The sequence below is a fragment of the Thioalkalivibrio sp. AKL17 genome (assembly GCF_000377885.1).
GTDB classification, from domain to species: Bacteria; Pseudomonadota; Gammaproteobacteria; order Ectothiorhodospirales; family Ectothiorhodospiraceae; genus Thioalkalivibrio; species Thioalkalivibrio halophilus.
On sequence record NZ_KB898768.1, the window covers coordinates 1 to 111,479 of the forward strand.

Sequence of the window (111,479 nt, forward strand, 5' to 3'; positions counted from 1 at the left end):
CGTCACCCGGGAAATCATAGCTCGACAGCAGATCACGGACCTCCATCTCCACCAGCTCCAGGAGCTCCGGATCGTCCACCATGTCCGCCTTGTTCAGGAACACCACGATGTGCGGCACACCCACCTGGCGCGACAGCAGGATGTGCTCCCGCGTCTGCGGCATCGGGCCGTCCGCCGCCGAAACCACCAGAATCGCACCGTCCATCTGCGCAGCACCGGTGATCATGTTCTTCACATAGTCCGCGTGCCCCGGGCAGTCCACGTGCGCATAGTGGCGCGTGTCCGACTCGTACTCCACGTGCGCCGTCGCAATCGTGATCCCGCGCTGCTTCTCTTCCGGCGCGTTGTCAATCTGGTCAAAGGCACGCGCATCGCTGCCGTACTTCTTCGCCTGAACCACCGTCAACGCCGCCGTCAGCGTCGTCTTCCCGTGGTCCACATGACCAATCGTCCCCACATTCACGTGCGGCTTCTTGCGTTCGAACTTTTCCTTGGACATATCTCGCTTCCCCGGATCGTGACGCTGTCGCTACGACGGCAGCACTGACGTTGCTACGTACCAAAAATGGAGCTCATGACCGGACTCGAACCGGTGACCTCTTCCTTACCAAGGAAGTGCTCTACCTGCTGAGCTACATGAGCCTGACCTGCAAGCCAGAATCTGGAGCGGGTGATGGGAATCGAACCCACATCATCAGCTTGGAAGGCTGAGGTTCTACCATTGAACTACACCCGCAGAACCTGGCTTTCTCGCCATCGCCCGCTCGGGTCGCTGGCATGAAACTGGGTGGTGGAGGGAGGAGGATTCGAACCTCCGAAGGCTGTGCCAGCAGATTTACAGTCTGCCCCCGTTGGCCGCTTGGGTATCCCTCCTGAACCAAGCCGTGCATTCTGAGAGACGAATCGAGGCAAGTCAACCCCGCCCGAGACGCCGTTCGCAGAACCGTCGACTGGCCCGCATCGAGGGCGCGGACAGCGAAAAACCTTGTTCCCATCCTTGTAATCCGCCGAATAACCGCTCTAATATCGGGCCAATGTGAGGAACAACCGCAGCGCCAGCTCGGCATGCGTTTCCATTCCGGACCGCGCCACGTACAGTGTGGATCACCCCCAATAACGTCTGCGAACACCCATGGCCAACAGCAACACGACCCCCCGCCTGCCGGGGCTGGCAAAACGCCTCGTCGACAACGGGCTGATTGCACAGGACATCGCCCAACAGCTGGTCGAACAGGCGCGGACCCAACAGACCCCACTCATGGCGCTGCTGGCCGACAAGGGCGACGTGCCGGAACCACGACTCGTCGAAGCGGCGGCGGAGGAGTTCGGGCTTCCGGTACTGGACATGGCCGCCTTTGACGAGGAAGTCATTCCGCGCGACCACCTGAACGAGAAGCTGATCCAGAAGCATCATGCCCTGCCTCTGATGCAACGCGGGAATCGGTTGTTCATCGCGGTATCCGATCCCACCAACCTGGTGGCCACCGACGAATTCAAATTCGCCACCGGGATGCCCGTCGATGCGGTGCTGGTCGAACCGAAGAAACTGGACAAGGCCATCGACGACGCACTGAATGCCTCGTCCCAGTTGATGGAAGATCTCGGCGATGACGAGCTCGACAGTCTGAATGTCGAAGCCGATTCCGATACCGAGAGTGCCTCGGATGAAGGTGATGCGGTTGATGACGCCCCGGTAGTTCGGTTCGTCAACAAGCTGCTGATGGACGCGATCAACCGTAAGGCATCGGACATCCACCTGGAACCTTTCGAGAAGGATTTCCGGGTTCGTTTTCGCATTGACGGCGTGCTGCATGAGGTGGCTCACCCGCCGAACTCGCTGGCTCCCCGCATCCTGGCCCGCGTCAAGGTCATGTCGCGCATGGATATCGCCGAACGCCGCATCCCGCAGGACGGGCGCATCAAGCTGAAGCTCTCACGCACCCGCGCGATCGACTTCCGTGTCAGCTCCCTGCCCACGCTGTTCGGCGAAAAAATCGTACTGCGCATCCTCGACCCGAGCTCGGCCTCGATGGGCATCGATCAGCTCGGTTACGAGGAGGAGCAGAAGGCGCAGTACCTGGAGGCCCTCGGGCGCCCGTACGGGATGATCCTGGTGACCGGACCGACCGGCTCCGGCAAGACCGTCTCCCTCTACACCGGTCTGGGCATCCTCAACACGTCGGACCGCAACATCTCCACTGCGGAAGACCCGTCCGAAATCAACATGCCCGGGGTGAACCAGGTCAACATCAACCCCAAGGTCGGACTGACGTTCGCCAGCGCACTGCGCGCCTTCCTGCGCCAGGACCCCGACGTGATCATGGTCGGCGAGATCCGCGACCTGGAAACCGCCGAGATCGCCATCAAGGCCGCTCAGACCGGGCATCTGGTACTCTCCACCCTGCACACCAACGATGCGCCGCAAACCCTGACGCGCCTGGCCAACATGGGGGTGCCGCCGTACAACATCGCCTCGTCCATCCTGCTGATCATCGCGCAGCGACTGGCGCGCCGTCTGTGCCCCAACTGCAAGGCACCCGAGGATCTGCCGGAGGAAACGCTGCGCGACGAGGGCTTTACCGACGAGGAGCTCGAACAGGGCTTCACGGTGTACCGGCCGGTGGGCTGCGATCAGTGCACCAATGGCTACAAGGGCCGGCTCGGGATCTACCAGGTTATGCCGATCTCGGAGGAACTTGAACGGATCATCCTTGAAAATGGCAACAGCACCGAACTCGCCCGCCAGGCCGAAAAAGAAGGCATCAAGGACCTGCGGCGGGCGGGCCTGCACAAGGTCATCGAAGGGCTGACCAGCCTGGAAGAAGTCAACCGCGTGACCATCGACTAGCGGCTAAGGGGGACAGGGAATGGCCGATTCCGGCACGATCTACACTTGGGAAGGCCTCAACAAGAACGGGGACCGCGTCAAGGGCGAAGTGCCCGCGGAGAACGAGACCTCCGCGCGCGCCGAACTGCGCAAGAACGGCGTCAACGTTCTGAAGATCAAGAAGAAGCCGAAACCCCTTCTGGGTGGCGGGCAGAAGAAGATCATCCCCGCCGACATCGCGTATTTCCTGCGCCAGATGACCACCATGCTGCAGTCGGGGGTGCCGCTGGTGCAGGCGTTCGAGATCGTGGGTCGGGGCAACGAAAAGGCCTCGATGCGCGATCTGATCATGCAGATCAAGACCGACGTCGAGGGCGGCGACACCTTCGCCACCGCCCTGTCACGCCACCCCAAGCACTTTGACGACCTGGTCATCAGTCTGGTCGACTCCGGCGAGAAATCCGGCACGCTGGAGACCCTGCTGGACAAGATCGCCACCTACAAGGAAAAGACCGAGGCCCTGAAGGCGAAGATCCGCAAGGCCCTGTTCTATCCGGCGGCGGTCATCGTGGTGGCCATCGTGGTAACGGCGATCCTGCTGATCTACGTGGTGCCGCAGTTCGAATCCCTGTTCCAGGGCTTCGGCGCAGACCTCCCGGTGTTCACCCGCATGGTCATTAACATGTCGGAGTTCGTACAGGCCTGGTGGTGGGCGATCCTCGGTGCGGCGATCCTGGCGGGATTCCTGTTCATTCAGGCCCGCCAGCGCATTCCAAAATTCGATCGCTTCCTTGACATCGCCATCCTCCGCGCCCCGGCCTTCGGCCCCATCCTGCGCAAGGCCGCGGTGGCCCGCTTCGCCCGGACCCTGTCGACTATGTTCGCGGCCGGCGTGCCGCTGGTGGATGCCCTCAACTCGGTCTCCGGCGCCACCGGCAACGCGGTGTATCGCGAAGCCACCGAGCGAATGCGGGACGAAACCGCAGCGGGCGGGCAGCTTCAGTGGTCGATGCGCAACACGGCCGTGTTCCCCAACATGGTGGTACAGATGGTCGCGATCGGCGAAGAATCAGGCTCGCTCGACACCATGCTGGCCAAGGTCGCTGACTTCTACGAGGAAGAGGTCGACAACGCGGTGGACAGCCTGTCCAGCCTGCTGGAGCCGCTGATCATGGTGGTCCTGGGTGTACTGGTCGGCGGCCTGGTGATCGCGATGTACCTGCCAATCTTCCAGATGGGGCAGGTGATCTGATGGCCGGCGGCATGACCCGCGCATGAGCGAGCTGCTCGCGAACCCGCTGGCGCTGGCGATCATCGCCGGTTTGCTGGGGCTGCTGATCGGCAGCTTCATCAACGTAGTGATCGCCCGCCTCCCAGTCATGCTCGAACGGGAGTGGCAGGCCGAGGCCCGCTACGTCCTGCAGGGCGAAGAACCCGCGGAAGACACCGGCGCGGAGCGTTTCGATCTGATCCGCCCCCGCTCGCGCTGCCCGCACTGCCAGCGTAGCATCCGCGCAATCGAGAACATCCCGCTGCTCAGCTTCCTGTTCCTGCGCGGACGCTGCCCGGGATGTGGGTCCCGCATCAGCTGGCAGTACCCCGCCGTGGAACTGCTGACCGGGCTCCTCTTCGCAGCAACCCTGTGGCACTTCGGCGCCAGCGTCGAGGCCGGCCTTGCACTCGTGCTGACCGGCGGGCTTATCGCAGCCGGCGGCATCGATGCCCGGACCACTCTGCTGCCCGACCAGCTGACCCTGCCTCTGCTCTGGCTGGGGCTGCTGGTGAACAGCTTCGGGGTCTTCACCGACCTGCAGTCGGCCGTGTTCGGCGCGATGGCGGGCTACCTGCTGCTCTGGCTGGTATTCCACGGCTTCCGCCTGCTGACCGGCAAGGAGGGCATGGGCTACGGCGACTTCAAGTTGCTGGCCGCGCTCGGCGCCTGGCTTGGCTGGCAGGCCATCCCGGTGATCCTGCTGCTGGCCTCCCTGGTAGGAGCGGTGGTCGGCATTGCGCTGATCGTCCTGCGCGGACGCGATCGCAACATTCCGATCCCCTTCGGGCCTTACCTGGCCGCCGCCGGATGGCTGACGCTGATCACGGGCGACGCCCTGCTGCGCATCTACTTTCCGCACGGTCTATGATGAAGCTATGGAGCGAGCTGGACTGACGGGGGGGATCGGATCCGGGAAATCCCGTGTGGCGGCCTTGTTCGCCGAACAGGGGATCCCGGTGCTGGATGCCGATCGCGTCACGCGCGAACTGCAGGAACCCGGACAGCCGCTGCACGGGGCGATCGTCGAGCATTTCGGGCCAGGCATTCTTGACCCGCGCGGACACCTCGACCGCCGGGCGCTTGCGACCCGCGTGTTCGCAGACTCCGAGGAACGCGAGGCTCTGGAGGCGATTGTCCATCCGGCCGTCCGTGACGAGATCCACGCCCGGCTGAAAAACAGCTCCCGGGAAGCCCCCTACGCGCTCATCGTCGTGCCTCTCCTGTTCGAAGCGGGCTGGGAGACGGATTTCTTTCACGTCCTTACCGTTGAGTGCACCCCCGAAGAACAGATCGAGCGGGTGACCCGGCGCGACGACCGCACCCGCGAGGAGGTTCGCGCGATCATGGAACGCCAGCTTGGCACGGATGCGCGGCGCCGCCGGGCCGACACCTGCATCGATAACCACGACGGTATCGACGACCGGCAGCTGCGCGACCAGGTCCTGGCCGCCGATCGACACCTGCGAACCCTTACTTCCGGCGGGTAGAAACACCCCCCCACAATCGTGGATACTGCAGAATCTTCAAGCCAATGGCACCGCCGTGACCGCTCCGCTGATCTTCGAACAGCCCCTCCACGAACGGATCCGCCTCCTGCTCCGGCTGGAGGCGCTCACGCAACGTTTCGGTGACGCCCTGCAGGCAGGGCAACCTTACGACCATCACGAAGCCCTGGTCTCCCTGGTCGACATCTATGCGCTGGTCACGCGCGTCGACATCAAGCGCGAGCTGATGGGCGAGATCGAGCGCCAGACGGCCAATCTGCAGCGGCTGGCCGACCAGCCCGGGATCGATTCCAGCCGTTTCCGGAGCACGATGGAAGACCAGCGACGCCTGCATTCCGCACTGGAAGAACAGGCCGGAGCCCTGGACGGCGCCGTCCGCGAAAACGAATTCTTCAACAGTGTGCGCCAACGGATGGCCCTGCCCGGTGGCGCCTTCGACTTCGATCTGCCGATCTACCACCACTGGCTGTCACAGCCAGTGGAAGCGCGCACCGAGCTGCTGCGGGAGTGGTTCCGGCCGCTGGAGAGCGTGACCGAGGCCACACAGCACGTGCTGCGCTATATCCGCGGATCCGGCAACGACCGCAGCGTCACCGCGGAGGAGGGATTCCTGGAACAGCCCCTGGACAGCCAGCACGCCTGGCAGATGATTCGGGTCAGCGTGGACCCGCAGCTGGGCATCTACCCCGAGATCTCGGGCGGGCGTCAGCGCTTCACCGTGCGCTTCATGGATCCCGGCGATTTCCGCTCGCGCCCGAATCCGGTGCGCGAGGATGTGACATTCGGCCTTTGCTGCTGCGCCCTGTAGGCAGCCCAGGGCGGCACCGCCCGTGACGTCACTCCCGGCCGCCCGGCGGCTCTCCGAGCAGACCACGGATGGCTGCGATCCCGCAGGCGCCGGCGGCGCGGGCCGGCGCGAGGCTGCCCGCGTCCAGCCCCCCCAGGGCGTAGACCGGCACCGGACTCGCCGCGGTCAGACGTGCCAGACCGTCCCAGCCCAGCGGCGTCGCCCCCGGGTGCGTCCGCGTCGGCCGGACCGGTCCGACCACGGCCAGATCGGGCGCCAGTCCCCTCGCCTCCCGGAGACCCGTGACATCGTGCGCGGACACGCTGATCCGGCCGGCCACCGCGGGGCGCCGGGACAGCGCCCGCCAGCGCCGCTCCGGCAGATGCACCCCGGCCGGCGGTAGCTCGTCCAGCCAGTCCAGCGGCGCGTTCAGGAGCACTTCGGTACCCAGCGACTGCGCCACCGCCACCAGATCCCGGGCAAAGCGGAGATAGTCGTCCCGTGCCAGCCCCGGCGCACGGACCTGCAACAGCCCCACATCCCCGTGCCGGAGGCGGGCCGCCACACGGTCCACCACGGCGGCGATGCCGTCGGACCCGGCCGGGTCGGGCGTCACCAGAAGGAAATCGGGGAGCTGCAACAGGCGCAGAATCGGGCCGTTGGCGGCCGGGAAATCCGCCGGATCCAGCGCGGTCGCCTCGCGCCAGCGCAGGGCGCAGCCTTCGCACTCCCGGACCTCGCCGCTCCAGTCCGGCACCCGGAACACGTGCAACCTGACGCGGCGGTCGCCGTAGTCATGCTCCAGCCGCAGGCAGGGGATGGCATGGGCCACCTCCAGCGCGGTCTCCTCCCGGATCTCGCGCACCAGGCCCGCGGCCGGGGACTCGTCCGCCTCCAGCTTGCCGCCGGGGAATTCGAGGCGGTCCGGCTGATGCTGCCCGGCCCCGCGTTGACCGACCAGGACCCGGCCCGCCCCGTCCTCGATCACGCCCAGCGCCACATCGAGCGGTGCCGCCTCAGGAGCGGTATTCGGCATTGATGCGCACGTACTCGTGGGAGAAATCGCAGGTGTACTTGCGCGCCCGCGCATCGCCGCGTCCGAGGTCGATGGCGATGGTGATCTCGTCGGCCGCGAAGGCGGCCTGGCCGTCTTCCTCACGGTATTCGGGCGCGCGGCCGCCACCGCGCACGATCGCCAGACCGTTGATGTCGACCGTGACCCCCTCGATCCGGAGATCGCTGACGCCGGCCCGTCCCACGGCCGCGAGGATGCGCCCCCAGTTCGGGTCACTGGCGTACAGCGCGGTCTTCACCAGAGGGGACAACGCGACCGTCTCGGCAACGCGCTCGGCTTCCGCCCGCTCGCATGCGCCCGTCACCTCCACGGTCACGAACTTGGTCGCCCCTTCCCCGTCGCGCACGATCGCGGTCGCCAGTTCCAGACACAGTGACCCCAGCGCCTGCGCGAACGCGGTGCGGTCGGCATCGCCGACCAGACGGACACCGCTGGCCCCGCTGGCCATGCAGACCAGCGCGTCATTGGTCGAGGTATCGCCATCCACGGTAATGGCGTTGAAACTGTCACGGTTCGCCTCGCGCAGCAGCGCGTCCAGCTCGTCCGCATCGGTGGCCAGGTCCGTGCCGACAAAACCCAGCATCGTCGCCATGTCGGGATGGATCATCCCCGATCCCTTCGCCATGCCTGTCAGCCGCACGCACCCTTCGGACAGACGGACGTCGCGGCTCGCGACTTTCGTCACCGTGTCAGTGGTCATGATCGCCCGCGCCGCCCGCAGCCAGCTTTCGCCGTCCTCCACGAGTCCGTCGTAGAGCCCCGGCAGGGCCGCCTCCAGTCGCTCCAGCGGAAACGGCTCGCCGATCACCCCGGTCGAAAACGGCAGCACCGCCGAGGCCTCGCTGCCGGCCAGCCGGGCCAGGGCCGTGCAGCTCGCCTCGGCCGCACGCAGCCCGGGCTCACCGGTACCCGCGTTGGCGTTCCCGGCATTGATCAGAAGCCAGCGGGGACGCCCCTCCGCCTGATGCCGTCGGGCGACTTCCACCGGCGCAGCGCGAAAGGCGCTGGTTGTGTACAACGCGGCGACCACTGCGTGTTCGCCACCGTCCATCAGCACCAGGTCATCACGACCGGCATACCGGATGCCGGCCGCCCCGGCTGCCAGACGGATGCCCGGCACGGCCGGCGGCGCCGACGGTTCCTGCAGTCCCACGGCCATCAGCGCGTCTCCCCGGACCGGCCGTCAGAGACGGCCGTGGCAGTGCTTGTATTTCTTGCCGGAACCGCACCAGCAGGGCTCGTTGCGGCCGAGCTTGGGCTCCTCCCGCCGGTACGTCTCGTCACCACCGGCGACCTTGCGTGCGCCCTCGTCCGCGGCGCCCCCGTCGTCCTCGTCCGCGGCCAGCGGACTGTCGGGGTTCTCGTGGCGGAAATTCATGGCTCCGGTGTCCGGTGCCCGGCGTTCCGGCTGCAGCTGTTCGGCGTCCTCGGCGGAGCGCAGCTGGATACGCAGCAGCATCTTGATCACGTCGTGCTTGATGCGCTCCAGCAGCGACTGGAACATCGCGAACGCTTCTTTCTTGTATTCCTGCTTGGGATTGCGGTTGGCATACCCGCGCAGGCCGATCCCCTGGCGCAGATAGTCCATCGCCGCCAGGTGTTCCTTCCACTGCGAATCCAGCACCTGCAGCATCACGTCGCGCTGCAGGCGATTCATGGTGGCATCGCCCAGCTGTTCGCGCTTGCCGTTGAGGGCCTCGCGCGCCCGCTCGATGATGCGCTCGCGCAGCGGCTCCTCGTGCAGGTCGTCCTCGTCATCCAGCCACTGCTTGACCGGCAGTTCCAGGCCGAATTCGTTGCGCAGCGCCTGCTCCAGCCCTTCCGGATCCCAGATATCCTCGATGCTGCCGGGCGGGATGTATTCGCTGATCTGCGCATTCATCACGTCGGCCACCAGGGCATCGATGGTGTCGCTGATGTCCTCGGTGGTCAGCAGTTCCGCGCGCTGCTCGTAGATGACCTGGCGCTGGTCGTTGGCGACGTCGTCGTATTCCAGCAGCTGCTTGCGGATATCGAAGTTGTGCGCCTCGACCTTGCGCTGGGCGTTCTCGATGGCGCGCGAGACCCAGGCGTTCTCGATCGCCTCGCCTTCCTTCATGCCCAGGCGTCCCATCAGGGACTTCACCCGTTCGGACGCGAACACCCGCATCAGGTTGTCTTCCAGGGACAGGAAGAACCGGCTGGAGCCCGGGTCACCCTGGCGCCCCGAACGCCCGCGCAGCTGGTTGTCGATGCGCCGCGACTCGTGCCGTTCGGAGCCGATGATGTGCAGGCCGCCGGAGGCCAGGACCTCGTCGTGACGCTTCTGCCATGCCTCGCGAATCCGCTCGCGCTGCTCGGTGTCCTCCGGATCCACCTCGGCCAGCTCGGCATCCAGGCTGCCGCCCAGAACGATGTCGGTACCGCGACCGGCCATGTTAGTGGCCAGGGTCACTGCGCCGGGCTGCCCCGCCTGGGCGATGATGTGCGCCTCCCGCTCGTGCTGCTTGGCGTTGAGCACCTCGAATTCGATGCCCTTCTCCTTGAGCGACTTCGCCAGCCGCTCGGAGCTGTCCACCGAGGCCGTGCCGACCAGCACCGGCTGGCCGCGCTCGACGCACCATTGGATCTCCTTCGCGATCGCGTCGTACTTCTCGTCCTGGGTCAGGTACACCAGGTCCTGCATGTCCTCGCGGATCAGCGGCTTGTTCCCGGGAACCACCACAACCTCCAGGCCGTAGATGGTCTGGAACTCGTAGGCTTCGGTATCCGCGGTGCCGGTCATGCCCGCCAGCTTGTCGTACTGGCGGAAATAGTTCTGGAAGGTGATCGAGGCGAGCGTCTGGTTCTCGCGCTGGATCGGCACGCCCTCCTTGGCCTCGATCGCCTGATGCAGCCCCTCGGACCAGCGCCGACCGGTCATGATGCGGCCGGTGAATTCGTCGATGATCTGGACCTGGTTGTCGCGCACCAGATAGTCGACATCCCGATGGAACAGGGCATGCGCGCGCAGCGCCGCGTTCAGATGGTGCAGGACCGCGATCGCGCCGGCGTCGTACAGCGACTGGTCCTCCTCCAGCAGGCCGGCCTCGCGCAGCAGGGCCTCGGCCTTCTCGTGGCCCTCCTCGCTGAGGAAGACCTGTTTGGCCTTCTCGTCAACGAAGTAGTCGCCCTCGCTCTCTTCGTCTTCCTGACGCGTCAGCTGCGGCGGGATCGCATTCATGCGCTCGTACAGCTCGGAGTCCGAGCCGGACGGGCCGGAAATGATCAGGGGCGTGCGCGCCTCGTCGATCAGGATCGAGTCCACCTCGTCGACCAGCGCGTAGTTCAGGCCCCGCTGCACGCGCTGTTCGGCCGAGAAGGCCATGTTGTCGCGCAGATAGTCGAAACCGAACTCGTTGTTCGTGCCATAGGTGATGTCGGCCGCGTAGGCCTCGGTACGGGTGACCGGCCGCAGGCCGTCCATGCCGTCCTCACCCGCCACATGGTCGGGGTCGAACACGAACGAGGAGGCACCGCCCGACTGCCCGCCGGAGGAGTTGATGACGCCGACCGTCAGTCCCAGGGCCTGGTAGAGCCGTCCCATCCAGGCCGCATCGCGGCGGGCGAGATAGTCGTTCACGGTCACCACGTGCACGCCATCACCCGGCAGCGCATTGAGATAGGCCGTCAGGGTCGCGACCAGGGTCTTGCCCTCGCCGGTGCGCATTTCCGCGATCCGTCCGTCGTGCAGGACCATCCCGCCCATCAGCTGGACATCGAAGTGGCGCAGGCCCAGTACGCGGTCGCTCATCGCTCGGCAGACCGCGAAGGCTTCGGGCAGCAGCGCATCCAGGTCCTCGCCCGACTGCAGCCGTCGGCGGAATTCATCGGTCTTGTGCCGCAGTTCTTCCTGCGGCAGATCGTCGATGGCCGGGGCCAGGGCATTGATGCGCTCGGCCTTTTTCGCGTAGCGCTTGATGATGCGGTCGTTGCGACTGCCGAAGAACTTGCGTACGAGCTGCTTCATGGGGATCCGGAAGATTGGCTGAAACCGACCTAGGATAAACGATCCGCGGAGGTCACGCTCAGCGATGGACGTAGTCGGCCGGATTTTCCGGCCCGCCGGGACCGTGAACTTCGAAATGGAGGTGGGTATCCGTCGTCCGTCCGGTACTGCCCATACGGGCGATGGGCTGGCCTGCTTCCACCCGTTCCCCGGGATCGACCAGCAACTCCGCATTATGCGCGTAACGGGTCAGCAACCCGTCGGCATGAACGATGTCGACGCTGCGCCCGAACCCACCGTTGGTGTCCGCCCGCACCACGATCCCGTCCGCGGCCGCCCGGATCTCGGAGCCCTCGCGTCCGGCGTAGTCCATGCCGGAATGAAAACGCCGCTCGCCGGTGAACGGATCGTCGCGGTATCCAAAGGCCGAGCTGACCCAGGCCTCGGATTCCACCGGCCGCACGCCGGGGCGCATCCGCTCGTCCCGGGCATCGCCGCGCACCGCCTCGTCCAGGCGCGCGACAGTCGTGTCGCGCTGCCCCAGCAGGTGATCCAGCGCGGCGATGCGACGGTCCACCGCGGCCGCGGTGTCCGGCGGCGACGCCCCCCCGCGACCGCCGGTCTTCGGTTCCAGCGCCTCCGGGTCCAGATCCAGGGCGTCGCCCAGACCGGACATGCGCAGGTCCAGGCGCGCCTGGCGGTTTTCCAGCTCGACCAGACGGGACGCCAGCGACTCCACCCCCTCGCGCGCGAGCTCGCGTTCCGCGAGTTCGAGATCGGGCGAGCCCACGGTCGGGAGCACGGGGATTTCGACCACGTCACGCTGCTGCTGGCCCAGCTGATAGCCGGCGGTCACGACCGCGGCCAGCACCCCCAGCAGCACTGGAACCACCAGCCACAGCGGGATCCGGGTACAGACACCGCCCGCTCGTAGTAGCATCAGGTCCATGCAACCTCCGTTGATTCCTGCAAGACCCGACCGGGAGGCGCCATGTCAGCCATGACGCCGCCCCGCATCGGCCGATACATCCGCGCCGCGTGGCAGAGCCACGTCACCCCGGACCGGGCACTGGAACGGGCACTGGCCGGGCTGGTCGGAACGCACGTCGCCAGTGGGCGACTCCAGCTGGTGCGCCACGACACCACCCTGGTGGCAGTCTGCCGCGACCGCGCCCTGTGCACCGAGATGCGCTTCCAGCAGCGCGAGATCCTCAAGACCCTGCAGGCGGCCGGCTACCCCGAAGTGGAGCGCGTGCGGGTCGCCCTGGGCGGTGCGGCCCGCTCTACCGAACCGGAGCCGGTGCGCAGTCGTCCGCCGATCCCGGACAGCGCCCGCCAAACCCTGGAACAGACGGCCGGCGAGGTCGACGATCCCCGCCTGGCGGGAGCACTGCGACGGCTGGCCCGCACCCGTCCCCGCGATTCGGGGAACGATGCGGGGTGACGTCCCTCAGCCGGTGGCGCCCGGCTCCAGCTGCCCGAACGAGATCGGCAGCGGCTCCGCAGGGTCCTCGAAGGTGACCTTTTCCCAGGCCGTCCGGTCCGCGGCCAGCTGACGGATGAGCTGGTTGTTCAGGGCATGACCGGACTTGTGCCCGGTGAAAGCCCCGATCAGGCTGTGGCCCAGCAGGTAGAGATCGCCGACCACGTCGAGGATCTTGTGCTTGACCAGTTCGTTGTCGTAGCGCAGTCCGGTTTCGTTGAGGATCCTGAAATCGTCCAGCACCACGGCGTTGTCGAGGCTGCCACCCAGTGCCAGCTGGTTCGCCCGCAGGGCCTCGATGTCGCGCATGAACCCGAATGTCCGGGCGCGCGAGACTTCCTTCACGAATGAGGTGGACGAGAAATCCAGCTCGGCGCGCTGGCTCCCGTCGGTGAACATGGGGTGTTCAAAGTCGATGCAGAAACCGACCTTGAACCCTTCATAGGGATCGAAGCGCACCCATTTGTCGCCGTCGCGAACCTCCACGCTGCGCTTCACCCGGATGAATTCCTTGGGAGCATCCTGCTCCTTGAGACCCGCGGACTGCAGCAGAAACACGAACGGTCCCGCGCTGCCGTCCATGATCGGGACCTCCGCCGCGCTCACGTCGACGAAGAGATTGTCGATGCCCAGACCGGCCACCGCCGACAGCAGATGTTCCACGGTGGAGACCCGCGCATCGCCGTTGACCAGGGTCGTGGACAGCCGCGTGTCCCCGACGTTCTCGGCCCGTGCCGGGATTTCCACCGGCGGGTCGAGGTCATCGCGGTGAAACACGATTCCGGTATTGGGGGGGGCCGGACGCAGCGTAAGGACCACCTTCTCGCCCGTATGGAGCCCGACTCCGGTCGCCCGGATGCTGTTCTTGAGCGTTCTTTGCCTGATCAACGCACTGCCTCTTCTGCGAGAGCGCATGGAGGGGAGCCCGGGCCCTCCCGGGCTCCGTTCATGCACACAACGAATGCTCCATTATTGCAGGATTCCGCTCCTCCTGCATGTCAAGCCCCTCAATCCGCCTGCTTGCGCAGGAAAGCCGGGATGTCGAGCACATCGATGTTCGACTGCTGGTTACCGCTGCCGTAATCCGTCGCGACCTCGTCCTGGCTCCGGCGCTGACGCTGGTGCGTAGGGCGATCGAAATCCACGTCGGAACCGGCCGCCGCCTGCTGCGGCTGGGCATCCACCACGCGCACCTGCGGACGTTCGGGCTGCTCGGTCTGCGCGCCCAGGCCGGTGGCCACCAGCGTGACCCGCATCTCGTCGCTCATCTCGGGATCGATGACGGTACCCACCACCACGGTGGCGTCCTCGGAGGCCAGCGCCTTCACCGCTTCGCCGACTTCCTCGAATTCGCCGATACCGACATCCATGCCCCCGGTCACGTTGACCAGGATGCCGCGCGCCCCGGAGATGTCGATGTCCTCCAGCAGCGGGCTGGCAATCGCGGCCTCGGCGGCCTGGCGCGCACGGTCTTCGCCGGAACCGGTGCCGGTCCCCATCATCGCCATGCCCATCTCGCGCATCACGTTGCGTACGTCGGCGAAGTCGACGTTGATCAGGCCCGGACGGGTGATCAGCTCGGCGATGCCCTGCACCGCGCCGAACAGCACGTCGTTGGCAGCCTTGAAGGCATCCAGCAGGGTGGTGTTCTTGCCCATCACCGTGAGCAGCTTCTCGTTGGGGATGGTGATCAGGGAGTCCACCTGCTCGGTCAGCGCCTTGATCCCGGACATTGCGACCTGCATGCGCTTCTTGCCCTCGAACGGGAACGGCTTGGTCACCACGGCCACGGTCAGGATGCCCATCTCCTTGGCGATCTGTGCCACCACCGGGGCCGCGCCGGTGCCCGTGCCGCCGCCCATGCCGGCGGTGATGAACACCATGTCCGCGCCGTGCAGCAGGTCCTGCACCCGCTCGCGATCCTCCAGTGCGGCCTCGCGGCCCACGGACGGATCGGCCCCGGCGCCCAGGCCCTTGGTGATGTCCCCGCCCAGCTGCAGCAGGGTCTTGGAATCCAGGCTCTTGAGCGCCTGGGCATCGGTATTGGCGCAGATGAAATCCACGCCATCCAGCTGCGAATGAACCATGTGCTGTACGGCGTTGCCGCCGCCGCCACCCACGCCCACGACCTTGATCGTGGCGCTCTGGCTAAAGGTATCCATCAGTTCGAACGTCATGATTGCGTCCTCTTGTTTCGTGTGTACATGTCCTTCCTTCTCGGTAGCCGGAGAGCGGTCCGGCCCTTCGGTCCGGCCTAGAACTGGCCGGTAAACCAGCGCTTCATGCGCGCCCAGATCCCCTGGAACCCGGATTCCACCGGGCGGGCCTCCTGCAGGGCCCGTGACTCGCGGGCATACAGCAGCAGGCCCACCCCGGTGGCATGCACCGGGTTGCGCACCACGTCCAGCAGCCCGGTCACGTGCTGCGGAACACCCAGGCGAACGGGCATGTGGAAGACCTCCTCGGCCAGGTCCACCCCACCTTCCATCCGCGACGACCCGCCGGTCAGCACCACCCCGGCGGCGATCATTTCCTCGGTCCCGGAACGGCGCAGTTCGGCCTGCACCAGTTGCAGAAGCTCCTCGTAACGCGGTTCCACCACCGACGCCAGGGTCTGCCGCGAGAGCCGGCGCGCCTCGCGGTCGCCCACCCCCGGGACCTCGATGGACTCCCCGGGGTCGGCCAGCGAGCGCAGCGCGCAGGCGTATTTCATCTTCAGTTCCTCGGCGTACTGCGTGGGCGTGCGCAGCGCGACCGCGATGTCGTTGGTCACCTGGTCACCGGCGATCGGCAGCACCGCGGTGTGCGCGATCGCGCCGTGGGAGAACACCGCGATGTCGGTGGTGCCGCCCCCGACATCCACCAGGCAGACCCCCAGGTCCTTCTCGTCCTCGGTCAGCACCGAATACGACGACGCCAGCTGTTCGAGGATGATGTCGTCCACCCGCAGGCCGCAGCGCTCCACGCACTTCACGATGTTCTGCGCCGCCGACACCGCGCCGGTGACCAGATGGACCTTCGCCTCCAGGCGCACGCCGGACATCCCCACCGGTTCGCGGATGCCCTCCTGCTCGTCGATGATGTATTCCTGCGGGAGCACGTGGAGGATGCGCTGGTCGGCGGGGATCGCGATGGCCCGCGCAGCGTCGATGACCCGCTCGACGTCGCCCGGCCCCACCTCGCCGTCCTTGATGGCCACCACGCCGGTCGAGTTGTAGCTCTTCACGTGACTCCCGGCGATACCGGTGTACACCGAGTGGATCTCGCAGCCGGCCATCAGCTCGGCCTCCTCCACCGCGCGCTGGATCGACTGCACGGTGGACTCGATGTTGACCACCACGCCCTTCTTCAGTCCGCGCGAGGGCGACGAGCCGATGCCGATGATCTCGATCTCGCCATCGTCCTTCAGCTCGCCGACGATGGCCTCGATCTTCGAGGTCCCGACATCCAGCCCGACGATCAGACCCGATTCCGCCTTCTTTGCCATCATCTCCCCGCGTCCTTTCACTGTGTCCCGGGATCGCCGGCGGCGTCCCCGTCTTCTTCGGCCCAGGCCACCGCCATGCCATGCGGATAGCGCAGGTCCCAGCGTTCCACCGGCGCGTCACGGCGCTCGCGCACGACGTCGGCCGCCCGTACCAGAGCATTCAGGCGGGCCGCCTCGGCGTCCCGCCCCATCAGGATCCGCCCCCCGGACTCCAGACGGATGGTCCAGTCATGCCGACGCCCCTCGGCTACGCCGGCCACTTCCAGGCCGGCATCCGCCAGACGTGCCGACACCTCGAGGTAACGGCGCATCAGCACCACCTGGCGCCCGTCCTGCCCCTCCAGCGCGGGCAGGTAGTCCCACTCGGCCTGATCCACCGGCCCGAACACCCGGCCATGCCGGTCGACCAGCTGCTCCTCGCCCCAGCGCGCCACCGGTACCGGTTCGCGCACCTCGACCACCAGCGTCCCCGGCCATTGCCGGCGCAGCTGCACGCCATCGATCCAGGGCTCGGCCACCAGCGAACGTTCCAGCGCCGCCAGATCGGCGGTAATGAACCCCGGCGCGTGGCGACGCGCGAGTTCACGCACCCGCTCCACGTCGGCGTAGCGCGGCTCGCCGGCGATCTCGATGCTCTCCACCGGCACCAGCGCGTCCGGCTCGAACCGGGTCGTCGCCAGCAGGACCAGCACGATCGCCGCGGCCAGCGCCATTCCGGCCAGCAGACGCAGGGCCGGACCGGACACGCTGCGCAGCCGCGCGAAGCGCGCTGCCGGCGGGGTGCGCCGGCGATTCATCGCAGCCCTCCGCACTGGAAACTGGAGTCCAGGATGCGCAGGCACAGGGTGTCGAAATCGATCCCCGCCTCGGCCGCCGCCTTGGGCACCAGGCTGTGATCCGTCATGCCGGGCACGGTGTTGATCTCGATCAGATGGTTGTCGCCGTGCTCGTCCTGCAGGATGTCGACCCGTCCCCAGCCGCAAGCTTCCAGCGCGGCAAACGCACCCAGCGCCAGTGACTGCAATTCCAGCAACGAGCTTTCATCCAGCGGCGGCGGGCAGACATACCCGGTGCGGTCCGACTCGTATTTCGCGTGGTAGTCGTAGAACCCGCCGTCGGCACGGATCTCGACCACCGGAAGCGGCTGGTTGTCGAGGATGGCCACGGTGTATTCGTGGCCCTCGATCCACTGTTCGGCGAAGACCTGCCCGGGCTGGCTGCGCGCCGCCTCCCAGGCGGCCGGGAGATCGGCCGCCCGATCCACCCGGGTAATGCCCAGGCTCGAGCCCCCGCGGGCCGGCTTCACGATCAGGGGCAGCCCCAGCGCCTCGGCCACCGCATCCGGGTCGAACCCCGGGTTCAGCAACCGGTAGGGCGCACTGGGCAGGTTGCTCCCGGTCCACAGTCGCTTGCAGGCCAGCTTGTCCATCCCCAGGGCGGAACCCAGCACGCCGGTGCCGGTGTAAGGCATGCCGGCCAGGTCCAGGCAGCCCTGCAGGGCCCCGTCCTCGCCACACTCTCCATGCAGCGCGATGAAGACCCGGTCGAACCCCTCCAGGGGGAGGTGCAGATGCCCCATGTGCGCCCGCGTGAGATCGACCGGATGCGCATCCACGCCCTGACGTCGCAGGGCCGCCAGCACGGCGTTGCCGCTGGCCAGCGAGACCTCGCGCTCTCCGGACCAGCCGCCCATCAATACCGCCACCCGGCCATAGTCGCGGGGCTCTGCGTCGTTACGATTCATGCCGTTCCCTCGCTGTCGTCGCCCGGGTCGATGAACCGGCCCAGGATGCGTACCTCCGGCTCCAGGCGGACGCCGAACCGCTGCTCCACCGTATTGCGCACGGTGTCGATCAGGCGCTCGATATCTTCCGCCCGCGCCGTACCGTCGTGGGTGATGAAATTGGCATGCACCGGCGAGACCTCGGCCGCGCCGGCGCGCAGGCCCTTGAGCCCGGCGGCCTCAATCAGGCGTGCAGCGTGATCGCCTTCCGGATTGCGGAATACCGATCCGCAGGAGGGCTGACCCAGCGGCTGTTTCGCCGAGCGTTCGCGCAGCAGTTCGCGGATGCGCCGGGTACCGGCCTCCGGGTCGCCCGGGCTCAGACGCAGAGTCGCCCCGGTGAACCACAGACGCTCGCGCGGATCGAGCCCCTGGACCCGGCGGTAACCGACCCGGAACGCATCCGGGCGGCGGCTTTCCAGCCGGCCTGCACGATCGACCACCTCCACCGATTCCACCAGGGACCAGGTCTCGCCGCCCCAGGCCCCGGCGTTCATCTGCAGGGCGCCGCCCACGGTGCCGGGGATGCCGGCGAGGAACTCCGCCCCCACCAGGCCCTCGCGGGCACAGAACCGCGCAGCCTGGGCACAGGCCAGCCCGCCGCCCAGGAACACCCGGTCGCCGTCCAGGCGTTTCCGCTCGGCCAGAACGCCCTGCAGATGCACCACCAGCCCGGCAATGCCGCCGTCGCGCACCAGGACGTTGCTGCCGAGCCCGAGAAAGGTGATCGGAAGGTCCGGCGCGAGCCGCGCGACCCCCGCCAACAGATTCGCCAGATCCTCGCGGTCCGCGGGGCGGAACAGCCAGTCGGCGTGTCCGCCGGCACGCCACGAGGTCAGCGGCGCCAGCGGTGCCCGCGCCTTCAACTCGCCGCGCGGCTGCAGCTCGTGCAGATGACGCGCGGCCGCCAGGGCAGGGTCCAGCGGTGTCATGCGCCACCTCCAGTTAGCTCTCGCGGCAGCAGGGCCGCCAGGCGACCGATGTCGCCCGCCCCCTGGGCGATGATCACGTCGTCCGCCTGCAGCAGCCCCTCCAGCACGCCGGCCACGTCCGCGGCCTGTTCCACGAAAATCGGCTCGACCTGGCCGCGCAGACGGATGGCCCGCGCCAGGCTGCGCCCGTCTGCGCTCGCGATCGGCGCCTCGCCCGCGGCATACACCTCCAGCAGGATCAGCACGTCGGTCTCCGACAGCGCCTCCACGAAGTCCTCGAACAGGTCGCGGGTGCGGGTGTAGCGATGCGGCTGAAACACGGTGATCCGCCGGCAACCGGGCCAGGCATCCCGCGCCGCGGCCTGGGTCGCGGCGATCTCGCGCGGGTGATGACCGTAATCGTCGACCAGCGTCACCGGCCCGGCCGGCCCCGCCCACTCGTGGACCTGGAACCGCCGCCCGATGCCCTGGAAGCGTTCGAGCGCCGTGGCGATCGCCTCGCGCGGGGCCTCCAGCTCCCAGGCCACGGCGGCCGCGGCCAGAGCATTGAGCACGTTGTGCCGCCCCGGGAGATTCAGGGTGACCGGGAACGGCTCACCGGCCTCCGGCAGTTGCAGGCGGAAATGCGTCTGCACGCCTTCCTGGCGCACATCGAGGGCACGCACGTCGGCATCGGCATCGATCGCGTAGGTCAGCCGCGGGCGTTCCAGCTCCGGCATCAGCTCGCGCACCTGCGGGTCATCGGCGCACAGGATCGCCAGCCCGTAGAAGGGCAGGTGGTGCAGGAACTCGAGAAAGGTCTCGTGCAGCTGGCGAAAATCATTGCCATAGGTCCCCAGGTGATCGGCATCGATGTTGGTCACGATCGCGAGCAGCGGCTGCAGATGCAGGAACGAGGCATCGCTCTCGTCGGCCTCGGCCACCAGGTAGTCACCGGCGCCCAGGCTCGAGTGGCTGGCGGTGGAATTGAGCCGCCCGCCGATCACGAAGGTCGGATCCATGCCCGCCTCCGCCAGCACGCTGGCCACCAGACTGGTCGTGGTGGTCTTGCCATGGGTCCCGGCGACCGCAATCCCGAAGCGGAAACGCATCAGTTCCGCCAGCATCTCGGCACGCCGCACGATCGGGATACCGCGCTCGCGCGCCGCGGCGACCTCGGGATTGGACGGATCGATGGCCGAAGACACCACCAGCACGTCGGCCTCGGCCACGTTCTCCGGCCGGTGCTCGCCGACCACGCGCACGCCCATCTCCACCAGGCGGTCGATCATCGGCGAGCGGCCGAGATCGGAACCCGAGACCCGGTAACCGAGCTGATGCAGCACCTCCGCGATGCCGCTCATCCCGGAGCCGCCGATCCCCACGCAGTGGATCCGGCGGATGCGGCGCATCGCATGTTCCGGCAGGCGCGCGTGGCTCATGATCCCTCCCCCGCGGGGCCCGGCCCCGCCAGTTCCACACAGACATCGGCGAGGCGCGCGGCACTGTCGGGGCAGGCCAGCGCCCGCGCGCGTTCGGCACGGTCGCGCAGGGTCTCGCGGTCCAGCGAGCCCAGCAGCTTCGCCAGCGCCTGCGGCTCCAGCTCGGCATCGCGGAAACGCCAGGCCGCCCCGGCGTCCACCAGGGCCTCGGCATTCGCATACTGGTGATCGTCCACCGCATGCGGATACGGCACGAACACCGCGGCCACACCGGCGGCCGCCACTTCGGCTACGGTCAGCGCTCCGGCGCGACAGATCACCAGATCCGCCTCGGCCCAGGCCGCCTCCATGTCCGCGATGAACTCGGTGACCGTGGCTTCCACCCCGGCGTCGGCATACGCCGCGCGGGCTTCTTCCAGGGTGCGTGAGCCGGCCTGGTGCAGGACCTGCGGGCGCTGCTCCGACGGCAGCAGGCCGAGCGCGGCGGGCACCGCGTGATTCAGCGAACGCGCGCCCAGGCTGCCCCCCAGGACCAGCACATTGAGCGGCCCACTGCGTGCGGCGTAGCGCTCGCCCGGGGCGGGCAGGGCCGCGATCGCGGAGCGCACGGGATTGCCAACCCGCGTGGCGCGCACCCCGGGCGGGAACGCACCGTCGAAACCGGCGAACACGCGGTCGGCGACCTTCGCCAGCCAGCGATTGGTCAGGCCGGCCACCGCATTCTGTTCGTGAATCACCAGGGGGCGTCCCAGGGCCGCGGCCATCAGCCCGCCGGGTCCCGCGGCAAACCCGCCGAAACCGATCACCGCATGCGGGCGAATGCGCCGGAGCAGCAACAGGGCCGCCCACAACGACAGCCCCAGGCGCCAGGGGGCGAAGGCCAGCCCGAGCAGCCCCTTGCCACGCAGGCCCGTGATCGGGAGGGTATGCAGGTCAATCCCGGCCTGCGGCACCAGGCGCGCCTCCACGCCCGCACGAGTCCCCAGCCAGACCACCTCGACCCCGCGCTCGCGCAGGGCCTCGGCCACCGCCAGCCCGGGGAAGACATGGCCGCCGGTACCGCCGGCCATGATCAGCACGCGCGGGGCCGTCATGCCGCACCTCCGCTCTGCCGGGCGGCGCGCGAACGCCGGCGAGGCACCGGGGCCGGCGCCGGGGTCCGCGCCTCGCGGGCCACCCGCAGCACCAGACCGACCGCAATCATACTGACGATCAGCGAACTGCCGCCGTAGGACAAAAACGGCAGCGTCATCCCCTTGGTCGGCAGCAGCCCCATGTTCACGCCCATGTTCAGGGCCGCCTGCAGGCCCAGCCAGATCGCCACGCCGAAGCTCAGATGGGCACCGAAGGCATGACCGCTGCGCTGGGCCTCCAGGCCGATGCGCAGGCAGCGCCAGACCAGCCCTGCGAACAGTGCGATCAGCACCAGCACACCGAAGAAACCGAACTCCTCGGCGAACACCGCGAACAGGAAATCGTTGTGCGCCTCCGGCAGGTAGAACAGCTTCTGCACCGAGCCGCCCAGGCCCGAGCCGGTGACCCCGCCGGAGCCGATCGCGATCAGCGACTGGGTCAGCTGAAAACCGCTCGCGAACGGGTCCTGCCACGGGTCCATGAAGGCCGTCAGGCGAGCCATGCGGTAAGGTGCCGCAACCGCGGCGACCGCCATGCCCGCCGCGATCGTGCCCCCCAGCGCGAGGAACTGCGACAGGCGAGCGCCGGCGAGGAACAGCATGCCCATGCCGATCGCCAGCATGATCGCGGCCCCGCCGAAATCCGGCTGCAGCAACAGCAGGACGGTACCGGCCCCCAGCACCACCAGCGGACGCACGAACCCGGCCAGCTGCAGGCGCAGGGTGGAGTAATGACGCACGATGTAGCCCGCCAGGTACATCACCACCAGCAGCTTGGCCAGCTCGGCCACCTGCAGATTGAACGCTCCCAGCGGGATCCAGCGGGTTGCCCCGTTGACCGTGCGTCCGACGCCGGGGAGCAGGACCACCACCAGGATCAGCAGGAACAGCGCCAGCAGCCACGGGCCGGCGCGCTCCCAGCGCGCCAGCGGCACGTTCCATGCCGCCACCGCGGCCATCGTACCCAGCGCGGCAAACAGCACCTGACGCTGGAGGAAGTGCCAGGCGTTGCCGAAATCACGCGCGCCCATCTCCATGGAGGCCGAAGCGACCATCACCAGCCCCAGCGCGACCAGCGCCGCGGTCAGCGCCAGCAGCGGCAGGTCCACCTCCTGCTGCAGGCGCCGAACCATGGGCGAAGTCGGCTGGCTGACCGGGGCGCTCATGCCGCCAGCTCCCGCACGGCCCGGGCGAAGTCATCACCCCGGGCGCGATAGTCCGGATACATGTCCAGGCTGGCACAGGCGGGCGACAGCAGCACGGTGTCCCCCGGCTGCGCCCATTCCGCGGCATGCGCCACCGCCGCATCCATGTCGTCGACCCGCTGCACTGGCACCACCGGGGCGAGGGCACGCGCGATCAACGGCGCGTCCTCGCCCAGCAGCACCGCGCCGCGCACCTTGCCGGCCAGTTGATCGGCCAGCGGGGCAAAATCCTGCCCCTTGGCCTGCCCGCCCGCGATCAGGACCAGCGGCCCGGGCGTGCCGCGCAGTGCGGCCAGGGTGGCACCGAGGTTGGTGCCCTTGGAATCGTTGATCCAGTCCACGCCGTCGACCGAGGCGATCCACTGCGAGCGATGCGGCAGCCCCGGGAAATCGGCCAGCGCCGCCAGGGCCCGCGCCCGGCGCCCCGCCGAGTCCAGCCACGGCCAGACCAGGCCCAGTGCGGCCAGGGCGTTGGCCCAGTTGTGCTGGCCGCGCATGCGCAGGCGCGCGGTCTCCAGCAGGGCCTGGCCGCCGCGACACAGTTGCGGTCCCTCCCCGTGACCGCCGACACACACGCCCCAGTCGGCGTCCGCCGCCGGCGCGCCCAGACCGAAGGTCTCGCGCGCCATGCCCGGCGGGGTGGTCAGCTCCGCCACCATCGGGTCGTCACGATGGAGCAGTCCGCGCCGCGCGCCGCGGAACACCCGCTGCTTGGCGCGCAGGTAGGCGGCCATGTCGGGATGGCGATCGAGGTGATCCGGCGACAGGTTGAGCACTACGGCAGCAGCGGGCGCAAGCTCGTGACACCGTTCCAGCTGGAAGCTGGACAGCTCCAGCACGAACACCTCCGGGTCACGTTCCAGCAGGTCCAGCGCCGGGGTCCCGTAGTTGCCCCCCACCGCCACCGCGTAGCCGGCCGCATCCAGCAGCTCGCCGACCAGCGCGGTCACCGTGCTCTTGCCGTTGGAACCGGTGATCGCGATCACCGGGGCTCCGGCCTCGCGGGCGAACAGGTCGATATCCCCGGTGACTTCGGCGCCGGCCTCACTGGCGGCGGCGATCACCGGGTGCTCCAGGGCCACCCCAGGCGAGACGATCAGGCGACGCACCCCGCTCGCATCCAGGCCGTCCAGCGGGCCGACCCAACGCTCGTTCAGGATCCGCGCCAGTTCGGGATCGTCACAGGCCGGCGGCTCGCGACGGGTATCGGTGACCGCGAACGACATCCCGCGCGCGAGCAGGTAACGCGCCACCGACTGCCCGGTGGCGCCCAGCCCGACGATCAGGTTGTCGCTTCGCACCCGTTCCATCAGCGCACCTTCAGGGTCGCCAGACCGATGAGGACGAACACCACGGTCAGGATCCAGAAACGCACGATCACGCGCGGCTCCGGCCAGCCCTTGAGTTCGAAGTGGTGATGCAGCGGCGCCATGCGGAACATCCGCCGTCCGGTCAGCTTGAACGAGGCGACCTGCAGCATGACCGAGACGGTCTCCAGCACGAACACGCCGCCCATGATCAGCAGCACGATCTCCTGGCGGGTCAAGATCGCCATCATCCCCAGCGCCGCGCCCAGGGCGAGGGCCCCGACATCGCCCATGAACACCTGCGCGGGATAGGTGTTGAACCACAGGAACCCGAGCCCCGCCCCCACCAGCGAGGCGGCGAAGATGCCCACCTCGCCAACCCCGGGGACCGCGGGAATGCCGAGATAGTCGGCGAACACCGCATGGCCCGCGGCATAGGCGAAGATGCCCAGCGCACCGGCCACCAGCACCGCCGGCATGATGGCCAGCCCGTCGAGCCCGTCGGTCAGGTTGACCGCATTGGACGAGCCCACCACCACCAGCCACACCAGCGGGATGAACAGCCAGCCCAGACTGAATTCGATGTCCTTGAACACCGGCAGATAAAAGGTGGTTTCCACCGGATCCTGGGCCGTGAGCATGATCACCCCGGCGGCCACCAGGGCGAACAGGGTCTGCCACAGCAGCTTGGATTTCGCCGACAGCCCCTGGCTGTTGCCGTAACGCAGCTTGAGGTAGTCATCCCAGCCGCCGACGGCGCCGAAGGCCAGCGTGGTCAGCAGCACGATCCAGACGAAACGATTCGACAGGTCGCTCCACAGCAGGGTGGCCACCGCCACGGCCACCAGGATCAGCGCACCGCCCATGGTGGGCGTGCCGGCCTTGCTCAGGTGCGATTCGGGGCCGTCCTCGCGGATGTTCTGACCCACCTTGCCCAGGGTCAGACGGCGAATCACCGAGGGACCGATCAGGAGCGCGATCGCCAGCGCCGTCACCACCCCGAGGATGGCGCGCAGGGTCAGGTACTGGAAGACCGTGAACCCGGTATGGAACTGGGCGAGATATTCAGTCAGTGCGAACAGCATCCGCCGCCTCCGGGTTCAGGGGCTGCGCGTCCAGCGCCTCCACGATGGATTCCATGTGCTGGCTGCGCGAACCCTTGACCAGCACGGTGGTTCGCTCGTCCAGCAACCCCTGCAGACGCGCGACCAGTGCGGCATGATCGGGGAACCACTCGCCCTGCTCGCCGAAGGCATCAGCGGTTTCGCGGCCCAGCTCGCCGAGCGCCAGGCAGAAATCGATCCCCATTGCTCGGGCCTCCCGCCCGGTGGCCACGTGCAGGGCCGCTGCATCGCCGCCCAGCTCGCCCATTTCCCCCAGCACCAGGATGCGCCGACCGGGCACCGCCGCCAGCACCTCCAGACCGGCCCGCAGAGAATCGGGGTTGGCGTTGTAGCTGTCGTCCCAGATGCGGGCACCGCCTGCGTGCTGCAGTGCCTGCAGGCGGCCGGCCACCGGGCGCCAGTCGCTCAGTCCCTGCGCGATGATGTCGATCGCGGCGCCCGCGGCATTGGCGGCGGCAGCGGCCGCCACGGCATTCGCCGCGACATGGCGGCCGGGACCGGCAAGGCGGATCTCGCGGCTGGCACCGAGGATCGTGAGGCGCAGGCGATCCGGGGCGACCCACACGCCCTCGACCTCGCCGCCCCCCTCGAGGGAGAAGCGCTGCAGATGATGATGCTCGTTGAGCGACAGCCAGTAGTCGGCGAACGGGTCGTCCAGATTCACCACCGCGGTCCCGCCCTGGGCCGGCAGGCCCGAGTAGATCTCGGCCTTGGCGTGGGCCACGCCTTCCAGGCTGCCGAAGCCTTCGAGGTGCGCATGACCGGCGTTGGTGATCATGGCGACGTGCGGCTGAGTCCATGCGGCCATGCGGCCGATCTCGCCGGCGTGGTTGGCGCCCAGTTCGATCACCGCGAAATCGGTATCCTCCGGCATCGCCAGCAGGGTCAGCGGTGTCCCGATCTCGTTGTTCAGGTTGCCTTCGGTGGCATGCACCCGCCCCATGCGCGCGAGGATCGAGCGCAGCATCTCGCGGGTGGTGGTCTTGCCGTTGGAGCCGGTCAGCGCGATCACCCGCGCGCGGCACAGCCTGCGCCAGGTCGCGGCCAGCCGCCCCAGGGCCTCGCCGGTGTCGGGCACCACTACCTGGGCCTGCGGCAGGTCTTCGCGGGCGCGGCGGACCAGCAGCACCGGTGCCGGCAAGTCGGCGTGCAGATGGTCATGGGCATCAAAGTTCGGACCGCGCAGGGCGACGAACAGCCCGCCTTCACGCGGGTTACGCGTGTCGCTGAACACGCCGGTGAATGCCACCCCGGCGTCCCCCTGCAGGCGCCCGCCCACGGCGGTCGCCAGTTCTCCGGCCGTCATCCGGATCATCGCTCCCCCTCCCCGGAAATCCCCTCGCGCGCCAGCCGGGCGGCCAGCTCGCGATCACTGAATGGATGAAACCGGTCACCGATCTGCTGGGTGGTTTCGTGCCCCTTGCCCGCCAGCAGCACGATGTCGCCCGGCCCGGCATCGGCGACCGCGGTACGCACCGCGGCTTCGCGGTCGCCCATCTCGCGGCAGCGCGCGGGATCGTCACAGCCCTGCAGCACCGCCTGGCGGATGGCCGCCGCATCCTCGTGGCGCGGATTGTCATCGGTCACGATCACCCGGTCCGCGGCACGCATGGCCACGCGCCCCATCGCCGGACGCTTGCCCCGGTCGCGATCGCCGCCGCAGCCGAAGACCACAAAGAGGCGGCCACGCACGTGCGGACGCAACGCACTCAATGCGGCCTCCAGGGCCTGCGCGGTGTGGGCGTAATCGACCACCAGCTGGGCTCCGCCCGGCAGATCGTGGCGCTCCATGCGGCCGGGGACCCCGGGCAGCTCGGCCACCGCGTCCGCGGCGGCCTCCCAGGCATGTCCGAGGGCATGCAGGGCGGCCAGAGTGGCCAGCAGGTTCTCGACCTGAAACCGTCCGTACAGCCGCGACCGCACCGGCACGCGCCGCCCGTCGGCAACGAGGACGAAGTGCAGTCCCTCCGGGCCGGCCTGGATGGCCTCGGCGCGCGCCATCGCTGCGGAAGACTCCAGCCCCCAGGTGACGTCGGTGATGCCCTCGGGCACCGGACGGCGCAGGAGCTCGTGACCAAGCTCGTCATCGGCGTTGATCACCCGCGTGCACAGTCCCGGGCGGTCGAACAGCGTGGCCTTGGCCTCGGCATATGCGGCCTGGCTGCCATGGAAGTCCAGATGATCCGTGCCCAGGCGGGTCAGCACCGCGACGCGCACCGGGACCCCGTCCAGACGCCCCTGGACGAGCCCGTGCGAAGAGGCCTCCAGCGCCGCGGCTTCGCAGCCTTCGCGCGCCAGCCCGGCCAGATGCCGGTGGAGCTCGAGCACGCCCGGGGTCGTGTGCCCGGCCGGGTGCAGCTGCCCCGGACGCCCGACGCCCAGGGTGCCGACCAGGCCGGCCGGGGTACCCAGACGTTCGAGTGCCGCTGCGATCAGATGTGTCACCGAGGTCTTGCCATCGGTGCCGGTCACCGCGACGATCGGCGCGGCCTCCGGCCAGGCACCGAATACCCGCTGCGCCATGGCTGGCAGCAGAGCACGCAGCCCCGGAACATGGACGCAGGGCGCGCCAGGCGAGGCGGCGGAGGGGCCCGCATCGGCCTCGTCCCACAGGATCACGCCGGCGCCGCGCGCCGCGGCATCCTCGGCGTGGGCCAGACCGTGCTCGCGGGTTCCCCGGAGGGCCACGAACCCGGCGCCCGGGGTCACCGCGCGGCTGTCCTGCACAAGGTCGGTCACGACCAGCGGGCCGTGGCCATCCAGGGCCTCGGGAAACTGCGCGTGCAGATCCACCCCGGCCACCCGTGGATCGGTCGCCGCGGCGGTCATGGCTGCGCCTCCTCGCCAGTGGCGAGCTGCATCGGGATCTCGGGCATCGCGTCCGGACGCACGTTGTACATGCGCAGGGCCGAGGCGGTGACCTCGCGGAACACCGGCGCCGCCACCGCCCCGCCGTAATGCACGTCGGCGGGTTCGTCCACGACCACCGCCATGACGAACCGTGGCTCGGATGCCGGGACCAGACCGACGAAACTGGAGTAGTAACGGTCCTCGGCATAACCGCCGCGCACCGCCTTGCGCGCGGTGCCGGTCTTGCCGGCGACCCGATATCCGTCGATCACGGCCTGGCGCGCGGTGCCCTCGCTGCCCACGGTGTGTTCCATCATCGCGCGCAGGCGTCCGGCGGTGTCCGCGGTCATCACCCGTTGCGGCTCGCGGGCATCATCCGCGGTCTCGACCAGGCGCACCGGCAGGCGACGCCCGTCATTGGCAAAGGCCGTATAGCCGGCAGCCAGCTGCAGCGGCGTGACCGCGAGCCCGTAACCGTAACCGAGCGTGGCCTGCTCGACCTCGCGCCAGGCGGTGAAGTCGCGCAGGGTGCCACGCGCCTCGCCCGGAAAATGCAGGCCGGTTGCCTGTCCGAAACCGGCGCGGTGCAGCGTCTGCCAGAAATCGGCCGGCTCGGTGTCCAGGGCGAGACGCGTTGCGCCCACGTTGGAGGACCGCGCGATCAGCGTAGTCAGGTCGATGGTGCCGTAGTCGCGCAGATCGCGGACCGTCAGACGCCCCACCTGCATCGTGCCAGGCGCGGTGTCCAGGGTCACGTGTGGGTCGACCGCATCGGCATCCAGGGCCGCCGCGACGGTAAACGGCTTGATGACCGAGCCGGGTTCGAACGCGTCCACGACCGCCCGGTTGCGAGCGCGGTCGGAGCGGATCGAACTGCGATTGTTGGGGTTGAAACCGGGCTGATTGACCATTGCGAGGATGTCGCCGCTGCGCGCATCCAGCAGCACGGCCGATCCGCCGCGCGCATCGTGACGCTGCACCGCAGCCTTGAGTTCGCGGTAGGCCAGGAACTGCAGCCGCGCGTCCAGCGTCAGCTGCAGGGGATTGCCTTCACGCGCCGGACGGATGCTGGCAACGTCGCGGATGGTGCGACCATGCCGGTCGCGCAACACCCGTTTGGCGCCCGGCTGCCCCGAGAGCCAGTAGTCGAACGCGAGCTCGACCCCTTCCTGGCCCTGGTCGTCGATGTCGGTGTAGCCCAGCACATGCGCTACCGCCTCACCATGCGGATAGTAACGGCGGAACTCGCGCGTCAGGGACACTCCGGGCACGCGCAGGGCGGCCACGGCTTCGGCCCGCGCCGGCAGCATGTGCCGACGCAGATAGACGAACTCGCGGTCGGCGCGGCTCTCGATCCGCTCCGCCAGGATCTCGCGGTCCATATCCAGGGCCGCGGCCAGCTCGCCCCAGCGCTCGCGCGCCTCCAGCAGCGCCCCCGGATGCGCCCACACGGTCTGCACCGGTGCGGAGATCGCCAGCGGTTCGCCATGGCGATCGGTGATCGCACCGCGGTGGGCGGTCTCGGTCAGCGTGCGCACCTGACGCGCCTCCCCCTGGGCGGACAGGAACTCGCTCTTGAACATCTGCAGATCGGCGGCGCGCAGTACCAGCGCGATCAGCACCAGGACCAGCAGGACGACCAGCGTCCGCAGCCGACCCATTGAGATTTCGCGTTTCAGCGCACCCATGCGTCCCTCCCGATCACCACGAGGCGATCCGCATCGGGGCGCGACATGCCAAGTTCCTCGCGCGCGTGTCGCTCGATACGCCCGGGCGTCGCCCAGGTAGACTGCTCGATCTGCAGCCGGGTCCATTCCAGGTTGAGCCGGTCGCGCTCGGCCAGCACCGCCTGCTGCTCAACGAACGCCTGACGCGCCTCGTGGCGCGCCACCACCACGCCAATCGCCGACGCAAACGCGCCCACCGACAGCGCGACGATCGCGAGCCCGCGCCAGACCATCAGTTGCGCTCCGCCACGCGCAGCACGGCCGAGCGTGCCCGCGGATTGCGTTGCTGTTCCCCGGCGTCGGCCCGCACCGGCTTGCCCAGCGGGCGCAGCGGGGGCGCTTCGACCTCCGGCATGACCGGCAGCCCGCGCGGGATGCGCGGCGCATCGTCACGGTCCCCGCGGAAGGCCCGCTTGACCATGCGGTCCTCCAGCGAATGGAAGGCAATAACCACCAGGCGCGCCCCGGACGGCAGAACCTCGGGGATGGTTTCAAGCCAGGTCTCCAGCTCCCGCAGCTCCGCGTTCACGAAGATGCGCAGGGCCTGGAAGGTTCGCGTCGCGGGGTGCTTGCCGGGTTCGCGGCGCGGCACCGCGCCACGCACCAGATCCGCCAGACGCGCAGTGCGAGTGATCGGACCCTCGGCACGGGCGCGCACGATCGCGCGGGCGATGCGCCGCGAGAAACGCTCCTCGCCGTACTGGTAGATCACGTCCGCGATCTCCTTTTCCTCCGCGCGCGCCAGCCAGTCGGCCGCGCTTTCACCGGACGACGGGTCCATTCGCATGTCCAGCGGGCCGTCATGCTGGAAACTGAAACCGCGCGCGGCATCGTCCAGCTGCGGCGATGACACCCCGAGATCGAGGAACACGCCATCCGGCCGGCGATCGGGGTAGCGCTGCCGCAGCACCTCGGCCATGGACGAGAAAGGCGCCGACTCGAACGCGAAACGCGGGTCCCCCAGAAACGAAGAGGCGGCCTCGGCCGCCTCGGGATCCCGGTCCATCGCCAGCAGGCGACCGTCCGGCCCCAGACGGTCAAGCAAGGCGCGGCTGTGCCCGCCCCGTCCGAAAGTACCGTCCACGTAAAAACCATCAGCGCGCACCGCCAGCCCCTCGAGCACGGTGTCCAGCATGACCGGGACATGGGCCTGTCGCTGTTCCTGCATCACAGCGAGATCGACTCGAGTTCATTTGCATCGATGCCTTCATCGAACATCTCCTCGCAGCGCTGATCCCACGTAGCCTGGTCCCAGATCTCGAACTTCTTGCCCTGCCCCAGCAGGGCGACCTGCTTGTCCATGCCGGCGAACTTGCGCAGCGGCTGCGGCAACAGCAGACGACCGTTGCCGTCGAGCTCGCAGTCGGAGGCATGACCGACCAGAAGCCGCTGCAGCCGGACTACGGCTGGCTTGAGATTGGGGCGCGACATCAGGTTCTGCTCGACCCGTTCCCATTCGGGCCGCGGGTACATCAGGAGACAGCGATCGGGATGAACGGTCACCACCAGCTGGCCATCACAGGACGCCACAAGCTCGTCGCGATAGCGCGCCGGCATGGCGAGGCGCCCCTTCGCATCCAGATTGAGCTGACTGACGCCTCGGAACATGGCCGTGTACGGTGGATTCCCACCTTCTCCCACTTTTTCCCACTTCAATCCACTATAGGTACACCCCTGTTGAGGGTCAAGGAAAAACGGGCTTGCCAGAGAAAAATAAGCCTTGCATCACAGAGACTTATGAGTCTCTGCACAAGAGATACAGGAACGGGGAAAGATACGTTCAAAACCAGATGCCTGGCTCGAACTCTTGAGAAATCACTTGATCATTTCGCGAGCGCCCGGCCGGGGCACGCGAGAGACGCGGGGACAATGGTGGGGAAAAGTGGGAGCCGGCCTGTAAGCCGGGTTCTGTCGAGAACGATCATTCATCTGGGACGTCCGTCACCAGACGCCTCAAGCAGCCTACCCGGGTGCGATGCGGGCCACACCATGCACCCCTATTTGGCCTTGCTCCGGACGGGGTTTACCGTGCCACGGACTGTTACCAGCCGTGCGGTGCGCTCTTACCGCACCATTTCACCCTTGCCTGTGCCCGGACGAGCCGGGCCATCGGCGGTATGTTTTCTGCTGCACTTTCCGTCGGCTCGCGCCGCCCAGGTGTTACCTGGCGTCCTGCCCTGCGGAGCCCGGACTTTCCTCCACGCCACACGGACGCAGCGACCGCCCGGCCGACTCCCGCCTCCCTTTTACCCGCGCCCTGCTCCGGATGCAAGGATATCCGGGGCAGTCAGGCGGGATCATCGCCCTCTTCGCGGTCCGCCTGCTGCAGTTCCAGCGCGCGGGCGTAGAGCCGATTGCGCGGCAGCCCGGTGGCGTCCGCCAGCAGGCGCGCGGCCCGCTTGACCGGAAGCTCGGCGACCAGGCCGGCCAGCAGCCGTTCCTGTTCACCCGACAGCGCGTCGCCGTCTTCGTCGACGGCCGGCGCCGGGGCCAGCACCAGCACGAATTCGCCGCGCGTACGCCAGGCATCCGCCTCCAGCCATTCGGGCAGGCGGCCGGCCGGACCGTAATAATGTTCCTCGTATTGCTTGGTCAGCTCGCGCCCCAGGAACACGGAGCGGTCCGGGGCCTGCGCCGCCAGCTCCCGGGCCGCCGCAAGGATGCGATGCGCGGACTCGAACACGATGCCGGTCTGCGGACGCGCCAGCAGTTCGGCCAGGCGTCTTTCGCGCGCGCCGGCGGCGTGCGGCAGGAAACCGTCAAAACAGAACCGGTCGCTCGGCATCCCCGAGACCGCCAGCGCGGCCAGGGGGGCGCTCGGGCCGGGCACCGCGCGCAGGGCATGGCCGGCTTCGCGGGCCCCGCGGACCAGGCGGAACCCGGGATCCGACACCAGCGGGGTGCCCGCATCCGAGATCAGCGCCACATCTTCGCCCGCGGCCAGCTGCGCGAGCAGGCCCGCGACGCGCTGTTCTTCGTTGTGTTCGTGCAGACTGACCAGCGGCGTGTCGATGCCCAGCGGCGCCAGCAGCGCGCGGCTGTGACGCGTATCCTCCGCCGCGATGCGCGAGACATGCGACAATACATCCCGGGCGCGCTGCCCCAGATCGGCCCGGTTGCCGATCGGGGTGGCCACCACCCACAGGGTTCCGCCCTGCGTTGACACTGTTTCGCGCGCTTCCAATACTGACTCCTTATCGCCAATCCGATGTCTGCCGTGAACCGACTCCCGCTCCCCCTCCGCCCGTTACACCGCTCCGTGCCGGGCCCGGGCCTGACGCGCCCGCTCATGGTACTGCTGGCGGCCGGCCTGATGGCCGCCTGCGCTGCGCCGCAACCGGATCCCGCGGCGACACCGGACCCGGACCCCGAAATCCCGGCCGAGATCGAGCTGGCCCCCGAGCCGCTGGCCGAGCATCGGCTCGAGCGGATCGAGGCGTTGCCGGACGAGCAGGCCGAGCCGGAGGAATTGCGGGCCGCAATCGACGCGGTGCTGGCGCTGGACCCGGTCCCGGAACCGCTGCTGGAACGCGCGGAGGCGGCCTGGAACCGCTTGCCCGACGCGAAGCCACGCCCGCTTGCCGACCGCGTGCGCGGCGGCTGGCTGGCCTGGCACCGCGGGGAGGCCGACCTCGCGGCCGAGCGCCTGGGGGCCGACGATCCGGATGATCCGACACGCACCCCGGAATTCCATCGGCGCGGCATGGAGCTGCATGCCCGGCTGCTGGAATGGGAACAGCAATGGTATCAGGCCCTGAATGTGCGCTTTCGGCTGGATCCGCTGCTGACCCTGGAACCCGATCTGCAGACCGCCAACCATGAGCGGATCTGGGGCCTGATGGCCGCCCTGCGCCCGACCCAGCGGGAACGACTCGGGCGCGAGAACATCGTCGGGGCCGATGGCTGGCACGAGCTGTTTCGGGGTCTGGGCCGGGCAGAAGATGCCGCTGCGGCGGAAACGTTCGCCCGACGCTGGCAGCAAGCCTTCCCCCGGCATCCCGCGAACAGCCATCTCCCGGAACTGCTCGCCGCGTCACCCGCCAGCGCGGATCCGGCCGGAGATACGGTGGTCCTGCTGCCATTGTCGGGCAATCTGGCCGGCCTGGGAGAGGCGGTTCTCGACGGCATCACCCGGGCACATTATGCCGACGGCCAGGGGCAGCTCCGGGTGCGCGACACCCGGGGCGATCCACGCCAGGCCGTTGCGCTTTACCGGGATGCAGTACTCGAAGGTGCCGATCACATTATCGGCCCGCTGCAGCGCGATGCCGTCGCCGCGGTCGCCGACCTCGAGGAACATCGGCCCGGGGTGCTCCTCAACCGCACCGCCAACGCCCTGCCGCGCGGCATAACCACACTGGCGCTGGATCCCGAGGCCGACGCCCGTGCCGTTGCCGACCGCGCGGCTCGCACCGGCTGGGGCGCCGGCCTCGGCATCATCGCCGAGGGGGCCTTCGGTGATCGCCTGGCATCCGCATGGTCACTGGCCGCCGAGGAACACGGGGCATCCCCACGGGAGGTGGCGCGAGTGGACACCCGTGCCGGGGACCTCAACGACCGCATCGCCGCCCACGTCGGGATTGATCGCAGTCGCGAGCGCATTGCGTCGGTGTCCCGGCGCCTCGGACTCGGTCTTGAAGGCGACCCGCAGATTCGCGCCGATGTCGGTTACATCTTCGTCGCGGGCAGCGCTGCCGACGTACGCCGCATCGCGCCGCATCTGCACTTCCACCAGGCGTCGCGCCTGCCGATGATGTCCACGCCACATGTCTATCCGGGCCGCCCCGACGCCTCGCGCGACCGCGATCTCAACGGGATCGCATTTCCGGATGCGCCCGGTCTGTTCAGTGAAATCGCCGCGCTCGGGAACACCGGAGCCGAGCCGCTGCGGGAACAATCCGGGCTGCCGCGCTTCTATGCCCTGGGCATGGACGCCCGGCGCCTGGCCGTACGCGCCGACACTAGCTACGCGGCCCCGCATACGACGCTCGTCGGTACCGCCGGCGAGTGGCAACTCAACCCGTTGACCGGTGACTGGCAGCGGACGCCGGCCTGGGCGCGGTTCGTTCGTGGTGAACCCCGGCGGCTGGACGCCGCGACTCCCTCGGACTGATGTTCCGTCCGGGAGAATCCGGCCAGCAGGCCGAACAACGCGCCGCGCGCTATCTCCAGGATCGCGGGCTGCGCCTGGTGGCCAGCAATGTCCGGCGGCCCTGGGGCGAGCTGGACCTGGTTCTGCGTGAGGGGGACACCGTGGTCTTCGTCGAGGTCCGCATGCGCAGCAATCAGGATTACGGAGGCGGACTGGAGAGCGTCGACCGGCGCAAGCGCCGCAAGCTGGTGCGCATGGCGGAAACCTGGATGCTGGAGGAAGACTGGAACGGCCCGGCGCGCTTCGACGTGGTGGCGCTGGACGGTGATGGCGGGGTGGAATGGATCGTGGACGCGATACGGGCGGACGACTCATGAGCGATCTGGCGCGCGAGATCGAACGTCTGCTGCCGCCGGAGGACCGCCTGCTGGACCCGGCGGACTGCTGGGCCTATGGCGCCGACAATTCGCGCCTGCACGCCGCGCCCGAAGCCGTGGCGTTCGCCCGCGACAGTCAGACCGTCGTGGAACTTGTACGCCTGTGCCGGCGCCTCGGGGCGCCGCTGGTGGCGCGCGGCCGGGGCACGGGCACAACCGGCGCGGCGGTTCCCGACCGCGGCGGACTGGTGCTGTCACTGGAGCGCATGAACCGCATCGTGGATGTGGATCCCGCGAATCGGTGGCTGATTGCCGAACCCGGGGTCACCAACGCCGAGATTCAGGCCGCGGCAGGCGAACACGGGTTCTTCTGGCCCCCCGATCCGACCAGTGCCGCGTATTGCACCCTGGGAGGGAATCTTGCCTACAACTCGGCCGGGCCGCACGCGGTGAAGTACGGTACACCGCGCGACAATACGCTGGGTCTGGAGGCCGTCGCAGGCACCGGGGAGCACTTTCGCACCGGCGTACGCACCACCAAGGGCGTGGTCGGCTACGACCTCACCCGCCTGCTGATCGGCTCGGAGGGAACTCTGGGGATCATCACCCAAGCGACCCTCAAGCTGACACCCCGTCCGGAGTGCACCCGCCTGCTGCAGGCGGTCTACCCGACCATCGATGCGGCGGCCCGGGCAGTCGCAAGACTGATGGCGCGCGCGGAGTCGCCTTCGGCGCTGGAGTTCATGGATCGCTCGGCTATCGGGATGATCCGCGGTTATGGCGGGGTGGAACTGCCGGAAGCCGCCGGAGCCATCCTGATGATCGAGTCCGACGGTCCTGCCGAGATCATCGAGACCCGGACCGACGGGATCCGCCGGACGGCCGCCGAAGGGGCCCTGAGCGTGGATGTCGCCGACACACCCGAGGCGATGGACCGTCTCTGGCAGGTACGCAAGGCCCTGTCACCGGCGCTGCGGACCATTGCCCCGAAGAAGATCAACGAAGATGTCGTGGTGCCGGTATCGCGGATCCCCGTCCTCATCCGCGGCCTCGAGGAGCTGGCCGAGCGGCATGCCATCCGCATCGTCAATTTCGGCCACGCCGGCAACGGCAACATCCACGTGAACCTGCTGGTCAATCCGGACGACCCGGAAGAGATGCACCGGGCCGAAGTGTGTCTGGATGAAGTGTTCCGCCTCGTCCTGTCGCTCGACGGCAGCCTGTCGGGGGAACATGGCGTGGGACTGGTCAAGCGACCGTTCGTGGATCGCGAACTGGATCCGGCCGCACTGACGCTGATGGAAGGGGTGCGGGCGGTGTTCGATCCGGACGGGATCCTCAATCCGGGGAAGGCGCCGCCCGCGCCCTGAAGACCGCCCTTACTTGACCACGGTCAGAGACGGGCCGCCCTTGCGTCGGGGCGCCTCGTCGCCACCCTCGCCGCCATCACCCGTGTCATCACCGTCATCCGGCGGCCCGTCTCCGGGACCGGGGTCCGGATCCGGCCCGGGCTCGCTACCGAACATCATCCCCTGGCCGTTCTCGCGCGCGTAGATCGCCATCACCGCGGTCTGCGGCACGAAGACATCCATCGGACTGCCGGCGAACCGCGCCGAGAACGACACGTACTCGTCGCCCAGCTCCAGACCCTGCACGGCCGTGGGGCCCACATTCAGGGTGATCTTGCCCTGCTCGACGAACGCGTCCGGCACGGCCGTGCCGTCGACCGTGGCATCCACCAGCAGGTGCGGTGTCATGCCGTTGTCGGTGATCCAGTCCCACAGGGCACGCAGCAGATAGGGGCGGGAAGAAGTCAAAGCCGCAGCTCCCGTTCGGCCTCGGTCAGGCTGATGGAGAAGGATTCGCGCCGGCACACCCGTTCGGCATAGTCCTGGATCGCCTGCGGCAGGCTTTCCAGTTCGATGCCCACGGCCGGCAGCCGCCAGATGACCGGGGCGATGGCCGCATCCACGATACTGAACTCGTCACTCAGGAAGTACGGCTTGAGTTCAAAGATCTCGCCGGACGCGATGAAGCTCTCCTTGAGCACCTTGCGGGCCTTGCTGACCCCGGAACCCGAAGCCTTCGCGAGGTTGTCCAGTCCCTCGTACCAGTCGCGCTCGACGCGATAGAGCGCCAGACGCGCGGCCGCGCGGGAGACCGGATCCACCGGCATCAGGGGCGGATGCGGGAAGCGTTCGTCGAGATACTCGGTGATGACATGGGTCCCGTACAGGGCCAGATCCCGGTCCACCAGGGTGGGGACCTCGTTGTACGGGTTCAGGTCGGAGAGATCTTCGGGCATGTCGTCGGGCCCGAGATTGATCACGTCCACCGCGATGTCCTTCTCGGCGAGGATGATGCGCACCCGGTGACAGCGCACGCAGTCGTGTGCAGAAAACAGCGTCATAACGGAACGGCGGTTGGCGACCAGCGCCATGGCATTCTCCCTAGCCCGGCATGGGGTTCCGCCGGGTCGACGGTACAGGATGCCGGCGCACCCCGGTCCTCCGGGGCACGCCGACTACGGCTCGTCCCGCCTAGTGTACGTCCTTCCAGTATTCCTTTTTCAAGAAGTACGCCAGCACGGTGAAGAAGGCGAGGAAGATCATCACGAAGACCCCGATCCGCTGGCGCTCCAGCTGCACGGGTTCGCCGATGTACGACAGATAGGTAACGATGTCGCGCACCGCTCGATCGTATTCGGTCGGACTCATGCTGCCGCTCTCGACCAGTTCCAGGCGTTCGTTGCCATCCTCGTCCTCGACCAGCTCCTGCCAGCCCTGCTTGTGCCACAGGACATGCGGCATGCCGACATTACTGAAGATGGTGTTGTTGGCGCCCAGCGGACGGGACTCGTCGCGGTAGAACGACTTGAGGAAGGTATACAGCCAGTCCTCGCCGTGGATGCGGGCGGTCAGGGTCAGATCCGGCGGGACAACACCGAAGGCCTCTTCGGCATAGTCGTCTTCCATGGCGATTTCCATGAGCGAACCGACACCTACCGGCTCACCCTCTTCGTCGGTGACGAAGATGAAGTGCTCTTCCATGTGCTCTTCGGTCAGGCCGATGTCCTTGCCCACCCGGTTGTAACGCTCGTACTTGGTCGAGTGGCATCCCATGCAGTTGTCCGCGAACAGGCGGGCACCCCGCTGCAGCGCGTTCTGGTTGGAGATGTCCACGTTGGCCGACATGAGCTCGCTGGCGCCGGCGGTACCCGCCGGCCCCATGAACAGGGCCGCAAGGCCCACGAAGGTTGCAGCAATCAGCTTTTTCATCACGAAGTCACCCTTTGCGGAACGGCACGGTCACGGCCCAGTCCACGTGCGAACACGGGGGCCACCATGGTCACGAACAGATAAACGGTCGGGATGAGCCAGCCCCACATGATCAGGGAGGCCTCGTCCGGATCGAAGCGGACCACGTCGTAGAACGTGTACATCGCGACCAGCACCAGGAACGCCAGGATGCTGAAGCCGGCCGAACGCTCCCGCGACAGGAACCACAGCAGGAAGAAGAACAGGAAGTACACCTGAGCGAAGCGCAGGCTCATGTCGCTGACCGCGGTGGTGGCCTGCTGCAGGCCCAGCCAGCCGAGGATCACGAACGCCACCACGAACACCGCCAGGTTGAACTTGGCCGCGAACGAGCGATAGCGCATCGACTTGACGGGGTTGCGGTCCAGCCACGGGATGACGAACAGGATCACCACCGCGGCCCCCATGGCCACCACGCCCAGGAACGGATCCGGCACGGAGCGCAGCACCGAGTACATCGAGGTGAAGTACCAGACCGGCGGGATCAGGTCGGGGGTCACCAGCGGGTCGGACGGGATGAAGTTGTCCGGCTTGAGGAAGTAGCCCCCGCCCTCGGGCGCAAAGAACACGATGGCGAAGAAGACGATCAGGAACACGCCCACGCCCACGATGTCCTTCACCGTGTAGTACGGGTGGAACGGGATGCCGTCCTTCGGGAGGCCGTTCTCGTCCTTGTGGGCCTTGATCTCGACGCCGTCGGGGTTGTTCGAGCCCACCTCGTGCAGCGCGATGATGTGCGCGGCCACCAGCAGGATCAGCACCAGCGGCAGGGCCACCACGTGCAGCGCGAAGAAGCGGTTCAGCGTGGCGTCCGACAGCAGAAAGTCACCGCGGATCCATGTCACCAGTTCCGGCCCGATGTACGGGATGGTCTGGAACAGGTTCACGATCACCTGCGCGCCCCAGTAGGACATCTGGCCCCACGGCAGCAGATAGCCGGCGAAGGCCTCGGCCATCAGCACGACATAGATCAGCATGCCGAAGATCCAGATCAGCTCGCGTGGCTTCTTGTAGGAGCCGTACAGGAGCGCCCGGAACATGTGCAGATAGACCACGACGAAGAACATCGAGGCGCCGGTGGAATGCATGTAGCGGATGAGCCAGCCCCATTCCACGTCACGCATGATGTACTCGACGGACGAGAAGGCGAGCTCCGCGTCCGGCTTGTAGAACATGGTCAGGAAGATGCCGGTGACGATCTGAATGACCAGCACCAGCAGGGCCAGCGAGCCGAAGAAATACCAGAAGTTGAAGTTCTTCGGCGCGTAATACTTGGCCAGGTGGTCGTTCCACATCTGGGACAGGGGGAAGCGTGCATCCACCCAGCCCAGGAAGCCGCCCTGGATCTTTTCGTCCGGATTACTGGCCATCAGACGGTCCCTCCTTCTTCGTCGTCTTCGCCCACCAGGATCACGTCGTCCGTGAGGTACTTGTACGGCGGGATCACGAGATTGGTGGCCGCCGGCATGTTGGAGTAGACGCGTCCGGCCATGTCGAAGCGGGAACCGTGGCAACCGCACAGCCAGCCGCCCTGCCAGGCGGCCCCCATCTCGGGATCACCGATTTCCGGACGATAGGTCGGCGAGCATCCCAGATGGGTGCAGATGCCGATCACGACCAGAAACTCGGGATCGATCGAACGGTGTTCGTTCTGGGCGTAAGGAGGCTGCTGCTCCTCGACTTCGGAGTGCGGGTCGCGCAGACGGTCCGTGATCCTGGACAGCCCTTCGATCATCTCGTCCGTGCGCCGGACCACCCAGATGGGCTGGCCGCGCCACTCGACGGAGATGCGCTGGCCCGGTTCGATCTCGCCGAGGGCGACCTCGACCGGAGCCCCGGCCGCCTGGGCGCGCGCGCTCGGCTGCAGCGACGCCAGCATCGGTGCGGCTACTGCAGCCACACCGGCCCCGCCCACGACCGAAGTCGCGGCGACGAGGAACCGGCGACGGCCTCGATTTACGCCTTGGTTTGCCATGTTTGTCTCTCCAAACAACGTGTTGAAAGCGTGATGCGAGGATGCACCCGCCGGGCGCAGCCTGCTCGAAGGAGCCTTGTGGCTCTCTTGTTCGGACCCGACGGGCGGGCAGGAAAATCGTAATAGAATTCCCGAACACGCTAATAAGGTCAAGTACGATGCGGATCGGCGCGGCGTCGCGCGGATCCGGGACTCCGGCCGGCAGCAGACAGCTGCGGCTCGCGGCGCAGGGTATCAGGCCGGGTTGTCGAGATCGAGGAATTCGTGGGTCAGGTCGAACGTCCGCGCGCACCATTCGCCCAGCGCCCGCGGTCCGCCCCGCTCCGTCGCGTGGTGGCCGGCGGCCAGGTAGTGCACGCCCAGCTCGCGCGCCTCGTGCGTGGTCTGTTCGGAGATCTCCCCGCTGATGTAGGCATCGGCGCCCAGCTCGGCGGCGCGGGGCAGCAACGACTGGGCGCCCCCGCTGCACCAGGCCACGCGACGGACGGGGTGTTCGCCAGCGGTGACCAGCAGGGGCTCGCGCCCGAGGGCAGTAGCGATGCGACTGGCAAGCCCCGGGGCCGAGAGCGGCTCGTCCGGCGCGCCGACCAGGCCCACGCCGTCGTCGCGCAGCGTACCGTCGGCCACCAGCCCCAGGTCGCGTGCCAGGGAGGCGTTGTTGCCCACCTCCGGATGGGCGTCCAGGGGCAGATGGTAGGCGACGAGGTTCATCCCGCTCTCCAGCAGGCGACGGATCCGTCGCTGCTTCATGCCGGTGATGACCTGCGGCTCGCCTTTCCAGAAATAGCCGTGATGCACCAGCAGGACATCGGCGCCGCGCTCGGCGGCGGCCTCGATGGTGGCAGCGGAGGCGGTCACGGCACTGACCACGTGGCGCACCTCGGTGCGGCCCTCGACCTGCAGGCCATTGGGACAGTAATCGGTAAACCGGGCAGGCTCGAGTTTGGCGTCGAGGCCCGCAAGCAGCTCGTCACGATGCATGGGAGGGACTCCGGTTCCGGCCGGGCCGACGACCCGGGCAAGGGGTTGGGACTGGGGGTGTCAGGATCACATGATCCGCGCGGGCAGGCGTGCACATGGACCAGTGTTTCCTTAAGCTGCCCCATATGGTGAATTTTTCTCGCTTCTTCCTGCAAGCTGCGGCGACCGGCGTCCTGATCGCGGTGGCGATCGCGGTGTTCTTCCCGGACTGGCTCGGTACCGGCGAGGACGGCACGGCCGTGGACCGGGTGGCAACCCCGGCCGAGGATGCCGCATCCGCGCCCGCCTCCTATGCGCCGGCCGTGGAACGCTCGGCCCCGGCCGTGGTGAACATCATGGCCTCGCGCACCGTGGAGCCGGACCCGGGCATGCTGCTGGAGGAATTCTTCGGCCGGCGGGTCCCGCCGCCCGGCGAACGCGAGGAATCCAGCCTGGGCTCGGGCGTGATCATGACCGGGCAGGGGCACATACTGACCAACCATCACGTGATCGAAGAAGCCGAGGCGATCGCGGTGGTCCTGCCCGATGATCGGGCGCTGCCCGCGGAGATCATCGGGATCGATCCGGACACCGACCTGGCGGTGCTGCGGGTGGAGACCGAGGAGCCGCCGGTCGCCCCCCTCGGACGGTCCAGCGATCTGCGGGTGGGCGATGTGGTCCTCGCCATCGGCAATCCGTTCGGGGTGGGCCAGACCGTGACCCAGGGCATCGTGTCGGCCACCGGCCGCAACCGTCTGGGCATCAACACCTTCGAGGATTTCATCCAGACCGACGCCGCCATCAATCCCGGCAATTCGGGCGGGGCGCTGATCAATGCGCACGGCGAGCTGGTGGGGATCAACACCGCGATCTTTTCCCGCTCCGGCGGCTCCCACGGGATCGGCTTTGCGATCCCGGCGGATCTGGCCCGTGACGTGATGACCCAGATCATCGAACAGGGCTATGTAACGCGCGGCTGGCTGGGGATCGAGGTCCAGTCCCTGAGCCCGGACCTCGCCCGCTCGTTCGGTGTCGAGGATGCCCTGGGGGTACTGGTTGCCGGTGTGCTACGCGACGGACCGGCGGCCGAAGCTGGCATCGAGCCCGGGGACGTGATTACTCACCTCAACGGTGACCGGGTGGAATCCCCGCGCGATGCCCTCGACATCATCGCCCGCACGGCGCCGGGCGAGTCGCTGGACATCCGCATCGAGCGCGCCGGCGACCGCCACGACCTGGCAGCAGAAGTCGCCCAGCGCCCCATCTGACGCCAGGCGCACGCCGCCCCGGAAAACGCAGTCTCAGCTCCGCGCCAGCGCGGCCTCCAGCGCCTCGAGAAAACGGTCGTTGTCTTCCGGACGGCCCACGGTGACCCGCAGGTGGTCGGCCAGCAACGGATGCGCACGGCCCACGTCCTTGATCAGCACGCCCCGCTCGCGCAGCCCGGCGAACACCGCCGCACCCTGCCCCTCCCCGACCCGGAAGAGGACGAAATTGGCCTGCGACGGCACCACCGAGGTGACGCCGGCCAGCGCCTCCAGGGCCTGCAGCAGGCGCTCGCGCTCGGCCACGATCGCGCGCGCCTGGCCGTCCAGTACGTCACGATGATCCAGGGCAAAGCGGACGCTGCGCTGCGTCAGGGTGTTGATATTGTAGGGCAGACGCAGCCGGTCCAGCGCATCGATCCAGGCAGGCTCCGCCGCCAGGTAGCCCAGCCGGGTACCCGCCAGGCCGAGCTTTGACACCGTCCGCATCACCAGCAGGCCTGCGGTACCCCCGGCCTGTGGCATGAAGCTGTGTCCGGCGAACGGCGCGTAGGCCTCGTCCACCACGGTGATGCCGGGATTGGCTTCGATCACCGCCTGCACCGTCGCGGGGTCTTCCAGACGACCGGTCGGATTATTGGGATGGGCCAGGAACACGATCGCCGGCTGCTCCTCGCGGATCGCCGCCAGCAGGGCATCCAGGTCGAGGGCAAAGTCGGGCCGCAGGGACACGCCGCGGAAGGGCACACCCAGCGCGCGCGCCAGCACGCCGTACATCACGAATCCGGGCTCGGGCGCAATCACCGGCCGTCCGCTGCCGGCCACTGCCTGGATCAGAATCTGGATCAGCTCGTCGGAGCCGTTGCCGAACATCAGTCCGGCGCCCTCGGGCACCGCCTCAACCGCACGCACGCGCGCCGCCAGATCGCGCGCCGCGGCATCCGGGTAGCGATTGAGCTCGGGCTCGCTCAGGGCTTCCAGCCAGGCGGCCTCCAGCTCGCCCGGCCAGGGCCACGGATTTTCCATCGCGTCCAGCTTGAGCAGCCCCGTGGCATCCGCCACCGCGTAGGCCGGCTGCGCCAGAACCTCCGGGCGCATCAGGTCTTCCGGCCGGTCGTGGCGGCCCGCGCTCACGATTCCCGCCGCAGTTCCGCGGAACGTGCGTGCGCGGTCAGCCCCTCGCCATGGGCCAGTTCCGCAGCGGTGCGCCCCAGCCGCGCCGCGCCTTCGGGCGAACACTGGATGATGCTGGAGCGTTTCTGGAAGTCGTAGACCCCCAGCGGTGACGAGAAACGCGCGGTGCGCGAGGTCGGCAGAACGTGGTTGGGCCCGGCGCAGTAGTCGCCCAGGGCTTCGGAGGTATGACGGCCCATGAACACCGCGCCGGCGTGCCGCAGCCCGGCGTCCAGCGCCGCCTGCGGGTCAGCCAGCGAGAGCTCCAGGTGTTCGGGGGCGACCCGATTGGCCACCGCAACCGCATCGTCGAGGTCGCGCGCGGCGATCAACGCGCCCCGATTCTGCAGACTCGTGCGAATGATGTCGGCACGCGGCATTTCCTCCAGCAGGCGGTCCATGGCCTCGTTCACCCGATCGAGAAAGGCATGGTCCCAGGACACCAGGATCGACTGGGCCTGCTCGTCGTGCTCCGCCTGGGAGAACAGGTCGGCCGCGATCCACTCGGGATCGGTCTCGCCGTCGCAGACCACCAGGATCTCCGACGGACCGGCGATCATGTCGATCCCGACGGTACCGAAGACCTCGCGCTTGGCCGCGGCGACAAAGATGTTGCCGGGGCCGACGATCTTGTCCACCGCCGGGATGGTCGCGGTCCCGTAGGCCAGCGCCCCTACCGCCTGGGCACCGCCCACGGTGAACACCCGGTCGACACCGGCGACCGCCGCGGCTGCCAGGACCAGGTCGTTCAGCTCGCCGTCCGGCGCCGGCACCACCATGATCAGCTGGCCGACACCGGCCACCCGGGCGGGCACCGCATTCATCAGCACCGAGGATGGATAGGCGGCCTTGCCGCCCGGCACATACAGCCCCACCGAGTCCAGCGGGGTCACCCGCTGCCCCAGCACCGTGCCGTCGGCGTCGGTGAACTGCCAGTCCTGCATCGACTGGTGTCGGGCGTATTCGCCGATGCGTTCGGCGGCCGTCTCCAGCGCCTCGCGCTGCGCAGCGGGTATCGCCTCCAGCGCCGCCTGCAGGCGTTGCTGCGGCACTTCCAGCCCGGCGACCGAGTCGCGCTCCAGGCGGTCGAAGCGCTCGGTATAGCGCAGCACCGCGGCGTCCCCCTCGGCCTTCACCGCATCGAGGATCTCGCGCACCGCGTCGCGCACCCCGGCCTCCTCGCCGGACTCCCAGGCGAGCAGGCGCTCCAGTTCGGTTGCGAATCCGGTGTCCCGCGTATCGAGTCGCTTGATCGAAGGCATGGCGTGTCCTCGTGCCCGGGCGTCAGGCCGGGGTGTTGTGCTTGCGGCGCGCGCGCACGGCTTCCGCCAGCCCGCGCAGGGTGGCCTCGGAGTCATCCCAGCCCATGCAGGCGTCGGTAATGCTCTGGCCGTAGTTCAGCGGCTGCCCCGGGAGGATATCCTGGCGCCCGCCGAGGAGATGGCTTTCCAGCATCACCCCGATGATCCGGCGATCCCCCCCGGCGATCTGCTCGCCCAGCACCCGCGCGACCTCCATCTGCTGCGCCGGGTCCTTGCGCGAGTTGGCGTGGCTGCAGTCCACCATCACCTGTTCGGGCAGCTCGGCCATCTGCAGCTCCCGGCACGCCTGGTCGATGCTTTCGGCATCGTAATTGGGCTGCCTGCCACCGCGCAGGATGATGTGGCAATCGTCGTTACCGGCGGTGGAGAAGATCGCCGAACGCCCGGCCTTGGTGACCGACAGGAAGTGGTGCGGCCGCGACGCCGAACGGATCGCGTCGATCGCCACCCGCAGACTGCCGTCGGTGGAATTCTTGAAGCCCACCGGGCACGACAACCCGGAGGCCAGCTCGCGATGCACCTGGCTCTCGGTGGTACGGGCGCCGATCGCGCCCCAGGCGACCAGGTCGGCAATGTACTGCGGGCTGATCAGGTCGAGGTACTCGGTGGCCGCGGGCATGCCCTTGACCGCCAGATCGCGCAGCAGCCCGCGTGCCACGCGCAGCCCCTTGTTGATGTGGAAGCTGCCGTCCAGATCCGGATCGTTGATCAGGCCCTTCCATCCCACCGTGGTACGCGGTTTCTCGAAATACACCCGCATCACGATGTTCAGCGCATCGGAGAGTTCGTCGCGCAGGGGCTTGAGGCGGTCGGCATAGTCCAGCGCGGCATCCACGTCGTGGATCGAGCAGGGGCCCACGATCACCTGCAGGCGGTCGTCCTCGCCATGCAGGATCCGATGGCAGGCCTGGCGGGCCTCGTACACCGTGTCGGATGCCGCATCGGTGATCGGCAGTTCGTCGCGCACGGTGTCCGGAGCGGACACCTCCTGGATGTCACGGATCCTGAGGTCGTCGGTATCGGCGGTCATGGCAGTCTCGGTTACGTCGTCGCGGGCGTCACGGCCTCGCGCAGGTTCTCAATGAGATTTTGAATCAGTCCATGTCTCATCTTCATGGCTGCCTGATTCACGATCAACCGGGAACTGATGGGGGCAATCTCCTCCAGCGGCTCCAGGCCGTTGGCGCGCAGCGTATTGCCGGTATCCACCAGATCCACGATGTAGTCGGCCAGACCCACCAGCGGCGCCAGCTCCATCGAGCCGTAGAGCTTGACGATCTCCACCTGGCGTCCCTGGCTGGCGAAATAATTACGCGCGATGTTCACGAACTTGGTCGCGATCCGCAGGCGCGTGCCCGGGTCCGGCTGCTGCCCCGGGTGGCCGGCCAGCATCATGCGGCAGCGCGCGATGCCCAGGTCGAGCGGCTCGTACAGCCCGGCGGCCCCGTGCTCCATCAGCACGTCCTTTCCCGCCACTCCCACCGCGGCGGCACCGTGCTGTACGTAGGTCGGCACATCGGTGGTCCGCACCACCACGATCTTCACGTCCTCGCGCGTGGTGTCGAGGATCAGCTTGCGCGTCTTGTCCGGATCCTCCAGCGGCTCGATCCCCGCCTGTGCCAGCAGCGGCAGGGTATCCTCGAGGATGCGCCCCTTGGACAGGGCAATGGTCAGGGTATTGGCGTCCATCATGTCAGGCAGGCTCCCGGCGAATCGTTGCGCCGATCTGGCTCAGTTTTTCCTCGATGCATTCATAACCGCGATCGATATGGTAGATGCGCTCCACGGCGGTCTCCCCCTCGGCGACCAGACCGGCGAGGATCAGGCTGGCCGAGGCGCGCAGGTCGGTGGCCATCACCGGCGCACCGACCAGCTGCTCCACGCCCTCGACGATCGCGGTGTTCCCCTCGATGGTGATCCGGGCGCCCATACGCTGCAGTTCCAGCGCGTGCATGAAGCGGTTCTCGAACACCGTCTCCACCACCGAACCGGTCCCCTCGGCCACTGTGTTCATGGCCATCATCTGCGCCTGCATATCGGTCGGGAACGCGGGAAACGGCGCAGTCCGCAGATTCACCGCCCGCGGGCGACGCCCCCGCATGTCCAGATCGATCCAGTCCGAACCGGTCTCCACCCGGGCGCCCGCCTCGTCCAGCTTGGCCAGTACCGCGTCGAGCAGCGACGGCCGGGTGTTGCGGGTGCGCACATGCCCACGGGTCATGGCGGCCCCGACCAGGAAGGTCCCGGTCTCGATGCGATCGGGCATCACGTCGTAATCGCAGCCATGCAGGCGTTCCACGCCTTCGACCCGGATGGTGTCGGTCCCGGCACCGCGGATTTTCGCCCCCATCGCGGTGAGGCAGTCCGCCAGGTCCACCACCTCGGGCTCGCGGGCGGCATTTTCGATCAGCGTCTCCCCCTCGGCCAGGGTCGCCGCCATCAGCAGGTTCTCGGTGCCGGTGACGGTGACCTGGTCGAACACCACCCGCGCGCCCTGCAGGCGTCCGGCCCGCGCATGGATGTAGCCACCATCGACGTCGATCTCGGCACCCAGCGCCTCCAGCCCGCGCAGATGCAGATTCACCGGCCGCGAGCCGATCGCGCAGCCGCCGGGCAGGGACACCTCGGCCTCGCCGAAGCGCGCCAGCAGCGGCCCCAGCACCAGGATGGACGCACGCATCGTCTTGACCAGATCGTAGGGCGCAACACACTGGGTCAGGGTGGTGGGATCCACCTCGATGCGCATGCGCTCGTTCACCGTGAGGCTCACGCCCATGCGCCCCAGCAGCTCCATGGTGGTGGTCACGTCCTGCAGGTGCGGCACGTTGCCGATCACCATGGGGCTGTCGGCCAGCAGCGTCGCCGACAGGATGGGGAGTACCGCGTTCTTGGCGCCGGAGACCCAGACCTGACCGTCCAGGGGCTCGCCGCCGGTGATGATGAGCTTGTCCATGTATTGCCCGGTTCGCAAGCCGGGCCAGGAGCGGACCGGCAAAACCCGCAATGATAACGAAACTGCGTCGCCGGCGCGCGGCGCCCCGCCCCGGGCCAGTCAGTGGCAGCCGGGCGGATCCGCCGCCTTCGCCGCGGATTCGCTGATCACGCCCCGCAGGTCGTACAGTTCCAGCAGGGGCTCCAGCCGTGCGGGCACCGGCTCGAACACCAGGAAATGCCCCCGGTGCCGGGCCTGGCGCCACAGAGTCACCAGAAATGCCAGACCGGCACTGTCGATGCGCCCGGTGTCGCCCAGCGCCACCCGGGCATGTTCGGGCAGGCCCTGCCACAACGGGCGCACCTGGCGCTCCAGCCCCGGCACGGTCACGAAGGTCAGATGACCGCGCAGGACCAGGCCCGCGTCATCGGCGGTAATCCGGGCGTCGCTCACCGGTCCTCCGCGGCGTCGGTCTCCTCGGCCACGTCGTCCACCGCCTCCTCGATCAGCTCCTCGTCACCATCCTCCAGGCGTGCGATCAGCTCCTCGAGCCCGTTGCTGGCGATCTCGTCCCCGAAGCGGCTGCGGAAATTGCCGACGAAGGACAGCCCCTCGGCCTCCACATCGAACACCTTCCATTCGCCGTTGACCGGGCGCAGGCGGTAATTGACCTGCAGATTGGACTGCCCGGAGCCCATCACGATCTCGCTGGCCACCACCGCCATGCGGTCGTCCTCGCGCGAGCGCCGTTCGATGATGCGCACCTCCTTGTCCAGGTGATCCGCCAGCTGCACCCCGTAGACCTGCAGCAGGGTGGTCGTGAACGCCTCGGTGAAACGCTCACGCTGCTCGTCGGACGCATCACGCCAGTGGCGCGCCAGCACCAGCCGCGCCATCCCGTCCACGTCGACATGCGGCAGCACGTACTCGCGCAGCACCTCGATCACGAACTCGGGCTCCTCCTGCGCGCGATCTTCATTCTCGCGCAGGACCTTGTAAACCTCGTCCACCGAGCGCTCCATCATCTGCGCCGGGCTTTCGGCCTGGGCGGCCGGGGCCAGCGTCGCCAGCAGCAGGGCCGTCGCGGCCAGCCATGCCGGCGCGGTACGCGGGGAACGAACGAAATTCGGCAACAAACGCATGGCACACTCCCTCGGTATTGGGTGGCCAGGATGACTCAGTCATCCCCCATGTTGGTCATGAACCGGCCGATCAGGTTCTCGAGGACCACGGCCGACTGGGTGAACAGGATCCGGTCACCGTCCTGCAGGGTATCGTAGTCGCCACCCGGCTCCAGCGCGACGTACTGTTCGCCCAGCAGTCCTGCGGTATGGATACTCGCCTGGGTGTCCGCCGGCAAATAGTCGTGTTCCGAACGGATGGCCAGGGTCACCTTCGCCTCGAAGGCCTCGGGGTCGTAGCGGATGTCGGCCACGCGCCCGACCCGCACCCCGGAGATGTTGACCGGCGCGCGCACCTTCAGCCCGCCCACGTTGGAGAAGTAGGCGGTCACCTCGTAGGTGTCGCCGTCGCGGTAATCGGTAATGTTGCTGACCTGCACCGCCAGATAGAACAGCGCCGCCACGCCCAGGAGCACGAACACCCCGACGGCCAGCTCGACGAAACGCATCTTCATGGTTGCTTCTCCACTCCTCAGTTCCCGCCGAACATCAGCCCGGTCAGGATGAAATCGAGCCCCAGTACCGCCAGCGAGGAGACCACCACGGTCTGCGTGGTCGCGCGCGAGATGCCTTCCGAGGTCGGCGTGGCATCCATGCCCTGGAACACCGCGATCCAGCTGACCACGAAGCCGAACACGATGCTCTTGATGACCCCCGACATGACATCCTCGTTCCAGTCGGTCACCGCCTGCATCTGCGAGAAGTACGCACCGCTGTCCACGCCCAGCAGACCCACCCCGACGATGTAACCGCCCATGACGCCCACCGCGCTGAACATCGCGGCGAGCAGCGGCATGGAGAGGAACCCGGCGACGAAGCGCGGCGCGAACACCCGGCGGTAGGGGTTCACCGCCATCATCTCCATCGCCGAGAGCTGCTCGGTGGTCTTCATCAGGCCGAGTTCGGCGGTCAGCGCGGAGCCGGCGCGTCCGGCGAACAACAGCGCGGTCACCACCGGGCCCAGCTCGCGCACCAGTGACAGCGCGACCACGCCGCCCAGGGCCTCGGCGGCACCGAAGTCCACCAGGGTGATGTAGCCCTGATACGCCAGCACCATGCCCACGAACAGCCCGGCAACCACCACGATAAGCACCGAGCGCACACCCACCGAGTAGACCTGCCACACGGTCAGGCCGAAGCGCCGCACCACGGCATCCAGCGCGGCGAAGATCCGCAGCAGGAACATCGAGGCCCGCCCCAGCACCGCCAGCGCATCCAGGCTGAAGCGCCCGACCGACGCGATCGCGTCAATCATGGTTGCGCCCTCCCGCGTCCAGCAGATCGTCCTGATACGAGGCCCCGGGGTAATGGAACGGCACCGGACCATCCGGCCGGCCTTCCAGGAACTGGGCCGACCAGTCGGAGGCCCGCGCCTGCAGCGCATCCGGCGGCCCGGCATCCACCGCGCGCCCCTCGGCGATCAGCACCACGTGATCGGAGATGCTCATGGCCTCATTCACGTCGTGCGACACCAGCACGCTGGTGAGCCCGAGACTGTGGTTGGTGCGCCGGATCAGGGTCACGATCTGGCCCATGGTGATGGGATCCAGGCCGGTGAACGGCTCGTCGTACATGATCAGTTCCGGATCCAGCGCCAGTGCCCGTGCCAGCGCCACGCGCCGGGCCATGCCGCCGGACAGCTCGGCCGGGTCCATGTCGCGCGCCGCGCGCAGACCGACCGCCTCCAGCTTCATCAGCACCAGGGTCCGCAGGATATCCTCGGGCAGCTCGGTGTGCTCGCGCAGCGGGAAGGCCACATTCTCGAACACCGACAGATCGGTCAGCAGGGCCCCGGTCTGGAACAGCAGCCCCATGCGCTTGCGCACCGCGTACAGCCGGCGTGTGGAAAGCCGCCCGATCTCCTCGCCATCGACCAGGATGCGTCCCGCATCCGGTCGCAGCTGGCCGCCGATCAGCCGCAGCAGCGTGGTCTTGCCGCTGCCGCTGGGGCCCATCACGGTCGTCACGCGCCCGCGCGGCACCTCCAGCGAAAGACCATCGAAGATGGGCTTCCGGCCACGACGGAAATGCAGGTCCTCCACCACGATGTGCGGCGTTTCGGCGGATGCGGACTGGCTCACATTCGAGTCTCCCGGGATGCGGACGCGGCGTCCCTCGCGGCGCGGCGCATGCATGGACGCCGGAGTCTGGCCCCGGCCGCACGGTGCGTCAAACCACCGTGTACATTGATCAGTGTTTCCCCAACAGTTTCGCGATGGTGCGCACACCGTCGAGCACGCCCGGCGAGGCCTCGAGGAACACCGGCACCGCCCCTGCGGGGCTGCATCCGGCCACGGCCTCCACCAGCACGCGCCAGTCGGCGGGATCCGGATCGCCCGCAGGACGCAGACGCCAGAACCCCGGCCCCTCTCCGGCATGGAGCTGCGGGTACCACACCGCTTCGTCGACCCCGGGCAACCCCACGGATTCGCCCGGCCCTGCCACCTGCAGGCGCTCCAGGCCCGCACCCCGCAGCCCGGCAACCGCCGCCTCGACGGCCGCCCCCGGCTCGAACGCGACCCCCTCGAGACGCTCGCCGAGGACCCGTGCCAGACCCGTCAGGCCGGCGACTCCGGCCGTGGCCTCGGTCTCCGGCGGCCAGCTCACGGTGACGCGCAGATTGGGCGGCACCGCGTCGTCCCAGTCCCCGAACGGGGCGGAGAGCGCCCCGTCGGCCCCCAGCACCCCGGGCACGAACACCCGCGAGCGAAAATGGCCGAGATAGGCCAGTTGCCAGTCCAGCGGCAGACTGGCCGGGAAATACCCGTCCCAGGCCGGCGTACCCGGCCGGGCGACCGCGGCCGGCTGAACCTGTACGCGCATCCCTTCGGTGGCCGCGTCCGTTGGATCTCCTGCCGTCATGCCCCTCCCCCGTTGCGACTTGCCAGCACCCCGGTGGCGCGGCACAGTTTCCCGATGTACTTCGACCTCTTCCACGAGATCTCGGTCCCCGAATTCCTCGATATCGACGAACACCGCGCGATCGAGGACACCCTTGCACTGTGGGACCTCGCCGACACCCTCGGATTCAACACCGCGTGGCTGGTGGAACACCACCTGATGCCGGAGTTCTCGCATTCCACCGCACCGGACCTGGTGCTGGCCGCGGCCAGCCAGCGCACCCGGAACCTGCGCCTGGGGCTGGGGGTCGTGCCCCTGCCCTATCACCACCCGCTGCGGGTCGCGCAGCGCGTCGGCATGCTCGACCAGCTCTCCGGCGGCCGCCTGGAGCTGGGCATCGGCCGCGGCTTCTCGCCGCCGGAATATGCCACATTCGGCGCCGAGATGAGCGAGGGCCGCGCCCGGGTCGATGCCGGCCTGGATGCCCTGCGCCAGGCCTTCGCCACCGGCCGCATCACTCAGCACGGGCCCTTCCACCACCTCGACGACGTCCCGGTGATGCCGGCAACGCTGCAGGACCCGCACCCGCCGCTGTGGACCGCCGCGGTCAGTCCCGAGTCGTTCACCTGGGCGGCGGAACAGGGCATCGGTGCGCTGGCCGGCCCGTTCAAGCCGTGGCAGATGATCCGCGAGGACATCCGCCTGTACCGCGAGGGCTGGACCCATGCCGGCGGCGACACCCCGCACCCGCCGCGCGTGGGCATGACCCTCGGCGTGCTGTGCCTGCCGGACGGCAAGCGCGCCCGGCGTGAGGCCAAGCCCGCGTTCGAATGGTTCTACCGCAACATGTTCCGGCAGACCCTGCCGGTGCTGGAACGCCTGATCGAGGGCTACGACTACTACCGCTCGCTGGGCCGCTTCCGCCACCTGGTCAAGGCCGGGATCAACCTGAAGATCCTCGACATGCTGGGCATGACGCTGGTCGGCACCCCCGAGGAATGCCGCGAGCGCATCGAGGCCCTGCGCGAGGCGGGCGTGGATCACCTGCTGCTGGCTTTCGGCGCCGGGGCCGTGCCGCGCGAACTGGCGGAGGAGTCCATGCGCTGCTTCGCCGAAGAGGTCATGCCGGAATTCCTCGATGGCCCCGCCCCGACCCGATAACCGCATGCGCGTTGCCGTCACCGGCGCAGCCGGTCGCATCGGCCGGGTCCTGCTGCCCGAACTGCTGCACACCCCGGAGGTGGAGCGGATCATTGCCCTGGATCGCGAACCGGCGGACTTCCCCGGGGCCGCGACCCTGCCGGCGGACCGCTACGACCTGCGCCAGAAGGATCTGGCGCAACTGACGCCCGAAGACCTCGCCGGGACCGATACCCTGGTGCATCTGGCCTTCCAGCTGATGGGCGGGCACGGCGGACGCCAGCGCCACGACCGCGACTGGGTGCGCCGGCAGAACGTGGAACTGTCGCGGTCGGTCTTCGCGACCGCCGCACAGGCCGGTGTGCGCCATGTAGTGTTCCTCTCCAGCGCCGCGGTCTACGGCCCGTGGCCGGACTCGCCCGTCCCCCTGGACGAGGACCGGCCGCTGCGCCCGCGCTTCCCCTACGCCGAGGACAAGGTCGCCACCGAACAGGCCCTGGAGGCCACGGGGCGCGACTATCCCGATCTGGTCTCCACCGTCCTGCGGCCGCCCGCGGTAGTCGGGCCGCATGCCCACCCGCTGCTGCAGCGGATCGCCCGCAGCCGCCTTCACCCGGCCGGGATCGACGCGCCGGTGCAGATCCTGTGGGAAGAAGACGCCGCGCGGGCAATCGCCGCCGCGGTCACCCGCCGCGCCCCGGGCTGCTTCAACCTGGGCACCGAACCGGTGTGGTCGCTGCGTGCCATGGCCCGTTACGGTCGGCGCCTGACCCTGCCGGTACCCGCCGGCCTCATTCGCAGACTGCACCCGCTGGCCTGGCGCCTGAGCGCACGGGCCGGTGATCCGGGCTGGGTGCGCGGGCTCGACGGCCCGCTGGTCCTGGACTGCACGCGCGCACGCCGGGAACTCGACTGGCAACCCCGGGTCACGACCCCGGAGTGCCTCGAGCGCCTGCGGGTCGGCAATCGATAGGGGGCGACCGGACCACGCATGCTGCTGCCGCTGCTCGCCGTCGTCGGTGGTCTCGTGCTGCTCGCCGCCAGTGCCGATCGCTTCGTGTTCGGCGCCGCCGGCCTGGCGCGCGGGCTCGGGGTCTCGCCGGTGCTGATCGGCCTTACCGTAGTCGCCTTCGGCACTTCGGCCCCGGAGATCATCGTCTCGCTGCTGGCCAGCCTGCAGGGAGCGCCGGGGCTGGCGGTGGGCAACGCGATCGGCTCGAACATCGCCAACCTGGGACTGGTACTCGGGCTGGCCGCCCTGATCGCCCCGATCATCGCCGGTCACGGGCTGGTACGACGCGAACTGCCACTGTTGCTGCTGGCCACGCTCGGTGTGCTGTTGCTGCTGCTGGACGGCCGGCTGGCGCGGGCGGAAGGGGTGATCATGCTGGCCGGCCTGATCGCGGTCGTGGTCTGGATGATCCGCGCGGCCCGCCACCCCGGCACGCCCCCGGAGTCCGACCCCGGGCTGGCCCCGCCCCCGCCGGCGGCCACGCCCGGCGGTCTCCCGACCGCCCTGGGGTGGCTCGCCGGCGGTCTGGTGGTGCTGCTGGCGAGCAGCCAGGCGCTGGTCTGGGGGGCAGTCGAGATCGCCACCGCCCTGGGAGCCGGCGAACTGCTGATCGGCCTGACCCTGGTCGCGATCGGCACCAGTCTGCCGGAACTGGCCACCACCGTGGCCAGCGCGCTGCGCCGCGAAACCGGCATGGCCCTCGGCAACGTCGTCGGTTCCAATCTGTTCAACCTGCTGGCGGTGCTGGCGGTACCCGCCCTGATCGCGCCGCTGGCGGTGGAACCCGCAGTGCTGACCCGTGACTATCCGGTGATGCTGGCCCTGACCGTGGCGGTGCTGCTGGCCGCCCGCTTCGGCTCGGGACGCATCACCCGCTGGCACGGAGCCCTTCTCCTTCTGGCCTTCAGCGGCTACCTTGTGACTCTCGCAATCACGGCACCGGCATGGATCTGAACCCCGACACAACCCGCAAGCTTGCACTGGCCGTCCTCGAAAATGAGGCCGACGCGGTGCGCGGCCTCACCGCGCGCATCGACGACGCCTTCCTCGCGGCCTGCCGGCACATCCTCGCCTGTCGCGGGCGGGTGGTGGTTACCGGCATGGGCAAGTCCGGCCACATCGGCAGCAAGCTGGCGGCCACCCTCGCCTCCACCGGCACGCCGGCGTTCTTCGTGCATCCGGGCGAGGCCAGCCACGGCGATCTCGGCATGATCACCCGCGACGACGTAGTGATCGCCCTGTCGAACTCCGGCGAGACCGACGAGATCCTCACCATCCTGCCGCTGATCCGACGCCTGGACGTCCCGCTGATCGCGATGACCGGCAACCCCGGCTCGCGCCTGGGCACCGATGCCAGCGTACACCTGGATGTCAGCGTGGAACACGAGGCCTGCCCGCTGGGGCTGGCGCCGACCTCCAGCACCACCGCGGCCCTGGCGATGAGCGATGCCCTGGCGGTGGCGGTGCTGGACGCGCGCGGCTTCACCGCGAACGACTTCGCCCGCTCGCATCCCGGCGGCCGCCTCGGGCGTCGCCTGCTGATCCACGTCGGCGACATCATGCATACCGGCGAAGCGATCCCGCGCATCGCACCAGACGCGCCGCTGAAGGATGCGCTGTTCGAGATCACCCGCAAGGGGCTGGGGCTGGTGATCGTCAGCGACCCGGAGGACCGGATCCTGGGGGTCTTCACCGACGGCGACCTGCGCCGCACCCTGGACCTCGGCCACAGCCTCGACAGCCTGACCATCGGCGAGGTCATGACCCGCGACGGCCACACCGCCGGTGCCGACTGGCTGGCGGCCGAGGCCCTGGAGATGATGGAGAGCCGCCGGATCAACGCCCTGCCGGTGGCCGACGCCGACCGCCGCCTGCAGGGGGTCATCAACATGCACGACCTGCTGCGCGCGGGGGTGGCCTGATGAACACCGAAACCGACCTTTCCACCCTGCAGCGGACCACCCGACTGTTGATCCTGGACGTCGACGGCGTGCTGACCGACGGCGCGCTGTTTCTCGGCGACGGTGGCGAACAGTACAAGGCCTTCCACAGCCGCGACGGCCACGGCCTGCGCATGGCCATGGACGACGGGCTGGAGGTCGCAATCCTCACCGGGCGGCAGTCGGCGGTCGTGGAGCATCGCCTGCGGGATCTGGGCATCCGTCACTGCATCCAGGGCCGGCGGGACAAGGGCGCCGCGCTGGCGCAATTGCTGGAGCAGACCGGGCACCGCGCCGCCGAGGCCGCGTTCGTGGGCGACGACGTGGTCGATCTGCCGGCGATGCGCAGGGTTGCCCTGGGCATCGCGGTCGGCGACGCCCATCCGTTCGTGCGCCAGCACGCGCAGTGGGTCACCACGGCCGGTGGCGGGCGCGGCGCGGTGCGCGAAGTCTGCGAGGACCTGCTGGCCGCGCGCGGCCGCCTCGAGGCCGTGCTCGAAAGCTACCTGCACGCATGAGCCCGGATCCGCGTCGCGCCCTGCTCGCCGCCTGGCTGCTGACCACCGGGCTCCTGCTCGCCGGGCCGACAGCGGCCGAGCCGCCTGCCGAACCCGCGGCCGACGCCGAACCCACGCTGCAGATCGAGGGGTTTACCGCGCATGTCACTGGCGAGGACGGGCGGCCCACCCACCGCCTGCAGGGGGCGCGGCTGCGCGAATACGACCGGGATGCGGTCCAGTTCATCGATGACCCGGAGCTGGATCTGCTGGACCAGCGGGGCCTGAACTGGACCTGGCGGGCCCCGCGCGCGGCGCATCAGCCCGATCGCGAACTGCTGCATACCTTCGGCCACACCCGCGGCGTGAGCCCCGAACGCAACGAGCGCGTGCGCACGGTGATCGAGTCGCGCGACGTGCGCGTGGCGCTGGACACCCGGCTGACGACCTCGTCGGCGTCGAGCACTCTGGAACAGCCGGGACTGTTCCAGCGGGGTACCGGCCTGCGCGCCGACCCGCAAGCGGATACCATTGAACTGCTCGCCGAGGTCTACACGCTGTACAGCGACCTGCCGCAGGAGGACCGCCCGGAATGAACCCGGCCACAACCGAACATCGCCGCGCGGGCATCCGCCGACCGGCCCCGCTGCTTGCCGTAGCGGGCGTACTCGCACTGATCCTGGCGGCCCCGCCGGCGACCGGCCGCGAGGATGCCCTGCCGGTGGAGATCACCGCGGACCACGCCGAGATGGACGAACGCGCGGGCACCGGCACCTACACCGGCGACGTAATCGTGGTGCGCGGCGATGCCACGCTGGAAGCAGACCGCGTGATCGTGCACATGCGCGAGCGCCGCCCCTACGAGATCGAGGCCCACGGCGAGCCCGCACGCCTGGAGTCGCCCGATCCCGAGACCGGCGAGATGCGCATCGCCGAAGGGCTGCGCATCGACTATTTCCTCGACGAGGAACGCGTGATCCTGACCGAACGGGCGCGCGTCATCACCGCCGCCGAGGATGCCCGCGGGCAGCGCATCACCTATGACCTCGAGCGCGACGTGATCCGCGCGGAACGCGGCGACACCGACGACGAGCGCGTGCACATCCGCCTGCAGCCACGCGAGGACGATCCATGAGGCCCGCGGCCGACGGCCATCTGGTCGCCCGCGAGCTGAGCAAGCGCTATGGCCAGCGTACCGTGCTGGACGCAATGGACGTGGACCTGGTGCCCGGCGAGGTGGTCGGCCTGCTGGGACCCAACGGGGCCGGCAAGACCACCTGTTTCTACAGTCTGGTCGGCCTGATCCGGCCCAATACCGGGCGCATCACCCTGGGCGGGCGCGACATCACGCAGGCCCCCATCCACGAACGCGCCCGCGCCGGGCTGGGCTATCTCCCGCAGGAGGCCTCGATCTTCCGCCGCCTGTCGGTCCAGGACAACCTGCAGGCAGTGCTGGAACTGCGGCCCGGACTGGACCGCCACGAGCGCCGCCGCATCGGCGATGCCCTGATCGAGGAATTCCAGCTCGAAACCGTGCGCCACAGCCCCGGCATCGCGTTGTCCGGAGGCGAACGGCGGCGCGCCGAGATCGCCCGTGCGCTGGCCGGTGATCCGCGGTTTATCTGCCTGGACGAACCCTTCGCCGGGGTCGACCCGATCTCGGTCAGCGAGATCCAGGAAGTGATCCGCCACCTGGCCGAACGCGGCATCGGCGTACTAATCTCGGACCACAACGTGCGCGAGACCCTGGGCATCTGCCACCGCGCCTACATCCTCAGCGAGGGGCACCTTCTGAGCGCGGGAACGCCGGAGGAACTGCTGGACGATGCCCGCGTGCGCGAGGTCTACCTCGGCGAAAATTTCCGCCTGTGACACCGATCGCCACATCCGGCCGGTGCACAAGGCCACAACAAGGGATTACTATTCACTTATGGTGAACAACGCCTCTCCCAACTCATGCTGAAGCCCGGGCTGAACCTGCAGCTCGGTCAGACGCTGACCATGACGCCGCAGCTGCAGCAGGCCATCCGGCTGTTGCAGCTCTCGACGCTGGAGCTCCAGGCCGAGATCCAGCAGGCGCTGGAAAGCAACCCCATGCTGGAACAGGCCGAGGACGACGAACTCGGCGCCGATGGCGAAGAAACCCCGGACCCCGGCACCGAGGGCGAGAACGAGACCGCCAGCGATGCCGCCGCCGGCACCGGCGAAACGGTGGACGCCGGCGGTTCGGAGGATGTCATCCCCGACGAACTGGTGACCGACACCCGCTGGGAAGACATCTACGACGCCAGCGCCAGCCCGCGCGGACTGGACGACCGCGATCCCCTGGAAAACACCTCGGACGACGATGGCGGTGGCCTGCAGGACCACCTGCTGTGGCAGCTGCATCTGTCGCACCTGACCCCGCGTGACCAGCGCATCGGCGCCGCCCTGATCGACACCATCAACGGCGACGGTTACCTCGAGGGGGACGTCGAGACCCTGGCCGACACCATCAGTCAGGGCGAGGACACCCCGGTCGGCACCGACGAGGTGGAGGCAGTGCGCCACTGGCTGCAGCACTGCGACCCCCTCGGGGTCGGGTCGCTGGATCTGCGCGAGTGCCTGGAGGTCCAGCTGGGCGAGCTGGCGCCGGACGCGCCCTCGCGCGAAGCCGCGCGCGCGGTCCTGGAACACGGCATGGACGCCCTTGCCCGGCGTGACTACAAGGCACTGCAGCGCCAGAGCGGCGTGCGCGATGCCGACGAGCTGGCCGCGGCCCTGGACCTGATCCGTACGCTCAACCCGCGCCCCGGCGCCCAGATCAGCGAGACGCCGCCGGAATACGTGGTCCCGGATGTCTACGTGCGTCATACCGACCAGGGCTGGCAGGTCGACCTGAATCCCGAGATCGCCCCGCGCATTCGCGTCAACGACCTCTACGCCGGCATGGTCCGCCAGGTCTCCGATGCCCGCGACAGCGCATTCATGCGCGACCAGCTGCAGGAGGCGCGGTGGTTCATCAAGAGCCTGCACAGCCGCAACGACACCCTGCTGCGCGTAGCGCGAGCGATCGTCGAACGCCAGCAGGGGTTCCTGGAACACGGCGAGGTGGCGATGCAGCCGCTGATCCTGCGCGACATCGCCGAAGCCCTGGAGATGCACGAGTCCACGATCTCGCGGGTGACCACGCAGAAATACATGCACACCCCCCGCGGAGTGTTCGAATTCAAGTATTTCTTCTCCAGTCACGTGGGCACCAGCGACGGCGGGGAATGCTCCGCGACCGCGATTCGTGCCATGATCCGCGAACTCATCGAAGAGGAAACGCCGGGCAAACCGCTCAGCGATTCCCGCCTCGCCCAGATCCTGGCGGATCGGGGCATCAACGTGGCCCGACGTACCGTGGCCAAATACCGGGAGGGCATGAACCTGCCATCCTCCAGCGAACGCCGCCAGATGGCCGCCATGCCGACCGGAAGCAAACCGAAAGGAGCCTGACCCATGCAGATCAACCTCACCGGACACCACGTCGAAATCACCGACGCCCTGCGCGACTACGTCAACGAGAAATTCCAGAAGCTGGAACGCCACTTCGACAAGGTGATCGACGTGCACGTGGTGCTGACCCACGAGAAGACGCAGAAGCTGCACAACAAGGCGGAAGCGAATCTGCAGGTCACCGGCAACCACATCCACGCCGAGGCCAGCCACGACGACATGTACGCCGCCATCGACGGCCTGATCGACAAGGTCGACCGCCAGCTGATCAAGCACAAGGAGAAGGTCAAGGACCATCATCGCGCCGAAGGCCACCAGCGCAACCGCGAACAGACCCCGTAAACCGATGAACCCGGCCGAGCTCATCACCCCGGAGCGCATCGGACTGGAAGCCGACTGCTCCAGCAAGAAACGAGCGCTGGAAACCCTCGCCGATCTGCTGGTGGACGGGGCCGCGGACGGGCTGGCGGCCAGCGCCGCGTTCGAAGCCATGTCGGCCCGCGAAAAACTGGGCTCCACCGGGCTCGGCCATGGCGTGGCGATTCCGCACGGCCGTCTGGCCGAGCTGGATACGCCCCGCATCGCGGTCCTGCGTCTGGATCAGGGCGTGGATTTCGAGGCCATGGACCACGAACCGGTGGACATCCTGATCGCCCTGCTGGTGCCGGAAGAGGCCACCAGCGAACACCTGGACCTGCTGGCCCAGCTCGCACGCGGCCTGTCGCAGCCGGACACCCTCGCCGGCATCCGGCGCGCCGCGGACAGCGCGGGGGTCCAGCAGGCCCTCACCCGGGCCCTGGGAGACACCTGACCATGGCCGACCGGGCGGAGGCGGCAGGCGACGGCACCGCGAGCAACATCACCATCGCCGCGCTCACGCGGGCGATGGGGAGCCGTCTGGACCTGCGCTACGTCCACGGGGAGGAGGCCGCGGGCGACCGCGAACTCCTGGGAGTCGGCGATGGCGACCTGCCGCTGGCCGGCCATCTCAACCTGATCCGCCCCAACCGCATCCAGGTCATCGGCGACTACGAGGCCCGCTACATCGCCGGCCTGTCCGACGAACAGCGTGACCACCTTGTGCTGGAGATGGCCCGCACCGGCACCACCATGGTGATTTTCGCCGAGGACACCTGCCCGTTCCCGCGCATGCCCCACGCTGGTGACGACCCTCTACCAGTGATACTGTGCACTCGCACCTCCTCGCACGAAGTCATCGCCCTGCTCCGCTATTTCCTGCAGCAGCGCCTCGCTCATTTCGAGGTGCGCCACGGGGTGTTCATGGAGATCCTCGGGATCGGCGTGCTGATCTCGGGGGCGTCGAGCGTCGGCAAGAGCGAGGTAGCGCTGGAACTGATCTCACGGGGCCATCGGCTGATCGCCGATGATGCCCCCGAATTCGCGCGCATTGCCCCCGATATCGTGCGCGGACACTGCCCCGCCCTGCTCCAGGACCTGCTCGAGGTGCGCGGCCTGGGCGTGCTCAACATCCGCGCGATGTACGGCGACTCGGCGATCAAGGGCGGCAAATATCTGCGCCTGATCATCGATCTGCGCGACCACAACGAGCCCTCGCCGGTGCCGGACGATCGTCTGAACGGGCGTCGCGGCGAAAGCGAGATCCTCGGCCTGCGCATCCCGCTGATCAGCCTGCCGGTGGCGCCGGGGCGCAACATCGCGGTCATGATCGAGGCCGCGGTCCGCAATCACCTGCTGCACATGCAGGGCTACATCGCCGGGGACGACCTGCGCGCCCGCCAGCGGCGCCAGATGGGCGAGGATCAGCAGGAGGAGTCCATCTTCCACATCGGCGGGCCCAGCACCACGGTCCCCAACCCCGATCCCGAGGGCTGACCGACATGCGTCTGCTGCTGGTCAGTGGTCTGTCGGGTTCCGGCAAGACCGTCGCCCTGCATACCCTGGAGGACGCCGGCTACTTCTGCGTCGACAACCTTCCGCTGCCGATGCTGCCGGAACTGGTGGAGAAGGTCCGCAGCGGCCATTACGACACCGGCGGTGACCGCCACCTGGCCGTGGGCGTGGACGTCCGTTCGGGCCTCGACGCCCTCAGCGGCTTCGGCAAGCTGCTGGGCGAGCTGCGCGGATCGGGCCTGGAGGTCGAGGTGCTGTTCCTCAATGCCTCCGACGAGGTCCTGCTGCGCCGCTACCACCTGACCCGCAGGCGGCATCCGCTGGCTCGCGACGGCATCCCGCTGGTGGAAGCGATCGGCATGGAACGGACCTGGCTGGGGCACGTGGCGGTGGAGGCCGACCTGACCGTGGACACCAGCCGGCTGTCGATGCATGACCTCGCGCGCACGCTGCGGGGCCGGGTCGGCAGCCGCGAGACCGCCGGCCTGTCCCTGCTGTTCCAGTCCTTCGGCTTCAAGCACGGCTCGCCGCTGGATTCCGATTTCGTGTTCGACGTGCGCTGTCTGCCCAACCCCCACTACGAGCGTGAACTGGCGCCGCTGACCGGGCTGGATCCGGCGGTGGCGGGTTTCCTCGACAGCCACGGCGAGGTCGGGGCGATGCTCGAATCCATCCACGGCTTCCTCGACACCTGGATCCCGCGGCTGGTGGCGGACCATCGCAGCTATGCCACGGTCTCCATCGGCTGCACCGGCGGGCGCCACCGCTCGGTCTACCTGGTGGAACGGCTGGCGGCTGCGTGGCGCGAGCGGGAACATGTTACTGTTAGCACCCGTCATCGCGAGCTCGATTCTCTCTCCCCTGAAACGGAGTAGTTCCATGGGCGTCGGTCTGATCCTGATCACGCATCAAAACCTGGGCGACACACTCCTGCAGACCGCGCAGAGCATGCTGGGAGACCTGCCCGAGGACTGCGAGTCCATGGCGATGTCGCAAAGCGACGATCCGGACGATATTCAGGCGCAGGCGCGCGCCCGCATGGAAACCCTCGACAGCGGTGCCGGTGTGCTGGTCCTGACCGACATGTTCGGCTCCACGCCGGCCAACGTGGCCAGCCGCGTGGCGCGCGGACACAACGCGCGCGTGATCGCGGGCGTCAACCTGCCGATGCTCGTCCGCGTACTCAACTACCGCCATCTGCCCCTGAGCGAACTGGTCAACAAGGCGCTGTCCGGGGGCCATGACGGAATCCTTCTCTGCGACCAGGAATCCAGCGATGCCGCAGCGCGCAGTTCCCATCGTTAACCGGCTGGGCATGCATGCCCGGGCCGCCGCGAAGTTCGTCGGCCTCGCCAGCCAGTACACCGCCGACGTCACCGTCGCACGCAACGAACAGGAAGTGAACGGCAAGAGCATCATGGGGGTGATGATGCTGGCCGCCGCGCAGGGCTCGGAGATCACGATCCGCACCGACGGCGCAGAGGATGCCGAGGCGGCGCTGGATGCCCTGACCGAACTGGTCGCGGACCGCTTCGGCGAGGAATCCTGAGGCTCATCCCCCCAGAAGACCGCCGGCCAGGGCGAACCACAGCGGCAGGGTAACCAGCGAAAGGGCCGTGGTCAGGGTCACCGCGGCCGCGTACAGCCCGGTATCCAGCCCGAAGCGGTCACAGAACACCAGCCCCAGCACCATCGCCGGCATGGCCGCCTCCAGCACCGTCCCGGTCGCGGGGATCCCCTCCATGCCCAGCAGCCACACCAGTCCCAGCGCCACCGCCGGCGCCAGCAGCAGCTGGATCACCACGACGACCGCCAGCGGGCGGGCGTCGCGCCCGTGAAAGCGGTGGAAGACCAGTGCCAGGCCCAGAGCGAACAGCATCAGCGGCGACACCGAATCCGCCAGCAGTCCCAGCCACTCCTCCAGCCAGACCGTCTGCGGCACCCCGCCCAGGTTCAGGGTGACACCGGCGAGGGCGGCCCAGATCGACGGCACCGACAACAGGCCGCGCAGCGGATGCACCGGCGGCATGCGGCCGTCGCCGTAGCGGCGCGCGAGGACCACGCCCAGGGTCAGCACCAGCGGCAGGCAGGCGAACAGGTCGTACTGGATGGCAACCGCGCGCCCCGCCTCGCCGAACAGACTGTCGAGGATCGGCAGGCCCAGATAGGTCGCGTTGGGCCAGGCGGCGGCCAGCAGCATCGCGCCCACTGCGGCTCGGTCGGCGGTGCATGCACGGCACGCACCGGCAGTAACGGCCAGGGTAATCAGGACCGTCGCCCCGGCCACCAGGGCGATGCGCACCGAGTCCAGGCCCAGCGGTGCAGTCCACAGGACCTGCAGCACCAGCGCGGGCAGCAGCAGGTAATAGACGAGCGTAGTGAGGACCCGGCGGGTGGTTTCGGCATCCAGACCGCCGGGCTGCAGGATCCGCCAGCCGACCCCGGCAACGATCAGGGCCCCCATCTGGGTCATCACGCTGAGCACGGGGGGGGACCTCGTCGGCTTGTCAGGGTCGGTTCGAGTGGCGGACGGAGCGACCCGGAAACGGGCCGCGGGAGGTGGTTACGGCGGGAGCCGGGCTCAGGCGTTGCCGCCGGCCTGCTGCTCCTGTTCCTGCTGCTGCTTTTCGATGTCGGCGCGCACGGCCTCCATGTCCAGCTCGCGCACCTTGCCCAGCACCTCGTCCAGCTGCGCCGCGGAGAGGACGCCCGGCTGCGAAAACACGATGACCTGCTCGCGGAAGATCATCAGGGTCGGGATGGAGCGGATCTGGAAGGCACCGGCGATGCCCTGCTCCTCGTCGGTGTTGACCTTGGCGAAGACGACGTCGTCGTGCTTGTTCGAGGCTTCCTCGAAGGTCGGCGCGAACTGCTGGCACGGGCCGCACCACGGCGCCCAGAAATCCAGGATGACGATGTCATTCCCGGTGATGGTGGATTCGAAGTTGTCCTGCGTGAGTTCCTGAACGGCCATGATCGGCTCCGGCTTGAAATTACGGCCCTTTACCTTAACAGGCCGCCCAGATGCTGTCAGGGAGACGACTGCGCGAGCATGGCCGCCCGCAGACGCTCGAGACGATCGATCGGATCATCGGATTCCAGCAGCGACTGCTTGACCGCGAGATCCACCGGCAGCAGCTCGGCGAGCCGTCCGGCCACCCAGGCCGAATCATCCAGGTGCCGTTCGAGATGCGACCAGGGCGTGCCCAGCTGATCCAGCAGACGCTCCAGCAGATCGGCCAGCGATGCATAGTCCACCGGCAGGCTGACCGCCGGCCATTCGTCCAGCGGCTCCACCTCGCCCAGCCACAGTCCGTCATCCCCGCGCCGCGGGTTGTGGATCTGCTGGCGCTGCGCCCCCTTGGCGAGGATCCCCAGCAGACCGTCGGGGCGCTGGTCCCAGTCGATGATGCGCGCCTCGGTGCCCACCGCATGGAATCCGACCGTCGGATCCGATTCGTCCGGCGGTTCTTCGCCCTCGGCGGGCGGCTCGATCGCCACCACCACGAAGCCGCTGTCGTCGCGCAGGCAGCCACGCACCATGTCGAGATAGCGCGTCTCGAAGATCCGCAACGGCAGCAGACCACCCGGGAACAGTACGGTGTTCAGCGGAAACAGCGGAAGCGTCTTCATTCGGGGCCGTCCTCTCCACCCTGGCGGTGCCCGGTCCCCCAGCGGGGACCCAGTGCGTGTTCGATCTGCAGGTGATCCAGGACCCGCGCCACCATGAAATCGATCAGGTCCTGCAGACCTTCAGGGCGATGGTAGAACGCCGGATTGGCCGGCATCACCACGGCGCCCATGCGGGTCAGACGCAGCATGTTCTCCAGATGGATCTCGGAGAACGGGGTCTCGCGCACCACCAGGATCAGGCGGCGGCGCTCCTTCAGGACCACGTCGGCGGCGCGCTCGATCAACCCGCGCGAAGCCCCGGTCGCCACCGCCGAGACCGTGGCCGTGGTACAGGGGCACACGACCATGGACTCGGGGGCCGCCGAGCCGCTGGCCACCGGGGCGGTCCACTGATCCGGGCCGTAACACTGAATCTGACCCGGCTCAGCAGCGTAGCGTTCACTGAAGAACCGGGCGATCTCCGCCGGCCGCCCGGGCACGCCGAGGTCGGTCTCCATCCCGAGCACCACCTGTCCCGGCTTCGACACCATCAGATGCACTTCGACCCCGGCCTGCACCAGACACTCCAGCAGGCGCAGGCCATAGGGTGCCCCCGACGCGCCGGTCAGGGCCAGGGCGATGCGCCGACTCATGACCGCTCCTCCCGCAGGCGGTCGATCAGGCGCTGATGCAGCCCGCCAAAACCGCCGTTGCTCATGATCACCAGGGTGTCGCCGGGTCGCAGGCCGTCCAGCAGCCCCTGCAGCAGCTCATCCACCGACGGCGCCACCGTCAGGCGCTCTTCCAGACGGGTGCGCAGCGGACCGATGGCCCAGTCCAGGTCGGGCGGCCGGTACAGGTGCACGCCATCAGCGCGATCCAGGGCATCGCCCAGCGCACCCGCGTGCACCCCCATGCGCATGGTGTTGGACCGGGGCTCCAGCGCCACCAGCAGGCGCCCGCCCTCGTCCAGTCCGCCGCGCAGGCCCTCGAGGGTCATGCGGATGGCGGTCGGGTGATGGGCGAAGTCATCCAGGACCCGGACCCCGGCGATCTCCGCACGCAGCTCCTGGCGTCGACGGACCCCGCGAAACTCCGGCAGCGCCGCCAGCCCGGTGGCGAGCGGCACGCCGGCGTGGCGGGCCGCGGCCAGCGCCGCCAGCGCATTGGCCTGGTTGTGCCGACCGCACATCGACCATTCAACGCGACCACACGGCTGTTCGTTTTCCAGGACCTCGAAGCAGCGACCGTCGGCCGACAGCGAGCGAGCGCTCAGCGCGACCGCCGAGTCTGCGGGGCCGTCCTCGCCGGTCGCGAGCCGCTCCACCGGTGTCCAGCAACCGGACTCCAGCACGCGTTCCAGTGCGGCGTCCCCGGCGGGCATCAGGATCTTGCCCTGGCCCGGCACGGTGCGCACCAGATGATGAAACTGACGCTCGATCGCCTGCAGATCCGGATAGATGTCGGCGTGATCGTACTCGAGGTTGTTCAGCACCAGGGTCCGTGGCCGGTAATGGACGAACTTGGCGCGCTTGTCGAAGAACGCACTGTCGTATTCGTCCGCCTCGATCACGAAGAACGGCGACTCGCCGAGACGCGCGCTCACGCCAAAGTTGCCGGGCACCCCGCCGATCAGGAACCCCGGCGCCATGCCGGCGTACTCCAGGATCCAGGCCAGCAGCGAGCTGGTGGTGGTCTTGCCGTGGGTCCCCGCGACCGCCAGCACCCAGCGGTCGTGCAGCACGTGCTCCGCCAGCCACTGGGGACCGGAGGTGTACGCCTGCCCGCGGTCCAGCATCGCTTCCACCGCGGGCGTGCCACGGGTCATCACGTTGCCCACCACCACCGGGACGTCCTCGGGCAGGGCTTCGGCCTCGTAACCCGCGTGGTAATGGATGCCTGCGGCCGCCAGCTGCTCGCTCATGGGGGGATAAAGCGTCTGCGCGTCGGCCCCGCTCACGCGATAGCCGCGGGCGCGCGCCAGCTGCGCCAGCCCGCCCATAAAGGTCCCGCCGATCCCGAGGATGTGCAGATCGGCGGAGCGGTTCATGCCGTCACCGCCCCGGCCACGCCCTGGGTGATCACCGACGAGATCAGGACGAACCCCAGCGCGATCACGACCCCCGCCATGCGGTTCGACAGTTCGAGGGCCTGGTGCAGGATGTGGCCATACACGAACAGCAACCAGCCCAGCAGGAGCAACATGCCCAGCACTGCCAGCGGCGGAGCCTCCCCGGCCTCCGGATCAATCGGAGCGACCAGTGTCAGCAACGCCATCAGCAGGCCGAGGATCGCGCCGGTACCCACCATCGCGGTATAGGTCTGGACCTGGCGCCCGACAAAGCCCTGAAACCGCAGTGCCAGGGCCACGAAGCCGAACAGCACCGCCACATCCACCAGATTCATGACCAGGGCCGCAGTCGCGCCATACATCGGCACGCCGATGGCCAGCCCCACGGCCACCGCGACCCCGGTCCAGAACACCGCGAGCGCGGGATCCGCCGGCAGGTCCTGCGGTCCGCGGCGGGCGCGCAGGATGTCCAGCATGACCAGCAGGCCGTTCACTCCCCGGCCTCCATGGCTTCCAGCGCCTCAAGCTCGTCCAGCATCTCCTCGGCCTGCTCGTCGGCTCGCCGGCCCCCGGTAAGGAAATCGCGCCGCTGCAGATACGCCCTGCGCATGGCGATGTAGGGGTCATCGGAAAGCTGGTCGATCATGGCCTCGGTGTCGATGAGCCCCGCACGCATGTCGACCACGTCCACCACCACCAGGCCGACCCACAGCGGCGTGCGATCGCGCCGGACGCTGCGGACGTTGCGCGGATCGGTCTGACTGTCGACCAGGCGGGCGGGCGCATCCCGCGCGGTGCTGGGCCCCAGCAGCGGCAGCTGCAGATAGGGCCCGGACGGCACGCCCCAGGCACCGAGGGTCTGGCCGAAATCCTCGTTGTTCTTGTCCAGTCCCATCGGCGAGGCGACGTCGATCAGGCCGGCCAGACCGAACGTGGTGTTGAACATCAGCCGGCTGGTATCCGAGGCCGCGGCGTGCAGATTGCCCTGCAACAGGTTGTTGAACAGGACCGTCACGTCGTTGAGGTTGGAGAAGAAATTGCCGACGCCCGTCTGCACCGTGTCGGGCAGGCGGCGGTACTGCACGGCCGTGGGCCTGAGGATCGCCTGGTCCACCTCCTGGTTGAAGGCGAACATCGCGCGGTTGTAGGACTCCCAGGGATCATCCGGATGGCGGTCCTCGGACGGTACGCTGGCGCAGCCGGCCAGGCCGAGCAGCAGACCGAGCGCCAGCCCGGGCACGACCAGCCACCGCAGCATGCCCCGCGCCGACCCTCGCGGACGCCCCGGGAAGCCCATGACCTCAGGTCCCGCTGCGGTTGCGGCTGGCCGCGATCCGCAGGCGCAGCGCGTTGAGCCGAATAAAGCCTTCGGCGTCCTTCTGGTCGTACGCGCCGGCGTCGTCCTCGAAGGTCGCGATGGACTCGTCGAACAGGCTGTCCGGCGACTGGCGACCGGCCACCATCACGTTGCCCTTGTACAGGCGCAGGCGCACCTCGCCGTTGACCACGCCCTGGGACTCGTCGATCGCCGCCTGCAGCATGCGCCGTTCGGGGCTCCACCAGTAGCCGTTGTAGATGATGCTGGCGTAGCGCGGCATCAGCTCGTCCTTCAGGTGGGCGGCCTCGCGATCCAGGGTGATCGACTCCAGCGCGCGGCGCGCACGCAGCAGGATGGTACCGCCCGGAGTCTCGTAGCAGCCGCGCGACTTCATGCCGACATAACGGTTTTCGACGATATCCAGCCGACCGATGCCATGGGCCCCGCCGCGCTCGTTCAGCTTCGACAGCAGTGCAGCCGGCGACAGCTTCTCGCCGTTGATGGAGACCGGGTCACCGTTCTCGAAGCCGATGGTGAGGACCTCGGGCTCGTCCGGCGCGGCCTCGGGCGACACCGACCAGCGCCACATGTCTTCCTCGGAGTCGGTCCACGGATCCTCCAGCGGACCGCCCTCGTAAGAGATGTGCAGCAGGTTGGCGTCCATCGAGTACGGAGACTTCTTGCCCGCCTGGGCATAGTCCACCGGAATGCCGTGCTGTTCGGCGTATGCCATCAGGCGCTCGCGCGAATTGAGGTCCCATTCGCGCCACGGAGCGATCACCTCGATCCCCGGCTTGAGCGCGTAGGCACCCAGTTCGAAGCGGACCTGGTCGTTGCCCTTCCCGGTCGCGCCATGGGCGATCGCGTCGGCGCCGGTCTCCTCGGCAATCTCCACCAGCCGGCGCGCGATCAGCGGCCGCGCGATGGACGTCCCCAGCAGGTATTCGCCCTCGTAGACCGTGTTGGCGCGGAACATCGGGAAGACGTAGTCGCGCACGAAGGTCTCGCGCAGGTCCTCGATGTAGATCTGCTTCACCCCCAGGGCCTCGGCCTTGGCGCGGGCCGGTTCGACCTCCTCGCCCTGGCCCAGATCGGCAGTGAAGGTGATGACCTCGCAGCCGTACTGCTCCTCCAGCCACTTGAGGATGACCGAGGTATCCAGACCGCCGGAATAGGCGAGGACGACGCGCTTGATGTTCGAACTCATGGGCATGCAATCCTTGGGAAAGACACTGAATCAATGTTTACGCCGGCCAGTCGGCCGGGCGTATCGAGCCATGGCGGCGGGGACTGCTACCAGGCCGTACCGTCCCCGGGTTCCACCGGCTGCGGAGCGGCCGGGACATCCCCGGCGGGGTCGGCGTCACGGGCAGCCTCCGGTGCCGGATCCTCACCCTGAGGCCCGGAGCCGCTGCTGCCGCGCTCGCCCACCCACCAGATCTCGGCGCGACGGGCATCGCGTGACTCGTCCTCGACCCCGGGAGCGACGCCCCCGGCCTCGATTTCGATGTCGGCTGTGCCCAGGCCGGCCTCGCCAAGTGCGTCACGCACGGTTTCGGCCCGCTGCTGGCTGATTCGCCGGTTCACTCTGTCCGGGCCTTCGGCATCGGTCAAGCCGATCACCCGCAATCGCGGCCCTTCGACCCCGTCCAGGGCCGCCACCACCCGGTCCAGCGTCGCCCGGGCCTCACCATCCAGAGCCGTGCGCCCGGAATCAAAATAGACCACCCAGCGCTCGCGTGCCGTCCCGTCACCGGCCTCCGGGGCCCCTTCGGCCATCCCCTGCTCCGCCTGACAGATACGGAAGCCCTCGACCCGGCGCCCGAAACGGATGCCACGGAAATGCACGATGTCCTCGCCGTCGGGGAACCCAATGCGCACATCATGGCCGGCGAGCAGACGTGCCTTGAGGGCCTGCACGCGATCGTCCGGCACACGGAAGCGGTCGTCCGGGCCCGCCCGCAGCATCAGCGACAATGGCGCCGGGCCGTCGCCGGGAAGCCATTCCGGTGCCCCGGTTTCCAGCGGCGCCTGCGAGCGCCCGGGCACGGGATAGGGCGGATCCCAGAACGCGCGGACCGCCAGACCGGGACGGGTCTCGAACTGCAGCGAACCGCCGTGGCGCACCCGCTGTTCCAGGCGGCACAGGTCGTCGATCTCGACGCGGGTCCAGTCCGAACGCTCGAGCGTCTCCTGATACAGCGTGCCGCCCGGCGCCGGAGCGGCCAGCAGGACCAGCGCGGCGCCGGTCAGCCAGACCGCCAGCCGCCCGGCGGCCCGCGGCAACCCCGGACGTGACTCGCGGCGCACCCGCCTCTAACCCTTCTTCGGCGGCAGGATGTCGGTGATCGAGCCGTGCGCGGCCTCGGCGGCAAAGGCCACCGTCTCGCTGAGCGTCGGATGCGGATGGACGGTCAGGCCGATGTCCTCCATCTCCGCGCCCATCTCCAGCGCCAGCATCGCCTCGCCGATCAGGTCGCCGGCGGAGGGCCCGACCAGCCCGGCGCCGATCACCCGGCCCTCGGCATCGAAGAGCAGCTTGGTCATGCCGTCCTCGGCGCCCAGCGCGATCGCCCGGCCGGAGGCGGCCCAGGGGAACACGCCCTTGGTGTACTCGATGCCGTCGGCCTTCGCCTGTTCCTCGGTCACGCCCATCCACGCGACCTCCGGGTGGGTATAGGCCACCGACGGGATCGCGCGGGCGTCGAAGTGCACCTTGTGCCCGGCGATCACCTCGGCCGCGACCTTGCCCTCGTGGGTCGCCTTGTGCGCCAGCATCGGCTGGCCGACCACGTCGCCGATGGCGAAGATGTGCCCGACATTGGTGCGCTGCTGGCTGTCGACCTCGATGAAGCCGCGCTCGCTGACCTGCACCCCGGCGGCCTCGGCGTTGATCTTCGCGCCGTTCGGGCTGCGCCCCACGGCGACCAGCACGCGGTCGAAGGTGTCCTCTTCCGGCAGGCCCTTCGCCTCGCCCTCGAAGCGGCAGACGATGCCCTGATCGGTGGCCTCGGCCCCGGCGACCTTGCTCTTGAGGAAGATGTTCTCGAAGCGCTTCTTCGCGCGCTTCTCGAACGGGCGCACGATGTCCCGGTCCGCCCCCGGCATCAGGGTATCGGACAGCTCCACCACCGTGACCTTCGTGCCCAGCGACTCGTACACGCAGGCCATCTCCAGGCCGATGATGCCGCCGCCGACCACCAGCATGCGCTCGGGGATGTCGGCCAGATCCAGCGCGTCGGTGGAGTCCATCACCCGGTCGTCGTCCCAGGGGAAGCCGGGCAGTTTCACCGCCTGCGAGCCGACGGAGATAATCGCGTGCTCGAAACCGATCACCTCGCGGCCATTGTCGCCCTCGACGGCGATGCTGTGGGCCCCGGTGAATTCGCCGACGCCCTGCACCACGCGCACCTTGCGCTGCTTGGCCAGCTGCTTGAGGCCGCCGGTCAGCTTCTTGACCGTCTTGTCCTTGTAGCCGCGCAGGCCGTCGAGGTCGATCTCGGGCTCGCCGAACTTGATGCCCAGGGCGGCAAAGCGCTCGGCCTCGTGCAGCACCTCGCCGGCGTGCAGCAGCGCCTTGGACGGGATGCAGCCGACATTCAGGCAGACCCCGCCGATCTGCGGATAACGCTCGACCATCACCACGTCCAGGCCCAGGTCCGCGGCACGGAAGGCGGCGGTATAGCCGCCGGGGCCGGAGCCCAGCACCAGCACCTGGCACTGGCTGTCGGTGTTCGGGTCGGCCGCGGCCTGCGGCGCCGGGGTGGAGGACGCCCGGGCCGCGCCGGCGGGTTCCGCGGACGCCGCCTCGGTATCCTCCGCCGGGGCGGGCGAAGCCTCGCTGTCCGCGGCCTCCGCACCGGCCTCCAGCTCCAGGATCGGATCCCCCTGAGAGACCCGCTGGCCGGTCTTCACGTGCACGGATTTAACCGTACCCGCCTGCGGTGCCGGGACATCGATGGTCGCCTTGTCCGATTCGAGCGTGATCAGCGGGTCTTCCGGGGCGATGGTACTGCCCGGCTGGACCAGGACCTCGATGATCTCGACATCCTTGAAATCGCCGATATCCGGGACTTCGACGGTGGTGGTCTGACTCATGACAAAGCTCCGGTGATTACAGCAGCATGCGCCGCATGTCGGACAGCAGCGCGCTCAGCGTGGTGGTGAAGCGGGCGCCCAGGGCCCCGTCGATCACCCGGTGGTCGTAGGACAAGGCCATCGGCAACACCAGACGCGGCTCGAATTCCTCGCCGTTCCAGACCGGCTGCATCGAGGCCTTCGACACCCCGAGGATGGCGACCTCCGGGGCATTGACGATGGGCGTGAACTGGGTACCGCCGATGCCGCCGAGGCTGGAGATGGTCAGGCAGCCGCCCTGCATGTCCGCAGGCTTGAGTTTCTTCTCGCGCGCCCGCTTCGACAGGTCCATCAGTTCGGAGGCGATGTCCACCAGACTCTTGCGGTCCACGTCACGCACGACCGGAACCACCAGACCATCCGGCGTATCCACGGCCACGCCCAGGTGGTAATACTGCTTGATCACCAGATTCTCGCCGGTGGCGTCCAGCGAGGCATTGAAGCGCGGGTATTCCTTGAGCGCGGAGACCACCGCTTTCATCAGGAACGGCAGGAAGGTGATCTTGACCCCCTGCTTCTCGTATTCGGCCTTCAGCGACTTGCGGAAGTCCTCCAGCTCGGTGATGTCGGCCTCGTCGAACTGCGTCACGTGCGGGACGGTGACCCAGTTGCGATGCAGGTTCTGCCCGGTGAGCCGGTTGATCTTCGACAGCGGCCGGGTCTCGATCGGACCGAACTCGGAGAAGTCGATCTCCGGCATGGGTTCGACCCCCAGTCCGGAACCGGCGGGCTGGCTGAGCGCGCGCTTGACGAAGGCCTGCACGTCCTCGCGCAGGATGCGCCCCTTGCGACCGCTCCCCTCGACCTTGGACAGGTCCACACCCAGCTCGCGCGCGAACTTGCGCACCACGGGCGAGGCATGGGCGCGACGGAACGCGGACTCGTTCTCGATATGGGCGGTGGGCGATGGCCGCGGGCCGCCCTGGCCACCCCGCCCGCCGGTACTACCCGAGTCGCCGGCCGATGCCCTGGCCGGCGTGGACCCGGTATCCGGCGCGCTGGCCGCTGCCGCGGGTGCCGATTCTTCGCTTCCGGCGGAGGCGGCCGGCTCGGCGGCGGCCTCCGCGGGAGCTTCCCCGGCACCACTGGCGGCCGCCTCGTCCGCGGGGGCCAGCTCGAGGATCGCATCTCCCTGCGAGACGCGGTCCCCGGCCTTGACCTTCATGCCCTGCACGGTACCGCCCTGCGGTGCCGGGATCTCGATGGAGGCCTTGTCCGACTCCAGGGTGATCAGCGGGTCCTCGGGCGCCACGGTGTCACCCGGCTTGACCAGCACCTCGATGATCTCGACGTCCTTGAAGTCACCGATGTCGGGGACTTCAACCGTAATCGTGTCGCTCATGTCTGCTCCTGCCTCGGGACGCCGGCCTCAGGCCTGCAGGGGGTTGGGACGATCGGTATCGATCTCGTATTGGTCGATCGCCTCGCGGACGGTCTTCGCCTCGACGGTCCCGGCATCGGCCAGGGCCTTCAGCGCGGTCACCGCGATGTGGTAGCGGTCGACTTCGAAGTGGCGCCGCAGCGCGGAGCGCAGGTCCGAACGGCCGAAGCCGTCGGTGCCCAGCACACGATAGTCGGCGGGCATATAGGCGCGGATCTGATCGGCGAAGTTCGACACGTAGTCGGTGGCCGCGACCACCGGCGCCTCGGAACCGCCCAGGCACTGCTCGACCCAGCTGCGGCGCGGCTTCGCGTCCGGATGCAGCCTGGCATGGCGCTCGCAGTCGCGACCGTCACGCGCCAGCTCGGTGAAACTGGTCGCGCTCCAGACCTCGGCCGACACACCGAAGTCCTGCTCCAGCAGCACCGCGGCCTCGATCGCCTCGCGCAGGATGGTGCCGGAGCCCATAAGGCGGACCTTCTTTTTCTTGCGCCCGCCGGTCTGGAAACGATACAGGCCGCGGCGGATGCCTTCTTCGGCGCCTTCCGGCATCGCCGGCTGGTGGTAGTTCTCGTTCATCGCGGTGATGTAGTAGAAGACGCTCTCCTGCTCGCGGAACATGCGCCGCATGCCGTCCTGCACGATCACCGCCAGCTCGTAGGCGAACGTCGGGTCGTAGGCGATGCAGTTGGGCACGTTGGCGGCCATCATGTGGCTGTGGCCGTCGTTGTGCTGCAGCCCTTCGCCGGCCAGGGTGGTGCGGCCGGCGGTTCCGCCGATCAGGAAACCGCGCGCCCGCTGGTCGCCGGCGGCCCAGATCAGATCGCCGATGCGCTGGAACCCGAACATCGAATAGAAGATGTAGAACGGGATGGTCGCCACGCCGTGGGTGGAGTAGGACGTCGCGGCGGCGATCCAGGAGGAGATCGAGCCGGCCTCGTTGATCCCTTCCTCCAGGATCTGGCCGCCCTTGTCCTCTTTGTAATACATCACCTGGTCCTTGTCCTGCGGCTCATAGAGCTGACCGACCGAGGAATAGATGCCCAGCTGGCGGAACAGGCCTTCCATGCCGAAGGTACGCGCCTCGTCCGGGACGATCGGGACCACGTGCCGGCCGATCTTCTTGTCGCGCGCGAGGATCTGCAGCATGCGCACGAAGGCCATGGTGGTGGACATCTCGCGGTCGCCGGAGTCCTCCAGCAGCCCGGAAAAGGCGTCCAGTCCGGGGACCTCCAGCGGCGTGGTCATGTGCCGCCGCTGCGGCAGGTAACCGCCGAGCGCCTTGCGCCGCTCGTGCATGTACTGCATCTCGTCGGAGTCGGGATCCGGCTTGAGATACTCGGCCCGTTCCACCTGCTCGTCGGACAGCGGGATGTTGAAGCGGTCACGGAAGTGCTTCATGTCCTCCGTGTCCATCTTCTTCTGGCTGTGGGTGCGGTTCTGGGCCTCGCCCGCCGAACCCATGCCGTAGCCCTTCACGGTATGCGCGAGGATTACGGTGGGCTGGCCGGTGTGCTCCATGGCCTCCTTGTAGGCGGCGTAGACCTTGACCGGGTCGTGCCCGCCGCGATTCAGGCGCCAGATCTCCTCGTCGGACATGTTGGCGACCATCGCCTTGAGCTCCGGATACTTGCCGAAGAAGTGCTCGCGCACGTAGGCCCCGTCGTTGGCCTTGTAGTTCTGGTAGTCGCCATCAACCGCTTCCATCATGCGCTTCTGCAGCAGGCCGTCGGTGTCCTTGGCCAGCAGCGGCTCCCAGTAGCGCCCCCACAGGACCTTGATGACGTTCCAGCCGGCGCCACGGAAGATCGCCTCCAGCTCCTGCACGATCTTGCCGTTGCCGCGCACCGGACCGTCCAGGCGCTGCAGGTTGCAGTTCACCACCCAGGTCAGGTTGTCGAGCTTCTCGCGCGAGGCCAGGGTGATCGCCCCCATGGTCTCGGGCTCGTCCACCTCGCCGTCGCCAACGAAACTCCAGACATGGCGGTTCTCCGTCTGCGCCAGCCCGCGATCCTGCAGGTAACGCATGAACCGTGCCTGGTAGATGCTCATGATCGGGCCCAGCCCCATGGACACCGTCGGGAACTGCCAGAAGTCCGGCATCAGCCAGGGGTGCGGGTAGGAGGACAGCCCCTTGCCGTCCACCTCGCGGCGGAAATGATCCAGCTGCTCCTCGGTCAGGCGCCCTTCGAGGAACGCACGGGCGTAGATCCCCGGCGAGGAGTGTCCCTGAGCGAACACCAGATCACCGCCGTGCTCGTGCGACGGGGCGCGCCAGAAATGGTTGAAGCCGACGTCGTAGAGCGTGGCCCCGGAGGCGAAGGACGCGATGTGTCCACCCAGTTCCGGCGACACCCGGTTGGCCTTGACCACCATCGCCATCGCGTTCCAGCGGATGTAAGAGCGGATGCGGTGCTCCAGCGCGCCATCACCGGGGTACACCGGCTCGAGATGCGGCGGGATGGTGTTCACGTACGCGGTATTGGCCGAATACGGAAGATAGGCACCGCTGCGCCGGGCCTTGTCCACCAGGGCCTCCAGCAGGGCGTGCGCCCGTTCGGGCCCGTCGGCCTCCATCACGGAGGCAAGGGCGTCGATCCACTCCTGGGTTTCCTGCGGATCGATGTCGTTCGGGATGGCGTTCAGGTCCATGCGTCTACCCCTGAAAACGGGTTGGGAAACGGTTCGCGGGCGCGGGGCCGTACCACCGGGCGCGGGACGGTTCTGCTACCATGCCGCGGCCCGGGCGGACAGAAAGGCGCAAGTATCCCGACTGTGCTGCCAGCAGGTCAAGCGAAAGCGTTCTATGGCGCCGATCTCCCGCAAAACGGGCGGGATACGCAAAGATCTTCCCGGAATCGATCCGAACCAAGGTAACCGCATGGCCGCACCCGCCCAGCTCGATCCGTCGCACCGCCCCATGGCTCATCGCTTCCGCGGCTTCCTGCCCGTGGTCGTCGATGTGGAAACGGGGGGTTTCGACTGCGACCGCCACGCCCTGCTGCAGGTGGCCGCAGTTTTCCTGCGCCGCAACGAGCAGGATCGCCTGGAGCGCGCCCACACCGTGAGTCTCCACGTACGGCCGTACGAAGGGTCCGAGATGGACCCGAAGTCCCTGGAGGTCAACGGGATCGATCCGTACCACCCGCTGCGAGCGGCGTGGCCGGAGGATCAGGCGATGGGCCGGCTCTTCAGCGAGGTGCGCCGCGAGGTCAAGCTGAACCTGTGCAAGCGCGCCATTCTGGTGGGACACAACGCCCATTTCGACCTCGGCTTCGTGCACAAGGCGGCGGAGCGCTGCGGGATCAAACGCAACCCCTTCCACCCGTTCAGCAGCCTGGACACCGTGTCGCTGGCCGCACTGGCCTACGGCCAGACCGTTCTTGCGCGCGCGGCGCGCGCCGCCGGGCTGGAGTGGGACAACGATTCCGCGCACAGCGCAGCCTTCGACGCCGAGAAGACCGCCGACCTGTTCTGCGCGGTCGCCAACCACTGGCAGGACCACATCGGCGTGCCGCAGGCCGCGCTGCAGCTGCCTGACCCGGAAGAACTCCCGCCGGGTAGCTGACCACAAAAAAGGCCCGCCACCGCGATCGCGATGACGGGCCGGGCACGCCGCGGGCCGGTCGCTTCAGCCGGCGTTGCGCTGGGCGTGCTTGTCGTGGGCCTCGTCGACCATCTTCTTCAGCTCGCCGCTTTCGAACATCTCCAGGGTGATGTCGCAGCCGCCGATGAGCTCGCCGTCGATATAGACCTGCGGAAAGGTCGGCCAGTCGGCGAAGCGCGGCAGGTTCTGCATGACCTCCTGATCGGCGATAACGTTCACGTAGCCGAACTCGCGCTCGCAGCGCTTCAGCGCCTCCACCGCGCGGCTCGAAAAGCCGCACATCGGGAACTGCGGGCTCCCCTTCATGAAGATCACGACCGGGTTCTCTTCCACCTGCTGGCGGATACGGTCCATTACATCCATTGCTGTACTCCTGATACGGGCCTGATGGTTGATTGCGATAAGGAAACGTGCCGGGCGCAGGGGTGCCGCCCCCGCGACAAAGTCCGAGTATTATACTCAGACATTGAAGCGAAAATGTACAACGTCCCCTTCGCGCATGACGTATTCCTTGCCTTCGAGCCGCCACTTGCCGACATCCTTCGCCCCCTGCTCACCGCCGTGCTCCACGTAGTCGTTGTAGGCGACCACCTCGGCGCGGATGAAACCCTTCTCGAAATCGGTATGGATCACGCCCGCCGCCTGTGGCGCGGTGGAGCCCCGGCGCACGGTCCAGGCCCGCACCTCCTTCTCGCCGGCGGTGAAGAAGGTCTGCAGATCCAGTAGCTCATAGGCGGTGCGGATCACGCGGTCCAGACCGGGTTCCTCGAGGCCCAGATCGGCGAGGAATTCGGCGCGCTCGCCGGGCTCGAGCACGGCGATCTCGGCCTCGATGGCCGCGCACACGCTGACCACCTGAGCCCCCTCCTCGGCGGCCTTCGCGCGCACGGCGCGCACCTGTTCGTTATCCTCGGTGAGACCCGCCTCGTTGACGTTGGCGATGTACATCAGCGGCTTGATGGTCAGCAGGTGGAGATCGCGCAGCAGCTCGAGCTCTTCCGCCTCCAGCGCCTGGGCACGCACCGGGATGCCCTCACCCAGGCCCTCGGCCACCTTCTCGGCGGCCCGGAGCCGGGCGATGGCCTCCTTGTCCTGGGACTTGGCGGCACGCGTCAGACGGGTCAGCGCCTTGTTGACCGTCTCCAGGTCCGCCAGCATCAGCTCGGTACTGATGGTCTCGATGTCGGCCAGCGGGTCCACCCGGCCGGCTACATGGACGATGTCATCGTCCTCGAAACAGCGAACCACCTGGGCGATGGCGTCGGTCTCGCGGATATGCGCCAGGAACTGGTTGCCCAGCCCCTCGCCCTGGGCCGCCCCGGACACCAGCCCGGCGATGTCGACGAACTCCACCGTGGTCGGCAGCACCCGCTCCGGCGATACCAGCTCCGCCAGCTTTGCCAGCCGCGGGTCCGGCACCTCCACCACCCCGACGTTGGGATCGATGGTGCAGAAGGGGTAGTTCTCCGCGGCGATCTCCGCGCGCGTCAGGGCGTTGAACAGGGTCGACTTGCCGACGTTCGGCAGGCCGACGATGCCGCATTTCAGGCTCATGGGGTTTCCTCGGATGTAACTTCGGTGCGGGCTCGGTGCGGACTCAGCCGGAACCGCGACCGTGCAGACGGCGCACGGCCTCGTCCCAGCGCCCGGCCAGCAGGGCCGGGATCTCGCGCGTCGCGTCGTCCAGTGCCTCGCCGATCGCCCGCGCCGCATCGCGATCGGGACGATCCAGCACGAACGGCACCACCTGGTCGCGCTCGCCGGGATGACCGATGCCGACGCGCAGGCGGCAGTAGGCGGGACCGCCCAGGTACCGGTGCAGGTCGCGCAGACCGTTATGCCCGCCATGCCCGCCGCCATGCTTCAGGCGGACCACCCCGGGCTCGAGATCCAGCTCGTCGTGGACGACCAGGATCTCCTCCGGGGCGATGCGATAGAAATCGGCGCATTTGCGCACCGGCAGGCCGCTCTTGTTCATGAAGGACATCGGCTTGAGGAGCCAGGCATCACCTTCGGGGAGGGTCAGCCGGGCCGCCTCGCCATCGAAGCGGTTCTCCGGGCGAAAGCGGACGCCGTGATCACGGGCCAGGGCATCCACAAACCAGAAGCCCGCGTTATGCCGGGTTTCGGCGTAACGCGGGCCCGGGTTGCCCAGCCCGACCACCAGGCGAATCGGCGCAGGTCGGCTGGTCATGCGGGAGGTCGTGACCGCGGCGTTCAGCCGTTGTCTTCCTCGCCGCCGGCTTCCTCGCCCGCGGCCTCGTCACCACCTTCCTCGCCTTCGGCGCCCTCGGCGGCGGCCGCACCACCACCGCCGCCACCCTTGGCGGAACGCGGCAGCTGCACGGTCACGACCGCGTAGTCGTATTCGTCGCCCTGCATCAGCGCGACCATCTCGACACCCTTGGGCAGATTGCCCTTCAGGTCGGACAGGTGCAGGGTCTCGCCCACGTCGACGTCGGTCATGTCGACGTCGATCGATTCCGGCAGGTCGTCCGGCAGGCACTCGACCTCGATCTCGTTGACCTGACGGTTGATCATGCCGCCGCCGGGCTTCACGCCCTTGCAGGTCTCCTCGTTGAGGAAGTGGATGGGCACGTTCACGCGGATCGGCTGGTTGGCGCTCACGCGCAGCAGGTCCACGTGGTAGATGGTGGGCTTGAACGGATGGCGCTGCACGTCGCGCAGGATGGCCTTCTGCGACTGGCCGTCCAGCTTGACCGTCAGGATGTGCGAATAAAACGCGTCTTCCTTCAGGTTGTGCACCATCGCGTTGTGATCCAGCGTGATCGGCACCGCGGGATCGTCGCCGCCATACAGGATGGCGGGCAGCTTGCCGGCGCGACGCAGGCGGCGGCTCGCACTCGAACCCTGTTCGTCACGCTTCTCGGCTTCAAGGGTAAAGCTCATGCTCATGATGACGTTCTCCAGAATGAACGCGCCCCACCCGCGACCAGGTGAGGCGTAAAGCGGGAGGCCCTTCCTCCCGGATTCGGGGCAGCCGGCGATCGCCGGCGACGCAGACCGGGTTCCGCCGGCCCGGGCTCAGTCCACGAACAGCGAGCTCACGGACTCCTCGCGATTGATGCGGCGGATGGTCTCCGCGAGCATCTCTGCGACCGAGAGCTGCCGGATTTTCGGACAGGCCTGCGCGTTGGGCTGGAGGGCCAGGGTGTCGGTCACCACCAGCTCGTCCAGCGCCGAACCGTTTATGTTATCAATCGCCGCGCCGGAAAGCACGGGGTGGGTGGCATAGGCGCTGACCGAGGAGGCGCCATGCTCCTTCAGCGCCTTCGCTGCCTGACACAGGGTACCGGCCGTATCCACCAGGTCGTCGATGATGATGCAGGACTTGCCGCGCACGTCCCCGATGATGTGCATCACTTCGGATTCGTTGGCGCGCGGGCGGCGCTTGTCGATGATCGCCAGGTCGGCGTCATCCATCCGTTTGGCGATCGCTCGGGCGCGCACGACGCCCCCGACGTCGGGCGACACGACCGTCAGATCACCGGAGACGTGACGCCAGACATCGCCCAGCAGCACCGGCGAGGCATAGATGTTGTCCACCGGGACGTTGAAGAAGCCCTGCACCTGATCGGCGTGCACGTCGATCGTCAGCACGCGGTCCGCGCCTACCGCCTCGATCATGTTGGCCACGACCTTGGCCGAGATCGGCACCCGCGCCGAGCGCACCCGGCGGTCCTGCCGGGCATAGCCGAAATACGGGATCACCGTGGTAATGCGGCCGGCCGAAGCGCGGCGCAGGGCATCCACCATGATCACGAGCTCCATCAGGTTCTCGTTGGTGGGCTGCCCGGTGGGCTGAATCAGGAAGACGTCGCGTCCGCGCACGTTTTCCAGGATCTCGACCTGGACCTCGCCGTCACTGAACCGGCCGACGGTCACCTTCCCCATCGGCAGGCCGAGGTGCTCGGCAACGCCCTGTGCCAGTCGCGGGTTGGCGTTCCCCGCGAAGATCATCATGCGACTCTTGTCGACCACGACTTGTCCCGGTCTGGGTGGTGCGGAACCGCGCCCGGATGGCGCGGTCTCCAGTAAGGAACCCCGGCCGGAGCCGAGGTTCGGGAACATGCCCCTCGCCTTCGGCGCGGGGCGATTGTATGGCTGGGCCGGCAGGATTACGGCGCTGCGCGCCGCCCTCCGGGCCGCCGCCTTCGGCGGCGTTCTCTCGCGGCTGCGCCGCTCGAGTCGAACCTTTTACGGTTCTCATCCTGCCGCCCGGTTGTCAGGTGCCCCTCGCCTTCGGCGCGGGGCGATTGTATGGCTGGGCCGGCAGGATTCGAACCTGCGCATGACGGGATCAAAACCCGTTGCCTTACCGCTTGGCTACGGCCCAGTAGAATGGCCGCCCGACTCGGGCAACCACGCCCGCAGGGGCGACTCGTTGCGCAGCCGGGTGACCCGGCTGCTCCAGGGCAGCGGCTGTTCCTCGCGTGCCCTCTCGGCCTCGGCGCGGTCGCGAAACAGCCCGAACACGCAACCGCCGGTTCCGCTCAGGCGGACCCGGTCGGTCTGCGAGCCCAGCCAGTCCAGCGCCCGGGCGATGTCCGGATGGCGCGTCCGGACCACCGGTTCGAAGACGTTTCCAAATGGCGCGCCGTCGACCGCGTGCGAGATTCTCTCGGTGGGACAGTCGCGTGTCAATTCTCCTGACCCGAACATGGTTCCGGTGGCGACCGGGACACCGGGGTCGATCAGCAGCGCCCAGGGGCAGTCGGGCCGCACCGGGACCAGGGTTTCGCCCACGCCTTCGGCCCATGCGGCGCGGCCGCGCACGAAGACCGGCACGTCCGCGCCGAGACGCAGGCCGAGGTCGGCCAGCGTCGATTCGTCCAGGCCAAGCTCGAACAGATAATTCAGCGCAACCAGGGTGGTGGCAGCGTCGGAACTGCCTCCGCCCACCCCGCCACCGACCGGGAGGCGCTTGTCGAGGTGGATCGTCACCCCTTCGGGTCGCCCGGCGGCCGCAAAGACCATGCGGGCGGCGCGCACGCACAGGTTTTCGGCCCCGTCCACGGCATCCGCGGAGGCCATCGCCACCTCCCCGCCGGGGCGCGGCTCGAAGCGCAGCCGGTCCTCCAGATCGAGGAACTGGAACACGGTCTGCAGCTCGTGGTAGCCGTCCGCGCGCCGACCGGTGATGTGCAGGAAGCGGTTGATCTTCGCGGGCGCGGGGAAGACCTGCGCAAAGGGCTTGTCCATCAGGCGGATCCGTCTCCCATCTGCCACTGGCGGATCACGGCGCGCAGCGTGAGCTCATCGCGCTGCAGCTCCATGCGCACCGGCAGGGACTCGCCGTCGAATTCCTCGTACTCGCCGTATTCGATCTCCCAGCCGGCCTGACGGATGCGGATCGGACGCCCTTCGGCGTCCACCTCGTGCTCGAACGGACGGGCGGGGTCCGGCAGGCCACGTACCCAGTAGATCATCCCCGACACCGGAATCGCATCGCCGGTGAGACGCTGCGCGAGGGCGTCCGGATCGCGTGCGCTGTGATGTTCGCCATCACGGGTCACCAGCCGCGCCGGCTGTCCCTCGGCGAGGGTCAATCGGCCGCCACCCCGCCCCATCGGACCGGACAGATCGAGGATATGCGTACCCTCCTGCACCCGCCAGTTGAGCTGTGCGGACCAGTATTCACGCTCGGTATCCAGCCCCAGGCGGGCCACCAGGCGCCAGGTTTCGATGGCGGCGAGCCGCTCGCTGCGCTCGTCGAACGCCCTTTGCGCGGCGTCACCCCGGTCCACCTCCGGCAGGGCGGCACACCCGGCGAGCAGTATTACGATCAGCAGCGCGAGTGCCGCGCGCACACCCGACCCTCTCATTCGCGTCATTCGAGCAGCTCGCGCCGGACGCGCTGCAGCCGCTCGTGTCCGGGGTCGCGCTCCAGCGCCTTCTCGAGCAGTTCACGCGCCTCGTCGCGTTCGCCCTGCTCCCACAACACGACGGCCAGATTACTGGCGATCTCGCCGTCCTCCATCATGCTCCAGGCCCGCCGCAACTGTTCCTCGGCCTCGTCCAGCCGCCCGAGCCTGTAGAGCACCCAGCCGTAGCTGTCGACCACGGCTGCGTCATCGGGACGCTGCTCGAGGGCCTGCGTGATCAGCTCGTAGGCCTCCTCGTAGCGGTCGGTCCGGTCGGCCAGGGTGTACCCCAGCGCGTTCATCGCCGTGGCACTGTCCGGGTCGTTGTCAAGGATCGTGCGGAAGTCCTGCAGCGCCGCGTCCACCCGGTCCAGGCGCTCGTGGATCAGCCCGCGCAGATACAGCAGGTCGCTCTCCTCGGGGAAGGCATCCAGGGCCGCATTGGCGCGTTCCAGTGCACGTTCGTAGGCCTCTTCCTCGCGCAGGGTGTTGACCTCCACGACCCAGGCCTCGCGCGCCACGTCGGCGTCGTCGTGCGTCTGCAGTTCGTCGAACGCAGCGCGCGCCGCCCCGGCACCGTTTTCGCGCAGAGTCAGGGCCGCCAGGCGCAGCCGCGCATCCGCGCGAAACTCGCCCTCGCCGACCCGCTCGAAGAATGTCCGGGCCCGGTCCGCATCCCCCTCCAGTTCGTGCAGACGGCCCAGATAATAGGCCACCTCGTTCTCGCGCACGCCGCGGGCATCCAGGGCCTCCAGCTGCTCGCGCGCGGCCTCGTTCCAGCCGCTCTCGAGGCTCAGCAGGGCCAGCGTCAGGCGGGCCTCGTGGTCGTCGGGGGCCAGCTCTGCCAGCCGCGCGATCTCCTCCGGGCCCCGGTCGTCGTCGGCATGGTCGGTCAGCGCATGGGCGTAACCGATGCGGGCGTCGCGACTGTCCGGGTGGGCGGCGACGGCCTCGCGCATCAGGGCCAGGGCCTCGTCCCCGCGTTCGTCGCGCTCCAGGGCCTGCGCCCGCAACAAGTACAGGCTGATGGCGTCGGGATGCTGCTCGAGACCCCGCTCGGTGGCCTGCAGGGCCGCCCCGGTCGCGTCGAACCGCAGCGCAAGTTCGGCATACACTCGCCAGGTGTCGCGATCCCCGGCCCGCCGCGTGGCGAGGTGGTCCAGGGTCTCCAGCGCGTGGTCCCGGTTGTCGGCCTGCACCATCAGCGAGGCCAGCGATGAATAGGGACTGGCACCTTCCCGCGCGCGCCGCTGCATCAGTTCATCCAGCTGCTGCGCGGCGGCCTCGACCTGCCCGGCGTCGATGCGCAGCAGCGCAACGATCTGCACCGCCTCCATGTGTTCGGGCGACAGGGCCAGCCAGCGCTCCCCGGAACGCAGGGCCTGCTCACGATCCCGCGCGAACAGGGCAATGCGGGTGGCCCGCTCGGCGATCTCCGGGTCGTGGCTCAGCGCCGCCGCCGCACCGTAGAAGGCCGCCGCATCGGCGGTCTGCCCGGAACGCACGGCGATCTCGCCGGCAAGCACGCTGAACATCAGCGCCGCCTCGGGATCCTCCTGCAATCCGCTCTCGGGCAGGGTCACGATCTCCGGGGCGTCGGTTTCCAGCGGCTCGCCGGCACCGAGCGAATGGTGCGCACAACCGCTGACAAGGAGGGCAACGGCCGCGGCCAGCAGGGTTCGGGTCATAGAGGCATTCCATGCATGTCAGCTTTCAGTGAGACGGCACCGGGCCGCGCCAGGTTCCTTCGGGCCCGGCATCCGGATTCCTGCGCACTGTACCGAACCCTTTCACCGCGTACACTACTGACCCGCAGGGGACGTTTTGCGGCACAATACGCAGGTTATGCTCTTCGCACTCGGAATCAATCACAAGACGGCACCGGTCGAGATCCGCGAACGGCTGTCGGTCAGCCAGCACGAACTGGACGATGCGCTGCATTCGCTGCGCTCCGGCGTGCGGCTGCCGGAGAGTGCGATCCTCTCCACCTGCAACCGCACCGAGGTCTATTTCCGCGAGAGCGGGGAGGACAGCGAACATCGCGTGGTGGACTGGCTGGGTGGCTACCACGGCATCGACCGCTCCGAACTGAGGCCCTATCTCTACCTGCACCACGACGGCTCGGCCGTGCGCCACACCCTGCGGGTCGCCAGCGGTCTGGATTCGATGGTGCTGGGCGAACCGCAGATCCTGGGGCAGATGAAGACCGCCTACCAGTACGCCCACGACGCCGGCACCCTCGGGCTGTCGCTGGAGCGGCTGTTCCAGCACGCCTTCGCCACCGCCAAGGACGTACGCACCGAGACCGCGATCGGCCAGAGCGCGGTCTCGGTGGCCTTCGCCGCGGTATCGCTGGGCCGGCAGATTTTCGGCGACCTCAAGCCGCTGACCGCCATGGTAGTGGGCGCGGGCGAGACCATCGAACTGGCCCTGCAGCACCTGCGGGGCCTCGGCATCGGCCGGGTGATCGTGGCCAACCGGACCGAGGAACGCGCGCGCAGCGTGGCCGAACGCTTCGACGGCGAGCCCATCGGCCTGGACCATCTGGGCGAACGCCTGCCGGAGGCCGACATCGTGATCTCCTCCACCGCCGCGCCGGTACCCATCCTCGGCAAGGGGGCGGTGGAACGCGCGCTGCGCAAGCGCCGCCGCAAGCCGATGTTCATGGTCGACATCGCGGTGCCACGCGACATCGAGCCGGAAGTGGGGCAACTGGAGGACATCTACCTGTACACGGTGGACGACCTCCAGGAGGTGATCGACGACAACATGGCCTCGCGTCAGGCCGCCGCGGAACAGGCCGAGGAGATCATCAACCAGCGCGCCGGGGAGTTCATGCGCTGGCTGCGGGCGCGCGACTCCATCGACAGCATCCGCCAGCTGCGCGAGCGCGCGGAGACGGTCAAGGACGAGACCGTGGAGCGTGCCCTGGCAATGATCCGCGCCGGTCGGTCGCCCGACGAGGTCCTGCCCTGGCTGGCCCACACCCTGACCAACAAGCTGATGCACCACCCCTGCAAGAGCCTCAACACCGCAGCCCACGAGGGCGACGCCCGCCTGCTGGAAGCCGCGCATCAGCTGTTTCAGCTGCCCGAACGCGAGGACGACCCCGGACATGATCGCGGGCGTGATCACGGGCCTGAGCACGGGCCTGAGCACGGTCATGCCCCGGGGCATGGCCACGGCGCGGAACCCGACGACACCAGGGACGACGCGTGAAGGATTCCTTTCGCGCCAAACTGGAGGGCCTGGCCGAACGCCACGCCGAGATCGCCGGCCTGCTCGCCACGCCCGATGCCGCCGAGGACCCCGAGCAGCTGCGCCGGCTGTCGCAGGAATACAGCCAGCTGGAACCGGTGGCCGAGGCGTGGAAGGCATGGAACGAAAACCGCGCCGCGCTGGACGAGGCGCGCGCGATGCTCGAGGACGACGACCCCGAACTGCGCGCGATGGCCGAGGGCGAGATCGAGACCCTCAATGCGCGTAACGAGGAACTGGAGGCCGAACTCTACCGCCACCTGATCCCGAAGGATCCGCACGATGACGCCAACGTGTTCCTCGAGATCCGCGCCGGCACCGGCGGGGACGAAGCCGCACTGTTCGCCGGCGACCTCCTGCGCATGTACAGCCGCTACGCGGAACAGCGCCACTGGCAGCTGGAGATCCTGTCGGCCAGCGAGGGCGAACACGGCGGCTACCGCGAGGTGATCGCCCGACTCGCCGGCCAGGGGGCCTATTCGCGGCTCAAATTCGAATCCGGCGCACACCGCGTGCAGCGCGTACCCGAGACCGAGTCCCAGGGCCGCATCCACACCTCGGCGGCCACGGTCGCGATCCTCCCGGAACTGGAGGAGGTCGAGATGCCGGAGATCAACCCGGCCGACCTGCGCGTGGACACCTTCCGCTCCTCCGGTGCCGGCGGCCAGCACGTGAACAAGACCGATTCAGCCGTGCGCCTGACCCACCTGCCCACCGGCATCGTGGTCGAATGCCAGGAAGAGCGCTCCCAGCACAAGAACCGCGCCCGCGCGATGAACTTCCTCGCCGCGCGGCTGTACGAGGACGAACGCGCCGCGCAGGCCGAGGCCCAGAGCGCCGAGCGCAAGGGTCTGGTGGGCAGCGGCGACCGCTCGGAACGGATCCGCACCTACAACTTCCCCCAGGGGCGGGTCACCGACCACCGCATTAATCTGACGCTGTACAAGCTGGAGCAGGTGATGGCCGGCGACCTCGACCCGGTGATCGACCCGCTGATCCACGAATACCAGGCGGAACAGCTCGCCTCCCTCGCCGACGCCTGATGGACCGCCCGGCCACGCTGGACGCCCTGCTGGCCAGCCTGCGCAACCGGCTGCAGGAGGCCGGCGTGGAGGCCCCCGGGCTGGAGGCACGCCTGCTGCTCGGCATGGCCACCGGCCTGAGCACCGCGCAGTTCATCGCGCGCGGCGGCGATGCCCCCGGCCCCACGCAGGCAGCCGCGGCCGAGGCGTTGTGCCGGCGCCGCCTGCAGGGCGAACCGATCGCCCACATCCTCGGCCGGCGCGGCTTCTGGACCCTGGATCTGGGGGTCTCCCCGGCCTGCCTGATCCCGCGCCCCGAGACCGAGGTGCTGGTCGAGGCCGCGCTGGGGGTCATCGACGCGGCGCCGGAAGAACACCCCCGGGTGCTGGACGCGGGCACCGGCTCCGGGGCCATCATCCTTGCGCTCAAGGCCGAACGGCCGGCGATCGACGGCTTCGCCAGCGACACCAGCCTCGACGCCCTGACCCGCGCCCGCGCCAACGCCGGCGAACTGAACCTGAACATTCGCTTCTTCTCCGGGGCCTGGCTGCAACCGCTGGCGCCCGCGGCACGCTTCGACCTGATCGTCTCCAATCCGCCGTACATCGCCGCGGACGACCCGCATCTGCAACGCGGCGACCTGCGCTTCGAGCCACGGGATGCGCTGGTCGCGGCGCAAACGGGACTGGCGGACCTGCATGAACTGATCGCCACCGCACCCGATCACCTGACGGACGACGGCTGGCTGCTGCTGGAACACGGATTCGACCAGGACGCGGCGGTACGGGCACGACTGGAGACCGGGCCGTGGACGGACATCACGACCTGGCCGGACACCGCCGGTCATCCCCGCGTGACCGGGGCGCGCCTGCGGGCCCGGCGCTGACTGACAGACATGCCGAAGCCCCCGGCGCATGCACCGGGGGCCCTGCGTGCCATGCTCCGGACCGGCGAGCGGCCCGGCTGCACATCACAGACGCGGCAGCGGCAGTGGCAGCTTGAGGTGGATGCTGCCGGAGGAACGCCGGTCACGACGATCCCGCGACCCGGAACGCTTTGAACGACCATAGTAGTGGTGATGGTGTTCAGCCCCCCGCGAGGAGCGGTGGCCCGGCCCACGCCCGCGCGAATGGCCGCGGCGTGACTGCTTGTGCCCGCGCGCGCCCGGATGCCCGCGCTTGTACTTGTGGCCACGACTCCCGGGATGCCCGCGCTTGTGCTTGTAACCGCGTTTGCCCGAGCGCCGATCATGGCGGACCTCCTGCAGGCCCTCGACCGAGAACTGCAGCGTGGCCCCGCCGGCTGCCCCCTTGACCGGCGTCGCGGCCTGGGCCGGTGCCGCGACCACAAAGGCGAGCAGTGCGGCGGGGACGACCACGGCGGTCAGACGCTGCAGGATGGATTTCTGTTCGGGGTTCATGGGACGCCTCCTTCCCTTTCTCTTCTGGCCGAATTGCCGGGAACCAGACTAGCCCTTCCGACTGAACGCCCCTTGAACCGCCTGGCGCATTGCGTGAAGCCCGCCGCAGTTCCGGCACGCTGCCCGCGCGGCCATGTGACGGAGTTACAATCCACCCATGAATGACGACGAGCTCCTGCGCTACGCACGCCAGATCATGCTGCCCGGCATCGGGGTCGAGGGCCAGGAAAGCCTGCGCCGGGCGCATGCGGTGGTGATGGGCGTGGGCGGGCTGGGTTCACCGGTGGCGGCCTACCTGGCGGCGGCCGGGGTCGGCCGGCTGACCCTGGTGGACCCGGATCACGTCGAGGCGAGCAACCTGCAGCGCCAGATCCTGCACGGCGAGGCCGACCTGGGCGCGGACAAGGTCGCCTCCGGTGCGCGGCGCATCGCGGCGCTGAACAGCGCCTGCCGGGTGGAGACCCGCGCCGAACGGCTGGACGCCGACGCGATGCGCGCGCTCTTCGCCGGGGCCGACGTGGTGCTGGACGGCACCGACCATTTCGCCGCGCGTGGCGCGATCAACCGCGCGGCGGTCGCCACCGGCACGCCGCTGGTCTCCGGCGCGGTGATCCGCTTCGAGGGCCAGCTCACCACCTTCGATTTCCGCGACCCGCAGGCGGCCTGCTACCACTGTCTGTACGGCGACGAAGGCGCGGACGAGGACACCTGCGCGACCAGCGGGGTGCTGGCGAGCCTGCCGGGGGTGGTCGGGAGCCTGCAGGCGACCGAGGCCCTCAAGCTGCTGGCCGGCCTGCCGACCCTGGCGGGGCGCCTGCTGCTGATCGACGGCCTGCACATGCAGTTCCGCGAGATCGGCCTGCAGCGCGACCCGGCCTGCCCGGTCTGCGGGGACCCCCCGTAGGAGGACGGCCCTCCGGCCGATCGGGCCTGGCGCCGTAATCGGCCAGGGGGCTGGCCTCCTGCGGGGCACGGGGCGCCCCCCTGTTCGCAGGGGGTCGACCGACCGGCCGATCCGCCCCCTATTGCGAGGTATCGGGCCCCGGCGGCTGCGCGTTGCCCGGACGGCACAGAGCCTCGGCATCCACCGCATCGAACACGTACTGCGCGTTGCAGAACTCGCAGGTGACCTCGATGCGGCCCTGCTCGGCCAGGATCGAGCGGATCTCGTCCACCCCGAGGCTCTGCAGGGTGGTGGCCACGCGCTCGCGCGAGCAGTGGCAGTGGAATTCCACCGTGGAGCCGTCGAACAGGCGCACGCGCTCCTCGGCGAACAGCCGGCCCAGCAGCGAGCCGGCGTCCAGCTGCAGCAGTTCGGCCGCCGTGGTGGTTTCGGCCAGGGTGGTCGCGCGGTTCCAGTCCTCGCTGTCGCGCGACAGCGGCTGCCCGCTGTCATCCGGCAACCCCTGCAGCAGCATGCCCGCGGCGCGCTGGCCGTCGGCGGCCAGCCAGACCCGCGTGGGAAGCTGCTCGGACTGCTCGAAATACCCGTCCAGGGCCGCGGCCAGGGTCTGCCCGCGCAGCTCCACAACACCCTGATAGCGCTCACCGCCGTCCCCGGGGTCCAGGGTCATCATCACCCGCGCGTCCTCGCCCAGGATCGCATCCAGCGAGCCGTCCTCCGGCGGGGTCTCGTGATAACGGGCCACCCCGCGCAGATGACCCTGCCCGTCCGCCTGCGCCACCAGCATGTGCAGCGGACCGGATCCCGTGACCTGCAGGATCAGGGAGCCCTTGAACTTGAGCGTGGCGGCGACCAGGGTGACCGCGGCGCAGGCCTGCCCCAGCAGGTCGCGCACCACCGGCGGGTAGGGGTCGCGCTCCAGCACCGCCTGCCAGGCCCGGTCGAGGTGCACCCATTCGCCGCGCACCCCGGTGTTTTCCAGCATGAAGCGGTGCAGGGTATCGGCTTCGCGCGCGGATGCCGCGCCCATGCCCGCATCACTCATGCCTGATCCAGGCGTTCCTTCAGCCGCTCGTTGACCTGGGCGGGGTTGGCCTTGCCCTGGGTGGCCTTCATCACCTGGCCGACGAAGAAACCGAACAGCTTGTCCTTGCCGCCCTTGTACTGCTCGAGCTGCTTGGGATTGTTCGCGATCACCTCGTCGATGATGGCGTCGATCGCGCCGGTGTCGGTGATCTGCTTCAGCCCCTTGGCCTCGATCACGCTGTCGGCATCGCCCTCGCCGTTCCACATCGCCTCGAACACTTCCTTGGCGATCTTGCCGGAGATGGTCTCGTCCTGGATGCGCGCCAGCAGTCCGGCCAGCGCCCCGGCATCCACCGGGGCCTCGGCGAGCTCCACCTCGGAGCGGTTGAGCGCGGCGGAGAACTCGCCCATCACCCAGTTGGCGGCCAGTTTGGGCGCATTGCAGCCCCGCACCACCGCCTCGTAGAAATCCCCCGTCTCGCGGGTCGCGGTGAGCACGCCGGCATCGTATTCCGGCAGTTCGTACTCGCGCACGAAACGCTCGCGCTTGGCGTCGGGCAGCTCCGGCAGGCGGCCGCGGATTTCTTCGATGAAGCCCTGATCGACCTCCACCGGCAGGAGGTCCGGATCGGGGAAGTAGCGGTAGTCGTTGGCCTCTTCCTTGGTACGCATCGAACGCGTCTCGTCGCGGTCCGGATCGTACAGGCGGGTCTCCTGCACCACGCGGCCGCCACCCTCGATCACGTCGATCTGGCGTTCGATCTCGAAGTTGATCGCACGCTCGACAAAGCGGAAGGAGTTGAGGTTCTTCAGCTCCGCGCGGGTACCGAACTCCGCCTGCCCCTTCGGCCGGATGGAGACGTTCGCGTCGCAGCGGAAGCTGCCCTCCTGCATGTTGCCGTCACAGATGTCGAGGTAGCGCACCAGCGAGTGCAGCTTCTTCATGTAGGCGACCGCCTCCTTCGCCGAACGCAGGTCCGGCTCGGAGACGATCTCCACCAGCGGGGTGCCGGCGCGGTTGAGATCGATGCCGGTCATCGCCTCGAAGCCTTCGTGCAGACTCTTGCCGGCGTCTTCCTCGAGGTGCGCACGGGTCACGCCGATGCGCTTGGTCGAGCCGTCCTCCAGCTCGATGTCCAGATGCCCGCTGGCTACGATCGGCAGCTCGAACTGCGAGATCTGGTAGCCCTTGGGCAGGTCCGGGTAAAAGTAATTCTTGCGCGCGAACACCGAGCGCGGGGCGATTTCGGCGTCGACCGCCAGCCCCAGCATCACCGCACGCTCGACCACCCCGCGGTTGAGCACCGGCAGCACGCCGGGCATGCCCAGGTCCACCGGGCAGGCCTGACGGTTGGGCTCGGCGCCGTAGGCGGTGGGCGCCCCGGAAAAGATCTTGGAGACGGTATTGAGCTGGGCGTGAATCTCCAGCCCGATGACGGTTTCCCATTCCATGCTGCGACCCCTCAGGCAAAGGCCGACGGCACGCGGGCGTGCCAGTCGGTCTCCTGCTGAAACTGGTGTGCGACGCCGATCATGCGCGCCTCGTCGAAATAGTTGCCGATCAGCTGCAGCCCGACCGGCAGCCCCTGCACCTCGCCCGCCGGCAGCGACATCGCCGGCAGCCCCGCCAGGTTGGCGGCGATGGTGTAGATATCCGAGAGGTACATCTTGACCGGATCGGCGCTCTTGGCCCCCAGCTCGAACGGCAGTTCCGGCGTGGTCGGGCCCAGCAGCAGGTCGACGTCGGCGAACACCCGGCGGAAGTCGTCGGCGATCACCCGGCGGACCTTCTGCGCCTTGAGATAGTAGGCGTCGTAGTAACCGGCGGACAGCACATGGGTACCCACCATGATGCGCCGCTTCACCTCGGCGCCGAAGCCCTCGCCGCGCGAACGCGTGTACAGGTCCAGCAGGTCCTGCGGATCCTCGCAGCGATAGCCGTAGCGCACGCCGTCGAACCGCGAAAGGTTGGACGAGGCCTCGGCCGGGGCCACCACGTAATAGGCCGGCACCGACAAATGGCTGTTGGGCAGGCTGACCTCGCGGATCTCGGCGCCGCGCTCGCGCAGCACCCGGATCGCCTCGTCCAGCGCGGCGCGGATGCCGTCATCCAGGCCTTCGCCGAAGAACTCCTGCGGCAGGCCGATGCGCAGCCCGGTGAGGTCGGCGTCCAGCGCTGCGGTGAAGTCCTCGGCCGGGCGTTCGAGGCTGGTCGAGTCGCGCTCGTCGAACCCGGCCATGGCATTGAGCATGTGCCCGCAGTCCTCGGCCGAGGCCGCCATCGGCCCGCCCTGATCCAGGCTGGAGGCGAAGGCAATCATGCCGTAGCGCGAGACCCGGCCATAGGTCGGCTTGAGGCCGGTGATCCCACAGAACGCGGCCGGCTGGCGGATGGAACCGCCGGTGTCGGTGCCGGTGGCGCCGGGCGCCAGACGTGCGCCCACCGCCGCCGCGGAACCGCCCGAGGAGCCGCCCGGAACCCGCGCGGTATCCCAGGGGTTGTGCACCGGACCGTAGAAGCTGGTCTCGTTGGACGAGCCCATCGCGAACTCGTCCATGTTGGTCTTGCCCAGCATCACCGCGCCGGCGGCGTGCATGCGCTCGACCACCGTGGCGTCGTAGGGCGAGACGAACGGGTCCAGCATGCGCGAGCCACAGGCGGTGCGCACGCCGCGGGTGCAGAAGATGTCCTTCTGCGCCACCGGCACGCCCAGCAGCGGGGCCTCCTCGCCCTTCGCCAGACGCGCATCGGCGGCGTCCGCCTGCTCCAGCGCGGACTCGGCGGTTACGGTGACGAAGCTGTTGAGATCCGCATCCAGACGCTCGATGCGGTCCAGGTACAGGCGGGTGAGCTCGCGCGAGCTGATCTCTCGGGCGCGCAGCTTGCGTACCCAGTCGGAGAGGGTTTCCTGGGTCATGGACTCGGGACTCTTTCCTTCAAGCGTGGCTGAAAGCGGCGCACAGGGCGCGCCGCAGGCGATTCGGCGGATGACGCGTCATTCAATGACGCGCGGCACCAGATAGAGACCCCCTTCCACCGCCGGGGCAATGGCCTGGTAGTCGTCGCGCCGGTCGGGCTCGGTCACCGCGTCCGGGCGCATGCGCTGGGCCGCGTCCATCGGATGGGCCATCGGCTCCACCCCCTCGATGTCGGCGCCGTCGAGCTGCTCGACGAAGTCGAAGATGTCACTCAGCCCGCCGGCAAACTCGCGGGCCTGGTCGTCATCCATCGCCAGACGCGAAAGCTCGGCGATGCGCTGGACGTGTTCGGTGTCTACGGACATGGCTTGCGGACCCTCGCTGCGGGCGATAACGAAACACTCAGGGATACGCTGAGACGGAGCGCAAACTTACCACAACCCCGACCTTGCCCAAACCCGGGGCGGTTGCTAGAGTCCGTGACTTTCCCGCCGACCATGCAAGCAGGTTCGTACCCCATGCTCAAACGCCTCCTGGGGCTGTTCTCCAACGACATCTCCATCGACCTCGGCACGGCCAATACGCTGATCTACATGCGCGGCCAGGGCATCGTGCTCAACGAGCCCTCGGTTGTCGCGATCCGACAGGACCGGGGCCCCGGGGGGCCGCGTTCGATCGAGGCCGTCGGCATCGAGGCCAAGAAGATGCTCGGGCGCACACCGGAGCACGTGGTGACCATCCGGCCGATGAAGGACGGCGTGATCGCCGACTTCACCACCACCGAAAAGATGCTGCAGTACTTCATCAAGAAGGTGCACGAGCGGCGGATCTTCCGGCCCAGCCCGCGTGTGCTGGTCTGCGTGCCCTGCGGCGCGACCCAGGTGGAACGCCGGGCGATCCGCGAATCCGCCTTCGGCGCCGGGGCGCGCAAGGTCTACCTGCTGCAGGAACCGGTGGCCGCGGCGATCGGTGCCGGCATCCCGCTGGACGAGGCGGTCGGCTCCATGGTGCTGGACATCGGCGGCGGCACCTCCGAGGTCGCCGTACTGTCGATGAACGGGATCGTCTACTCCGAGTCCGTGCGCATCGGCGGCGACACCTTCGACGAGGCCATCATGGCCTACGTGCGTCGCAACTACGGCGTACTGATCGGCGAGGCCACCGCGGAGCGCATCAAGCATGCGGTCGGCTCGGCCTACCCCGGCAAGGAGCTGCTGGAGATCGAGGTCAAGGGGCGCAACCTGTCCGAGGGCGTGCCGCGCTCGTTCACCCTGAACTCCAACGAGATCCTCGAGGCCCTGCAGGATCCGCTGTACGGGATCGTGTCGGCGGTGCGCACGGCACTGGAACAGACCCCGCCGGAGCTGGGTTCCGATGTCGCCGAACGCGGCATCGTGCTGACCGGCGGCGGGGCGATGCTGCAGCAGATCGACCGTCTCCTGATGGAGGAAACCGGCATCCCGGTGGTCGTGGCCGATGATCCCCTCACCTGCGTTGCCCGCGGAGGCGGCCGGGTTCTGGAAATGCTCGACGAGAAACGGGTCGACTTCCTTTCCATGGAGTAAACTCCGGGCCCGGGCGCGCCCCCGGGAGTCGCCCCGCGTTCCGGAGGTTCGGTTATAAGCAAGCCCCTGTTCAGACTGGGCATCTCGCCCACGCTTCGCCTGCTCTTCGTGGTCCTGGTGGGGGTCGCGCTGATGGTGCTCGACCACCGCCTGAACGAACTGCAGACGGTGCGCAGCGTACTCGCCACCGTGGCCTACCCGATCCAGGTCGCGGTGGATGCGCCCATCCGCGCGGGCTCGCGGGTCCTGGAATCGTTCTCCAGCCGCGAGGACCTGGTGGTGGAGAACCGCATCCTGCGGCGCGAAAACAGCGAGTTGCGCGCCCGCCAGCTCCGCTTCGAGGCATTGCAGGCGGAGAACGACCGCCTGCGCGCCCTGCTCAACACCGCCCGTCAGGCCGACGAGGAAGTCCAGGTCGCGCAGATCCTTGCGGTGGACCTGGATCCCTTCCGCCAGCAGATCGTGCTCGACAAGGGACAGCGCGATGCGGTGTATGCCGGCCAGCCGGTGATCGACGCCGACGGCGTGGTCGGGCAGATCCTCTCCGCACAACGCTCCAGCGCCACGGCGCTGCTGATCTCCGACCCCGGACATGCACTGCCGGTAGTCAGCGCCCGCACCGGCCTGCGCGGCATCGTCGTCGGCACCGGCAACCCTCAGCGCCTGCACATGCGCCACGTCCCGCCGCAGGAGGACATCGTCGAGGGCGACCTGCTGCTGACCTCGGGGCTGGGCGGGCGCTTCCCCGCAGACTACCCGGTCGCGCGGGTCACCTCGGTGGAACGCCCGCCGGGCGAGCCGTTCCTGGCCATCGAGGCGGAACCCCTGGCCGCGCTGGACCGCTCGCGCGAAGTCCTGCTGCTGTGGATGGAGGACCATGAACGCGACGCGATCCCGACTCCGCTGCCCACCGAAGACGAAACCGAAACCGGCCCGGCATCATGAGCGGCGGCGCGGGCATCCCCTGGCCGGTGCCGCTGAGCCTGCTGGCGGCGCTGGCGCTGGCCATCGTGCCGATGCCCGAGGGCCTCGCGCTGCTGCGTCCGGAATGGGTGGCACTGGTCCTGATCTACTGGGCCATGGCCTTTCCCCAGCGCATCGGGGTGTTCACCGCGTTCGTGTCCGGACTGCTGCTGGATGTCCTGCTGGGACAACTGCTCGGCCAGAACGCCGTGGCCATGGCGCTGGTGGCCTATCTGACCATCCAGCTGCATTCACGCCTGCGGGTTTATCCTGTATGGCAGCAGATGATCGTGGTGATCGGCCTGATCGCCCTGTACAAACTGGTGGCGCTGTGGCCGCAGGGCCTGACCGGCCTGCCGCCGGGCACCCCGTGGTACTGGGCCCCCGTGCTCAGCAGCGCGCTGGTGTGGCCCCTGATCTTCGTGCTGCTGCGCGACGTGCGCAAACGCTGGCTGCTGCATCTCACCTGAACCGGCACGCGGGCCGTCGCACTCGGCCGCCGGCCTGCGGCATACTCCTCGAGCCATACAATCCCCATTCGACCGGAGGCCCCATGGACCCGAACAAGCAGACCGAGATCGAGGCCGCGGTTTTCCGCCGCCTGCTTCAGCATCTGGACGAGCGCAAGGACGTGCAGAACATCGATCTGATGAACCTCGCCGGTTTCTGCCGCAACTGCCTGTCCAAATGGTATGTCGCGGCCGCCGAGGAACGCGGCGAGTCCGTCGACTACGAGGCCGCCCGCGAGATCGTCTACGGCATGCCCTACGCCGAGTGGAAGGAGCGGTATCAGAAACCGGCCAGCACCGAGCAGCTGGAGGCATTCGAAAAGAACCGTCCCGACGAAGACCATGCATGATCACGGCCTGATCGACACCCCGGAGGCACTGCAGGCATTCCTGCAGGCCGTTCGGGGTGCCCCGTGGATCGCCCTGGACACCGAGTTCCTGCGCGAGAAGACCTACTACCCGAAGCTCTGCCTGATCCAGGCGGCCACCCCGGAGCACATCGGCAGCATCGACCCGCTGGTGCTGGACGTAAAACGGCTGGCCCCGCTGCTGCACGATCGCTCCGTGACCAAGGTCTTTCATTCCGCCTGGCAGGACATGGAGATCCTGCTGCGCGAGACCGGCGACGTACCCGCACCGGCCTTCGACACCCAGATTGCCGCGGCGATGCTCGGTCACGGCGATCAGGTCGGCTATGCCAATCTGGTCCGCGCGGTGCTGGACCACGAACTGGACAAGAGCCAGACCCGCACCGACTGGTCGCGCCGTCCGCTGGATTCGGAGCAGCTGGCATATGCCGCCGACGATGTGCGCTATCTCGCGGCCCTGTACCAGCAGATGCACGCGGAACTGGAGAGCAGCGGGCGCCTGGAATGGCTGCAGCCGGAGATGGACGCCCTCGCCGACCCCGAGGCCTACCGCGCGGATCCCGAGGCGGCCTGGCGCCGGGTCTCCGGACACAAGCGCCTGAAACCGCGCGAACTCTCCGTGCTGCAGGCCGTGGCCGCATGGCGCGAACGCACGGCGCAGAGCAGCGACCGGCCGCGCAAGTGGGTCCTGAGCGATGACCTGCTGCTGGAGATCGCCCGCCGGGCACCCGCAGGGAGCTCGCAACTGCGCGGACTGCGCGGTTTCCCCTCGGGCATGAACGACGACCGGGTACAGGGCCTGCTGGAGGCGATTCGGGCAGGACGCGAGCGTCCGCAGTCGGAATGGCCGGCATTGCCGAAACAGAAGCCGCTGTCCGAGGCTGACGAGGTGCTCGCCGACATGGCCATGGCCCTGCTGCGCGAACTCGCACGCAGGCAGGAGATCACGCCCGCGGCCATCGCCCAGCGCAAGGATGTCGTGGAACTGGTGCGCGGACGCGCGCAGGACAGCCGCCTCGGCAGCGGCTGGCGCCATCACGTGGCGGGCGCCGAGATTCAGCGCTGGCTGAACGGCGAAACCGCGTTGTCACGCGACCCCGCAAACGGACTCGAGCTGAAATCCACGGCCGGATGAGGCCGTCGGCTTTCTCCCGCGGGACGGGAGGGGGGAGGGGCGGACCGCCCGCTCCCGGGCGCCCCTTTCTCAGGCGGCCTTGTAAACGCCGCGACGCGGCGACGTCAGACGCCCCTGACGCTTGAGATAGGCCAGCGTCTGACTGATGTTACGGGTATCAAGCCCGGCCTTCTCGGCCTCGGCCTTGATGTCCTTCACACTCATCTCCGACTGCGAGGCCACGATGTCGCACAGTTTCTGGCTGATGGAACCACCGCCGCCGCGACGCCCGCCGCGTGCGGACGAGGCCTTCCGCCGGCCCCCGACGCGCCCGCCCAGTTCCTCGATCTGGCGGTCGAGTTCGCGCAGTTCGGCCTTGTGCCGGGCGACCATTTCGCGGCGCTTTTCCTTCAGCGCCTCGCGTTTTTCCTTGCGCTCGGCTTCCTTGCGTTCCTCTTCCTCGCGCTCGCGTTCCCGTGCCAGGGCATAAAGTTCCTCGGCCGACAGTTCGGAAGCCTTCTTGTCATCCACAGCCATTACTCACTCCAATATTCGTTTCGATGTCTGCAGAATCCGCCTCAATGCGAATTCCGGAAGATAACGACAACGCATAAAATATTGCGGTCGCGCCATCTTTTTACAAATATGCCACGAATCCCCGAAAGAAACCAAAATTCTGCATGAATCTCGACACCGAATCGCGGGATCGCATCCGTCGGCGTACGCGTTCCTTTTACATCGAGGCCACCGGTCAGCCCGCGACCGCCACCCCGGAGATACGCTTTGATCTGCGCGGCCGCGCCGCAGGGCAATTCCGAGTGCACCGGGGTCAGGAGGCCATCCGTTTCAACCCCGAGGCCTTTGTTCACGACTGGGATGCGCATTTCCCGGAAACCATTGCACACGAAGTGGCCCATGCCGCGGTTTACGCCCTTTATCGCGGCCGCCGGGTACGCCCCCACGGCGCGGAATGGCAGGCCATCATGCACCACCTCGGCGCCACGCCCCGGGTGCGTCATGCCACACCGCTCACACCCGCACGCCGCCAGCGCACCTATGCTTATGTCTGCGACTGCAGGCACCATGCGCTGAGCCCGCAGCGCCACGCCCTGATTCGCAACAAGGGTTACCGCTACCAGTGCCGGCAATGCGGGGGCTGGCTGCGCCCGAACGAATGACGCACCGCCGCGCCCCGGAGGCGCCCGGGGAGGTCTGTTATCATGCCTGCCCGGCTTCGCAGCCAATCCCGCAGCCGGCGTTCCGACCAGGACCCCGCAATCGCATGAAGAGAAAAGCACTCGACGCCACCCACCCCAGCGCCGGCGAATCCTGGAATCTGTTCCGCCGGATCTTCCAGTTCATCAAGCCGTACTGGCGCATGGGCATCGTGGCGATCATCTCAATGATCCTGGCCGCCGCTGGCCAGGCCGCCTTCGCCTGGATCATCCAGCCGCTGGTGGATGGCACGTTCATCCAGCAGGATCCGGATGCCCGCATCTGGGTGCCGCTGGGTCTGGTGGGCATCTTTTTCTTCTATGCATTCACCACCTTCGCCGCACAATACACGGTGGCCTGGGTCGGCCGTAAAGTGGTCAAGGACATCCGCCAGGCCGTATTCGATCAGTACCTGCGGCTGCCGGCAGGGTTCTTTGACCGGCATTCCTCCGGCACCCTGCTGGCCAAGCTTACCTATAACGTCAATCAGATCAGTGCGGCCGCTTCCAAGGCGATCCTGATCCTGGTCAAGGACAGCTTCACCATCCTTTTCCTGTTGATGTACATGACCTGGCTCAGCGGCTGGCTGATGCTGATCGTGTTCGGACTGGCACCCGCGGTAGCCCTGGTCATTACCGCAGCCAACAAGCGTTTTCGCAAGTTCAGCCGGCGTATGCAGCGTTCGGTGGGGGATTATGCCCAGGTCGCGGAAGACAGCATTCGCGGGCATTCGGAGGTCAAGATCTTCGGCGCCGAAGACTATGAATCCAGCCGCTTCCGCAAGATCAACGAGCGCCACCACCGACAGTTCATGCGCTACAAGACGGTGGAGGCCGCCAGTCAGCCCCTGTCGCAGTTCGGTGCGGTCATCGCGCTGGCCATCATCGTTTATCTGGCCACCATGGACATGGTGATGGAGACGATCACCCCCGGCGGCATGATTTCCTTCATTGCGGCCATGCTTCTGCTGCTGCCCCCGCTCAAACGGGTGGTCAAGGTCAACTCGGAGATCCAGAAAGCGCTGGCAGCCGGCGAGAGCGTCTTCGAGGTGCTGGACACCTCCCCGGAACCGGACCACGGTGAACGCCGCCTGGAACGGGCCGAGGGACATCTCGAGGTCGACCATGTCTGGTTCCGCTATCCGCAGACCGAGGACTGGGTGCTGCGCGACATCTCGCTGGAGATCCGGCCGGGGCAGACCGTGGCCCTGGTCGGACGGTCCGGCAGCGGCAAGAGCACCCTGGCCAGTCTGATTCCACGCTTCTACGAACCCGAACACGGGGAAGTGCGCCTGGACGGCCATCCGGTGCGGGAATATCCACTGCGCGACCTGCGCGGGCAGATGGCGCTGGTCAGCCAGCAGGTGGTGCTGTTCAACGACACCGTGGCCAACAACATCGGCTACGGCCTGGCGCGCGAACCATCCGCCGAAGAGCTGCACGAGGCTGCGCGCGCGGCCAACGCCCTGGAGTTCATCGACGACCTGCCCGACGGCTTCGACACCGTGGTGGGCGAGAACGGCGTGATGCTCTCCGGCGGGCAGCGGCAACGGCTGGCAATCGCCCGCGCCCTGCTCAAGGACGCACCCATCCTGATCCTCGACGAGGCCACCTCGGCGCTGGACTCGGAGTCCGAGCAGAAGATCCAGGACGCCCTGGAACAGCTGATGCGCGGGCGCACGACCCTGGTGATCGCGCACCGCTTGTCCACGGTGGAAGACGCCGACCGCATCCTGGTGCTGGACGACGGCCGGGTGGTGGAATCCGGCACGCACAACGAGCTGATGGAGGCCGGCGGGCATTACGCCGCGCTGCAGAAGGGCCAGTTCGGCGAGGAGGAACAGGCCGGCCCCGAAGAGTGATCTTCCGGCGCTGACCGGGCTGGCTGCGATTCAAACGGATGCGGTCGGAGAGCGAGTCATCCGGCGGTTCCGGGGAGTGACCCGGGCCCTGTCGGTTCGCGTGCGAGCACGCTTCCACGGGCGGGGTGATGCGAACAGAAAGGTGGGAGCGTGCTCGCACGCGAACATGGCCGGTGGACGCCCTCGATCCGGCCATAACCGATCGGCAGGTTCTGTGCCAGGAAGCCAGGCGGCGCCGGCACGGAATCAGCCTGCCGCCACCGTCTCCTCCAGCACACCCAGGACCCGCGCCACGGCACCGCGCCCGGAGGCCACCACATCCTGGCCGGCTACGGCCATGCGCCGCCCTCGTTCCGGGTCGTCGAACAGTTCGGCCAGAGCCGCGCCCAGCGCGTCGCCATCGGCGACCTCGATGCGGGCCTCCACGGCATCCAGGGCGCGGGCGACAGCGGCGAAATTCGACACGTCCGGGCCGGTGAGCACCGGTCGCCCCAGGGCCGCCGGCTCCAGCAGGTTCTGTCCGCCCAGCGGCACCAGACTGCCACCGACGAAGGCCACGTCGGCCGCCGCGAGATAGAGCCCCATCTCGCCGAGGGTATCCCCCAGCAGCACGTCGGCCTCGCGGTCCGCGCGGCCGGGCGCGTCCGCCAGCAGCGAGCGTCGCGCCACTGACAGGCCCGCGTCCGCGGCCGCCCGCGCCACCGTATCGAAACGCTGCGGGTGGCGCGGCACCCAGATCAGCCGTGCGTCCGGATGGTGCCTGCGCAAGGCGGCATGAGCCGCCAGCACAGCCTCGTCCTCGCCCTCGCGGGTACTGACCGCCGCCCACACCGGCACCTCCGCAGAACACAGGGCGGCACGCAGTGCCGCGCCCCCCTCGGCGCCCGCAGGCGGATCGCGATCGAACTTCAGGTTGCCGCCGATCTCCACCCGCCCGGGCGGCGCACCCAGTGCCCGGAACCGCCCGGCGGCCGTGGAATCCTGCGCGAGGATTCGCATGGGGACGCCCAGTACCTCGCCGATCAGCGGCTGCTGGCGCTGATAGCGCCGGAACGCACGATCCGAGAGCCGGCCGCTGGCCAGCACCAGGGGCACCCCGGCGCGCTCGCAGGCCGCGAACAGATGCGGCCACAGCTCGGTCTCCACGATCACCCCGGCACGCGGTCGGGCCGCGACCACGAAGCGCCGCACGGCGCCGGGGAGATCCAGCGGCAGAAAACGGTGGTGGACGTCGTCGATGCCCGCCGCCGTGATCCGCGCCGCGCCCTCGGGCGTGGTGGTGGTCACCAGCACGGACACCCGGGGGAATCGCTCGCGCAGGCCCCGTATCAGCGGCAGGGCGGCCTCCACCTCGCCCACCGAGGCGGCATGCACCCACCATGCCCCCGACGGCGGCGCGGCACCCCGGCCCAACCATTCCAGGCGGCGCGCCGCCGGGACGTGGTTGCGCGCGGCACGCCGCCACAGGACCGCGCCCATGACCGGCGCCAGCAGGCGTGACAGGACCGCGTAACCGGCGCGCCGCATCAGGAGCGTTCCGTCTCCAGAAGCGCCGCCGCCTCCTGCAGGGAACGGATCCGCCGTGCCTGCGGATCCGCCTGCAGCGCAGCCGCCTGTTCCGCATCCGGGGTCTCCGGAGCGAACAGCAGCCGCGTGCCCACCCCGGCACGGCGCGCGGCCTCCAGGTCGGAGGGGCGGTCCCCTACCAGTACCGAATGCGCCAGATCCACGTCCAGCGCGTCCCGCGCCCGCAACAGCATGCCCGGGGCGGGTTTGCGGTCCGGACAGTCGCGCCGCCAGGGCTCCAGCGCATCGCGCGGATGGTGCGGGCAGTGATAGACCGCATCCAGACGTCCGCCGCGTTCGGCAAAACGGGCCCGCATCCACTGCGTCAGCCGCTCGAAGTCGTCCTCGCCGTAGTACCCGCGACCGATGCCGGACTGGTTGGTGACCACCACAACGGGGTAGCCGGCGGCACCGGCCCGGGCCACCAGCTCGAAGATCCCGGGCATGAAATCGAAGTCCTCGGGGCGGTACACATAGGCGTGATCCACGTTGATCACGCCGTCACGGTCGAGGAACAGCGCCGGCCGGCTCACGGCGCCGCATCGCCCTGCGCGCGGGCGACCAGGGCATCTTCCACCACGGCGCACAACAGATGCCCGATGAGCCCGTGCACCTCCTGCACCCGCGCGGTCGCGGGGTCCGGCACCGCCAGCAGGTGGTCCACCGCGGGGCCGGCGGGCAGCCCCCGCGCGCCGGTCAGCGCGACCGTGGTCAGGCCCCGGCGCCCGGCGGTTTCCAGCGCGCGCAGCACATTGGGGGACTCGCCCGAGGTGGTGAAGCCGACCAGTACATCGCCGGGACGCCCCAGCGCCTCGACCTGCCGCGCGAACACATGCTCGTAACCGAAGTCGTTGGCGATGGCCGTCAGCACCGAGGTGTCGGTGGTCAGCGCAACCGCCGCCGCGCCCGGCCGCACCACGCGGTAACGGCACACGATCTCGGCCGCGATGTGCTGGGCATCCGCCGCACTGCCGCCGTTACCCGCGAGCAGGATCTGGCCGCCGGCATCCAGGCTGGCCAGCCAGCGCCGCGCGACGGCCTCCACCTCCCCGAGGAATTCCGCATCCTCGGCCAGTTGTCCGAACAGCCGGCTGGCGGCCTGCAACTCTGCTGCGATCCCTTCCTGCACGCGTTCCTCACTTTCGGGGGGCGACCCCGGAGACGGCCACCGGCGACGCCCCGTCCCGGCGGTCCCGAATGTACAATGCGCAACATTATCTACCCGACACCCGACTTCGACCAACGATGACATCGCAACGCCGCGAACAAGCCTGGCATCCGGCCAACTGGGGACAGGCCCTGGCCACCGCCCTGCTGTGGCTGCTCGCCCGCCTGCCCTGGCGCTGGGCGATCCGCCTGGGCACCGGGCTGGGCCACCTGCTCTACTACCTGGCGCGGGACCGGCGCTACGTGGTGCGCCGCAACCTCGAGCTGTGTTTCCCGGACCTCGACCCGGATGAACGCGAACGCTGGGTGCGCGCGAACTTCGGCTACACCGGTCGCGGGGTGGCCGAGGTGGCCCTGGGCTGGTTCGGCGGGCCGGCAGTGGATCGCGTGCCGTGTCGCTTCCACGGGATGGAGCACCTGGAGGCAGCGCACGAGGCCGGTGACCCGGTGATCCTGCTGTCCGGGCATTTCTCCTGCATCGAGATGGCCGGTCGGCTGTTCGGCGCACAGGTACCGATGGCCGCGATCTACAAGCCCATGGACAAGAAACCGGTGCTGGAACGTGCCCTGCGTTACGGCCGCGAACGCAAGCTGGAGCGCGTGATCTCCAAGGACGACATCCGCGGGATCCTGCGCAAGCTGAAAAAGGGCGGGACCATCTGGTACGCCGGCGACCAGAACATGCGGCGCACCGAGCAGGTGTTCGCCCCGTTCTTCGGCATGCAGGCCTCCACCACCACCGGCCTGTCGCGCCTGGCGCGCATGGGCCGGGCGCGGGTGCTGCCGATGTTCTATTACGTGAACGACGCCGGCGACGGCTACGAGTTCGTGGTGGGGCCGCCGCTGGAAGACTACCCGAGCGAGGATCGCGCCCGCGACGCCACACGCATGAACGCGGTGCTGGAAGACGCGGTCCGGCATGCGCCGCAGCAGTATTTCTGGGCCCATCGGCGGTTCAAGACCCAGCCCGAGGACGCACCCGACCCGTATCCCGGCCTGCGCACCAAGCATATCGGGCGCATGCCCTGGCAGAATAACAAGAAAAAGAAGGCCCTGAAGAAAAAGCGCAAGAAGGCCGCCCGCGAACAGGGCCCGGACGATGCCTCCTGAGTATTCGGCCGACCGCCCGCTGATCAATGCCCCGCCGGACGAGCTGTGCCTGCTGCGGCTGTCGGCCCTGGGTGACTGCACCCACGTCGTCCCGGTGGTGCGCAGCCTGCAGGCCGCCTGGCCGCAGACCCGCATCACCTGGATCATCGGGCGGCTGGAACACCGGCTGCTGGAAGGACTGCCCGGGGTCGAGTTCGTGGTCGTGGACAAGAACCGCGGCCGCCGCGCCTACGGCGACCTGCGCCGCGCCCTGCGCGGACGCCGCTTTGACGTCCTGCTGCAGATGCAGGTCTCGCTGCGCGCCAGCCTGCTGGGCCTGCAGGTCCCCGCGCGCCAGCGCCTGGGCTTCGACCGCCAGCGCGCGCGCGACTTCCAGTGGCTGTTCACCCGCCACCGCATCGCCCATCGCCCGCGCGAACACGTACTCGACGGCTTCTTCGGCTTCGCCGAGGCGCTCGGGGTGCGCGAACGCCTTCTGCGCTGGGACATTCCGGTGCCGGATGCAGCCCGGACCTGGGCCGCCGGCTACCTGCCCGCGGACCGACCCTGGCTCGCCATCAACCCGTGCTCCAGCGCACGCTTTCGCAACTTCCGCAACTGGGCCCCGGAACGCTACGCGGCGGTCGCCGACCACGCCGCCGAGCGCCATGGCATGGACATCGTGCTGACCGGCGGCCCCACCGACCTGGAACGCGAATACGGCGAGGCCATCGCCGCGCAATGCCGGCACCCCGTCACCAACCTGGTCGGCCGGACCGACCTCAAGCAGCTGCTGGCCGTGCTCGAACGCGCTCAGGTGCTGGTCTCGCCCGACTCCGGCCCCGCCCACATGGCCAACGCCACGGGCACCCCGGTGATCGGCCTGTACGCCGGCTCGAACCCCGACCGCACCGGCCCCTATTGCAGCCGGCAATGGGTGGTCAACCAGTACCCCGAGGCCTGCCGGGCCGCGTTCGGCAAACCGCCCGAAGACCTGCGCTGGGGCCGGCGCGTGCGTGAACCCGACGTGATGGAGCGCATCACGGTGGCCGAGGTCACCGAGCGCCTGGATGCACTGAGGCAGGCGACATCTTCCGATGCGTAATCGCGCCAAACACCCCGTCGCCCTGTTCTTCGCGACCTCCGGACACAGCGGGGTGGATCGCGTGGTGGCCAACCTGGTCCGGGAATTCGCAGACGTAGACCAGCCATTCGACCTGGTGACGATCCGCGGGCACGGACCGTATATCGACGAGCTGCCGGACAACGTCCGCCATGTCCCGCTGCGGGCCGCCCACCGCAACACCGTCCTGCCCGCGCTGATCGCTTATCTCCTGCGCCACCGCCCCCGCGCCCTGTACACCGCCAGCCACCGCCTCAATCGCGCGGCGCTGCTCGCGCGCGCACTGGCCCGACCGCGCATGCCGGTCGCGATCCGCATGGGCATGTCGGTCGCCGCCACGCTGGAGGCCCTGCCCCGGCGCCGGGCCCGGCGCCTGCAGCGCTCCATGCAACGCTGGTATCCACGCGCGGATGCCGTGATCGCCCCGTCGTCCGGTGTCGGTGAGGACCTGCGGCGACTCGCCGGCGTGGTTCAACCGCATCTGCACGTCATCCCCAACCCGATCGTGACCCCGGACCTGCTGCAGCAGGCCAGCGAGGACCCCGATCACCCATGGCTGGGGGAAAACCGCGACCCGGCGGTCCCCGTCATCCTGGGTACCGGCTCCCTGGAGCCGCGCAAGGATTTCGCCACCCTTCTGCGCGCCTTCGTGCGCCTCCGCCAACAACGCCCGGCCCGTCTGATCATCCTCGGCGAAGGCCGCGAACGCCCGGCCCTCGAGGGGCTGGCAACCGAACTCAACATCATGGATGACCTGTGCCTGCCCGGCTTTCAGGGCAACCCCTACGCCTGGATGGCCCGCGCCGATGCCTTCGCCCTGACCTCGCGACGCGAGGGCTCCGGCGCGGTACTGGTGGAGGCCCTCGCCTGCGGCACCCCGGCCGTTACCACCGACTGCCCCACCGGCCCCGCCGACATCCTCGGCCACGGCCAACAGGGCCCGGTCGTGCCCATGGGCGACGACGCGGCCCTCGCCGAAGCACTGCAGCAGGTACTGGACAGCCCCCCCTCGGCGGACACCCTGCGCCAGGCCACCACCCCGTTCGATGCGGCGCGCTCCGCCCGCGCCTACCTGGCCGCGCTCGGCCTCGCTCACCCGCCGGCATCCTCCGACCACTGATTGGTCGCGTTCCCGCGCCTGTGATCTAATCCACCCAGCCAGTCGCCCGACAAGGCCCTTCATCGTGATCATCTCGCACCGCAATCGCTTCATCTTCATCAAGACACGCAAGACCGCCGGCTCCAGCCTGGAAGTCGGGCTTTCGCGCGCCTGCGGGCCCGAGGACATCATCACCCCTTTGAGCGCCAATCGCGGCGAGGAAGAGCTGCGCCGGGCCGAAGGCGGTCAGGGCCCCACTAATTGCCACAAGCGCCCCCTCGAACACCGAGGATGGAAGGAATGGCGACGGCTGCTCTTCCGGGGACGGCGCACCGAGTACCCACAGCATGCTCGCGCGCCACAGATCCGTTCCTTTATCGGACCCGGAATCTGGCACTCCTATTTCCGCTTCACCATCGAGCGCAACCCCTGGGACCGGGCCCTGTCACGCTACTGGTGGCAGAAACACCGCTGGGAAGAGAAGGGGCGCGACAATTTCCCGAACCTGAGCGAATACCTCGCCTGGCTGGAGGAACACAAGCCGCACTGGCTCAGCAACTGGGACCACTACACCATCGATGACGAGATCGCCGTGGACCGGGTTCTGCGCTACGAAAAACTGAATGCCGAACTTACGGAACTGCAGCAGGAACTGGGCCTCGGCACCGACATCCGGCTGCCCGAGGAGCGGGCCAAGAGCGGCTTTCGCCAGGGGCGGCAGGACTACCGCGAGATCCTGAGTGATGCCGACCGAGCGGTCATTGACCGCGTCTGCCGGCGCGAGATCGCCGCCTTCGGCTACCGTTTCGAGGACGGCTGAACATGGCCGCCATTTCCCGCAATCGCGGCCCGCTGCGCCGCGGCATCCAGCATATCCGGCGTCGCTGGCGGCGCCGGCGTGCGGACGTCCACCTGATCTCCTACCCCAAATGCGGGAGGACCTGGCTGGTCGTGCTCCTCAGCAAGGCCCTCGAACTGCATTACGGCATCCGTCTGCGCAAGCCGCTGCGCCTGCGGGGCTATGCCCGCCCCTGGCGCGACATCCCCTACATCCTGCAGCACCACGACGGCGGTCCGGAGTTCCTGCTGCCGGAGGAGCTGGAGCAGGACAAGAGCGACTATGCGGGGCGCAAGGTCGTCTTCATGGTCCGCGACCCCCGGGATGTCCTTGTTTCGTCCTATTTCCAGAAGACCCGCCGCAACGCGAACTACCAGGGCCGAATGGAAGACTATGTCAGGGAGCGGCGCGGCGGGATCGAGACATTGGTCGATTTCTACAACATCTGGGCGCGCAACCGTGACGTGCCGGGCGATTTCCTGCTGCTGCGCTATGAAGACCTGCACGCCGACACCGCTGGCCAGCTCCGGCGGGTGCTCGAATTCATCGGCATGCAGGACGTATCCACGGAAACCCTCCGGGCCGCGGTAGACTTCGGCCGCTTCGACAACATGCGCCAGCTGGAATCCCGCAACGCGATGGGGAGCAGTTCGCTGGCCGCCCGCGACGCCGACGACGCCGAAAGCTACAAGACCCGCAAGGGCGAAGTCGGCGGCTACCGCGAATACCTCGACGGCGAGAGCCTCGAATACGTCGAGGCCATCATCAACGAACGCCTGGACCCCTGGTACGCGGGCTACCGCTATTACAGCGCTGCATCATGACCACCCGTGCGACCCCCCCCGTCATCATCATCGGCATGCACCGCTCGGGCACCAGCCTGCTGACCCGGGTACTGCAGCAGGCCGGATTCTTCATGGGCGTCGGCGCCAGCCGCAACGAGGAAGCCGCATTCACCAACGCGATCAACGCCTGGCTCTTCCGCGAGGCCTCCGCGACCTGGGACCGCCCGGAGTCGTTCGACTGGCTGCTGGAAGACGAAACACTCAGGCCGTGGCTGCTGGACTACATGGAAGGGGTCGTGCGCGGACCGGCCAGTCTGCGCTTCCTCGGGTTCCGCCGCGGACTGCGCGGCGGCGGCATGCCCGGGCAAACCGCTCCCTGGGGCTGGAAGGATCCGCGCAACACCTACACGCTGCCGTTGTGGCTGGAGCTCTTCCCGCAGGCCCGTGTGCTGCATATCACGCGGCACGGCGTGGATGTGGCAGCAAGCCTGCGCGCCCGCCGCCGCGGGGTCTTCGACAAGCGCGCGCACCGCTATCGATCCCTGCGGAGCTGGTATCGCAACCATCCCGGCGCCCCGGCACGTCGCGGCTTCGCTCCACAGGCACGGTGCCGTACGCTGGAAGGCGGCTTCTCCCTGTGGGAAAGCTACCTGCAGCGAGCCCGGGAGCATGTCCGGGCCCTGGGCCCCAATGCCATGGAGATCGCCTACGAGGACCTGCTGACGGATCCGGCGCGACTGCTGCCGCAGGCCCTGGAGTTCTGCGGCTGCCCCCCCGATGCCGAACGGGTGGCCGCAGCGGCCGCGGCTTTTCGTCCCGACCGGGCCCACGCCTGGCAGCATGATGAAGAGCTGCGCACCTTTGCTGCCAGCGTATCCGACCGGCTCGCCCGGCTCGGTTATGTCCCGCCTGCCGACGAATCGTCGAATCCATAACCAAAATATTCGATCTCGCGGCGGTAAAGCCGCTCCACCAGCGCCTTCTCGTCCACACCGTAATAGTCCTGCCATGGCCGCGGATAATCCCGACGCTTTTCGGACGCCAGGGCAACGTCCTTGAGCCCCACCCGGGTCATCGCCTCGCGAAAGTCGGCATCGAGGTTCTCAAAACGGCCGACGAAATCTACCGCCACATGGTCATCAATGGTGTACATCGGCCAGTTGTCATGCTTGGTCTTGCCTGCTTCGGCCTCCCGATGGAGTTCCGCAAGATGTTCCCTGAAGGCAGGAGGGTTCGACTCGTTACGGGTGCGATAAAGGTAATCGGAAACCGCACGTTCGTAGGGATTGCGCACAAAACAGAACTTGAAATACCGATCCCATTCTCTCGGGAAGGCCGACCGAACCTCGGCCGCCGGGGGGTGCGACGATGACGAGAGTCCGAGCCGGCGTTTC

General features: G+C 68.4%; 113 protein-coding genes, 4 tRNA genes and 2 other RNA genes (1 of these 119 running past the window's edge). 43 read left to right on the top strand and 76 right to left on the bottom strand.

The features are described 5' to 3' along the window. The 4 genes from D577_RS0110080 to D577_RS0110095 form a co-directional block, all read right to left on the bottom strand. Window positions 1–499, bottom strand: a 499-nt coding sequence (locus tag D577_RS0110080) for a GTP-binding protein (RefSeq protein ID WP_018947356.1), incomplete at its 3' end; no start/stop codon positions are given. Window positions 500–566: 67 nt separating this feature from the next. Beyond that, a tRNA-Thr gene (locus D577_RS0110085) sits at window positions 567–642 on the bottom strand. 20 nt (window positions 643–662) lie between these two features. Continuing rightward, window positions 663–736, bottom strand: a tRNA-Gly gene (locus D577_RS0110090). A gap of 52 nt (window positions 737–788) precedes the next feature. Next, window positions 789–873, bottom strand: a tRNA-Tyr gene (locus D577_RS0110095). A gap of 259 nt (window positions 874–1,132) precedes the next feature. Between D577_RS0110095 and pilB the strand changes: the two genes are divergently transcribed. The 5 genes from pilB to zapD are packed head-to-tail and all read left to right on the top strand — an operon-like array spanning window position 1,133 to window position 6,413. Then, window positions 1,133–2,848, top strand: coding sequence for a type IV-A pilus assembly ATPase PilB (gene pilB / locus D577_RS0110100; protein ID WP_018947357.1), 1,716 nt, complete (start codon window positions 1,133–1,135; stop codon window positions 2,846–2,848). Window positions 2,849–2,867: 19 nt separating this feature from the next. Beyond that, window positions 2,868–4,079: a type II secretion system F family protein gene (locus D577_RS0110105; RefSeq protein WP_018947358.1), complete on the top strand. Its 1,212-nt coding sequence runs from the start codon at window positions 2,868–2,870 to the stop codon at window positions 4,077–4,079. 22 nt (window positions 4,080–4,101) lie between these two features. Then, window positions 4,102–4,968, top strand: a complete 867-nt coding sequence (locus tag D577_RS0110110) for an A24 family peptidase (protein WP_018947359.1) — start codon at window positions 4,102–4,104, stop codon at window positions 4,966–4,968. A gap of 7 nt (window positions 4,969–4,975) precedes the next feature. After that, complete coding sequence (coaE, locus tag D577_RS0110115; RefSeq protein WP_026289005.1) at window positions 4,976–5,587, top strand: dephospho-CoA kinase; 612 nt, start codon at window positions 4,976–4,978, stop codon at window positions 5,585–5,587. Between the two features lie 55 nt (window positions 5,588–5,642). Further along, window positions 5,643–6,413, top strand: coding sequence for a cell division protein ZapD (gene zapD / locus D577_RS0110120; protein WP_018947361.1), 771 nt, complete (start codon window positions 5,643–5,645; stop codon window positions 6,411–6,413). A 28-nt stretch (window positions 6,414–6,441) separates the two neighbouring features. On the opposite strand, the gene D577_RS0110125 is transcribed toward zapD, so the two are convergent. Genes D577_RS0110125 through D577_RS0110140 form a run of 4 tightly spaced genes read right to left on the bottom strand, consistent with a single transcriptional unit; the run spans window position 6,442 to window position 12,383 of the window. Further along, window positions 6,442–7,428 (bottom strand): Nudix family hydrolase, encoded by a 987-nt coding sequence (locus tag D577_RS0110125; protein WP_018947362.1) that lies wholly within the window; start codon window positions 7,426–7,428, stop codon window positions 6,442–6,444. Beyond that, on the bottom strand, window positions 7,409–8,626 hold the full coding sequence (gene argJ, locus D577_RS0110130; protein ID WP_018947363.1) for a bifunctional glutamate N-acetyltransferase/amino-acid acetyltransferase ArgJ: 1,218 nt from the start codon (window positions 8,624–8,626) through the stop codon (window positions 7,409–7,411). The genes D577_RS0110125 and argJ overlap by 20 nt, the downstream gene beginning before the upstream one ends. Window positions 8,627–8,650: 24 nt before the next feature. Next, window positions 8,651–11,455: a preprotein translocase subunit SecA gene (gene secA / locus D577_RS0110135; protein WP_018947364.1), complete on the bottom strand. Its 2,805-nt coding sequence runs from the start codon at window positions 11,453–11,455 to the stop codon at window positions 8,651–8,653. 58 nt (window positions 11,456–11,513) lie between these two features. Further along, a complete protein-coding gene (locus D577_RS0110140; RefSeq protein WP_018947365.1) occupies window positions 11,514–12,383 on the bottom strand; it encodes a M23 family metallopeptidase in 870 nt (289 codons plus the stop codon). Window positions 12,384–12,434: 51 nt separating this feature from the next. Between D577_RS0110140 and D577_RS0110145 the strand changes: the two genes are divergently transcribed. Continuing rightward, a complete protein-coding gene (locus tag D577_RS0110145) occupies window positions 12,435–12,878 on the top strand; it encodes a DciA family protein (protein WP_018947366.1) in 444 nt (147 codons plus the stop codon). Window positions 12,879–12,884: 6 nt separating this feature from the next. Here D577_RS0110145 and lpxC read toward each other — a convergent pair whose 3' ends face one another. The 19 genes from lpxC to rsmI form a co-directional block, all read right to left on the bottom strand. Beyond that, window positions 12,885–13,805 carry a UDP-3-O-acyl-N-acetylglucosamine deacetylase gene (gene lpxC / locus D577_RS0110150; RefSeq protein ID WP_077244790.1) on the bottom strand — a complete coding sequence of 307 codons (921 nt, stop codon included), beginning with the start codon at window positions 13,803–13,805 and terminating at the stop codon, window positions 12,885–12,887. A 119-nt stretch (window positions 13,806–13,924) separates the two neighbouring features. Beyond that, window positions 13,925–15,094, bottom strand: coding sequence for a cell division protein FtsZ (gene ftsZ / locus D577_RS0110155; protein ID WP_018947368.1), 1,170 nt, complete (start codon window positions 15,092–15,094; stop codon window positions 13,925–13,927). Window positions 15,095–15,171: 77 nt separating this feature from the next. Then, window positions 15,172–16,407, bottom strand: a complete 1,236-nt coding sequence (gene ftsA, locus D577_RS0110160; protein WP_018869879.1) for a cell division protein FtsA — start codon at window positions 16,405–16,407, stop codon at window positions 15,172–15,174. Window positions 16,408–16,421: 14 nt separating this feature from the next. Continuing rightward, window positions 16,422–17,201 carry a cell division protein FtsQ/DivIB gene (locus D577_RS0110165; protein ID WP_018869878.1) on the bottom strand — a complete coding sequence of 260 codons (780 nt, stop codon included), beginning with the start codon at window positions 17,199–17,201 and terminating at the stop codon, window positions 16,422–16,424. After that, entirely contained in the window at window positions 17,198–18,148 is a 951-nt protein-coding gene (locus tag D577_RS0110170; RefSeq protein WP_018947369.1) for a D-alanine--D-alanine ligase, read from the bottom strand. The genes D577_RS0110165 and D577_RS0110170 overlap by 4 nt, the downstream gene beginning before the upstream one ends. After that, entirely contained in the window at window positions 18,145–19,119 is a 975-nt protein-coding gene (gene murB, locus D577_RS0110175) for a UDP-N-acetylmuramate dehydrogenase (protein WP_018947370.1), read from the bottom strand. Before murB ends, D577_RS0110170 begins: the two co-directional genes overlap by 4 nt. Continuing rightward, window positions 19,116–20,540 carry a UDP-N-acetylmuramate--L-alanine ligase gene (gene murC, locus D577_RS0110180; protein WP_018947371.1) on the bottom strand — a complete coding sequence of 475 codons (1,425 nt, stop codon included), beginning with the start codon at window positions 20,538–20,540 and terminating at the stop codon, window positions 19,116–19,118. The genes murB and murC overlap by 4 nt, the downstream gene beginning before the upstream one ends. Continuing rightward, window positions 20,537–21,634: an undecaprenyldiphospho-muramoylpentapeptide beta-N-acetylglucosaminyltransferase gene (gene murG, locus D577_RS0110185; protein WP_018947372.1), complete on the bottom strand. Its 1,098-nt coding sequence runs from the start codon at window positions 21,632–21,634 to the stop codon at window positions 20,537–20,539. Before murG ends, murC begins: the two co-directional genes overlap by 4 nt. Further along, the gene (ftsW, locus tag D577_RS0110190) at window positions 21,631–22,839 is read right to left on the bottom strand and encodes a putative lipid II flippase FtsW (RefSeq protein ID WP_018947373.1); all 1,209 of its coding nucleotides are present in this window, start codon (window positions 22,837–22,839) and stop codon (window positions 21,631–21,633) included. Before ftsW ends, murG begins: the two co-directional genes overlap by 4 nt. Next, window positions 22,836–24,188, bottom strand: coding sequence for a UDP-N-acetylmuramoyl-L-alanine--D-glutamate ligase (gene murD / locus D577_RS0110195; protein WP_018947374.1), 1,353 nt, complete (start codon window positions 24,186–24,188; stop codon window positions 22,836–22,838). Before murD ends, ftsW begins: the two co-directional genes overlap by 4 nt. Continuing rightward, a complete protein-coding gene (gene mraY, locus D577_RS0110200) occupies window positions 24,188–25,270 on the bottom strand; it encodes a phospho-N-acetylmuramoyl-pentapeptide-transferase (protein ID WP_018947375.1) in 1,083 nt (360 codons plus the stop codon). The genes murD and mraY overlap by 1 nt, the downstream gene beginning before the upstream one ends. After that, window positions 25,251–26,624 (bottom strand): UDP-N-acetylmuramoyl-tripeptide--D-alanyl-D-alanine ligase, encoded by a 1,374-nt coding sequence (murF, locus tag D577_RS0110205; RefSeq protein WP_018947376.1) that lies wholly within the window; start codon window positions 26,622–26,624, stop codon window positions 25,251–25,253. Before murF ends, mraY begins: the two co-directional genes overlap by 20 nt. Next, complete coding sequence (locus D577_RS0110210; RefSeq protein ID WP_018947377.1) at window positions 26,621–28,138, bottom strand: UDP-N-acetylmuramoyl-L-alanyl-D-glutamate--2,6-diaminopimelate ligase; 1,518 nt, start codon at window positions 28,136–28,138, stop codon at window positions 26,621–26,623. Before D577_RS0110210 ends, murF begins: the two co-directional genes overlap by 4 nt. Beyond that, a complete protein-coding gene (locus tag D577_RS0110215) occupies window positions 28,135–29,847 on the bottom strand; it encodes a penicillin-binding protein 2 (protein WP_018947378.1) in 1,713 nt (570 codons plus the stop codon). Before D577_RS0110215 ends, D577_RS0110210 begins: the two co-directional genes overlap by 4 nt. Next, window positions 29,835–30,119 carry a cell division protein FtsL gene (gene ftsL / locus D577_RS0110220; protein ID WP_018947379.1) on the bottom strand — a complete coding sequence of 95 codons (285 nt, stop codon included), beginning with the start codon at window positions 30,117–30,119 and terminating at the stop codon, window positions 29,835–29,837. Before ftsL ends, D577_RS0110215 begins: the two co-directional genes overlap by 13 nt. Continuing rightward, window positions 30,119–31,054 carry a 16S rRNA (cytosine(1402)-N(4))-methyltransferase RsmH gene (rsmH, locus tag D577_RS0110225; RefSeq protein WP_018947380.1) on the bottom strand — a complete coding sequence of 312 codons (936 nt, stop codon included), beginning with the start codon at window positions 31,052–31,054 and terminating at the stop codon, window positions 30,119–30,121. Before rsmH ends, ftsL begins: the two co-directional genes overlap by 1 nt. Continuing rightward, on the bottom strand, window positions 31,054–31,494 hold the full coding sequence (gene mraZ, locus D577_RS0110230; RefSeq protein WP_018947381.1) for a division/cell wall cluster transcriptional repressor MraZ: 441 nt from the start codon (window positions 31,492–31,494) through the stop codon (window positions 31,054–31,056). Before mraZ ends, rsmH begins: the two co-directional genes overlap by 1 nt. A 273-nt stretch (window positions 31,495–31,767) precedes the next feature. Further along, window positions 31,768–32,122, bottom strand: an RNA gene (gene rnpB, locus D577_RS13825) — RNase P RNA component class A. 51 nt (window positions 32,123–32,173) lie between these two features. After that, entirely contained in the window at window positions 32,174–33,070 is an 897-nt protein-coding gene (rsmI, locus tag D577_RS0110235) for a 16S rRNA (cytidine(1402)-2'-O)-methyltransferase (protein ID WP_018947382.1), read from the bottom strand. A gap of 105 nt (window positions 33,071–33,175) precedes the next feature. On the opposite strand from rsmI, the gene D577_RS0110240 reads away from it, so the two are divergent. Genes D577_RS0110240 through D577_RS0110250 form a run of 3 tightly spaced genes read left to right on the top strand, consistent with a single transcriptional unit; the run spans window position 33,176 to window position 36,725 of the window. Continuing rightward, window positions 33,176–34,999 (top strand): penicillin-binding protein activator, encoded by a 1,824-nt coding sequence (locus D577_RS0110240; protein WP_018947383.1) that lies wholly within the window; start codon window positions 33,176–33,178, stop codon window positions 34,997–34,999. Next, complete coding sequence (locus D577_RS0110245) at window positions 34,999–35,355, top strand: YraN family protein (protein WP_018947384.1); 357 nt, start codon at window positions 34,999–35,001, stop codon at window positions 35,353–35,355. The genes D577_RS0110240 and D577_RS0110245 overlap by 1 nt, the downstream gene beginning before the upstream one ends. Further along, window positions 35,352–36,725: an FAD-binding oxidoreductase gene (locus D577_RS0110250; protein WP_018947385.1), complete on the top strand. Its 1,374-nt coding sequence runs from the start codon at window positions 35,352–35,354 to the stop codon at window positions 36,723–36,725. Before D577_RS0110245 ends, D577_RS0110250 begins: the two co-directional genes overlap by 4 nt. A 9-nt stretch (window positions 36,726–36,734) precedes the next feature. Here the strand turns inward: D577_RS0110250 and D577_RS0110255 are convergent, their stop codons facing one another. From D577_RS0110255 to D577_RS0110280, 6 genes are all read right to left on the bottom strand, one after another. Further along, window positions 36,735–37,172, bottom strand: a complete 438-nt coding sequence (locus D577_RS0110255) for a ClpXP protease specificity-enhancing factor (protein WP_018947386.1) — start codon at window positions 37,170–37,172, stop codon at window positions 36,735–36,737. Next, on the bottom strand, window positions 37,169–37,795 hold the full coding sequence (locus D577_RS0110260; protein WP_018947387.1) for a glutathione S-transferase N-terminal domain-containing protein: 627 nt from the start codon (window positions 37,793–37,795) through the stop codon (window positions 37,169–37,171). Before D577_RS0110260 ends, D577_RS0110255 begins: the two co-directional genes overlap by 4 nt. Before the next feature lie 100 nt (window positions 37,796–37,895). After that, window positions 37,896–38,633 carry a cytochrome c1 gene (locus D577_RS0110265; RefSeq protein ID WP_018947388.1) on the bottom strand — a complete coding sequence of 246 codons (738 nt, stop codon included), beginning with the start codon at window positions 38,631–38,633 and terminating at the stop codon, window positions 37,896–37,898. Beyond that, on the bottom strand, window positions 38,633–40,042 hold the full coding sequence (locus D577_RS0110270; RefSeq protein WP_018947389.1) for a cytochrome bc complex cytochrome b subunit: 1,410 nt from the start codon (window positions 40,040–40,042) through the stop codon (window positions 38,633–38,635). Before D577_RS0110270 ends, D577_RS0110265 begins: the two co-directional genes overlap by 1 nt. Then, entirely contained in the window at window positions 40,042–40,647 is a 606-nt protein-coding gene (gene petA, locus D577_RS0110275) for a ubiquinol-cytochrome c reductase iron-sulfur subunit (protein ID WP_026289008.1), read from the bottom strand. Before petA ends, D577_RS0110270 begins: the two co-directional genes overlap by 1 nt. 234 nt (window positions 40,648–40,881) lie before the next feature. Next, a complete protein-coding gene (locus tag D577_RS0110280; protein ID WP_018947391.1) occupies window positions 40,882–41,628 on the bottom strand; it encodes a Nif3-like dinuclear metal center hexameric protein in 747 nt (248 codons plus the stop codon). Window positions 41,629–41,753: 125 nt separating this feature from the next. On the opposite strand from D577_RS0110280, the gene D577_RS0110285 reads away from it, so the two are divergent. Beyond that, complete coding sequence (locus D577_RS0110285) at window positions 41,754–42,875, top strand: trypsin-like peptidase domain-containing protein (RefSeq protein ID WP_026289009.1); 1,122 nt, start codon at window positions 41,754–41,756, stop codon at window positions 42,873–42,875. 33 nt (window positions 42,876–42,908) lie between these two features. Here D577_RS0110285 and hisC read toward each other — a convergent pair whose 3' ends face one another. The 11 genes from hisC to D577_RS0110340 all read right to left on the bottom strand — a co-directional run bounded on the left by hisC (window position 42,909) and on the right by D577_RS0110340 (window position 52,303). Next, window positions 42,909–43,970 carry a histidinol-phosphate transaminase gene (gene hisC, locus D577_RS0110290; protein ID WP_051073642.1) on the bottom strand — a complete coding sequence of 354 codons (1,062 nt, stop codon included), beginning with the start codon at window positions 43,968–43,970 and terminating at the stop codon, window positions 42,909–42,911. 32 nt (window positions 43,971–44,002) lie between these two features. Then, window positions 44,003–45,307: a histidinol dehydrogenase gene (gene hisD / locus D577_RS0110295; protein WP_018947394.1), complete on the bottom strand. Its 1,305-nt coding sequence runs from the start codon at window positions 45,305–45,307 to the stop codon at window positions 44,003–44,005. Between the two features lie 22 nt (window positions 45,308–45,329). After that, entirely contained in the window at window positions 45,330–46,397 is a 1,068-nt protein-coding gene (locus tag D577_RS0110300; RefSeq protein WP_018947395.1) for a 3-deoxy-7-phosphoheptulonate synthase, read from the bottom strand. Between the two features lie 11 nt (window positions 46,398–46,408). Next, window positions 46,409–47,059, bottom strand: coding sequence for an ATP phosphoribosyltransferase (gene hisG, locus D577_RS0110305; protein WP_018947396.1), 651 nt, complete (start codon window positions 47,057–47,059; stop codon window positions 46,409–46,411). 1 nt (window position 47,060) lies between these two features. Continuing rightward, on the bottom strand, window positions 47,061–48,320 hold the full coding sequence (gene murA, locus D577_RS0110310) for a UDP-N-acetylglucosamine 1-carboxyvinyltransferase (protein WP_018947397.1): 1,260 nt from the start codon (window positions 48,318–48,320) through the stop codon (window positions 47,061–47,063). 99 nt (window positions 48,321–48,419) lie between these two features. Next, window positions 48,420–48,752, bottom strand: a complete 333-nt coding sequence (locus D577_RS0110315) for a lipid asymmetry maintenance protein MlaB (RefSeq protein ID WP_018947398.1) — start codon at window positions 48,750–48,752, stop codon at window positions 48,420–48,422. Beyond that, entirely contained in the window at window positions 48,749–49,441 is a 693-nt protein-coding gene (locus D577_RS0110320) for a phospholipid-binding protein MlaC (RefSeq protein WP_018947399.1), read from the bottom strand. Before D577_RS0110320 ends, D577_RS0110315 begins: the two co-directional genes overlap by 4 nt. A 35-nt stretch (window positions 49,442–49,476) precedes the next feature. After that, entirely contained in the window at window positions 49,477–49,935 is a 459-nt protein-coding gene (mlaD, locus tag D577_RS0110325) for an outer membrane lipid asymmetry maintenance protein MlaD (protein WP_018947400.1), read from the bottom strand. 17 nt (window positions 49,936–49,952) lie between these two features. Further along, entirely contained in the window at window positions 49,953–50,735 is a 783-nt protein-coding gene (gene mlaE, locus D577_RS0110330; RefSeq protein WP_018947401.1) for a lipid asymmetry maintenance ABC transporter permease subunit MlaE, read from the bottom strand. Next, on the bottom strand, window positions 50,728–51,615 hold the full coding sequence (locus D577_RS0110335; protein ID WP_371180231.1) for an ABC transporter ATP-binding protein: 888 nt from the start codon (window positions 51,613–51,615) through the stop codon (window positions 50,728–50,730). The genes mlaE and D577_RS0110335 overlap by 8 nt, the downstream gene beginning before the upstream one ends. A gap of 55 nt (window positions 51,616–51,670) precedes the next feature. Further along, window positions 51,671–52,303, bottom strand: coding sequence for a hypothetical protein (locus tag D577_RS0110340; RefSeq protein WP_018947403.1), 633 nt, complete (start codon window positions 52,301–52,303; stop codon window positions 51,671–51,673). Window positions 52,304–52,396: 93 nt separating this feature from the next. On the opposite strand from D577_RS0110340, the gene D577_RS0110345 reads away from it, so the two are divergent. The 15 genes from D577_RS0110345 (at window position 52,397) to D577_RS0110415 (ending at window position 63,811) form a co-directional block, all read left to right on the top strand. Next, entirely contained in the window at window positions 52,397–53,482 is a 1,086-nt protein-coding gene (locus D577_RS0110345) for an LLM class flavin-dependent oxidoreductase (protein ID WP_018947404.1), read from the top strand. A gap of 4 nt (window positions 53,483–53,486) precedes the next feature. Beyond that, on the top strand, window positions 53,487–54,434 hold the full coding sequence (locus D577_RS0110350; RefSeq protein ID WP_026289010.1) for an NAD-dependent epimerase/dehydratase family protein: 948 nt from the start codon (window positions 53,487–53,489) through the stop codon (window positions 54,432–54,434). A gap of 18 nt (window positions 54,435–54,452) precedes the next feature. Next, window positions 54,453–55,427, top strand: coding sequence for a calcium/sodium antiporter (locus D577_RS0110355; protein WP_018947406.1), 975 nt, complete (start codon window positions 54,453–54,455; stop codon window positions 55,425–55,427). Then, a complete protein-coding gene (locus tag D577_RS0110360; RefSeq protein ID WP_018947407.1) occupies window positions 55,418–56,395 on the top strand; it encodes a KpsF/GutQ family sugar-phosphate isomerase in 978 nt (325 codons plus the stop codon). The genes D577_RS0110355 and D577_RS0110360 overlap by 10 nt, the downstream gene beginning before the upstream one ends. Further along, on the top strand, window positions 56,395–56,931 hold the full coding sequence (locus D577_RS0110365) for an HAD family hydrolase (protein ID WP_018947408.1): 537 nt from the start codon (window positions 56,395–56,397) through the stop codon (window positions 56,929–56,931). Before D577_RS0110360 ends, D577_RS0110365 begins: the two co-directional genes overlap by 1 nt. Beyond that, entirely contained in the window at window positions 56,928–57,506 is a 579-nt protein-coding gene (gene lptC / locus D577_RS0110370; RefSeq protein WP_018947409.1) for an LPS export ABC transporter periplasmic protein LptC, read from the top strand. Before D577_RS0110365 ends, lptC begins: the two co-directional genes overlap by 4 nt. Beyond that, on the top strand, window positions 57,503–58,045 hold the full coding sequence (lptA, locus tag D577_RS0110375) for a lipopolysaccharide transport periplasmic protein LptA (RefSeq protein WP_018947410.1): 543 nt from the start codon (window positions 57,503–57,505) through the stop codon (window positions 58,043–58,045). The genes lptC and lptA overlap by 4 nt, the downstream gene beginning before the upstream one ends. After that, complete coding sequence (gene lptB, locus D577_RS0110380; RefSeq protein WP_018947411.1) at window positions 58,042–58,782, top strand: LPS export ABC transporter ATP-binding protein; 741 nt, start codon at window positions 58,042–58,044, stop codon at window positions 58,780–58,782. Before lptA ends, lptB begins: the two co-directional genes overlap by 4 nt. A gap of 84 nt (window positions 58,783–58,866) precedes the next feature. Further along, complete coding sequence (locus tag D577_RS0110385) at window positions 58,867–60,390, top strand: RNA polymerase factor sigma-54 (RefSeq protein ID WP_018947412.1); 1,524 nt, start codon at window positions 58,867–58,869, stop codon at window positions 60,388–60,390. Window positions 60,391–60,393: 3 nt separating this feature from the next. Further along, window positions 60,394–60,732 (top strand): ribosome hibernation-promoting factor, HPF/YfiA family, encoded by a 339-nt coding sequence (hpf, locus tag D577_RS0110390; protein WP_018947413.1) that lies wholly within the window; start codon window positions 60,394–60,396, stop codon window positions 60,730–60,732. A gap of 4 nt (window positions 60,733–60,736) precedes the next feature. Beyond that, window positions 60,737–61,201: a PTS sugar transporter subunit IIA gene (locus tag D577_RS0110395; RefSeq protein WP_018947414.1), complete on the top strand. Its 465-nt coding sequence runs from the start codon at window positions 60,737–60,739 to the stop codon at window positions 61,199–61,201. 2 nt (window positions 61,202–61,203) lie between these two features. Further along, a complete protein-coding gene (hprK, locus tag D577_RS0110400; RefSeq protein WP_018947415.1) occupies window positions 61,204–62,244 on the top strand; it encodes an HPr(Ser) kinase/phosphatase in 1,041 nt (346 codons plus the stop codon). A gap of 5 nt (window positions 62,245–62,249) precedes the next feature. Further along, entirely contained in the window at window positions 62,250–63,137 is an 888-nt protein-coding gene (gene rapZ, locus D577_RS0110405; RefSeq protein WP_018947416.1) for an RNase adapter RapZ, read from the top strand. 4 nt (window positions 63,138–63,141) lie between these two features. Then, window positions 63,142–63,567 (top strand): PTS sugar transporter subunit IIA, encoded by a 426-nt coding sequence (locus D577_RS0110410; RefSeq protein ID WP_018869829.1) that lies wholly within the window; start codon window positions 63,142–63,144, stop codon window positions 63,565–63,567. Beyond that, window positions 63,539–63,811: an HPr family phosphocarrier protein gene (locus tag D577_RS0110415; protein WP_018947417.1), complete on the top strand. Its 273-nt coding sequence runs from the start codon at window positions 63,539–63,541 to the stop codon at window positions 63,809–63,811. Before D577_RS0110410 ends, D577_RS0110415 begins: the two co-directional genes overlap by 29 nt. A 3-nt stretch (window positions 63,812–63,814) precedes the next feature. Here D577_RS0110415 and D577_RS0110420 read toward each other — a convergent pair whose 3' ends face one another. From D577_RS0110420 to aceE, 12 genes are all read right to left on the bottom strand, one after another. Further along, entirely contained in the window at window positions 63,815–64,747 is a 933-nt protein-coding gene (locus tag D577_RS0110420) for an AEC family transporter (protein WP_026289012.1), read from the bottom strand. 96 nt (window positions 64,748–64,843) lie between these two features. Next, entirely contained in the window at window positions 64,844–65,236 is a 393-nt protein-coding gene (gene trxA, locus D577_RS0110425; RefSeq protein ID WP_018869826.1) for a thioredoxin, read from the bottom strand. Window positions 65,237–65,292: 56 nt separating this feature from the next. Next, the gene (locus D577_RS0110430; RefSeq protein ID WP_018947419.1) at window positions 65,293–65,895 is read right to left on the bottom strand and encodes an LON peptidase substrate-binding domain-containing protein; all 603 of its coding nucleotides are present in this window, start codon (window positions 65,893–65,895) and stop codon (window positions 65,293–65,295) included. Then, window positions 65,892–66,527, bottom strand: a complete 636-nt coding sequence (locus D577_RS0110435) for a flavin prenyltransferase UbiX (RefSeq protein ID WP_018947420.1) — start codon at window positions 66,525–66,527, stop codon at window positions 65,892–65,894. The genes D577_RS0110430 and D577_RS0110435 overlap by 4 nt, the downstream gene beginning before the upstream one ends. After that, window positions 66,524–67,924 (bottom strand): UDP-N-acetylmuramate:L-alanyl-gamma-D-glutamyl-meso-diaminopimelate ligase, encoded by a 1,401-nt coding sequence (gene mpl / locus D577_RS0110440; protein ID WP_018947421.1) that lies wholly within the window; start codon window positions 67,922–67,924, stop codon window positions 66,524–66,526. Before mpl ends, D577_RS0110435 begins: the two co-directional genes overlap by 4 nt. Then, window positions 67,921–68,439: a hypothetical protein gene (locus tag D577_RS0110445; RefSeq protein ID WP_018947422.1), complete on the bottom strand. Its 519-nt coding sequence runs from the start codon at window positions 68,437–68,439 to the stop codon at window positions 67,921–67,923. Before D577_RS0110445 ends, mpl begins: the two co-directional genes overlap by 4 nt. Continuing rightward, entirely contained in the window at window positions 68,436–69,203 is a 768-nt protein-coding gene (locus tag D577_RS0110450; protein ID WP_018947423.1) for a VacJ family lipoprotein, read from the bottom strand. Before D577_RS0110450 ends, D577_RS0110445 begins: the two co-directional genes overlap by 4 nt. Window positions 69,204–69,246: 43 nt before the next feature. Further along, window positions 69,247–70,470 carry an argininosuccinate synthase gene (locus D577_RS0110455; RefSeq protein WP_018947424.1) on the bottom strand — a complete coding sequence of 408 codons (1,224 nt, stop codon included), beginning with the start codon at window positions 70,468–70,470 and terminating at the stop codon, window positions 69,247–69,249. Between the two features lie 86 nt (window positions 70,471–70,556). Then, window positions 70,557–71,549: an OmpA family protein gene (locus D577_RS0110460; protein WP_018947425.1), complete on the bottom strand. Its 993-nt coding sequence runs from the start codon at window positions 71,547–71,549 to the stop codon at window positions 70,557–70,559. A 30-nt stretch (window positions 71,550–71,579) separates the two neighbouring features. Beyond that, complete coding sequence (lpdA, locus tag D577_RS0110465) at window positions 71,580–73,361, bottom strand: dihydrolipoyl dehydrogenase (RefSeq protein WP_018947426.1); 1,782 nt, start codon at window positions 73,359–73,361, stop codon at window positions 71,580–71,582. Window positions 73,362–73,377: 16 nt separating this feature from the next. Beyond that, entirely contained in the window at window positions 73,378–74,742 is a 1,365-nt protein-coding gene (gene aceF / locus D577_RS0110470) for a dihydrolipoyllysine-residue acetyltransferase (RefSeq protein ID WP_018947427.1), read from the bottom strand. Window positions 74,743–74,769: 27 nt separating this feature from the next. Then, window positions 74,770–77,433 (bottom strand): pyruvate dehydrogenase (acetyl-transferring), homodimeric type, encoded by a 2,664-nt coding sequence (aceE, locus tag D577_RS0110475; RefSeq protein WP_018947428.1) that lies wholly within the window; start codon window positions 77,431–77,433, stop codon window positions 74,770–74,772. Between the two features lie 229 nt (window positions 77,434–77,662). Between aceE and rnt the strand changes: the two genes are divergently transcribed. Beyond that, window positions 77,663–78,349: a ribonuclease T gene (rnt, locus tag D577_RS0110480; RefSeq protein ID WP_018947429.1), complete on the top strand. Its 687-nt coding sequence runs from the start codon at window positions 77,663–77,665 to the stop codon at window positions 78,347–78,349. A 63-nt stretch (window positions 78,350–78,412) separates the two neighbouring features. Here the strand turns inward: rnt and grxD are convergent, their stop codons facing one another. The 10 genes from grxD to D577_RS0110525 form a co-directional block, all read right to left on the bottom strand. Next, entirely contained in the window at window positions 78,413–78,751 is a 339-nt protein-coding gene (gene grxD, locus D577_RS0110485) for a Grx4 family monothiol glutaredoxin (protein WP_018935295.1), read from the bottom strand. 96 nt (window positions 78,752–78,847) lie between these two features. Further along, window positions 78,848–79,942 (bottom strand): redox-regulated ATPase YchF, encoded by a 1,095-nt coding sequence (gene ychF / locus D577_RS0110490; RefSeq protein ID WP_018947430.1) that lies wholly within the window; start codon window positions 79,940–79,942, stop codon window positions 78,848–78,850. A gap of 43 nt (window positions 79,943–79,985) precedes the next feature. Next, a complete protein-coding gene (gene pth, locus D577_RS0110495) occupies window positions 79,986–80,582 on the bottom strand; it encodes an aminoacyl-tRNA hydrolase (RefSeq protein WP_018947431.1) in 597 nt (198 codons plus the stop codon). Window positions 80,583–80,605: 23 nt separating this feature from the next. Next, the gene (locus D577_RS0110500; RefSeq protein WP_018947432.1) at window positions 80,606–81,304 is read right to left on the bottom strand and encodes a 50S ribosomal protein L25/general stress protein Ctc; all 699 of its coding nucleotides are present in this window, start codon (window positions 81,302–81,304) and stop codon (window positions 80,606–80,608) included. Between the two features lie 129 nt (window positions 81,305–81,433). Continuing rightward, the gene (locus tag D577_RS0110505) at window positions 81,434–82,390 is read right to left on the bottom strand and encodes a ribose-phosphate diphosphokinase (protein WP_018947433.1); all 957 of its coding nucleotides are present in this window, start codon (window positions 82,388–82,390) and stop codon (window positions 81,434–81,436) included. A 120-nt stretch (window positions 82,391–82,510) separates the two neighbouring features. Continuing rightward, a non-coding RNA gene (locus D577_RS14070) (RtT sRNA) lies at window positions 82,511–82,640 on the bottom strand. Between the two features lie 30 nt (window positions 82,641–82,670). Continuing rightward, a tRNA-Gln gene (locus tag D577_RS0110510) sits at window positions 82,671–82,745 on the bottom strand. Beyond that, on the bottom strand, window positions 82,736–83,611 hold the full coding sequence (ispE, locus tag D577_RS13810) for a 4-(cytidine 5'-diphospho)-2-C-methyl-D-erythritol kinase (RefSeq protein ID WP_026289013.1): 876 nt from the start codon (window positions 83,609–83,611) through the stop codon (window positions 82,736–82,738). Before ispE ends, D577_RS0110510 begins: the two co-directional genes overlap by 10 nt. Further along, window positions 83,611–84,234, bottom strand: coding sequence for a lipoprotein insertase outer membrane protein LolB (lolB, locus tag D577_RS0110520; protein WP_038036258.1), 624 nt, complete (start codon window positions 84,232–84,234; stop codon window positions 83,611–83,613). The genes ispE and lolB overlap by 1 nt, the downstream gene beginning before the upstream one ends. A gap of 5 nt (window positions 84,235–84,239) precedes the next feature. Further along, on the bottom strand, window positions 84,240–85,961 hold the full coding sequence (locus D577_RS0110525; RefSeq protein WP_018947435.1) for a tetratricopeptide repeat protein: 1,722 nt from the start codon (window positions 85,959–85,961) through the stop codon (window positions 84,240–84,242). Window positions 85,962–86,118: 157 nt separating this feature from the next. On the opposite strand from D577_RS0110525, the gene hemA reads away from it, so the two are divergent. The 3 genes from hemA to prmC are packed head-to-tail and all read left to right on the top strand — an operon-like array spanning window position 86,119 to window position 89,440. After that, window positions 86,119–87,492 carry a glutamyl-tRNA reductase gene (gene hemA / locus D577_RS0110530; protein ID WP_018947436.1) on the top strand — a complete coding sequence of 458 codons (1,374 nt, stop codon included), beginning with the start codon at window positions 86,119–86,121 and terminating at the stop codon, window positions 87,490–87,492. Further along, entirely contained in the window at window positions 87,489–88,574 is a 1,086-nt protein-coding gene (prfA, locus tag D577_RS0110535) for a peptide chain release factor 1 (RefSeq protein ID WP_018947437.1), read from the top strand. Before hemA ends, prfA begins: the two co-directional genes overlap by 4 nt. Next, on the top strand, window positions 88,574–89,440 hold the full coding sequence (prmC, locus tag D577_RS0110540; protein ID WP_018947438.1) for a peptide chain release factor N(5)-glutamine methyltransferase: 867 nt from the start codon (window positions 88,574–88,576) through the stop codon (window positions 89,438–89,440). The genes prfA and prmC overlap by 1 nt, the downstream gene beginning before the upstream one ends. An 84-nt stretch (window positions 89,441–89,524) precedes the next feature. Here prmC and D577_RS0110545 read toward each other — a convergent pair whose 3' ends face one another. Next, window positions 89,525–89,974 carry a hypothetical protein gene (locus D577_RS0110545; RefSeq protein WP_018947439.1) on the bottom strand — a complete coding sequence of 150 codons (450 nt, stop codon included), beginning with the start codon at window positions 89,972–89,974 and terminating at the stop codon, window positions 89,525–89,527. Window positions 89,975–90,131: 157 nt separating this feature from the next. Between D577_RS0110545 and D577_RS0110550 the strand changes: the two genes are divergently transcribed. Beyond that, window positions 90,132–90,878, top strand: a complete 747-nt coding sequence (locus D577_RS0110550; RefSeq protein WP_018947440.1) for a molybdopterin-synthase adenylyltransferase MoeB — start codon at window positions 90,132–90,134, stop codon at window positions 90,876–90,878. Window positions 90,879–90,996: 118 nt separating this feature from the next. Here the strand turns inward: D577_RS0110550 and hslO are convergent, their stop codons facing one another. From hslO to gatC, 4 genes are all read right to left on the bottom strand, one after another. Further along, window positions 90,997–91,923, bottom strand: coding sequence for an Hsp33 family molecular chaperone HslO (gene hslO, locus D577_RS0110555; RefSeq protein ID WP_018947441.1), 927 nt, complete (start codon window positions 91,921–91,923; stop codon window positions 90,997–90,999). Continuing rightward, window positions 91,920–93,356 (bottom strand): Asp-tRNA(Asn)/Glu-tRNA(Gln) amidotransferase subunit GatB, encoded by a 1,437-nt coding sequence (gene gatB / locus D577_RS0110560; RefSeq protein ID WP_018947442.1) that lies wholly within the window; start codon window positions 93,354–93,356, stop codon window positions 91,920–91,922. The genes hslO and gatB overlap by 4 nt, the downstream gene beginning before the upstream one ends. Window positions 93,357–93,367: 11 nt before the next feature. Next, window positions 93,368–94,822: an Asp-tRNA(Asn)/Glu-tRNA(Gln) amidotransferase subunit GatA gene (gene gatA, locus D577_RS0110565; RefSeq protein ID WP_018947443.1), complete on the bottom strand. Its 1,455-nt coding sequence runs from the start codon at window positions 94,820–94,822 to the stop codon at window positions 93,368–93,370. A 78-nt stretch (window positions 94,823–94,900) separates the two neighbouring features. Next, window positions 94,901–95,188, bottom strand: a complete 288-nt coding sequence (gene gatC, locus D577_RS0110570; protein ID WP_018869799.1) for an Asp-tRNA(Asn)/Glu-tRNA(Gln) amidotransferase subunit GatC — start codon at window positions 95,186–95,188, stop codon at window positions 94,901–94,903. Window positions 95,189–95,341: 153 nt separating this feature from the next. Between gatC and D577_RS0110575 the strand changes: the two genes are divergently transcribed. The 5 genes from D577_RS0110575 to rnd all read left to right on the top strand — a co-directional run bounded on the left by D577_RS0110575 (window position 95,342) and on the right by rnd (window position 99,363). Continuing rightward, window positions 95,342–96,388, top strand: coding sequence for a rod shape-determining protein (locus D577_RS0110575; protein WP_018869798.1), 1,047 nt, complete (start codon window positions 95,342–95,344; stop codon window positions 96,386–96,388). 81 nt (window positions 96,389–96,469) lie between these two features. Then, window positions 96,470–97,333: a rod shape-determining protein MreC gene (gene mreC / locus D577_RS0110580; protein WP_256377179.1), complete on the top strand. Its 864-nt coding sequence runs from the start codon at window positions 96,470–96,472 to the stop codon at window positions 97,331–97,333. Continuing rightward, window positions 97,330–97,821 (top strand): rod shape-determining protein MreD, encoded by a 492-nt coding sequence (mreD, locus tag D577_RS0110585; RefSeq protein ID WP_018947445.1) that lies wholly within the window; start codon window positions 97,330–97,332, stop codon window positions 97,819–97,821. Before mreC ends, mreD begins: the two co-directional genes overlap by 4 nt. A gap of 83 nt (window positions 97,822–97,904) precedes the next feature. Further along, window positions 97,905–98,210, top strand: coding sequence for a DUF1244 domain-containing protein (locus D577_RS0110590; RefSeq protein WP_018947446.1), 306 nt, complete (start codon window positions 97,905–97,907; stop codon window positions 98,208–98,210). Beyond that, window positions 98,203–99,363 carry a ribonuclease D gene (rnd, locus tag D577_RS0110595; RefSeq protein WP_018947447.1) on the top strand — a complete coding sequence of 387 codons (1,161 nt, stop codon included), beginning with the start codon at window positions 98,203–98,205 and terminating at the stop codon, window positions 99,361–99,363. Before D577_RS0110590 ends, rnd begins: the two co-directional genes overlap by 8 nt. 69 nt (window positions 99,364–99,432) lie before the next feature. Here the strand turns inward: rnd and D577_RS0110600 are convergent, their stop codons facing one another. After that, window positions 99,433–99,879, bottom strand: coding sequence for a hypothetical protein (locus D577_RS0110600; protein ID WP_018947448.1), 447 nt, complete (start codon window positions 99,877–99,879; stop codon window positions 99,433–99,435). 143 nt (window positions 99,880–100,022) lie between these two features. Here D577_RS0110600 and D577_RS0110605 point away from each other — a divergent pair, with 143 nt between their 5' ends. Both D577_RS0110605 and msbA read left to right on the top strand, forming a co-directional pair. Next, entirely contained in the window at window positions 100,023–100,520 is a 498-nt protein-coding gene (locus D577_RS0110605; protein WP_018947449.1) for a SprT-like domain-containing protein, read from the top strand. A gap of 104 nt (window positions 100,521–100,624) precedes the next feature. Beyond that, window positions 100,625–102,418, top strand: a complete 1,794-nt coding sequence (gene msbA / locus D577_RS0110610) for a lipid A export permease/ATP-binding protein MsbA (protein WP_018947450.1) — start codon at window positions 100,625–100,627, stop codon at window positions 102,416–102,418. Between the two features lie 246 nt (window positions 102,419–102,664). Here msbA and D577_RS0110615 read toward each other — a convergent pair whose 3' ends face one another. The 3 genes from D577_RS0110615 to D577_RS0110625 are packed head-to-tail and all read right to left on the bottom strand — an operon-like array spanning window position 102,665 to window position 105,089. Next, a complete protein-coding gene (locus tag D577_RS0110615; protein WP_018947451.1) occupies window positions 102,665–103,945 on the bottom strand; it encodes a 3-deoxy-D-manno-octulosonic acid transferase in 1,281 nt (426 codons plus the stop codon). After that, complete coding sequence (gene gmhB, locus D577_RS0110620; RefSeq protein ID WP_018947452.1) at window positions 103,945–104,517, bottom strand: D-glycero-beta-D-manno-heptose 1,7-bisphosphate 7-phosphatase; 573 nt, start codon at window positions 104,515–104,517, stop codon at window positions 103,945–103,947. The genes D577_RS0110615 and gmhB overlap by 1 nt, the downstream gene beginning before the upstream one ends. Next, a complete protein-coding gene (locus tag D577_RS0110625; RefSeq protein WP_018947453.1) occupies window positions 104,514–105,089 on the bottom strand; it encodes an SIS domain-containing protein in 576 nt (191 codons plus the stop codon). The genes gmhB and D577_RS0110625 overlap by 4 nt, the downstream gene beginning before the upstream one ends. A gap of 140 nt (window positions 105,090–105,229) precedes the next feature. On the opposite strand from D577_RS0110625, the gene D577_RS0110630 reads away from it, so the two are divergent. From D577_RS0110630 to D577_RS0110655, 6 genes are all read left to right on the top strand, one after another. Then, entirely contained in the window at window positions 105,230–106,261 is a 1,032-nt protein-coding gene (locus D577_RS0110630; protein ID WP_018947454.1) for a lysophospholipid acyltransferase family protein, read from the top strand. Then, complete coding sequence (locus D577_RS0110635) at window positions 106,251–107,345, top strand: glycosyltransferase family 9 protein (protein WP_018947455.1); 1,095 nt, start codon at window positions 106,251–106,253, stop codon at window positions 107,343–107,345. Before D577_RS0110630 ends, D577_RS0110635 begins: the two co-directional genes overlap by 11 nt. Next, window positions 107,338–108,483: a glycosyltransferase gene (locus D577_RS0110640; protein ID WP_018947456.1), complete on the top strand. Its 1,146-nt coding sequence runs from the start codon at window positions 107,338–107,340 to the stop codon at window positions 108,481–108,483. Before D577_RS0110635 ends, D577_RS0110640 begins: the two co-directional genes overlap by 8 nt. 64 nt (window positions 108,484–108,547) lie before the next feature. Further along, a complete protein-coding gene (locus D577_RS0110645; RefSeq protein WP_018947457.1) occupies window positions 108,548–109,282 on the top strand; it encodes a sulfotransferase family 2 domain-containing protein in 735 nt (244 codons plus the stop codon). Between the two features lie 2 nt (window positions 109,283–109,284). Further along, on the top strand, window positions 109,285–110,124 hold the full coding sequence (locus D577_RS0110650; protein WP_018947458.1) for a sulfotransferase domain-containing protein: 840 nt from the start codon (window positions 109,285–109,287) through the stop codon (window positions 110,122–110,124). Beyond that, on the top strand, window positions 110,121–111,020 hold the full coding sequence (locus tag D577_RS0110655) for a sulfotransferase (protein WP_018947459.1): 900 nt from the start codon (window positions 110,121–110,123) through the stop codon (window positions 111,018–111,020). The genes D577_RS0110650 and D577_RS0110655 overlap by 4 nt, the downstream gene beginning before the upstream one ends. Here the strand turns inward: D577_RS0110655 and D577_RS0110660 are convergent. Further along, window positions 110,984–111,479: the 3' portion of a sulfotransferase family 2 domain-containing protein gene (locus D577_RS0110660; protein ID WP_026289015.1), read on the bottom strand. Its footprint extends 266 nt past the window's final position; only the last 496 of its 762 coding nucleotides appear in the window; its start codon lies off the right edge, out of view; it ends in the stop codon at window positions 110,984–110,986. The genes D577_RS0110655 and D577_RS0110660 overlap by 37 nt on opposite strands.

Coding starts and splice junctions, on each gene's coding strand:
- pilB (WP_018947357.1), top strand. CDS start 1,133: ATGGCCAACAGCAACACGACCCCCCGCCTGCCGGGGCTGGCAAAACGC.
- D577_RS0110105 (WP_018947358.1), top strand. CDS start 2,868: ATGGCCGATTCCGGCACGATCTACACTTGGGAAGGCCTCAACAAGAAC.
- D577_RS0110110 (WP_018947359.1), top strand. CDS start 4,102: ATGAGCGAGCTGCTCGCGAACCCGCTGGCGCTGGCGATCATCGCCGGT.
- coaE (WP_026289005.1), top strand. CDS start 4,976: ATGGAGCGAGCTGGACTGACGGGGGGGATCGGATCCGGGAAATCCCGT.
- D577_RS0110125 (WP_018947362.1), bottom strand. CDS start 7,428: ATGCCGAATACCGCTCCTGAGGCGGCACCGCTCGATGTGGCGCTGGGC.
- argJ (WP_018947363.1), bottom strand. CDS start 8,626: ATGGCCGTGGGACTGCAGGAACCGTCGGCGCCGCCGGCCGTGCCGGGC.
- secA (WP_018947364.1), bottom strand. CDS start 11,455: ATGAAGCAGCTCGTACGCAAGTTCTTCGGCAGTCGCAACGACCGCATC.
- D577_RS0110140 (WP_018947365.1), bottom strand. CDS start 12,383: ATGGACCTGATGCTACTACGAGCGGGCGGTGTCTGTACCCGGATCCCG.
- D577_RS0110145 (WP_018947366.1), top strand. CDS start 12,435: ATGACGCCGCCCCGCATCGGCCGATACATCCGCGCCGCGTGGCAGAGC.
- ftsZ (WP_018947368.1), bottom strand. CDS start 15,094: ATGACGTTCGAACTGATGGATACCTTTAGCCAGAGCGCCACGATCAAG.
- ftsA (WP_018869879.1), bottom strand. CDS start 16,407: ATGATGGCAAAGAAGGCGGAATCGGGTCTGATCGTCGGGCTGGATGTC.
- D577_RS0110165 (WP_018869878.1), bottom strand. CDS start 17,201: ATGAATCGCCGGCGCACCCCGCCGGCAGCGCGCTTCGCGCGGCTGCGC.
- D577_RS0110170 (WP_018947369.1), bottom strand. CDS start 18,148: ATGAATCGTAACGACGCAGAGCCCCGCGACTATGGCCGGGTGGCGGTA.
- murB (WP_018947370.1), bottom strand. CDS start 19,119: ATGACACCGCTGGACCCTGCCCTGGCGGCCGCGCGTCATCTGCACGAG.
- murC (WP_018947371.1), bottom strand. CDS start 20,540: ATGAGCCACGCGCGCCTGCCGGAACATGCGATGCGCCGCATCCGCCGG.
- murG (WP_018947372.1), bottom strand. CDS start 21,634: ATGACGGCCCCGCGCGTGCTGATCATGGCCGGCGGTACCGGCGGCCAT.
- ftsW (WP_018947373.1), bottom strand. CDS start 22,839: ATGAGCGCCCCGGTCAGCCAGCCGACTTCGCCCATGGTTCGGCGCCTG.
- murD (WP_018947374.1), bottom strand. CDS start 24,188: ATGGAACGGGTGCGAAGCGACAACCTGATCGTCGGGCTGGGCGCCACC.
- mraY (WP_018947375.1), bottom strand. CDS start 25,270: ATGCTGTTCGCACTGACTGAATATCTCGCCCAGTTCCATACCGGGTTC.
- murF (WP_018947376.1), bottom strand. CDS start 26,624: ATGATCCGGATGACGGCCGGAGAACTGGCGACCGCCGTGGGCGGGCGC.
- D577_RS0110210 (WP_018947377.1), bottom strand. CDS start 28,138: ATGACCGCCGCGGCGACCGATCCACGGGTGGCCGGGGTGGATCTGCAC.
- D577_RS0110215 (WP_018947378.1), bottom strand. CDS start 29,847: ATGGGTGCGCTGAAACGCGAAATCTCAATGGGTCGGCTGCGGACGCTG.
- ftsL (WP_018947379.1), bottom strand. CDS start 30,119: ATGGTCTGGCGCGGGCTCGCGATCGTCGCGCTGTCGGTGGGCGCGTTT.
- rsmH (WP_018947380.1), bottom strand. CDS start 31,054: ATGCAGGAACAGCGACAGGCCCATGTCCCGGTCATGCTGGACACCGTG.
- mraZ (WP_018947381.1), bottom strand. CDS start 31,494: ATGTTCCGAGGCGTCAGTCAGCTCAATCTGGATGCGAAGGGGCGCCTC.
- D577_RS0110240 (WP_018947383.1), top strand. CDS start 33,176: ATGGTACTGCTGGCGGCCGGCCTGATGGCCGCCTGCGCTGCGCCGCAA.
- D577_RS0110245 (WP_018947384.1), top strand. CDS start 34,999: ATGTTCCGTCCGGGAGAATCCGGCCAGCAGGCCGAACAACGCGCCGCG.
- D577_RS0110250 (WP_018947385.1), top strand. CDS start 35,352: ATGAGCGATCTGGCGCGCGAGATCGAACGTCTGCTGCCGCCGGAGGAC.
- D577_RS0110260 (WP_018947387.1), bottom strand. CDS start 37,795: ATGGCGCTGGTCGCCAACCGCCGTTCCGTTATGACGCTGTTTTCTGCA.
- D577_RS0110265 (WP_018947388.1), bottom strand. CDS start 38,633: ATGAAAAAGCTGATTGCTGCAACCTTCGTGGGCCTTGCGGCCCTGTTC.
- D577_RS0110270 (WP_018947389.1), bottom strand. CDS start 40,042: ATGGCCAGTAATCCGGACGAAAAGATCCAGGGCGGCTTCCTGGGCTGG.
- petA (WP_026289008.1), bottom strand. CDS start 40,647: ATGGCAAACCAAGGCGTAAATCGAGGCCGTCGCCGGTTCCTCGTCGCC.
- D577_RS0110280 (WP_018947391.1), bottom strand. CDS start 41,628: ATGCATCGTGACGAGCTGCTTGCGGGCCTCGACGCCAAACTCGAGCCT.
- D577_RS0110285 (WP_026289009.1), top strand. CDS start 41,754: ATGGTGAATTTTTCTCGCTTCTTCCTGCAAGCTGCGGCGACCGGCGTC.
- hisC (WP_051073642.1), bottom strand. CDS start 43,970: ATGCGCCCGGAGGTTCTGGCGCAGCCGGCCTACGCGGTGGCGGATGCC.
- hisD (WP_018947394.1), bottom strand. CDS start 45,307: ATGCCTTCGATCAAGCGACTCGATACGCGGGACACCGGATTCGCAACC.
- D577_RS0110300 (WP_018947395.1), bottom strand. CDS start 46,397: ATGACCGCCGATACCGACGACCTCAGGATCCGTGACATCCAGGAGGTG.
- hisG (WP_018947396.1), bottom strand. CDS start 47,059: ATGATGGACGCCAATACCCTGACCATTGCCCTGTCCAAGGGGCGCATC.
- murA (WP_018947397.1), bottom strand. CDS start 48,320: ATGGACAAGCTCATCATCACCGGCGGCGAGCCCCTGGACGGTCAGGTC.
- D577_RS0110320 (WP_018947399.1), bottom strand. CDS start 49,441: ATGCGTTTGTTGCCGAATTTCGTTCGTTCCCCGCGTACCGCGCCGGCA.
- mlaD (WP_018947400.1), bottom strand. CDS start 49,935: ATGAAGATGCGTTTCGTCGAGCTGGCCGTCGGGGTGTTCGTGCTCCTG.
- mlaE (WP_018947401.1), bottom strand. CDS start 50,735: ATGATTGACGCGATCGCGTCGGTCGGGCGCTTCAGCCTGGATGCGCTG.
- D577_RS0110335 (WP_371180231.1), bottom strand. CDS start 51,615: ATGCATGCGCCGCGCCGCGAGGGACGCCGCGTCCGCATCCCGGGAGAC.
- D577_RS0110340 (WP_018947403.1), bottom strand. CDS start 52,303: ATGCGCGTACAGGTTCAGCCGGCCGCGGTCGCCCGGCCGGGTACGCCG.
- D577_RS0110345 (WP_018947404.1), top strand. CDS start 52,397: ATGTACTTCGACCTCTTCCACGAGATCTCGGTCCCCGAATTCCTCGAT.
- D577_RS0110350 (WP_026289010.1), top strand. CDS start 53,487: ATGCGCGTTGCCGTCACCGGCGCAGCCGGTCGCATCGGCCGGGTCCTG.
- D577_RS0110355 (WP_018947406.1), top strand. CDS start 54,453: ATGCTGCTGCCGCTGCTCGCCGTCGTCGGTGGTCTCGTGCTGCTCGCC.
- D577_RS0110360 (WP_018947407.1), top strand. CDS start 55,418: ATGGATCTGAACCCCGACACAACCCGCAAGCTTGCACTGGCCGTCCTC.
- D577_RS0110365 (WP_018947408.1), top strand. CDS start 56,395: ATGAACACCGAAACCGACCTTTCCACCCTGCAGCGGACCACCCGACTG.
- lptC (WP_018947409.1), top strand. CDS start 56,928: ATGAGCCCGGATCCGCGTCGCGCCCTGCTCGCCGCCTGGCTGCTGACC.
- lptA (WP_018947410.1), top strand. CDS start 57,503: ATGAACCCGGCCACAACCGAACATCGCCGCGCGGGCATCCGCCGACCG.
- lptB (WP_018947411.1), top strand. CDS start 58,042: ATGAGGCCCGCGGCCGACGGCCATCTGGTCGCCCGCGAGCTGAGCAAG.
- D577_RS0110385 (WP_018947412.1), top strand. CDS start 58,867: ATGCTGAAGCCCGGGCTGAACCTGCAGCTCGGTCAGACGCTGACCATG.
- hpf (WP_018947413.1), top strand. CDS start 60,394: ATGCAGATCAACCTCACCGGACACCACGTCGAAATCACCGACGCCCTG.
- D577_RS0110395 (WP_018947414.1), top strand. CDS start 60,737: ATGAACCCGGCCGAGCTCATCACCCCGGAGCGCATCGGACTGGAAGCC.
- hprK (WP_018947415.1), top strand. CDS start 61,204: ATGGCCGACCGGGCGGAGGCGGCAGGCGACGGCACCGCGAGCAACATC.
- rapZ (WP_018947416.1), top strand. CDS start 62,250: ATGCGTCTGCTGCTGGTCAGTGGTCTGTCGGGTTCCGGCAAGACCGTC.
- D577_RS0110410 (WP_018869829.1), top strand. CDS start 63,142: ATGGGCGTCGGTCTGATCCTGATCACGCATCAAAACCTGGGCGACACA.
- D577_RS0110415 (WP_018947417.1), top strand. CDS start 63,539: ATGCCGCAGCGCGCAGTTCCCATCGTTAACCGGCTGGGCATGCATGCC.
- trxA (WP_018869826.1), bottom strand. CDS start 65,236: ATGGCCGTTCAGGAACTCACGCAGGACAACTTCGAATCCACCATCACC.
- D577_RS0110430 (WP_018947419.1), bottom strand. CDS start 65,895: ATGAAGACGCTTCCGCTGTTTCCGCTGAACACCGTACTGTTCCCGGGT.
- D577_RS0110435 (WP_018947420.1), bottom strand. CDS start 66,527: ATGAGTCGGCGCATCGCCCTGGCCCTGACCGGCGCGTCGGGGGCACCC.
- mpl (WP_018947421.1), bottom strand. CDS start 67,924: ATGAACCGCTCCGCCGATCTGCACATCCTCGGGATCGGCGGGACCTTT.
- D577_RS0110450 (WP_018947423.1), bottom strand. CDS start 69,203: ATGCTGCGGTGGCTGGTCGTGCCCGGGCTGGCGCTCGGTCTGCTGCTC.
- D577_RS0110455 (WP_018947424.1), bottom strand. CDS start 70,470: ATGAGTTCGAACATCAAGCGCGTCGTCCTCGCCTATTCCGGCGGTCTG.
- lpdA (WP_018947426.1), bottom strand. CDS start 73,361: ATGAGTCAGACCACCACCGTCGAAGTCCCGGATATCGGCGATTTCAAG.
- aceF (WP_018947427.1), bottom strand. CDS start 74,742: ATGAGCGACACGATTACGGTTGAAGTCCCCGACATCGGTGACTTCAAG.
- aceE (WP_018947428.1), bottom strand. CDS start 77,433: ATGGACCTGAACGCCATCCCGAACGACATCGATCCGCAGGAAACCCAG.
- rnt (WP_018947429.1), top strand. CDS start 77,663: ATGGCCGCACCCGCCCAGCTCGATCCGTCGCACCGCCCCATGGCTCAT.
- grxD (WP_018935295.1), bottom strand. CDS start 78,751: ATGGATGTAATGGACCGTATCCGCCAGCAGGTGGAAGAGAACCCGGTC.
- ychF (WP_018947430.1), bottom strand. CDS start 79,942: ATGAGCCTGAAATGCGGCATCGTCGGCCTGCCGAACGTCGGCAAGTCG.
- pth (WP_018947431.1), bottom strand. CDS start 80,582: ATGACCAGCCGACCTGCGCCGATTCGCCTGGTGGTCGGGCTGGGCAAC.
- D577_RS0110500 (WP_018947432.1), bottom strand. CDS start 81,304: ATGAGCATGAGCTTTACCCTTGAAGCCGAGAAGCGTGACGAACAGGGT.
- ispE (WP_026289013.1), bottom strand. CDS start 83,611: ATGGACAAGCCCTTTGCGCAGGTCTTCCCCGCGCCCGCGAAGATCAAC.
- lolB (WP_038036258.1), bottom strand. CDS start 84,234: ATGAGAGGGTCGGGTGTGCGCGCGGCACTCGCGCTGCTGATCGTAATA.
- D577_RS0110525 (WP_018947435.1), bottom strand. CDS start 85,961: ATGACCCGAACCCTGCTGGCCGCGGCCGTTGCCCTCCTTGTCAGCGGT.
- hemA (WP_018947436.1), top strand. CDS start 86,119: ATGCTCTTCGCACTCGGAATCAATCACAAGACGGCACCGGTCGAGATC.
- prmC (WP_018947438.1), top strand. CDS start 88,574: ATGGACCGCCCGGCCACGCTGGACGCCCTGCTGGCCAGCCTGCGCAAC.
- D577_RS0110545 (WP_018947439.1), bottom strand. CDS start 89,974: ATGAACCCCGAACAGAAATCCATCCTGCAGCGTCTGACCGCCGTGGTC.
- D577_RS0110550 (WP_018947440.1), top strand. CDS start 90,132: ATGAATGACGACGAGCTCCTGCGCTACGCACGCCAGATCATGCTGCCC.
- hslO (WP_018947441.1), bottom strand. CDS start 91,923: ATGAGTGATGCGGGCATGGGCGCGGCATCCGCGCGCGAAGCCGATACC.
- gatB (WP_018947442.1), bottom strand. CDS start 93,356: ATGGAATGGGAAACCGTCATCGGGCTGGAGATTCACGCCCAGCTCAAT.
- gatA (WP_018947443.1), bottom strand. CDS start 94,822: ATGACCCAGGAAACCCTCTCCGACTGGGTACGCAAGCTGCGCGCCCGA.
- gatC (WP_018869799.1), bottom strand. CDS start 95,188: ATGTCCGTAGACACCGAACACGTCCAGCGCATCGCCGAGCTTTCGCGT.
- D577_RS0110575 (WP_018869798.1), top strand. CDS start 95,342: ATGCTCAAACGCCTCCTGGGGCTGTTCTCCAACGACATCTCCATCGAC.
- mreD (WP_018947445.1), top strand. CDS start 97,330: ATGAGCGGCGGCGCGGGCATCCCCTGGCCGGTGCCGCTGAGCCTGCTG.
- D577_RS0110590 (WP_018947446.1), top strand. CDS start 97,905: ATGGACCCGAACAAGCAGACCGAGATCGAGGCCGCGGTTTTCCGCCGC.
- rnd (WP_018947447.1), top strand. CDS start 98,203: ATGCATGATCACGGCCTGATCGACACCCCGGAGGCACTGCAGGCATTC.
- D577_RS0110600 (WP_018947448.1), bottom strand. CDS start 99,879: ATGGCTGTGGATGACAAGAAGGCTTCCGAACTGTCGGCCGAGGAACTT.
- D577_RS0110605 (WP_018947449.1), top strand. CDS start 100,023: ATGAATCTCGACACCGAATCGCGGGATCGCATCCGTCGGCGTACGCGT.
- msbA (WP_018947450.1), top strand. CDS start 100,625: ATGAAGAGAAAAGCACTCGACGCCACCCACCCCAGCGCCGGCGAATCC.
- D577_RS0110615 (WP_018947451.1), bottom strand. CDS start 103,945: ATGCGGCGCGCCGGTTACGCGGTCCTGTCACGCCTGCTGGCGCCGGTC.
- D577_RS0110630 (WP_018947454.1), top strand. CDS start 105,230: ATGACATCGCAACGCCGCGAACAAGCCTGGCATCCGGCCAACTGGGGA.
- D577_RS0110635 (WP_018947455.1), top strand. CDS start 106,251: ATGCCTCCTGAGTATTCGGCCGACCGCCCGCTGATCAATGCCCCGCCG.
- D577_RS0110640 (WP_018947456.1), top strand. CDS start 107,338: ATGCGTAATCGCGCCAAACACCCCGTCGCCCTGTTCTTCGCGACCTCC.
- D577_RS0110650 (WP_018947458.1), top strand. CDS start 109,285: ATGGCCGCCATTTCCCGCAATCGCGGCCCGCTGCGCCGCGGCATCCAG.
- D577_RS0110655 (WP_018947459.1), top strand. CDS start 110,121: ATGACCACCCGTGCGACCCCCCCCGTCATCATCATCGGCATGCACCGC.